Origin of the sequence: Actinoallomurus sp. NPDC052308, from assembly GCF_040679195.1 — a bacterium.
Taxonomy (GTDB): Bacteria; Actinomycetota; Actinomycetes; order Streptosporangiales; family Streptosporangiaceae; genus Actinoallomurus; species Actinoallomurus liliacearum.
In genome coordinates this window covers 114,044-229,386 of record NZ_JBFAUM010000007.1, presented here as the reverse complement: position 1 = coordinate 229,386, position 115,343 = coordinate 114,044, and the positions used below count along the sequence as shown (strand labels likewise).

The following is a 115,343-nucleotide window of genomic DNA, read 5'->3' as shown; positions in this document are numbered from 1 at the left end:
AGCCCTCGTCGAGGGTGCGGTGGGCGCGGTCGAGGAGGATCGGCACGGACTCGCCGATCCGGTCGAAGCCCTCGCCCACCGTCGCCTTCTGCAGGTACCTGACGTGGATGCCCTCCAGCACCACGGCGAGCTTGAAGCAGCCGAAGGCCACGTAGAAGTCCAGGTCGGCCAGGTCGTATCCGGTGGCCGAGGCGTAGCGGTCGGCGAACTCCCGGCTCGACAGGAAACCGGGCGCGGTCGTGACCGTCGAGCCGACCGGGATCGCCTCGCGCTCGTCGTCGCCGGGATCGGTCCAGTACACCAGCGTCAGCCCGAGGTCGGACAGCGGGTCGCCGAGCGTGGACATCTCCCAGTCGACGACCGCGGCGATCTCGGGCTCGGGCGCCAGCCGTACGAGCGCGTTGTCGAGACGGAAGTCGCCGTGGACGAGGCCGGTGATCCCGTCGCCCGGCAGGCGCGCGGCGAGCCGCTCGACGAGCCGTTCGTACGACGCGCGGACGTCGTCCCCGGCGGTGGGGTCCGCGGAGAAGGAGGCGTCCCACTGCTTGCGCCAGCGGGCGAGCTGACGGGTCATGTAGCCCTGGGGACGGCCGAACCCGGCGAGCCCGGCCTTGTCGACGTCGAGCAGGTGGATGGCGGCGAACGCGTCCGCCAGGCGCTCGCTCAGGGCGCGGGCCTGCTCGGGCGTGACGTCCACGGCGTCCTCGACGGTGCGCAGCACCCTGCCCTCGACATGCTCCATCACGTAGAAGGGCGCGCCGATGACGTCCTCGTCCAGGCACAACGCCAGCGGGGTGGGCACCGGGACGTCGCTGCCGGCCAGCGCGGACAGCACGGTGTGCTCCCGGCGCATGTCGTGGGCGGTGGGCAGCACGTGGCCGAGAGGCGGGCGGCGCAGCACGACGCGCCGGTCGCCGAGCCGCAGGAGGTAGGTCAGGTTGGACCGGCCGCCGGCGAGCATGTCGATGCCCGTGATCGGGACGTCGCCGCCGGTCAGGTTGTCCGTCAGCCACGACGACAGCCGGGGGACGTCGATCCCGGGAACACCGGCCACCTCGGTCATGAAGCCTCCTTCGTCGGAGAAGTGACCGGAGGGACTGCGTTGCCGATTCCCTCGCTTCGCTCGGTCATGGGCCCCTCCACTTCGGTCCATGGCGCTCGTCCCGGCCGGTCGCGCGCCACACAGCGCCTATTAGAACGCGACTCGGTAGATGGACGCCAATCGCCCCCGCCCCGGCCGGATCCGGTCGGGGCGAGTAGCGAAGAGTCACCAGGGGTAGGCAATCGACCCGTTGGGGTATCAGGAACTAGAAAGGTGACCGTTCCCCCGAAACGCCCCCTGAATGGGACGAAGCTCCCCAGCCCACTGAAAACCATCCGGGCACCAATCCGACCCGATGGAAGGAACAGACCGTGGCCGACGCATGGCTGCCTGGCGCCGGACGCCTGCATACCGCGCATGACGGTGGATCGCCCAAGGGCGGCGCGCCTCGTGCGGTCTGGCACACCAGCGAAACCGACCCACGCCGAATCTCCGCACGCTCGGTCGCCCAGCGTCTGGAGCAGGAAGGACGCAGCGCCCACCTCGTTTGGAATCCCTGGACCGGCGAGATCGTGCAGATGGTGCCCGCCACGCGGGCCGCGAAACTCCTTCCCGACGAGGTGGGCCGCGAAGGCCGGGCCTGCTTCCAGATCGTCGTCGTCGGGTTCGCCCGCGAGCCGTTCACGACCGGTCCCCTGACGGGCCTGGAGCGGATCGTCGGCTGGCTCGACGGCTGGCACGTGCCCCGCCGGTGGCCCGCCGGCCCGCCGCTGCCCCGGCCGGAGGCGTACGACGCCGTCCGCAGGCGCCGGCCCTGGGCGCGTGGCGGGTACTACGGCGCGTCCCAGGTACCCGGGTCGATCTCCTCGGATCCCGGCCGGATCGACACCCAGAAGATCACCGGCCCGGACGCGCCCGTGGGAATTCCCCGGCCCCGGGTGGCACCCGGTGAGGAGACCGCCCCGGCGGACCCCGACGCGCTGCTCAGCCGGCGGCTGCACGCGCCGGACCGGATAGAGCCTCCCGGACCAGCGCACGCACCAGCGAACAGCCGCTCTTGACCTGGGCCTCCGTGGCGGAGCCGTAACCGATCTCGAGGCCGTGCACGGACGGCGGTCCGCCGAACCGCCGGTCCAGCGTGGCGAGCAGGACGCCGTGCTCCGCCGCGCGCTCGACGACACATGCCGCCGCGTCCGGCGGCAACTCGACGACGATGTGCAGCCCGGCGGTGTCCCCCAGCAGCGGGAACTCGCCGAGCGCCGCCACGACGGCGGCCCGCCGCCGCGCGTACTCCGTCCGCATCCGCCGTACGTGCCGGTCGAGGTCGCCGCGCTCGAGGAGGATGCGCACGGCCTCCTGGGGGACCACCGCCGTCCGGTCGTTGACGCGCTCCCGTAGGTCCGTGATGGCCGCGACGAGGTCCGGGCGCGCCACCAGCCAGCCGACGCCGACGTCGGGCGCCAGTGTCTTCGAGGTGGTGCCGAGGTAGACCGTCACCTCCGGGTCCAGCCCGTACAGCGCGGGCAACGGCGCCACGTCGTACCGGAACTCGCTGTCGTAGTCGTCCTCGGCGATCAGCGTGCCGTTGCGCCGCGCCCACGCCAGCAGCGCCTGACGGCGCGGCACCGGCAGTCGGCCGCCGAGCGGGTACTGGTGCGAGGGGGTCGTGTACACGATGCGGAGCCCGTCGGGCAGCGCGTCGACGATCAGCCCCGACGCGTCCACCGGGCACGGCACCACCTCCGCCCCGCGCGTCGCCAGTGTCGCGCGGGCCTTGGTGTAGCCCGGCTCCTCGACGCCGACCCGGTCGCCGGGCCGCAGGACCACCGCGCCGAGCAGGTCCAGGCCATGCGTCGCGCCCCTCGTGACCAGGACCCGGTCCACCGGGCACGTGACGCCGCGGCTGCGCCGCAGGTAGTCGACGAGCGCGACGCGCAGTCCGGGCAGGCCGCGCGGGTCGGGCCGGCCCGCCGGGGTCACGGTCGCCGCGAGCCGCCAGGCGCGCCGCCACGCGGGCGTGTCCAGTCCGTGCACCCAGGGAACGCCCGGCCGCAGGTCGATCGCGGCCTCGCCGGCCGGCGCCGGGTCGGCCGGCACCGGCCGGGCCGCGCGCAGGAGCCCGCCGCTCGGCGGGGCGATGTCGGCGACGTACGTCCCCGATCCGTGCCGGCCCTCGATCCAGCCCTCGGCGTACAGTTGCTCGAACGCCTCGCTCACGACGGTACGGCTGACGCCGAGCGCGGACGCCAGCGCCCGGCTCGAGGGAAGGCGTTCGCCGGCCTTCAGCCGTCCCTCGCTCAGCGCCGCGCGCAACTGCCCGCCGAGCTGGACGCTGAGGGGCGTCCCGGCGTCGCGATCGACGACGAGGGGCAGGTCGAAGTGGTCCCGCGACAAAGTGGTTCCCGTTTCCCGCTGAGAAGTGGCCATACCCGTCAGGCCACTTCGACCCTACCGTCGTGGCCATGACGACTCCGCCGCCGCTCGAGGCATCTCCCCGCGTACCGGCGCTCTCCGCCACCGAGCGCACGCGCGTCCGCCGCCACTCCGACCGCGCCGCCACCGACCGGCAGGCGCTGTACGACGTCCTGGACGCCGGCCGCATCTGCCATCTCGGCGTGATCATCGACGGATCCCCCCGGGTCCTGCCGACCGGGTACGGCCGCGACGGGGACACCCTCTACCTCCACGGCTCGACGGGCGCCGTCAGCCTCCGCGCGGACGATGAGATCTGCGTCACGGTCACCCACATGGACGGCCTCGTCCTGGCCCGCTCGCTGTTCAACCACTCCATCAACTACCGCAGCGCCGTGGTCTACGGCCGCCCCCGGCACGTCACCGACCCGGAGGAGAAGCTCACCGGGCTGCGGGCCGTGGTCGAGAACATGACGCCCGGCCGCTGGGACGTCGCCCGGCATCCCACGCGCAAGGAACTCGCCGCCACCGCGGTCCTCGCCCTGCCGCTCGACGAGGCGTCGGTGAAGATCCGCCAGGCGCCGCCCATCGACGACGAGGAGGACTACGCGCTGGACGTCTGGGCGGGCGTGCTCCCGGTCCAGGAGACCCTCGGCGAACCGGTCCCCGACCCTCGGCTACGGCCGGGAATCAGGTATTCCGAATAGTGACATGAGCCACATACCCTGACCGCATGACTCCTGCGGGCTGGTACCGCGATCCGTTCGGCGATCCGGGACTTCTGCGCTGGTGGGACGGCTACCAGTGGACCCAGAACACCCATCCTCTCGGCGGCGACCCCCAGGCGCCCTGGGACGGCGCGTCGCCGGCCGGGCCCCCGCCCGGTACGGGCGAACCCGCTCCGCAGGAGGGCGCCGAACCCGGCGCCGGCGGACCGGCGACGCGGGCGTGGGGTGATCCCGGCGCCGGCGGACCGGCGACGCAGGCGTGGGGCGACACGGCCCCGCCCTGGGGAGAGACGGGCCCGGGAGCCCCGGGGGCATGGCCGGAGGCGGGCCCGGGAGCGGCTCCGGCGTGGTCGGAGACCGGCCCGGGAGCCGCTCCGGCATGGCCGGGAACGGGCCCCGGGCAGGCGGTCCCCTCGGCGTGGCCCCCGCCCGGCCCACCGGCCCCGGAGAGCCGCAACCGGCTCCCCCTCCTGATCGGCGGCGGTGCCGCCGTTGTGATCATCATCACGGTCGTGGCGGTCCTCTTCGCCACGAACGTCTTCGGCGGCGGGAACGACAAGGGCGGCCGTTCCCCGGTCGTCGCGACCATCACCGATTCCCAAGCCGGGATCTCCTACCCCCGGCTCGGCGGGGGATGGCGCGCCGACACCGTCACCGCGACCGGCGGCCTCGGCAGACTCGGCTTCGACCAGGGCGAGACGGCCACCGTCATGAAGAACTTCCAGAACGGCCAGCCGTACGTCGCCAGCGCCTACAGCGGCGTGAGCACCGACACCACCTCCCCCTCGATGGAGGTGAAGGCCAAGGCCCTGTTCGTGGCGCTGGAGCCGTCGGCCTACCCCGCGCACACCCACCAGATCCTGTCCTCCGCGGCCCAGTCCGTCGGCGGGCACCAAGGCTGGCTCCTGAAGCTGCGGCTCACCTTCCCCCAGGCCAAGTCGCAAGGCTGGAACTTCCGCGCGGAGACGGCCGCGATCATGATGGTCGACCGCGGGAACGGCCAGGCGCCGGCGGAGTTCTACGTCTCGATTCCCGACAGCCACAAGCACCAGGGAGACCTGGATCTGCTGCTGACCTCACTCAAAGTATCCTGACAGGACTTATGGTGAAGGTCATGAACGACCGGCTGGTCTGGATCGACTGTGAAATGACCGGGCTCGACCTGCGGCGCGATGCGCTGATCGAGATCGCCGCCCTGGTGACCGACAGTGAGCTCAACATCCTCGACGCGGGCATCGACCTGGTGATCAAACCGCCCCAGGAGGCCGTCGCGCAGATGTCGAAGGTCGTGCGCGACATGCACACGACCTCCGGACTGCTCGACGTGCTGCCCGGTGGGATCACCCTGGCCGAGGCGGAGAACCGCGTCCTCGAGTACGTCCGCACCCACGTTCCCGGGGTGAAGAAGGCCCCCTTGTGCGGCAACTCGATCGCGACCGACCGGTCCTTCCTCGCCCGCGACATGCCCGCCCTGGACGCCCACCTGCACTACCGCATGATCGACGTGTCGTCGATCAAGGAGCTGGCCCGCCGCTGGTACCCCCGGGCGTACTTCGCCAGCCCCGAGAAGAAGGGCGGTCACCGCGCCCTCGCCGACATCACCGAGAGCATCACCGAACTCCGCTACTACCGCGAGGCGGTCTTCGTCCCCCAACCGGGACCCGACTCGGAGACGGCCCGCGCCATCGCGACGAATATCGGTGACCGATGAGGTCCCGAGAACCGCTACACTTCATCAAGCCGCCTCGTGCGGACATGGTGGGTGTAGCTCAGTTGGCAGAGCACCAGGTTGTGGTCCTGGGTGTCGGGGGTTCAAGTCCCCTCACTCACCCCATGATGACGGCCCCGGCGCGCACGCGCCGGGGCCGTCGCCCTTTTCCGGTGCCCCACGGCCTTCGTCTCCCTTCCGACACCGCCCGGCTCACGCCCCCGCGTGACCGCGTCCCCCGGAGGCAGGATGAGTTCCGACGGTCCGCTGCCGCTACGTGTCCTGGTCGTCGACGGCGACCCCGCCCTGATCTCGCTGCTGCAGGACAGCGACGAGCTCGATGTGGTGAACGAGCCGGGTGAGTCCACCGCGCCAGGAGAGGCCCTGGAGGCCGCCGAGCGCCTCAGACCCGACCTGGTGATCCTCGGCCCGGAGTTCGCGGCCCACGCGGCCCCTCTGAGCCGCAGAGCGCGCGTCTTCGTCGTCTGCAACGAGCCCACGGCCGCGTCGGCGGCCCTCCGCGAGGGCGCCACCGGCCACCTCACCCCCGACCGGTTCACCGCCCGCGAACTCCTCCAGGTCTTCCGCGACGCCGGCCGCGCCGACCTCGACCTGTCCGCCCGCGAGGCCGAGGTCATGGACCTGATCGCCGGCGGCCGTTCCAACGGCGAGATCGCCCGGGAGCTGTTCCTCAGCGAGAAGACGGTGAAGAACCACGTGAACCGCATCTACGCCAAGCTGAAGGTCGGCTCGCGCGCGGCCGCGATCACCCTCTGGCAGGCCGGCCGCCGACCTCGCTGACCTGGCCTTACGGGCGGCGGATCAATCGATTCGCAACTAGGGCAAGGGGGCTGCTAGAGTTACGGACGTCGCAAGCGCCGCTAGCTCAATTGGCAGAGCAGCGGACTCTTAATCCGCGGGTTCGGGGTTCAAGTCCCTGGCGGCGCACCGGCAGTGAGCTGGGCGTTCTCGGTCCCACCGAGAGCGCCCAGTTTCCGTTTCGGGGCCGTTTCGCGACGGCGGTCACTCCGCGGCTGCTCCCGCACCGGATTTCGGTCAGTCCCTACCGGACCGACGCGCGCCACCACCCGCAGCGCGCACCGACAGGGGATCACGGACACACCCATCCGACGTCGGCAGGCGGCCGACCGACGCGTCGCCGCCGCCCCAGGCGACGCGCACATCCTCTTACCGCCAAGCCGCTCCCCGGCGCGACCTTCCAGGACCCGACCGGTTGATCTTGTGATGCTCCATGACAGCACGGAGACCAGGCCGGCCATTGCCCGATAGGAGCGGGTTGGTCATACCGATCAGCCGAGGCGGCAACCGGAACGGCTTTCGGTCACCGGCCCAAGGAATACCGGATGCTCGGCGATCGCGGGCCAGGAAGAGGGCGAAGCCCGCATATCAGCGCGACCGCGCGGCCTTTCCCGAGCATTCGGTACGCCCACCCCCGAGAGGCGACGCACCGCCTCCCCTCAGCGCGCAGCACCGACGATGCGGTCGGTGCTGCGGGCATGGAGGCCGCTGATCACAGGCTGCGCGCGGTGATGTCGCCGTTGGAGGTGGTCGCGGTGATGGTCAGGTCGGCGGTGCCGTCGTTCTCGAGGGCGTTGGTGATCCGGCCGGGGGAGGTGCCGGCGTCCAGGACGGCGGCGCCGACCGAGCTCTCGTAGGTGATGTCGCCGAGCGGTCCGGTGGTCGAGAATTCGGCGCTGGCGGCCTTGGCCTCAATGCCGGAACCCGCGGGCAGCTGGACCGTCACCTCGATGGACCCGGACGGGCCGAAGTACTGGTTCTTCACCGCGGTCTCGATCCGCAGGACGCCGTCGGCGTAGTCGACCGTGGTCTGCTCGGCGGCCTTCACATCGCGGCCCTTGGAGGCGTCGGCGGGCAGGATCTCGACCGTGGTGTCGGTCCGGTCGGCGGCGATGTGGACGACCTGCGGGTATTCGTCGTGCAGGGTGCGCACCCAGCGGCACGATCCGACAGCCGGAGCGGTGGGGTCTCGGGCTACTCCGGCCGGGGGTCCCAGCGGAACCGGCGGATGGCCACCACCGCGCCGACCGCGCCCCACGCGAGCAGAGTGCCGTGGTCATGCCACTGGAAGCCGGAGCCGCCGCCGGTGAAGGCGGTCAGCAGCGCGTCGTTCAACGGCTTCACCGGCAGCGCGCCGGCGATGGTGCCGATGGCACCGTGGATCGGCACCATGGTGCCGGAGATGATCATCAGCGGGAACATGACGAACTGCACGACCGCCGGCGCGGCGTCCGCGTTCCTGATCATCGAGGCCAACGCGGTGCCCAGCGCGCAGTAGGCCGTCGCGCCGAGCACCAGGGAGACGACGATCGAGAGCCATTGCGCGGACGCGGGCAGCGAGAGCCCGTAGCACCGGCCGACCACGATGATGAGCAGGACGTCGACGAAGCTCACCAGGACGCAGTGCGCCAGCAGGCCCACGAAGTACACGGAGGCGGGCAGCGGTGTCGCCCGGACCCGCTTCAGGATGCCGGTCTGGCGCCGGGTCGCGAGCACGACGGCCAACTGGCTGTAGCAGGAGCCCAGCACGGACATCGCGATGATCGTGGACACGTAGTACTGGAGCGCGTCCCCGCCGTAGTAGAACGAGGTGTCCTTGGCGTGCCCGAACAACCCGCCGAAGATCGAGATGATCAGGACCGGGAACACGAAGGTGAAGAACGCGCTCTGCGGGTTGCGCCAGAAGGTCAGCTGCTCGTAGCGGATCTGGTGCCACAACAGGCCGGCGCCGCGGCGAGGTGCGACCTGCCGATGCGCCGTTTCCGGGACTGCGACACTCACGGCGCGCTCCTCTCCAGCGTGCGTTCCGGCGCCCGCTGGTCGCTCGTCAGATGCAGGTAGACGTCCTCCAGGCTGGGCCGGTCGACGGTCAGCCGGGCGAGCGCCACCCCGCGGCTCAGCGCCCATTCGGTCAGCCGGTGCAGCATCCCGGTCGGGTCCGCGGACTCCACGGTGACCAGGCCGTCATCGCCCGGCACGGCGGCCACCGGCAGATCGGTGACCGCGCATTCCGGCGGCAGTTCGAAACGGATGCGGGTCCGCGCGATGTCGCGTCCGCCGAGGGTGTCCGGCGTTCCCTCGGCCACGATCCGCCCGGCGGCGATCACGGCCACCCGGTCGGCCAACGCCTGCGCCTCTTCCATGTAGTGCGTGGTGAGCAGGATGGTCATCCCCGCGTCACGCAGATTCCGCACCAGTTTCCAGGCACCTCGACGGGCGTTCGGATCGAACCCGGTCGTCGGCTCGTCGAGGAAGAGCAGGTCCGGGTCGCCGATGATCCCCAGGGCGAGGTCCAGGCGGCGCTTCTGGCCGCCGGAGAGCACGCGGACCTTCTTCTTCTCATGTCCGACGAGGTCGACCAGGCCGATCACCTCGTCCATGTCGCGCGGCGCCGCGTAGTAGCCGGCGTTGCGGGCGATCGTCTCGCGGACCGTCAGGTACGGCTCGACCGCGATGTCCTGCAGCACGAGACCGACGCGTTCGCTCAGCCGCCGCTTGGTGGCCGGGTCTCCCGGGTCCAGGCCGAGCACTTCGGCACGCCCGCCGTCCCTGGCGCGGAACCCCTCAAGGATCTCCATGGTGGTGGTCTTGCCTGCGCCGTTACGGCCGAGCAGCGCGAAGATCTCGCCGTGCTCGACCGTGAAGCTCACGCCGTCCACGGCCCGTACCGTGCCGTAGGACTTGTGCAGGCCTTCCACCACGACCGCGGTGGTCATGGTCCTTCTCCCCTGTGCTTCGGTGGTCGTCACGGTCAGCGATGCACGCAGGTGACGTCCAGCGTCAGGTCGACGTGCCGCCCGGCCATCAGGCGGGACGCCGTCACACCGAAGTCGTGACGGTCGACCCGCGTCGTGGCACGCACGGTGAAGGTCTCCGCGGCCACCTCGGAGCCTGCGATCGCCAGGCTCACGGGCCGCGAGACGTCGCACACGGTGAGCGTGCCGGAGACCGTGGTGGCGTCCACGCCGTCGGAGACGAACGTGATCAGAGGGTGGCGGCCGGTGTCGAGGAACGTCGCCGACCGTACATGCGCGTCCCGTTGGTCGTTGCCGGTGTGGAAGCTCGCCGCGTCGACCTCCACCCGAAGGTTCGACTCGGCGAGCGGCTCGGCCACGTCGATCGTTCCGCTGCGGATCGCGAAGGTGCCCGTCACCGGCAGCAGGCCGAAGAAGTGGCGGCTTCGGAACGTGATGGAGGAGCGGTTCGGGTCGATCGTGTAGCGACCCAGCCGGGGGGTCGTCGTGACGGCATCGTTCGTCGTGGCCATGCCCCTATTCCAGGGCGGCGGGCCCCCGGCGCGGCAGGGCCGGCCGTCGGTTCCGGGAGCGACGAAGGGGCCACGCGCAGGGGGTGGCATACGACTTTCGTAGGGTCCGCCCAGGACGGACGTTCTGCGTGATTCCCGCGCGGGTGAGACCGCGGCCCGCATTCCCTACGGTATGAGGCATGACAAAGGGGCCGTGGCGCCGAGAGCACCGGGTCGCCCTGGACGTGGCGATCGCCGTCGCGTTCGGACTGCTCGACACCGGACTGACGCTGGTCCACGCCACCTGGTGGCCGGAGCACCCTGGCCCCCTCGCCTGGGTCATGCTGGGCGTGCAGGCGCTCGCCTGCGGCTCGCTGGCCATCCGCCGCGTCGCCCCGCTCACCGTCATCGGCGTGCTCGGCGCGTTCACGCTGGCGGTGACGCTGCTGATCTCACCGGTGGGCGCGCTGACGCCGGCGCACGACGGGAACTCCTGGGCCCCCCTGTCCACCGTGCTGGCCGCGTACGGTCCGCTCTTCTACCAGCGCAACCGCAAGGCGGCGCTCGTCGCGCTCGCCGCCTTCACCGTCGTCATCATGCGGCCCTGGGAGCCGTCGGTGACGACCATGACGATCGGGCTGCTGCGCACCGCAGTCGGCCCGCTGCTGGCGCTGTACTTCGACGCCCGCCGCCGGATGGTCTGCGCGCTGGTGGAGCGGGCCGAGCGGGCCGAGCGGGAGCAACACCTGCTGGCCGAGCGGGCGCGCGCGGAGGAGCGCGCGCGGCTGGCCGGTGAAATGCACGACGTGGTCACCCACCGGGTGAGCCTGATGGTGCTGCAGGCCGGCGCGCTGCGCGTGACCGCCAAGGACGAGGCGACCCGGCAGGCCGCGGAGGACCTGCGGGCGACGGGCTGCCAGGCCCTGGAGGAGCTGCGCGACGTGGTCGGCATCCTGCGCGCCGCGTCCGACGGCGATCACACGCCCTCGGTGGGAGGCTTCGACGACCTGGTCGCCGAGTCGATCGCGGTGGGGATACCCACCGAACTGATCCAGGAGGGCGACCCGGCACTCGCCTCACCGGTGATGGGGCGCGTCGCCTACCGCGTGCTGCGCGAGGCCCTGACCAACGTGCGCAAGCACGCGCCCGGCGCGCGGGTGACCGTACGGGTCGAGTACGCGGAGACGCGGTTGCGGCTCACGGTGCACAACACGCCACCGACCGGCAGACCCAGCAGCGCACTCGCCGGCTCCGGTTCCGGTCTGGGCATCACCCACCTGCGGCAGCGCGTCGAGCTGGTGCAGGGCAGACTGCGTGCCGGGCCCAGTCCCGACGGCGGGTTCAGCGTGGAGGCCACGCTGCCCGCGTACGTACCTACTGCGGAATCGACGGTGTGAGCATGCCCCGAGTGCTGTTGGTCGACGACGAGCCCATGGTGCGGGCGTTCCTGCGCACCATCCTCGGCTCGGCCGAGGACATCGAGGTCGTCGCCGAGGCACACGACGGGGCGGCCGGCCTCGAAGCCGTCCGGCGGAACCGCCCGGACGTCGTCCTGATGGACCTGCGCATGCCGGGCATGGACGGCCTGACCGCGATCGAGCGCATCAACGAGCTGGCGGACCCGCCGAACGTCGTGGTGCTGACGACCTTCGACGCCGACCCGTATGTGCTGCGTGCCCTGCGGGCCGGGGCGACCGGCTTCCTGGTCAAGTCCACGCCGCCGGAGGAGCTGATCGGGCTGGTGCGCGCGGCGGCCCAGGGGCACACCGTCCTGTCGCCCGCCGCCGCCCGCCGGCTCATCGCGGTGTCGACGGACGGCCTGTCGGCCCGGGAACGCGCGCGCGACCTGGTCGGCACGCTGACCGAACGGGAGGCCCAGGTGCTGGCCGGCCTCGGCGAGGGCCTGTCGAACGCGCAGATCGCGGCGCGGCTGTTCCTCTCCGAGGCCACCGTCAAGGGCTATGTGTCACGCACCCTGGACAAACTGGGGTGCGTCAACCGCACGCAGGCGGGACTGCTCGCGCACGACGCGGGGCTCATCGACTCGTAGCCGCGACAACTCATTTCACCCCTTCTTGAGGTTTCTTTTGCATTGTCTTTACCGACATCGCCGGGAGAGGCCATCTCGCGACGGTGGAGTGCCCTCATCGATCAGCCAGTTCCTGTAGAGGAGAGCTTGATGGCCTCGTCTTTGAGGTTGTTCCGCCGGAGCATCGTCGCCGTCACCGCGGTCGGCGTCTGCGCGGCGGCCGCGGTACCCACCTTCGCGTCGAGCGGTGACCGGACCGACTCCGTACGCGCGGCGATCAAGAGCGGCCGGGCTCGCAACGTCATCCTCTTGATCGGCGATGGCATGGGCGACTCGGAGATCACGATCGCCCGCAACTACGCCAAGGGCGCCGCGGGTCGCCTGGCGATGGACACCTTGCCGCTGACCGGTGCGTACACCACGTACTCCGTGAACAAGGACGACCCGAGCAAGCCCGACTATGTCACCGACTCCGCCGCCAGCGGGACCGGCTGGGCCACCGGGCACAAGTCCTACAACGGCGCGATCTCGGTCACTCCGGACGGCAAGCCGCAGTCCACGGTGCTCGAACTGGCGAAGAAGGCCGGATTCCGCACCGGCGACGTCACCACCGCCGAGCTGGGCGACGCGACCCCGGCGGTGCTGGCCGCCCACGTCGCCGACCGCTCCTGTGAAGGGCCCGCCGACATGGCCAAGTGCCCGCAGCAGGACAAGGTGAACGGCGGTCCGGGCTCGATCTCCGAGCAGCAGGTGCAGACCGGCGCCGACATCTACCTCGGCGGCGGCAAGGCACGGTTCGCCCAGACGATCAAGGCTGGCGCGTTCAAGGGCAAGACCGTCCTCGACCAGGCCGCCGCCTCGGGCTACAACGTCGTCACGGACGCCTCCGGGCTGGCGGCGGCCAAGCCGGGCAAGAAGCTGCTCGGCGTGTTCGCGGACGGCAACCTGCCGCTGGAGTGGACCGGTCCGCTGGCGAAGGTCGGTGGGACGGATCCGGCCCGGTGCACGACGAACAGTCAGTTCAGCGGCCCGCACCTGCGCGACATGGCGAACAAGGCGATCAGCCTCCTCGACGCCCAGACCGAGCACAGCAAGAAGGGCTTCTTCCTGCAGATCGAGGGTGCGTCGATCGACAAGCAGGACCACGCCGCCAACCCCTGCGGGCAGATCGGCGAGCACGTCGAGTTCGACCGCGCGGTCCAGGCCTCGCTGGACTACGCCCGCCACCACCGTGACACCCTCGTCGTCGTCACGGCCGACCACGGGCACACCAGCCAGATCATCCCGGTGGAGACTCAGAGCCCTGGTCAGACCGCGACGCTGATCACCGCCGATGGCGCCAACATGAAGATCAACTACGCGACCAACACGCCGGGTCAGTCCCAGGAGCACACCGGCACCGAGGTCCGCATCGCCGCGCAGGGTCCGCAGGCCGCCAACGTGGTCGGGGTGACCGACCAGACCGACCTGTTCCACACCCTCGGCCGAGCGCTCGGCGTTCGAGGCTGAACCCACCCTTGACGCGCCGGCGGCCGTACGGCCGCCGGCGCGCGAAGCGAACAGACGAAGAGACGCGGACGCGGAGCCGGTTCACGGCGTCTGGGCCTTGTCTGCGCGTCCGCGCCGCCGGGGACCGCTGAAACAGTGATGAGATGCCGGCGGGCTCGTGACACCGGGCGGTCCGGCGGCATGAGAGCAGCGGCCCCTCAGCCCGCGGGTCCGGGGAAGGGGTCGGACGGTAGCCGGGCCCACCCGACCCGGCTACCGTCCGGCTGCCGATAGGTGCCGAATCGGCGCGCCAACGCGCCGACCCCGCGCAGACCGAACCCGCTCTCGGGCGGCGGCTCGCCCCGGGCGACGACCGTCTCGGCATCGGCCCGGGGAAGGACGGGTCCGCGGCCGTCTCCGGCATCGGTGACCTGGATCTGCGCGAACCGGCCCCAACGCATCACCTCTACGGTGAACGCCCCGTCCGCCGACCCCGACCGTGAGTGCCGGACCGCGTTGGTGGCCAGTTCTCCGACCACCCAGGCGGCGTCGAACGCCGCAGCCGAGTCGGCCAGCAGGAACCGGATGAACCCGCGAGCGTGGCTGATGTGCTCCGTGGTTCCGGGGAACCGGCGCCGCCAGTACAGCGTCCCGGGCCGTCTGACCCGAAACCGGCCGCTCCCCGCGAGCCACTTCGCGCGCGCGATCGCAGCGCTCGGCTGGAAACCGGTCGCGCCGACCTCACCATCTGGGCTGGAACCTCTCGTAGTGCTCACGGAAATCAGAGTGGACAGGCCCCGATGAGAGGACTGTGAGACCGGGATGGCCGGCGCGCGCGCCGCGCCACCGTGGACCGTCGTCCCTCAGACGGGCAGGTGAACGGCGATCACCGCGCCGCCGAGGGGCGGCCCGTTTCTCGCGTCCACGCTGCCGCCGTGGGCGGCGGCGATGCTGCGAACGATCGACAGCCCCAGACCGGCACCCGCCGAGCCTCGCGTACGGGCCGTGTCCGCCCGGGTGAAGCGTTCGAAGGCCGAGTCGACGAAGTCCGGCGGGAATCCAGGGCCATCGTCGGCGACCTCGATCGTCACCTGGTGCGGGTGACGACGAATCGTCAGCAGCACCGCTCGTGCCCCCGCGGCGGCGCTGTTGCCGGCGAGGTTCGCGATCAACCGGCGCAGCCGGTCCGCATCGGCGTCGACCACCGCCGGGTCTCCGGTGACGCCGATCCGCACGCCCAGGACCGGTTCCAGGCGGCGTGCCTCGGCGACCGCCAGATCGAGCAGGTCGAGGGGCTCCCGGCGCAGGAGCAGCGTTCCGGCGCGTTCCCGGGCCAGCAGCAGGAGATCATCGGTAAGCCGGGTCAGCCGGTCGGTCTCGATCAAAGCCGCCCCCAGCAGCCTATCGACCTGGCGATGCTCGCCGACGGTGGCACGGGCGAGTTCGAGCTGTCCCCGCAGGACGGCGATCGGGCCGCGAAGCTCATGACTGGCGTCGTCGACGAACGCGCGCTCTCGCTCGAACGCGACGCGCAACCGGGCCAGCAGCGCCTCCAGGGTACGAGCCAGCTCCGCGATCTCGTCGTGGCCCGGCACGGTCGGCAACCGCCATCCGGTATCCAGCGAGGAGATCGCAGCCGCCTCCCGCGTCAGCCGGCGGACCGGCCCCAGCGCGGCGCGGATCACTCCCCAGGCGGCCAGCGCCAGCACGCCCACCAGCGTGGGAGCGGCCAGGAACAGGACCCACCCGAGACGGCTCCGGGCGACATTGATCGGCCGGGTCGGTACCGCCACGGCGAGCACACGTCCTTCGCGGATCCGGCGCGTCAGCATCCGCACCGGTGTGCCCCGCGGCGGCAGCGACCGGTGGACCACCCGCCGGCCGGTCAAACCACGCACCTCCGAGACGCTCAGCAGCCGGACGCGAGCAAGCGCGGGCGAACCGATGATCAGCGTGCCGTCATCGGCGTACAGCTGCGCCAGCGGGTCACGACCGGCCGCGCCGATGTCCCCCCGCGTGGCCGCGGTCGCCACATCGTGACTCCGCTCGGCCAGGTCCTCGTCCAGGGCGGCGTTCAACTGCTCGACGAGCAGGACGTACAGCAGAATGAGGCAAAGGATCAGCGCCACCGACGTGCCCAGCGTGAAGGCCAGGAGCAGCCGGCCGCGCAGCGAGCCCGGCGCCATTCGCACGGCGGCTCACCTCCCCGATCTCATGGTCCTCTCATCCGGGCCGGCCCACTGTGGACCCATGAAAGCGACCACACCTTCCATCCACTCGATGGGACCCGAGGTCACTCACCACTGCTGCCACGGGCGCGACCGGACCCGGCGCGCTCGCCGGCTCGCCGGCGACCTGCTGGGGTCCTGGTCCTTCCTGGCCGGCGTCCTGGTCGTCATGGCGGTCGCTTTGGCGCTCATCGGCTCGTACGGCCGTGGCCTGAGCTCCGCCGCAGCCCTCGACGTCATCATGCCCGGTATCGCCCTGGTCTCCTTCTCCCTGGTCTTGATGGCGATTCACCGTGCCGACCGCACCACCGATCTGTTGGCCATGCGTCACCTCGCTGCGGCCAGGCGGATCGAGGCGGCCGGTAAGGAGATCTTCAGCGAGCTCAACCAGATCAACTCCGGGCTCGCCCGGCTGACCGCCCGGGTCGAGACGATCAGGTTCCAGTGCCGGGTCACGGCCGAGGCGGAGCAGGGCGAAGCCGAGCGAAGCAGCAGGTCATAGGCTGTGTGCATGCGGTTGCTCCTCGTCGAGGACGACCCCGCGATGGCCGCTATGCTCCAGCGTGCCCTGCGAGGAGAGGGATACGCCGTCGATGCCGTCGCCGGTGGCACGGACGCGTTGTGGAGCGTGTCGGAGATCGACTACGACGTGGTGGTCCTCGACGTCATGATCCCGGCCCCGGACGGGTTCGAGGTCTGCCGCCGCATGCGCGAGCAGGGCCGGTGGACGCCGGTGCTGATGCTCACCGCCCGCGACGCGGTTCCCGACCGAGTCCGCGGCCTGGACGCGGGCGCGGACGACTACCTGACCAAACCGTTCGCGCTCGAGGAACTGTCCGCGCGGCTGCGCGCGCTGATCCGCCGCGACCCGGCCGATCGCCCGGCCGTCCTCCGGGTGGCCGACCTCACCCTGGATCCGAGCACCCGCTCCGTACGGCGTGGCGACGTCGACATCCGGCTCTCGCCGAAGGAGTTCGAGCTGCTGCACGAGCTCATGCGCCGACCCGACCAGATCCTCAGCCGCACCCACCTGATCGACCACGTGTGGGACTTCGCCTACGAGGGCGGCTCCAACGTCGTCGACGTCTATATCCGGTACCTGCGCGACAAGGTCGACCGTCCCTTCGCACGCGACACCATCAAGACCAGCCGAGGCGTCGGCTACCGCATCGACTCCGACGCCTGATCATCGGCACGAACCGACGGAGGCGCTCAAGACTCCCGGCGACCCGCCGGCTCAGTGCCGGAGACGGACCGGGCCGATGAGACCGGAGACGCACTGGCCCGGGAAGACGAAGTGGGTGGGGCTCACCGCGTCGAGATAGGGCGCGAGCGTGCCGAACACCACGATCTCCAGCTCGTTCGGGCCGGGCCGGACCAGCTCCGTCAGATCGAAGCGGTACGGCGAGCACACCCTGACGCCCGCCGACCGGCCGTTCACGATCACCTCGGCGGTGCCGCGGACGCGTCCCAGGTCGAGCGTCGTGTTCGTCCCGTGGTCCAGCTCGATCCGGCGGCGGTACCGGACGCCTCCGCTGTGCTCCGCGAGTCCCACGGTCGCCCAGTCGCCGAGTTCGATCCGGCCGGGGCCGACCTCGAAACGGACGGGTTCGGCGAAAGCGGCACCTTCCTCGTACCCCGGCAGCGTCCGCACCCGCACGGCGGCGCACCGTGCGCCCGGCCCGCCGTCGAGGTCGACGCCGCGGACCGGCGGTTCGGCGGCCCCTTCCGGATCCGCCGTGGTCACGGGGTGCTCGGTGCCGTCGACGAAGACCCGCACGTCGCCGTGCGGCCGCAGCTCCATCCGGGTGGCGCCGGGCGGGACGGCGAAGCGGAACCACTCCACCCGCTCCGGCCCGGTACGCGGCACGGCGAACACCACCGGCAGCACACAGGTGTCGTCGCCCGCCTCGGGCGCCTCCAGCCAGGCGGTCCCGGGCAGCGGATGGGGCCGCCGCCACAGGTGCAGCGCGGCCGGATCGCCGTACTGCCGGCGGCGCGCGGCGACCTCGACCGCCACGCCGTCCCGCACCGCCCGCCAGGTCCCGTCCGGCGTGCCGCCGAAGTCCCGGTCGACGAGGATCGCGACGGGAACGTCCCGCTCGGTCAGTTCCACGGTCAGCTCGTTGGCCCCGGCGCGCAGCGCGCCCGCCACCTCGTAGCGTCGCACCCGCGGGGCGTCGTGCTCGGCGTAGGGGTCGAAGCCGCCCTGGCGACCGGCCTCGGTGCCGTTGACGAGCACCCGGCACGGCTCGGCCGCCGCGATCTGCAGCACGGCGCGGTCCGGCACGGCGTCCAGATGGATGCTCGTGCCGAGCGCGACGCGGGCGCCGGGCCGTGGGGGTCCCGCCGGCCCGATCCACTCCGGTCTCCGGTACCGACGCGGGTCCCGGACCAGCGCGATGTGCGCCCGCAGCCGTACGTCCTCCTCGGGGACGAGTCGCAGGTCGAGCACGTGTCTTCCCGCGCCGAGCCGCACCGGGGCGGTGGCGAGGTAACCGCCGTCGTCCATGGGCGGTTCCACGCCGTCCAGCCAGATGGTCTTGGCGGCCGGCGCGCCGACCGCGAGCGTCGCCTCGACGGCCTCCGGGACGATCAGCACGGTGCGCAGCCGCACCGTCTGCCCCGCGGCCACGTCGCCCAGGTCGAGGAACTCCTCCGGCACGTGCCCCTTGGGGCCCAGGGTCTCGCGGTGGATCGGGTCCTTGTGGATCCCGCGCGAGGTGGAGTAGCCGAGCGGCCGCCACCCCGCGCCCTCCTCGGGCCACGGTCCGGGCAGGTCGCCGGGGCGGGCGGGTCCGACGGCGAGCGCGTGCGGGCCGAACGTCGCGTGCGCGAGCGTCCAGGCCGCGTCGTCGCACCCGGCCTCCGCCCAGCCGTCCCGCAGGCCGTCGTCGCCCGCCGTCTCGACCCGATGCCGGAACGTCCACCGCGCCGGTCCGGGCGGTTCGCCGACCGGCCGGGCGAAGTCCCCCCAGGTGTTGTCCAGCGTGCCGATGAGCTCCATGTCCCAGGTGGCGCCCAGGTCGCGCCACCCGGCGGCCTCCTCGGACACGGCATCGTCCTCGCCCGGGAGGTCGCGCCGCCCTGCGACTCCCCCGGACGCGATATCGGCTCCGCCGGATGCGCGGCCGTCGCCGGAACCGGCGGTCTCCGGCGCGCCGTCGCGAGAGCCCGCTTCGGCCGTGGCCGTCGGGGCCACACCCGACGCTCCGAGCGCCGGACCGCTCGGAGCGCCGGGTGGTCCGGCCGTGGCCGGGTCCGGGAAGATGATGAGGGCGGCGGGACCGTCGTCGAACGGCACCACGACCTCGGTGACGTCGCCGTTCCGCTCGTACGCGAGCGGGCGTACCGTCCCGCCGAACGGGCGGGCGAGCAGCGGCTCGCCGCGTACGCCGCGCACCCGCACGCGTGTCTCGGTCGCGTACCGGCCGGGGTCGAAGTCGTACGTCGCGTCCAGCCAGCCGAGGTCGATCCCCCGCTCGTCGGGACGGCCGACCGACACGTCACTGGCGTGCGGGACGGCGGCGGTCACGAAGACCAGGGTCGCGCCGTCGACCGCGCGGACGAGGACGGGCACCGGAGCCTCGACCCGCGGCGGTCCGGGCACGGTCAGCTCGCCGGCGGAGCCGACGAAGGTCGCGCCGGGCACCGACGGGTCGGCGAAGCGTTCGCGCAGCCGCGTCAGGACGTCGCCGGTCCCCGGCTGCGATGTTGTGCCGACGGTGCGTTCGGGCAGCGCGCCGACGGCGATCACGTTGCCGCCCGCGGCGGCGAACTCGTCCAGGCGGCGGGCCGTCTCGGCGTCCAGCACGGTGCAGCCCGGCAGGATGATCGTCGCGTACGCCTCTCCGGCGACCCGGAGCCGCCCGTCCGACACGGTGGCCCGGTGCACGGAGTCGTCGTCGATCACGTCGGCGTCCAGCCGCAACCGGTCGAGGGTGCCGGGGACCGTGTGGAACCACGCCATGTCGCCGACGAGTTCGCGGTAGATGCTCTGGGCCCGCACGGCGTCGTCGTCGACCCCGTCGAGCCGGGCGCCGGCCTGCGCGGTCGTGGTCGGCAGCAGCACCGCCACGTCGCACACGTGGTCGCCGAGGGACAGCGCGGCGCACAGCCGGGTGACCGCGTCGGCGAAGACCTTGTGGTGCGCCCAGTACGGCTGACGCCAGTCGGTGGACGGCGGCGCCCACTCCCACCAGCCGCCCTTCGTCGTGTAGTAGACGGCGTGCGGGTTGTAGAGGTTCGCGCCGGTCCGCAGCCAGGGCAGCAGCCAGTCGAAGGTCTCCTCCAGCGTGCCGCCCCAGCCACTGGAGTGGAACGCCTCGATCCAGGTGCGCGGCCGCCCGTACAGGTGGGCCAGCGACGAGTGGATCCGCGCGTCGCCGTGGTGGTCCGAGCCGGGCGCGCCGAACCACCGGTGGGTGCGCGCGTAGTCGGCGTACAGCCGGACGCCGTCCACCGGGTCCCCGGCGCGGGCGGGGTCCTGCTGGTCGCATCCGTGTAGGAGGCCGTGCCGGTCGTGCCACTCGGCGAGCGGGCGGAAGAACGCCTCCTCGGCCAGCTCGGAGCGGGTGCGGTGGTAGTCGTGCCGGACGTCCGCGCCGCCCGGATCGCCGGTCCACAGGGCCGGCAGGTACGGGGTGAGGTCGTAGCCGCGCCGCCGCTCGAACTCCTCGGCGAAGTGCGGCGACCACGTCGGCAGGGCCGGCAGCTCGTCCTGGAACGACCCGACGATGACCGAGCCCAGCCGGTGCGGCAGGCGCCGTTCGAACTCCCCGTGCACGCGGTCGAGGAGGGTGGCGCAGGCGTCCGCCGAGAGGTAGTCGAAGCCGCGGCGGACCACGCCGGTGCGGTGCAGCCAGCGGCCGGCGTACTCCGGCGCCTCCTGGACCAGCCGGGCCTGCAGGTCGGCACCGGAGAACCCGAGCTGGTCGTAGAACCACAGGGAGGCGCCGAGTTCCGCGGCGTCGGCGCAGACACCGTCGAGCAGTTCCCACCACGGCTCGGTGAAGAACGCCGGGTCGTCGGCGTCGGAGCCGAACATCGGCCCCGACGGCGCGAGGTTGAGCACGACCAGGTTGTGCACGCCGCCCGCGACGAACCGCTCGAGCTGCCATCGCAGGCGGGTGCGGTCCAGGCGTTCCCCGCTCCACCACCAGATCGCGGCCGGGGAGAACTCCGGCGGCGGATCGCGCAGCACCGCCGCCAGCCGCGAGGGCAGGCCGGTCATCCCTTCAGCCCCCCGGCGAAGCCACGGATGACGTAGCGCTGCAGCACCAGGAAGACCACGATGATCGGTAGCGCCGCCAGCACGAGACCGGCGAAGACGAGACCGTAGTCGGAGACGTACTGCCCGACGAACGAGAACACCCGCACCGGAACCGTCTCCTTGGCGGAGCCGCCGAGGTAGAGCAGCGGCGTGAAGAAGTCGTTCCAGATGAACACGGCGTTGAGGATCAGCACCGTGCCGGTGATCGGCCGCAGCAGCGGGAACACCACGCGGGTGAACGCCTGCAGGTGCGACGCGCCGTCGATCAGCGCCGCGTTGGCGTAGTCGCGGGGCAGCGCCCGGATGAACCCGGTGTAGAGGAAGATCGTGAACGGCAGCTGGATGCCGGTGTAGAACACGATCATTCCTTGGTACGTGCCGAGCAGGCCGAGCTGGTCGACCAGCTTGAACAGCGGGATCATCCCGAGCTGGAACGGCAGCACGATGCCGAGCAGGAAGAGGACGTACAGCGCGTAGCCGAGCCGGGAGGCGCAGCGGGCCAGGAAGTACGCGGCGAAGGAGCCGAGCGCGATCAGGCAGACCAGGCTGGCCACGGTGATCATGGTGCTGTTGAGCAGCGCCGAGCCCAGCGACGCCTTCGACCACGCGTGGGAGTAGTTGGCCAGCGTCGGCGCGGTCGGCGGGGACAACGGCGTGCTCGCGATCTGCTTGGGATCCTTCAGCGAGAGCACGATCAGCGCGTACACCGGGAACAGGAACGCCAGCCCCACCGCGATCATGACGAGTTCGAGGGCGAACGTCCGCAGGCCGTACCGCAGGTGCGTCATGCCGTGACCTCCCTTCTCCGTAGGTAGGCGATCTGCACGAGCGACACCGCCGCGACGAACAGGGCGAGCACGAGCGCGATCGCGGTGCTGTACCCGTACTTGCCGTACACGAAGGCCTGCTTGTACAGCACCGTCGACAGGGTCTCGCTGGCGTAGCCGGGGCCGCCGCCGGTCGCGGCGTACACCTGGTCGAACAGCTTCAGCCCGCCGATGGTGGACAGCATCACGTTGATCGTGAGGGACGGCGCGAGCAGCGGCCAGGTGACGTAGCGGAACCGCTGCCAGCGGCCGGCGCCGTCGATCATCGCGGCCTCGTGCAGCTCCGGCGGTACCCCTTCCAGCCCGGCGAGGAAGATGACCATCGAGTAGCCGGCGTACTGCCACACGACCATCCCGGCCACCGACCACACCGTGAGCGAGGGGTCGCCGAGCCAGTCCTGCCGCAGCCCGCCCAGGCCGATCATGCCGAGGATGCCGTTCAGTCCGGCGTGCGGGTCGGGGTTGTAGACGTACTTCCACAGGAAGGCGATCATCACCGGGCTGACCACCGCGGGCGCGAAGAAGATCACCCGCAGTGCGGTCCGCGACTTGATCCGCGCGTGCACGCCGAGCGCGAGCAGCAGCCCGACGCCGTTCTGCACGATGACGATCGCGACGGTCAGCAACAGCGTGTTGCGCAGGGCGCCGACGGCCCGCTCATCGCCGAACAGCGTCCGGAAGTTCGCCAGGCCGTTGAACGACTTGTCGCCGATCCCGCTCCAGTCGGTGAAGGCGTACACGACGCCCGAGACGCTCGGGTAGAGGACGACGAGCGCGTACACCAGCAGCGCGGGAGCGACGAACCACCACGGCGGGATCAGCGCGCCCGTCCGGCGACCGCGCGCCGCCGGGCGCGTGGTCGCCGAGCGGGTGGCACGACGGGTGACGAGCGTCATGACTTCTTCCGGTAGATCTCGTCCATCTTCGCCAGCCCCTTGTCCACGGTGGTCTTGCCGGCCAGCAGGTCCTGGACGACGGCGAAGTGGGTCGGCTGGACCTCGGCGTTCGGCCACGCCTGGTCCATGAAGGGCACGGCCTTGTTGCCCTCGATGAACGGCAGGAACGGCTCCAGCACCGGGTCGATCTTGGAGTTCGCGTCCCGCTTGAGCGGGATGCAGGCGACCGCCTGCGCCCAGCGGTTCATGTTCTCCGGCTTGCCGAGGAACTCGATGAACGCCTTGGCCGCGTCGGCGTTCCGGCTGCGGGCGCTCACGCCCAGGCCGACGACGACGCCCGCGGGGATCCACACGCCCGCCTCGGTGTCCGCGCCAGGGAACGGGAACATCCCCAGGTCATCGGCGTTGGTGGCGGCCTTGCGGAAGTCGGGCAGCACCGCCGACACCTGGACGGCCATGGCGGCCTTGCCGGTGGCCACCATGGACGTCTGCTGCTCGTACGTCGTGCCGTTGGGGTTCGCGTTGAAGAATCCGCGTTTCTGCAGCTCCAGGTACATGTTCATCGCGTCCCGCCAGCCCGACTGCGCGAAGCTCGCCGAGCCCGCCTTCATCTGGGCGTCGAACTGCGGGTTCTTGGCGTACACGGTCGACGGCACGAGCGCGTACGTGATCAGCTGGGTGACCCAGGCCGTCTGCGCGCCGAGCGCGATCGGGATCTTGCCCGCCTTCTTGAGCTTGTCGCACACGTCGAGGAGCTCGGTCCAGGTCTTCGGCGGTTCGACCTTCGCCTGCTCGAAGACCTTCTTGTTGTAGATCGCGCCGATCACGCTGGACCCCGCGGAGTACATGAAGGTCTTGCCCTCGAGCTGGAACGCGGGCTTGAGGCCGGCCGGGATCGCCTGGGTCCACTGCTGCTTGCTGAGGTCGGCGAGCAGTCCGGCCTGCGCGATCTCCACCATCGACATCGCGCTGCCGCTGCCCGGGTAGACGACGTGCACGTCGGGCGCGTTGCCCGCGCCGAGCTGGGTGCGCAGCGAGGTCTGCACCTGGTCGGTCGGCGCGTACGACGTCGCGAACTTCGCCTGTGTGTACAGCTTGGTCAGCTCGTCGAGCGCCTTCTGCTGGTCGGCCACGCCGACGAGGCGCAGCGTCTTCCCGCCGCCGCCCGAGCTCGATGATCCGCCGCACGCGGTCAGCGCCGCCGGCATCGCCGCCACGGCGGCGAATCCTCCCGCCGCCCGCAGGAACTGCCTGCGGTTCGGCTCGAATCGCGATGTCATCGGGTCCTCCTTGTGGTTCGGTGAATCCCCCGAGACGTGATGTGTTCCTTCAGCGCCACGCACGGTGATCTCGCACCGGGGCCGTGCCCGCGGTCATACGGCGACCTCGTACGCGATCTTGTGCTCGTCGAATTCGCGGAGCGCCTCCGCGGACGCCCCGGCGTCGACGATCACTCGGTGGAACGCGCTCAGCGGGGCGACCCGGTGCAGCGCGGTCCGGCTCAGTTTGGTGTGGTCGAGCAGCAGCACGTTGCGCGCGGCGCGGGCGAGCATCGCGCGCTTGACCGAGACGATGTGCTGCTCCTGGTGGTACGCGAAGCCGCCGGAGACCGCCGAGGTGGACACGAAGCACAGGTCCACCTGGAGAGAGTCGATGGCCTCGATGCAGGACACGCCCAGGAAGGAGTTGTGCAGCGGGTCGTAGTCGCCGCCGAGGGCCATCAGCCGTACGTCGCGCACCTGGGACAGCAGGTTGAGCGACTCCATGAAGTTCGTGACGACGGTGAGCGGGGTGATGCCCGAAAGCCGCCGGGCGAGCGCCAGCGTGGTCGTTGAGTCGTCGAGCATCACGGCCATGCCCGGCTCGATCATCTCGGCGGCCTTCGCCGCGATCGCGTCCTTCTCGAACTGCATGGCCTTCATGCGGAAGGCGACGTTGCTCTCGAACACGCCGGAGGGTTGCGCGGTCACCCCGCCGTGGTACTTGCGGACGATGCCCTGGTGCTCCAGCTCGTCCAGATCCCGGTGGATCGTCATGAGGCTGACCTGGAACCGCTCGGCCAGCTCCGCGGCGGTGGCCGAGCCGTGCGTCAGCACGTGCTCGGCGATCTCCTCTTGCCGTCCGGCGGGTCCGCGCCTGCCGGCACGCGTTCCGGTACCGTCCATCCGCTCCTCCGTCAGATCAGCGACATAACACTCAATGCCGTGATCTTCACATCCACGTCGGGTGGTTTCCGGATCTTGTAGCACGCATGTAACCGACGTCAAGCCCCCGTTATCGATCGGACATAATCCCAGCCGAGAGCCGCCGTAACCCGGGCGGCGCGTACGCCGCGCCCGCCCGGCCCGGCTGGAGTTCACGTGTTGACGTGTGGTTTTAAAGCCGAGATAACGTGCGGATCAGGCGTCCGGGAGAACCGGCTCGCGCGGCACGAGCGGGAGCGGGGCCTGCTCGGCGAACCGCTGCCGGTAGGCGGTCGCGGTGAGGCCGAAGTGCGCCTTGAACCGGCGGGCGAAGTAGTTCTGGTCCGGCCAGCCCACCGACCGGCTGATCTGCGTGATCGGCTGCGCCGTGCGCAGCAGGAGCGAGGCCGCGATCTCGGCCCGCAGCCGGGACAGGTAGGCCATCGGCGGCAGGCCGGTGGCGGTCTTGAACACCCGTACGAGGTGGCTCGGTGTGATGTGCAGTTCGCCGGCGAGCTCGGCGAGCGTCCAGGCGTGCGCGGGACGCGACTCCAGCAGTCGCATCGCCCGCACGGCGGCCGGGTGGGTCGGGGGCCGCCCGGCGGGCACCCCCTCGGCGGCCGCGACGGCGCGGGCCAGCCGGGTCGTGAACAGCAGCAGCCGCCCGATCACGGCGCCGCGGTCCGGCGCGGGCCCGAGCCGGCTCAACTCGCGGAGCTGCGCCGTGCACTCCTTCAGCGCGGCCGGGTCGAGCGTCGTGCTCAGCGTGCCGCGCCGCTGCGCCGACATCGGCCCGGTCCACAGCAGATGCCCCAGGAGCGGGTCCTCGCGGGTCCAGGACAGCTCGTGCTGGAGCAGCCCGGTGCTGACGCAGCAGTTGTAGAGGGCGAGGTCGCGGCACCGTTCGTAGCCGTGCCACACGCCTGGGCGCAGCACCATGACGTCGCCGGACCGCAGGTCACGGCGGCCCGCCGGGGAGTGGTGCACGCCGACGCCGCCGACCACCACCGCGATCTCCAGGAAGCTGTGCGTGTGCACGACGTGGGACCGCGCGTGCACGTAACGGCCCGCGTACGCGGGCGCGCCGCCGGTGAGATACGTCAGGCCGGCCCGCGACAGCTCCACCGGCTCGGTCATGGGGCGAGATTAGCGCGATATCAATTTCGTGCTACTCGAAGCTCATCGCGGGCTATTCGGCCGGGTCGGCCACGCCGCATGATCCCAAATACCGACGACGCGAAGAGTCCGAGGCCGGAGCGGTGCCCTCGGCCCGACGGCGGACTCGAAACGGCACCGGGACCCGCCCGGCGCCGCAGCGGACGGATCAGAACGTCCAGCGAAGGATCCCCCCATGGCCGACGACCGACCGAACTTCCGCCACACGATGACCCGGTGGAGTGCCGCGTGAAGGTGACGGACGTCCGTTTCGAACACCACCGCGAGGCTCTCGGCATCGGCGTACACCGGCCGCGGGTGTCGTGGACGACGGTCACCGACGCGACGGGCTGGCGGCAGACCGTCCGGCAGATCCAGGTGCTCGACGAGGCCGGCACGGTGGTCTGGGACACCGGCCGGGAGAAGACCGGCGAGTCCGTGCTGGTGCCCTGGCCCGCGCCCCCGCTCGGCTCCCGGGACCGGCGCCGGGTACGCGTGCGGGTCTGGGGACCCGACGACGCCGGCCCGTCGCCGTGGAGCGAGGCGGTCCCGGTCGAGGCGGGCCTCCTGAGACCGGGCGACTGGACCGCCGCGTTCGTCACCGGCGGCGCGGACCGATTGCTGCGCCACGGCTTCGACCTGCGGGACGGATTCGTCTCCGCCCGGTTGTACGCCACCGCGCTCGGCGTCTACGAGATCGAGCTGAACGGCGCGCGGGTCGGCGACCACGTGCTGGCGCCCGGCTGGACCAGCTACCGGAACCGCCTGCGGTACCAGACGTACGACATCACGGACCTGCTGCGTCCCGGACCGAACGCGCTCGGCGCCCTCCTCGGCGACGGCTGGTACCACGGGCGGCTCGGCTGGGCCGACGGCTCGGCGTACTACGGCGACGAGGTCGCGCTGCTCGCCCAGCTGGAGGTCCGGTACGCCGACGGCACGATCGACCGCGTCGGCACCGGACCCGGCTGGACCTGCGCGCCCGGCCCGATCGTGACGTCCGACCTGTACGACGGCGAACGCCACGACGCCCGGGCCGAACCGCCCGGCTGGTCGATGCCCGGCTTCGACGACGAGGCGTGGCGGGCGGTGCGCGTCGTGGCCGCCGACCCGGCCCGGCTGGTCGGCCCCGACGGGCCGCCGGTGCGCCGCACCGAGGCCCTCGAACCCGTGGCGGTCACCGAGTCACCGGACGGCCACCCCATCCTCGACTTCGGGCAGAACATCGCCGGGCGGCTGCGCATCCGGGTCAGCGGCCCGGCCGGGCGCGTGGTGACCCTGCGCCACGCCGAGGTGCTCGACGAACGCGGCGGCCTGTGCGTCCGGCCACTGCGCACGGCCCGCGCCACCGACGAGTACGTGCTGCGCGGCACCGGGATCGAGGAATGGGAGCCGCGTTTCACCTACCACGGGTTCCGCTACGCCGAGGTGCGCGGCTGGCCGGGGACGCTCGACCCGGCCGACGTGCGCGCCGTCGTCTGCCACACCGACATGACCCGCACCGGCCGGTTCACCTGCTCCGACCCGATGCTGAACCGCCTGCACGAGAACGCGGTGTGGAGCATGCGCGGCAACTTCGTCGACCTGCCCACCGACTGCCCGCAACGCGACGAGCGGTTCGGCTGGACGGGCGACGCGCAGGTGTTCGCGCCGGCCGCGGCGTTCCTGTACGCGTGCGGCGGCCTGTTCGCCTCCTGGCTGACCGACCTGGCCGCCGAGCAGCACGACGACGGCCTCGTCCCGCCGTACGTTCCGTACGTGAAGGTCGAGGGCGACGGCGCGCAGCCGGCCGCCGCATGGGGCGACGCGGCGGTGATCGTGCCCTGGACGATGTACCGGCGGTTCGGCGACCGGGACGTGCTGCGCCGCCAGTACCCGTCGATGCGCGCGTGGGTGGACGGCATCGCCGCGCTGGCCGGTGACCGGTACGTGTGGGACACCGGCTTCCAGTTCGGCGACTGGCTCGACCCGGCCGCGCCGCCCGACCGGCCCGACGCGACCCGTACTCCGCACGGCCTGGTCGCCACGGCCTACCTCGCGTACTCCGCCGGCCTGGTCGCCCGTACGGCGGAGGTGCTCGGCGAGACCGCGGACCGGGAGCGGTACGACGACCTGGCCGGACGGGTCCGCGCGGCGTTCCGCGCCAAGTACCAGGGCCCGGACGGGCGGCTGACGGGCGACTCGCAGACCGGGTACGCGCTGGCGCTCGGCTTCGGGCTGCTGGAGGACGCGGCGAGCCGCCGGGCCGCGGGCCGGCGCCTCGCCGAGGTGGTCCGCCGCGATGGGCACCGCATCGGTACCGGGTTCGTCGGCACGCCGCTGGTCTGCGACGCGCTGTGCGACGCCGGCGAGCACGAGACCGCGTACCGCCTGGTGCTGCAACGCGCGTGCCCGTCGTGGCTGTACCAGGTGACGATGGGCGCCACGACGATCTGGGAGCGCTGGGACAGCCTGCTGCCCGACGGCACGGTCAACCCGGGCACGATGACGTCGTTCAACCACTACGCCTACGGCGCGGTGGCCGACTGGCTGCACCGCGTCGTCGCCGGTCTCGCCCCCGACGAGCCCGGCTACCGGCGCCTGCTCGTCCACCCCCGCCCGGGCGGCGGCCTGACCCACGCCTCCGCCACCCTCGACACCCCGTACGGCCGGGCCGAGGCCGGCTGGCGGCTGCTGCCGGCCACGCGGGAACTCCAGGTCGAGGTGCTGGTCCCGCCGAACGCGACCGCGCGGGTGATCCTGCCGGCCGGCGAGACGACGGACGTCACCGCCGGCCGCCACACCTTCCGCGCGCCGTTCGGCTGACCAGTGCCCCGTCGGGCTCGTCGACCAGACGTTTTGCCCGGCCATGGCGAGGGCGGGTGTGTCACCGGGGTGGGCGTGGTGGGCCTGCGGGAAGGCCGCTCGTGACGCGGCCGCATACCCCACCGAAAGGGAAACCATGACACTGCAGATGATCAACACCCTCATCGAGCCCGCCGCCAAGCATGGCGTCACGGCGATGTCCGGTGGCTGGGGCTACTTCACCGCGAACGGAGACGTGATCCTCGACGTCGGAGCGCCCTGGATCACGCCGACCACTCTGGTGTTCGCCTCGATCGTGGAGGTGGACGAGAACAACATGCCGATCATGGGAGACGCGCGCATGACCGTCCGCAACATCGAGCCCTACCAGGGAGGCATCCGGACCTGGGCCACCATCGATTGGGGCAGCCCCCTGCGAGTACGGGTCAGCTATTCCTGGTCGGAATGACCTGTCACCGCGCCGACGGGGAGACGCCCGCGGTTCGGTGACGAGTCCCACGCGCGGCCCCGCGGGACTGCGGGGCCGCCTCGCCTGGTCCCCGGCACCATGACGGACTGCGGGGCCGTCGCGATCAGTGATGGTGGTCGTCGTGGAGCGCGGGGTCGGGCTGGTCCTGGGTGGCGGCCCAGGTGGCGAGGAGCCGGAGGTTGTCGGCGCTGGGGGTGTCGGGGGTCGCGGTGTAGATGATCAGGGTGAGGCCCGGTTCGGAGGTCAGGGTCATGGCCTCGAAGTGGAGTTCGAGGTCGCCGACGGCCGGGTGGTGGATCCTCTTGACGCCGGTGCGGTGGTACCGGACGTTGTGGTCGGCCCAGCGTCGCCGGAAGACCTCGCTTCGGGTGGACAGTTCCCCGATGAGATCGGTGAGGGCCTTGTCGTAGGGGTTACGTCCGGCGTCGGCGCGGAGGATGGCCGCGATGTCGTCGGCGGCCTTGTCCCAGTCGGTGAAGAACTCGCGGGCGGCGGGGTCGAGGTAGATGAAGCGGGCGGTGTTGGCGGGGCGGCGGGGATCGGCCAGGATCGGCGCGTACAGGGCACGGGCCAGGCGGTTGGTGGCCAGCACGTCGTGGCGGTCGTTGCGGATCCAGGCGGGGGCGTCGCCGATGGCGTCCAGCATGTGCTGGAGCGCGGGCCGTAGCCGCCGGGCGGGGGCCTTGCGGCGGGTCGCGGCGGACGCGGGAGCGCGCCGAGCGAGATCGAAGAGGTGCTCGCGTTCGGCGTCGTCGAGTTGCAGGGCGCGGGCGACGCCGTCCAGGACGCCGTCGGAGGCGCCGGACAGGTTGCCGCGCTCGAGCCGCACGTAGTAGTCGACCGAGACGCCGGCCAGCATCGCGACCTCCTCCCGGCGCAGCCCCTTCACCCGGCGGTTGCCGCCGTAGGCGGGCAGGCCCGCCTGCTCGGGGGTGACACGGGCCCGGCGGGAGGCGAGGAACTCCTTGATCTCGGCGCGATCGTCCATGCCTCCACGGTATGCGCACGGCCGCTCGGCGAAGCAGGTACTGGCATTACCTGGAACGACAGACACTGCCGCCACCTGGCAAAAGGCCGTTTCCTGGAGATGGGCCGCGTCGGCGGCCCGGGCCGTCCCGACCGCCCTTGCGGCGGACGGGCGGCGCACGACGGCAGCGAGCAGACCGAGGAAGAGAACCATGAAGCACGTCACGCTGGACGACCTGACACCCGCCGCGGGCGACCACCACAACGAGGCCCAGATGCGCATGATCGACGGCTGACCCCGACCATCCGGCCTCGTACGATCTGTTCCCCCCGATTAGCCAGACAGGAGCTGCCCATGCTCGGCACGATCATTCACGGCCCCGGCGACGTCCGTTTCGAGGAGCGCCCCGACCCGACGATCATCGAGCCCACCGACGCGATCGTCCGCACGGTCGCGACCTGTGTGTGCGGCTCGGACCTGTGGCGGTACCGCGGCATCAACGAGGTGCCGCAGCCCACGCCCATCGGCCACGAGTACGTCGGCGTCGTCGAGGAGGTCGGCTCCGCGGTGACGTCGGTCCGGCCCGGCCAGTTCGTCGTCGGCGGCTTTCTCACCAGCGACAACACCTGCCCGCTCTGCCAGGCCGGCGCGCACGCCAACTGCCAGAACCGCACCGGTTACGACGGCTGCCAGGCCGAGCTCATCCGCGTCCAGAACGCCGACGGCACCCTGCTCGCCACCCCGGAGCCGCCGGCCGACGACCTGGTGCCCGGCATCCTGGCCCTCTCCGACGTGATGTGCACCGGCTGGCACGCCGCGGTCTGCGCGGACGTGCGGCCCGGCGGCACCGTCGTCGTGGTCGGCGACGGCGCGGTCGGCCTCTGCGGTGTGCTCGCGGCACGTGAGCTCGGCGCGGAACGGATCATCGCGATGAGCCGCCACGCGGACCGCCAGGCGGTCGCCCGCCGGTTCGGCGCCACGGACGTCGTCGCCGAGCGCGGTGACGCCGGTGTCGAGGCGGTCAAGGAGCTCACCGGCGGCATCGGCGCCGACTCCGTCCTCGAATGCGTCGGCACCGACGAGTCCGTGGCGCAGGCGCTCCGCTCCGCCCGCCCCGGCGGCATGGTCGGCTGGGTCGGCGTCCCCCACATCACCGACATCCCGCAAGAGCACATGTTCTGGAAGAACGTCGGCCTGCGCGGCGGCCCGGCCCCGGCGCGGGCCTACCTGCCCGACCTCCTCGAGCGGGTCTGGGAGCGCCGCATCGAGCCGGGCGAGGTCTTCGACCTGACCCTGCCGCTGGAGAAGGTGGCCGAGGCGTACGCCGCGATGGACGAGCGCCGAGCCATCAAGGCCCTGCTGCGGCCCTGAACCGGCGCCTTAAGCGATCTCAGAGAGATCTCAATCGCCTTTCACGTTCGTCTTGGCGGGCTTTCAGCCGGGCCTTCTAACGTCTTTCCTGTCAGCGCCGAACGGCGAGGATGACGAAGGAAGGATACGGCAATGAGCTTCCGTAAGATCGCCCCGATTCCCCCGAAGAAGAAGCCCGCTCCGAAGCCGCCGCGCAAGCACCACGGCAAGACCACCAAGCCGCTGCCCAAGCCGGCCGGCCAGCGCTGACCAGCCGAAGAGGGGAGCCGACGGGCCCATGCGGCCCGTCGGCTCCCCTCTTCATCGGCCCGAGGAATTGGTGGTCATGAATCGCTCGCCCGCTGAAGAGGGGCCTTCCGGCATTTCGCCGCGGGAGGCGTTTCGCCGTTTCTGGCCGTACACCCGCGGAATGCGCCGATGGCTCGTGGCCGGCGCGCTCCTGCTCATCCTCTCCGCAGCCTGTGAGGTCGTCGCGATCCGGCTGTTCGGTGACATCACCGACCGGGTCCTGGCCGCCAAGAACCTGCACGCCTTCTGGACGCCGGCCTTGATGTGGCTGGGGGTCACGGTCCTGTCGGGCGTCGCGACCTTCGGCGGGAGCTATCTCACCACCCTGGTCGGAGAGCGGTTCCTGCTCCGGCTGCGCGACGCGGTGTTCGCCCACGTCCAGCGACTGTCCCCCGACTTCCTCGACAACCGCGACCTCGGTGATCTCATGATCCGGCTCACCGGGGACATCGAGGCGATCGAGCAGTTCGCCGCCTCAGGCGTGATCGGTGCGGTCACGGCGGCGGTCAGTGCGGTCTTCTTCGCGGGCGCGGCGCTGTACGTGAGGTGGGACCTGGCGCTCGTCTCGTTCGCCGTCGCCCCGCTGTTCTGGCTCGCGATGCGGAACTTCACCGCGCGGTTCCGGGACGCCGCCGTCCAAGAGCGGGCGAGCGACGGCGCGCTGACGAGCGTGGTCGAGGAGAGCCTGTCGAATCAGGCCCTCGTCCAGGCGTACAACCGGCAGCGGGCCGAGCAGCGGCGGCTGCACCGGGAGGGCCTGTCGTGGCTGGAGGCCAGGATGGCCGAGACGCGCCTGGCCGCGCTGTACGAACCGCTCGTCCAGGTCATCGAGACGGTGTGCGTCCTCGTCGTGCTCGGCTTCGGCGCCTGGGAGCTCACGAACGACCGCGTCACCCTGGGCGGCCTGCTGTCCTTCGCCGCCTACCTCGGCTACCTGTACCCCCCGATCCAGAGCCTGGGGCAGGTCGGCCTGACGGCCTCGGAGGCGACGGCGAGCGCCGAGCGGATCGTCGAACTCATGGAGACCCCGCCCGCGGTGGCCAACCGTCCGGCGGCCCGTACGCGGACCGCGCGACGGGGCCGGGTGGCGTTCGACAACGTCACGTTCTCCTACCCGGGCAAGGACCGACCCGCGATCGAGAACCTGTCGTTCCGCGCCGGGCCCGAGGAGCTCGTGCTGTTGACGGGGCCGAGCGGTTCGGGCAAGTCGACCATCACCAAGCTGCTGCTGCGGTTCTACGACCCGCGGTTCGGGCGGATCCGCCTCGACGGCGTCGACATCCGCGAACTGTCGCTGGCGACCCTGCGGGACACGGTGACGCTGATGCAGCAGGAGACCATGCTGTTCCCCGGCACCGTACGCGACAACATCGCGTACGGCAGGCCGGACGCCACCGACGAGCAGATCGCCGCCGCGGCGCGGTCCGCCGAGGCGCACGACTTCATCGCGGCGCTGCCCCAGGGGTACGACACGCCCGTCGGGCAGCGGGGCCGTCTGCTGTCCGGCGGCCAGCGGCAGCGGATCGCCATCGCGCGGGCGATGCTCCGCGACAGTCCGGTGCTGATCCTCGACGAGCCGACCACCGGCCTGGACGCGCCGACGGCCCGCCGGGTGCTGGAGCCGCTACGGCGGCTGATGGCCGGCCGTACGACCATCCTCATCACCCACGACCTGTACCTGGCGCCGGAGGCCGACAAGGTCATCGTCATCGGCGGGACGCCCGAGAACACGGGAGGCCTTCAGCGAACGGCGGCCGTGCCGCACAGGTAGACCGCGTCGTCGAGCAGGGCCTCGGTCACGCGGACTCCGGTGAGCCGCTCGGCCAGCGCGAAGGCGGCCGTCGTGGTCGGGCCGATCTCCTCACGATCCTCCTCCAGGTCGAAACCGATCTGCCTCATGTCCTCGAGGAGGGCGTCCGGGGTGCCGCCCGCCCGGTTGCGGGCGAACAGCGGCTCGAACTCCAGCCGGACGTCGCCGTCCTCGATCCAGCAGAAGTCGCCGACGCCGTTGCCGCCGTTGTAGCGGTGCGAGACGAGCCGGGTCCCCGCCGAGACCGGGCCCATGGTCGAGGGGGTCACGCCCAGATGGCCGTTCACCTCCAGCGCCAGGGTCCAGTCGCCGCCGTCCCCGGCCACCGTCGTGGCGCCGATGAACTGAACGTCGCCGTAGTGCGGCTCGTCCCAGTACTGGAACGAGAGGTCGATGAACTCATCGGCGAGTTCCAGAGCCTCGAACATGATCCGCGCACCGAGCCGGTCCATGAACTCCTGTGGCGTGATGCCGCGTACGAGGGTCAGGCAGTACGCCGAGAACAGGCCGCCGTCCTCATCGGTTCCGATCCACGCGTAGTCGGCTGCGACGGCCTTCGGCCGCCCGAAGTTCGTTGCCATGAGATCCAGATCATAAGTGTGCGGCGGGGACCGGTCTCGCCTCCCACCTGCTCGGAGGCGAGACCGGCTACTCATCTGCGCCGAGGGCGCGGATCCGTCGACCTGGCCGACGTCGCGTTGAGGAGATCTCGCCGTACTACGTCGCGGACTTCTCCTTGTCGTGCGTCCGGTCGACCTCCCGCGCGGCCGCCTGCACGTCGGCCTTGGTGGCGGTACCGCGCTGGTGGTCATCGATCGTCCGGTCCAGCCGCTCCTGCGCCTTGTCCGCTGTGCTCATCTGTCTGCTCCCTGTCTGCGAGTGGCGCACGGCGTTCGCCGTGCTCTCTCAGGTCGTGGCTTCTCCACGGACCCGAGGAGAACCGTCCGTCCGACCGGCCGCGTGGCAACAGTCCCCACGGCCGACGGAACGACCACTACGCCTCAACTCCGGCCCTCGGCGAAGGACGGCCCTGCCCGGCCGCGGGACCGATGGCGCGGAGGAACGGCGGAACCGCCAGGAGGAATCGTACGGTTCACCGTTAATTCCGATTCCGGTTCGCCCAAACGGCATGAAACGGGCTCAAAAAGCGCCATAATCCGGTTGTCGGCCAGTCGACAATCCCGGTTTCGGACCTGCCGATCCCACCTCGGCACCGACCGCGATCGGGCGTTCCGCCGACCGCGCCCGCCACCCGCCGGCGCGCCGCATGACGCAAGGAGTCCCCCGCCAATGCCGCTCATGGAGCCCTACCGGATCAAGGTCGTCGAACCGATCCCGGTGACCACCCCCGCCCAACGCGCGCAGGCCCTGGCGCGCGCCGGGTACAACCTTTTCGGGCTGCGCGCCGACGAGGTCACCATCGACCTGCTGACCGATTCGGGCACCGGAGCGCTCTCCGCCGCCCAGCAGGCGGCCGCCGCGACCGGGGACGAGTCGTACGCCGGAGCGCGATCCTTCCATCGCTTTCGCGAGGTGGTCGAGGATCTGACCTCCTATGAGCACATCTACCCGGTGCATCAAGGACGCGCCGCCGAACGGATCCTGTTCGCCACGCTGCTCGAACCAGGCCAGATAACGCTTAGTAACATGCATTTTGACACGACGAGGGCGAACTCCGAACTCATCGGGTGCGAAGCCCGGGACCTGCCCTGCCCGGAGGCGGCGGATCTCGACAGCCACGAGCCGTTCAAGGGGAACATCGATCTGACGGCCCTGGAGGCCGCGCTGACCGGCCCGGACGCCGGCCGGGTCGGCCTGGTGATCATGACGATCACGAACAACGGAGGCGGCGGCCAGCCGGTCTCGATGGCCAACCTTGAAGCGGCGTCCGAGCTGTGCCGGCGGCACGGCGTACCGTTCTTCCTCGATGCCGCGCGCTTCGCCGAGAACGCCTGGCTCGTCACACAGCGTGAACCCGGGTACGAGAACACCGACCCCCGCGACGTGGCCAAGGCCGCGTTCCGCCTCGCCGACGGATGCCTGGCGAGCCTCAAGAAGGACGGGATCGCCCACATCGGCGGCCTGCTCGCGATGCGCGACGGCGACCTGGCACGGCGGTGCGAGGTGATGCTGACCGCGACCGAGGGCTTCCGCACGTACGGCGGCCTGGCGGGCCGGGACCTGGCGATGCTGGCCCAGGGGCTCGAGGAGGTGACGGACCCGCACTATCTCCGGTCGCGCGAGGCTGCGGCGGCCCACCTGGCCGAGCTCGTGAACGCGGCCGGCGTCGACACCGTGCAGCCGCCCGGCCTGCACGCCGTCTACCTCAACGCGGGACGCCTGCTGCCGCACGTCCCGCCGGAGCGCTTCCCCGGTCACGCGCTGGCCTGCGCGCTGTACCTGGAGGGCGGCATCCGGACCGTCGAGCTCGGCACGCTGATGCTCGGCAAGGAGGGCGCCGAGGGCGAGCCGGCGACCCTCGCCCCGTTCGAGCTGGTCCGGCTGGCGCTCCCCCGCCGGACGTACACCCAGAGTCACCTGGAGTACGTCGCGGAGGTCGTCGGCATGGTGGCCAAGCAGGCCCCGCTCGTACCGGGCTACCGCGTCGTCGAGTCGCCGCCCATCCTGCGGCACTTCAACGCGCGGCTGGAGCCGGTCGCCGAGTAGCGCGGAGTGGCCGCGACGCCGGCCCGGACCGGCGTCGCGGCCACTCGTCGAGGAACCGCGCGTCCACCTCCTGCGCGCGCGGACGGCCCGGTTCGGCGAAGGACGATTCGAGAGGTGCGGCCGTTTCATGACCTCTCACGTAATCGCCACGGTGCGGGCCCAGGCGGCAATCTCGATCTCGCAGCCGCCGATCAGAGCAGGAGACGACGACATGACCGCCATCAAGGCGCCCGCAGCGGCCCCCGTACGGGTGACGGCCGCCCCCGGCCGGGGGACCCTGCTGGTCCTCCTCACCGGGGTCTTCATCACCACTCTCGACTTCTTCATCGTCAACGTGGCGATCCCCGCCACCCAGCGGGACCTGAACGCGACCCCGTCGCAGGTCCAGTTCCTCGTCGCGGGCTTCGGGGTGGCGCTGGCGGCCGGGCTGATCACCGCCGGGCGGCTCGGCGACCTGTACGGACGGCGGCGGATGTTCGCGATCGGGCTCGCCGTGTTCACGCTGGCCTCGGCGGCCTGCGGGGAGGCCCCGACCGCCGGGTTCCTCATCGGCGCGCGAGTCGCGCAGGGGCTGGGCGCGGCACTGCTGATGCCCCAGGTCCTGGCGATCATCAACACCGTCTACACCGGCGAGCACCGGGCCAAGGCGTTCAACGCCTACGGCGTCGCGATGGGCTTCGGCGGCGTGTTCGGGCAGCTCATCGGCGGCATCCTGATCAAGACGGACATCGCCGGTCTCGGCTGGCGCACCATCTTCCTGATCAACGTGCCGGTGGGCATTGCCACGCTCGCGCTGGTCCCGCGCCTGGTGCCCGAGTCCCGCTCCGCCGCCGGCGCCCGGCTGGACCTGGCCGGCACCGTGCTCGTCTCGCTCGGCCTGGTCGCGATCGTCTTCCCCCTGGTGCAGGGCCGCGAGCAGGGCTGGCCGATGTGGACGTGGGAGTGCCTGGGAGCGGCGGCCGTCCTGCTGACGGCGTTCGCCCTGTACCAGCGGCGGGCCGCCGCGCCCCTGGTGGCCCCGGCGCTGTTCCGGAACCGCTCGTTCACCGTCGGCGCGACCGTCAGCCTGCTGCACGCGATGACGATGGGCTCGTTCTTCCTGGTCCTGGCCCTCTACCTGCAGCAGGGACGCGGACTGTCCGCCCTGGAGTCCGGGCTGATCTTCCTCCCGCTGGGCCTCGGCTACTTCCTGTCCTCCACGCGCGCCGCCGCGGTCGCCGCGAGGCTTGGACGTCAGGTCATCGCCGTCGGCGCGCTGGGCATGGCGCTCGGGTACGTGGTGCTCGCGCTGACCGCCTCGGAACTCGGCGAGCACGGCGCCGTCGGCTGGGTCATCCCCGGCCTGGTGATCGCGGGCGCCGGGATGGGCCTGGTCATGGCGCCGCTGCCCGCGCTGGTGCTGGGCGGGGTCGAGCCCGCGCACGCCGCCGCCGCGTCCGGCGTGCTGAGCACCGCCCAGCAGGCCGGCGGCGCGATCGGGGTGGCCCTGATCGGCGTGGTCTTCTACGGCGCGCTCGGCACCTTCCCGCACGCCTTCGCCGCCGGCCTGATCCTGCTGATCGTCCTGGACGCGCTGGTCGCCGCCCTGGTCCAGGCCCTCCCCCGCGCACGGTAAGAGCCGCGTCTCCCCTGCCGCGGCCCGGCCTCCGGAGGTTCCGCCGTCCGCCCCGCCTCGACGCGCCGCGTCGAGGCGGGGCGGGGCGGACATCTGCGCGACGCGATGCCCATCCTACTTTCGGTGACGCTTCGGTTACTGCTGCGACTACCGCTAGCGGGCCAGGGCGCGGAACCGGTCCCACTCCACCCGGGGCCGGGACAGTGAGCGCCGCTCCAGGTACCTCCGGGTCGCCCGGCGGACGTTGCGCAGGGTACGGACCGCCTCGCGCGGCTTCTCCACATTGCCGGGCTCGATGACCCGGTCCGGGACCAGCAGCCAGTCGTCGCCGTCCGCGCGCAGCTCGCCGCGTACGAGGACGTTCCGCACGCCGTTCAGATGGTCGTCGTGCCGGTGCACCAGCAGGCTCGCGGGGCCCGGCACGACCGCGCACTCCGGCGGCGGCTCGACCGCGAAGCCACCGGCCGTCGCCGTCACCCGGGTACGCGCGAGCCGCGGCGCCCCGGAAGCATCACAGGCACCTAGGACGGCGCTCGGGAAGCTCGCGAGCAGGTCGGCGCCGGGCAGCGCGACCGGCTCCGCCGGCCCCGCCGGCCCCGCCGGCGCCGGCGGCGCGAGTTCGGCCAGCGGCGGCCGGACGCTCACCTGGGTCGGCGTGACGGTGATGAGCAGCCGCAGGTAGTACCAGTCCATGAGCCAGCGGGCCGGTGGCCTGAGGTACCCGCGGCTGTGCGGCTGCCGTTCGAACAGCATCCGCCAGTAGTCCTCCGCGCCCTCCGGGCCGGTTCTGATGTCCTCCGGGCAGACGGCCGTGCCGGCGACGAAGATCTGCGGCGCGTCGGGACGCCCGCTGCCCGTCGGGTCGGAGAACAGCAGGGCCACGCGCCCGTCGCGGCGTACGTTGAGCGCCTTCTGCGCGAACGCCAGCGAGGTCGTGACCAAGAAGGTCCCGTCGTCAAAGAGCCAGGCGGCGGTCGGCCAGGTCAGCGGGGTGCCGTCCCGGCCCAGGGTGGTGAACTCGCAGGTCCGGTACGCGGCGATGGTCGCGGCGAGCTCCGCGTCGATGGTCGTCATCGCGATCAGTCTCGCGGAATCGCATCGGGTCACACGGCGAAACGCGGCAAACTCGGGCATACGGGCCGAGCGGCTCAGAATCGTCGGCGTTCAGAAGGAGGCGGCGTCGAACTGCTCGAGCAGGACGTCGGCCAGTGTTCCGCCCTCGGTGGTGGGCTCGCGGCCCTCGAGGGCCTGGTCGGCCCAGATGACCTTGCCGTTGGTCGTGTAGCGGGTTCCCCAGCGTTCGGCGAGCTGTGCCACGAGGAACAGGCCGCGGCCGCCTTCGTCGGTGGTGGCGGCGCGCCGAAGTCGTGGTGAGGTGCTGCTGCCGTCGGAGACCTCGCACGTCAGGGAGCGCCCGTGGAGCAGCCGCACCTTGATCGGCGGTGCTCCGTACCGGAGGGCGTTCGTGACCAGTTCGCTGAGGATGAGTTCGGTGGTGAAGGCGATCTCCTCCAGGCCCCACTCCCGTACCTTCGCCGCGCACGCGGCCCGTACCGCGGGGACCGCCGCCGCGTCGACCGGGACGTCCCACTCGGCCACGTGTGAGCGCGGGAGCAGCCGGGTCCGGGCGACCAGCAGGGCGATGTCGTCGGCGGGGTGGGCGGGCGCGATGTCGTCGATCACCGCCTGACAGATCTGTTCGGGGGTGCGTCCGTCGCTGTGCCGCAGCGCGCGGCGCAGTTGTTCCAGCCCGGTGTCGATGTCGCGGGTGCGGTCCTCGATGAGCCCGTCGGTGTACAGCACCAGTCGTGATCCCTCCGGCAGGTGCAGCTCGGTGGTCTCGAAGGGGTAGCCGCCGAGGCCGAGCGGGGGCGAGGCCGGTACGTCCGGATAGGTGACTGTCCCGTCCTGGTACACCACCGCCGGGCCGGGGTGTCCGGCGCGGGCGAGCGTGCAGGTGCCCGTCACCGGGTCATAGATCCCGTACAGGCAGGTGGCTCCGATCACCTCGTTCCCGCTGTGGCCTTCGGGGTCCGGGCCGGTGTGCTCCTCCCCGTCCATAGAGGCGACCAGTTCGTCCAGGTGCCACAGGACCTCCTCCACCGGCAGATCCAGGGTGGCGAAGTTGTGGGCGGCGGTACGCAGCCGGCCCATCGTCACCGCCGCGTGCATCCCATGGCCGATGACGTCGCCCATCACCAGGGCCACGCGCGCTCCCGGCAGCGGGATCAGGTCGAACCAGTCCCCGCCCACCCCCGCCTCGGCGGGCAGGTACCGCCAGGCCACCTCCAGCGCGTCCTGCTCCGGCTGCCGGCGCGGCAGCAGACTCCGCTGCAGCGTGACCGCCATCGCGTGCTCCCGGGTGAAGCGCCGCGCGTTGTCGATGGCCACCGCCGCCCGCGCGGCCAGTTCCTCCGCCAGCAGGAGGTCCTCGTTGTCGAAGGCCGGGCTCTCCCGGACCCGGTAGAAGCTGGCCACGCCCAGCGGGACACCCCGCGCCTGCAACGGCACGGCCACCAGCGAGCGCAGCCCCTGCTCCAGCGCGTCGCGGGCGCGCTCGGGAGCCTCTTCCTGCCATGCCCGGGCCTGCCGCAGGTCCGCCTGCAGCAGGCCGTAGCCCCGCTCCAGCGCCCGGTTCTGCGGCGCCGCCGGGGAGAACCACACGTGCTCGCGCACCTGCCACAGCGGCGTGATCCGCTGATCACCGCCGATCGCCACCCGCCGCAGTCGCCATCGCCCCGCCACCGGCTCCTCCCCGCGCAACACCGCGTCGATCAGATCCACCATGACCACGTCGGCGAACCCCGCCGCGGCCACTTCGGCCAGTTCCCGCGCCTCACGGACCACGTCCAGTGTCGTTCCGATCCGTACCCCCGCCTCATAGAGCAACTTCAACCGCTCCCGCGTCGCCTCGGCCCGCCCCGACACCGCCGCCAGTTCCGTGGTGTCCCGCAACGTCACCACGCTGCCCGTCTGCGCCCTGCCCGGGAACGTCGGCCGCTTGTTCACCGCCAGCAACCGGTCCTGCGCCAGATGCACCTCATCGGTCACCGCCTCGCCGGACATCAGCACCCGCGTCATGTGCTCCGGCAGCCCCAGCTCCCGTACATCCCGCCCCTGTGCGTCCGCCGGCAGGCCCAGCAACCGCTGTGCCTCGTCGTTGGCCAGCACCAACCGCCCACCCGCGCCGGTGATCAGCACTCCCTCCCGCACCGCGTGCAGGACCGCGTCGTGATGCTCGTACATCCGCGTCATCTCCGCCGGGCCCACACCGTGCGTCTGCCGCCGCAGCCGCCGGGACACCAGCGCCGTCCCGGCCGCGGCCAGCGCCAGCGCCGCCACACCGCTGCCCACGGTGATCGGCAGGTCCGAGACCCACTGGCTCGTCACGCCCTGGATCGTCTTCCCGGCGGACACCATCCCCACCACCGCACCGTGCTCGTCGAACACCGGCACCACGGCCTGGACGAACATTCCGCCACCCGCGGGGGTGGGCGGCCCGCCTGCCCGGTTCTCGACGGTGGGGTGGCCGTGCAACGCCGGTTCGATGGTGCCGACGAAGTGCTTCCCTATCTCGCTCGGATAGGGGTACGTGTAGCGGATGCCGTGGGTGTTCATCACGACGATGAAGTGGACGCCCGACCTCTTGCGGGCCGCTTCGGCGCGCGGCTGCAGCACAGCCGTCGGGTTCGGGCCGCGCAGCGCCTGCGCCACCCCGGGGGCGTTCGCGAACGCCTCGGCGGCGACGAGCGACTCCCGGCGCCCCTGCCGAAGAGCGTTATGCGCCGCCTGATACACCTCCATCGCCACCGCGGCCGCCACCAGCAGGACCACGATCACGACCTGCAGAAGGAACACCTGCCCTGCGACGCTGCGCAGGCTCAGCAGGGACACCCGGCGATCGCGCGGGTGTCCGGCGGACGACTGACGGGAAGGCCTCCGGAGATGCCGGAAAGATGCCTTCATGTCCCATTCATAACACCACAATGAGCGCCCAAACGCCCCGCCTGGCCATTGCCACAAGCCGCGGGCGCGGTCATCGCCTGATCGCGGGCGAATGATGTGTCTCCCGGCGGCCGTCGCCACTTGAACGGCACACTGTTCATGTGGCCGAGATGATCGGTTCACTCATCCATCACCGGCAACGGCGATCGTGCTCCCCGGTATCGATCGACAAGGAGTACCTGATGGCCGAGTCCCCGAACGAGTCACCCAACCGGGTCGCCAGGCGGCAGGTCCTGCGCGGACTGGGCGGGTTGGCCGTCGCCGGGCCTGTCCTGGGCCGGGCGGGCAGCGCCGCGGCCCTGGTGACCACCCCGGACCAGGCCGGAGCGCCCGCACCGGAACAATTGCACCTGCAGTTCGGCGCGGACGCCGCCCACGAGATGGCGGTGTCCTGGGCCGCGCCGCAGCGGGTCCGCCGTCCGGTCGTCCGGCTCGGCAGGCGGGGTCACGGCCTCGGTTCGGAGATCCCGGCCGAGGAGCGCGTGTACACCGAGGCCCTCACCGGGGAGACCGTCTTCACGTACCACGCCGTCCTGCCCCGGCTCGCCGCCGACACCCGCTACGAGTACCACGTGGCGCACCGCGGCGCGGAGCCGCTCAGCGGGTCGTTCCGCACGGCCCCGCACGGCCGCTCCAAGGGCTTCCGGTTCACCAGCTTCGGCGACCAGGCCGTCCCCGCCAAGGTCGGCAAGGGGCTCGGGCCCGCGACGCCGAACGCCGGCTACATCGTCGACGCCGTGGAGCGGCTCGACCCGCTGTTCCACCTGCTGAACGGCGACCTGTGCTACGCGAACGTCAGCGACGCGCCGGTACAGACGTGGCAGTCCTTCTTCAACAACAACCAGCGCTCGGCGCGCAACCGCCCCTGGATGCCCTGCGCGGGCAACCACGAGAACGAGGTCGGCAACGGCCCGGAGGGCTACCTGTCGTACCAGACCCGCTTCACGCTCCCGGGCAACGGATCGCGGGAGTTCGCCGGCAACTGGTACGCCTTCACGGTGGGCCCGATCCGGGTGATCTCCATCAACAACGACGACGTGTGCCTGCAGGACGGCGCGTTCAGCGCGTACCGGCGCGACAACGTCCCCGGCTACAAGGCGAAGGGGTACGACCCCTACATCCGCGGATACAGCCACGGCGCGCAGAAGGCCTGGCTGGAGCGGACGCTCCGCGCGGCGAGCAAGGACCCGGCCATCGACTGGATCATCGTCTGCATGCACCAGGTGGCGATGTCCTCCGCGCACTTCAACGGCGCCGACCTGGGGATCCGCCAGGAGTTCCTGCCGCTCTTCGACAAGTACGGCGTGGACCTCGTCGTCGCCGGGCACGAGCACCACTTCGAGCGGACGTTCCCGGTCAAGGGGGTGCTGCCGGGCAGCTCGCTGCTCACGCCGGCGCCGCAGGCCAGTGACGCCTCCGTCATCGACACCACCAAGGGCGCGGTGCACATGATCATCGGTGGGGGCGGACACTCGTCCGCGACGCCGTGGTCGGCGTTCGACTCCCCGCACGACGGCGTGGTGATCTACGACGTGGGCCCCGGCGACCCGACGACCCAGCGCGCGTCCAAGCTCACCACCGAGCCCGCCCCCTGGTCCGCGTACCGCGACCTGCAGCGGCCGTACGGCTTCGCCTCGTTCGACTTCGAGCCGCACGCCCCGGGCGGGAACACCCAGATCACCGTCACGCACTACGGCGCCGACCTGGGCTCCGCCGACTACCAGGAGCTGGACCGTTTCGTGCTCCGCAAGTCCCGCGGCGGGCACCGGGACTGACGGCCACGGGGCGGCGTCCCCGCTCGTCATGTCGCATTACGGCCGGGCCGGTCGGTGTCAGAGCACCGATCGGCCCGGCCGTAATTCGTCTGTCAGGTAATCGATGAAAGGTCGTTGACAGTCCGCAACAGGCGTCTTAACGTCCAGGCGACCACTTTCGAACATTGTTCGATATTCCGAACAATAGGACGAGAGGCCCGCCATGAATTTCCTGTCCCGGCTTCGCCGCGCGCGAAAAACACTGATGTCGGTGGGCGCGGCGAGCGCGCTCGCCACCGGCCTGCTGGCCGGCGTCTCCACTCCCTCGAACGCCGCGACCTCACTGCCGTGTGACATTTACGCGGCGGGCGGCACGCCGTGCGTGGCGGCGCACAGCACGACCCGCGCCCTGTACGCCTCTTACAACGGCCCGCTGTACCAGGTACGCCGTTCCTCGGACAACACCACCCGCGACATCGGCGTGCTCAGCGCCGGTGGATACGCGAACGCGGCGACCCAGGACTCCTTCTGCTCCGGCACCACCTGCCTGATCACCGTCATCTACGACCAGTCCGGCCGGGGCAACAACCTCACCCAGGCCCCCGGTGGCGGCGCCGCGGGCGGCCCCGACAACCTCGCGGTCGCGACCGCCGCACCCACCACGGTGGGCGGCCACAAGGCCTACGGCGTCTACGTCGCCCCCGGCACCGGATACCGCAACAACCACACCAGCGGGATCGCGACCGGAGACCAGCCGGAGGGGATGTACGCCATCTTCGACGGCACCCATTACAACGGCGGCTGCTGCTTCGACTACGGCAACGCCGAAACGAGCAGCAACGACACCGGAAACGGCCACATGGAGGCCATCTATTTCGGGAACATCAAGGTCTGGGGTTATGGCGCGGGCAACGGCCCGTGGGTCATGGCGGACCTGGAGAACGGCCTGTTCTCCGGCGTCAATCAGCACTACAACGCGAACGACCCGACCGTGAACTACCGGTACCTGACCGCCATCGTCAAGGGCGAGCCGAACCACTGGTCCATCCGCGGCGGCAACGCGCAGTCGGGCGGCCTGTCCACCTACTACAACGGGGTGCGGCCCAACGTCTCGGGCTACAACCCGATGCACAAGGAGGGGGCCATCATCCTCGGCATCGGCGGCGACAACAGTAAGGGCTCCGCCGGCACCTTCTACGAAGGCGTGATGACCTCCGGCTACCCCTCGGACGCCACCGAGAACTCCGTCCAGGCCAACATCACCTCCGCCGGATACTCGACGTCGACCGGCGGCGGCACCGGCGGAACGCTCATCCCCGGATCGTCGATCTCGCTGCGCGCGACGACCGCCTGCTGCACCGACCGCTACATCCGGCACCAGAACGACCAGGCCGTCACCTCGGTGATCAACTCCTCCAGTTCGTCGCTCGACAAGAACGACGCCACGTGGATCGTGCACAACGGTCTGGCCAACAGCTCCTGCGTGTCGTTCGAGTCGAAGAACTACCCCGGCGACTACCTGCGGCACCAGAACTTCCATCTGTACCGGCAGACCAATGACGGCAGCACGCTCTTCGCCGCGGACGCCACCTTCTGCCCGCAGACCGGCAAGAACGGCCAGGGCACCTCACTGGCCTCCTACAACTACCCGGACCGGTTCATCCGCCACTACGACAACACCGTCTACATCGCCAGTGACGGCGGCTCGAACTCCTTCGACAGCGCCACCTCGTGGGCCGACGACGTGAGCTGGATCGTCGACCAGCCCTGGGCATAGCCACCGGAGCGCCACCCGAGGCCCGGTGCGGAGAGGCGGCACCTCCGCACCGGGCACCGCCGGTTCCGGGAGCCGGCCGGCGGCCGGGGTAGGCGCTCACCGCCCGGCTGATCGAACAGTGGCAGGCGGCCCTGCGGGCCGGCATCGCGGGCATGCAGGCGACCGGCGAGGTCGACCGGCGGATCGACGCCGACCGTACGGCGGCCGCACTGCTCGCCGCGGTGCGGGGCGGGGTGACCATCCTGATGTCGACCGGATGGATCACCCACCTGGAGGCCGCCCTGGACACCTCCCTGGCCCTACTGCGCCAGAGTGCCGTCCGGGCGTGACGGCGGGAGGTGGTCCCGGCGTCCCGCCCGGCGGCTACGCCGTGAAGGTCACGGTGGCCTCGTCGGTGTAGACGAGGAACGTCAGGGTCTCCTGGAAGTAGAGCTGGACCGTGTCCGCGTCGTGGGACAGGTAGCCGATCGACAGGTCCTGGCCGATGCGGAGTTCGAAGTCGCCGCCGCGCGTCGACAGCAGGAACGCTCCATCGATGGCGGGCGCCCAGATGATCTCCCCGTCCAGGACCCGGGCGATGTGCTCGTGGATCGGGTAGCCGTGGTCGGAGGTCTCGTTCACGGCGGTGTAGGCGTCGGCGCTGAGCACCAGCGCGTACGGCCCTCCGACGCCCGCCAGCCGCAGGGCGCTCACCGCCCGGCTTACGGCGTTCGGATAGTCGCGCACGTCGGCGGGCAGGGACAGCGCCGGATTGGCGGAGCTCTCCCCGAGCCCGGCGATGCCCCCGGCGGCGTACCCCTGGAAGATCGCGCGGTCCTCGGCGAACGCGATCCGCCGCGCGGCGTCCTTCACCGGCTGCCAGTCGGCGTCCCGGGCGCCGCGCTCGACCGCGTCGACCTGCCGGCGGTCGACGGTGAACGGCACCCGCAGCTCGACGAGCGGCTGCGACCGTCGCGCGTACGCGGCGATCCCTTCGGCGGGCGCCGCGATCGGGTCGACATGCCCGGTGGAGACGGCAGAAAGTTCGATCCCGCCCGGCTCCGGGACGTCGACGACGCGACGGCCGGCGACGTGGCGCCGGAAGGTCCGCCGCGCCTCCTCCTCCAGGTCGGCCCACGCGGCGTCGGAGATGGGCGCGAGTTCGCGGTGCAGGTTGTTCAACGGATGCTGCTCCTCTTCAGTCCGCCGATTCCCAGGGAACCGTCGGGTGGGCTTGCCGGCCTGTCGGAGGCCGTCTCCGCCGTGGCCGCGTCGGTGTCCGTGCCGAGGACGTCGGTCACGGCGGCGCCTTCGGTGGCCTCCGGCGGAAGGTCGTCGAGGAAGTCGGCGGTCGGCGCGAAGAACAGCGTCCCGGTCACCGGGGTGGAGAAGTCGAGGATCCGGTCGTGGTTGCCCGGCGGATCGCCGATGAACATGTTCTCCAGCATCTTCTCGGTGACGGCCGGGGTGCGGGCGTAGCCGATGAAGTAGGTGCCGAACTCCCCGCGGCCGACGTTGCCGAACGGCATGTTGTCACGCAGGATCTGGCGCTCGGTGCCGTCGGGGTCGGTGATGGTGGTCAGGGCGACGTGGGAGTTGGACGGCTTGACGGCGTCGTCCAGCTCGACGTTCTCCAGCTTCGTACGGCCGATGACCCGCTCCTGCTCCTCCACCGGCAGGGCGTTCCACGCCTCCAGGTCGTGCAGGTACTTCTGCACGATCACGTAGCTGCCGCCCGCGAAGGCGGAATCCTCGTCGCCGATCAGGACGGCGGCCGCCGCGGCGGGGCCCACCGGGTTCTCGGTGCCGTCGACGAAGCCGAGCAGGTCGCGCACGTCGAAGTACATGAACCCCTGCGTCTCGTCCTCGACGGTGACCGATCCCCGCAGCCGGTTCATGATCTGGGAGGCCAGTTCGAAGCAGAGGTCGAGCTTCTCGGCGCGGATGTGGAAGAGCAGGTCGCCCGGGGTGGCGACCGCGCGGTGCACGGCTCCGGCCACCTCACGGAACGGGTGCAGCTCGGCGGGCCGAGGACCGTCGAACAGACGGTCCCAGACCTCCGATCCGATGCCGGCGACGCAGCTCAGCCTGCCGTCCGGCACCCGGAAACCGACCGACCTCGTCAGTCCCGCGAGGTCGGCCAGCAGGTCCCGTGCCGTGGACTCCCCGCCGGGATCGACCGTCAGCACGAGGAAGACGGCGGCGGTCGTCAGCGGACTCAGCACGGGCTGCGGTACGCCTGCCTGCTCAGCGTCCACCATCCAGGTCCCCCTTTTTTCGGCCGCTTCGGGAAAGCGTGCCATGAGGGGTTCCTTCCCCGCTTTCCGGGGTGGCGTTCGGTCAGGCGGGCACGTTCGCCCTGCTCCGGCGCGTCCGTCCACGATGCCGCCGCCAGGACGGCCCGGACTCGGCCGCCGAGACGTACATCGGGCAGGCCGTGACCGTACGGCGCAGCGGGCGGGACCCGGGGTCATTGGCCTGGATCGCGAGGCTCACCAGGGACTGCAGGAGGAACAGGTCGCCGTCGGTGTCCAGATGGACCTGCGCCCAGCCGGCGGCCGGAGAGAGGTCGACGCGGCCCGAGGCGGTGAGGGCGGTGCCGAGCCGGGAGATGACCTCTTGGGTCAGGAGGACCTCGGCCAGGTCCCCTCCGTGGAGATGAACGATCTGCAGGCCGTGCAGGGCCAGGGCACGGCCGGGTGGACAGTCGGCGCGGCATTCCGTCAGTGGCCACTTCTGGAATCGATCGATCACCAGGTCGGCGTACGAGATGGGGCGGTGTCCTGCGCTCATGGATGCCAGAGTGGCGGAATACCGGACCGTAGCGCCGATCGGCGGATGACCTGGTGCGATTCGCCGTTTCCAAGTGCTCTCCCGGAATTCCTGGTGCGTTCCTGGAACCTTCCCAGGCGGGGTCCCCGGCCGTACAAACGGGTACGAGAACGCGAACTTCTGGATAACTGGCAGGTTCGGCACCGGTTCCGGCGGCACTGTGGAAAACGCCACGCGACGGGCGCCCGCGCGGCGAAGAGCGCGAGACGGACGGAGCGGGTGTTGGACTCCCATGTCGACCGGAGGGCGGAGTTCACCCGCGGCCTGGCCGTCCGTCTGGCCGGGACCGAGCCGGCCGTACTGGCCCAGCGCACGGGGCTGCTGGAGGAGACGGTCAAGGCGGTGTCGTCCGGCGACGCCGAGCTGATGTCGTGGGAGGTCGTCAGCGCGTGCCTCGCGGCGGCGGGCGCCGACGGCGTCGAGGTGGGCGAGGTGCGCGGCCGGTGGAGTGCGGCCGAGCACGCCCTCTGGGACGAATGGGGCGAGGAGCTGCGCGCGGCGTTCGAACGGAACGGACACGGCAAGCCCACGAAGGCGGTCGAGGCGTACCGGGAGAAGGTCCCGTGGCGGCAGCTGACCGAGCGGTACCCGGTGACCTTCAAGCCCTGGACCGAGCCGACGTTCGCCGCCGAGCGGCGGCTGCCCGATCCGTCGGCGGCGGGCGACATCCGGGACTTCTACCTGCTCCTGGCGGAGCTGCGCGGCTGGGCGGGCTCGCCGCGGCAGACCGAGATCGAGAAACGCTCGTGGGGCACGCTCCCCGACGCCACGATCAGCGCGATGCTCCAGAAGGACCGCTGGCGCACCACCAGCGACCGGGAGCGCGTCAGGGTCGGCCATTTCGCACGGGCCTGCGGGCTGCCGGCCGCGGAGGTCGCGCGCTGGGTCGAGGCGTACGAGCGTCTCCGGCACGTCCCCCCGACGGACGACCTGGCCCGTGCCCGCGCCGAAGGAGCCGAACTGCGCCGGCGACTCGCGGCGGCCCAGGCCGAGGCGGAGACGCTTCGCGAACGCCTTGCCGAGGCGGAGACGCTCCGGGAACGCCCGGCGGAGGCGGAGGGACTCCGGAAGCGCCCGGCGGAGGCGGGTGAGATCCGCGAACGCGTGGCCGAGGCGGAGGGGTTCTCGGAACGCCCGGCCGCGGCCGGGAGCCGGCCGCGCACGGAACGGGAGGCCGCCCCGGCGAGGGGGACGTCCCCGCGGGAGCGGTGGTTCTCCCGCAGGCGGCGGTCACTGTCGGTCGCCGCCGCCGCCCTGGTGTTCGCCGCCGGCGCCGGGGCGGCCCGGCTGGCCGGCGTCGCCACGTCGCCGGCGGACCGTGCGCTGTGCTTCTCCGGAACGCTCCACCTGGTCGGCTCGACCGCGTTCGAGCGGACGGCCGGCATCATCCGGCGGGGCTACGAGGCCCGGTGCCGGGACGCCCGGATCGAGGTGAGCGCCATCGGGTCCAACGAGGGAGTACGCGCCCTCACCACGGGCAACGCCGCCTCGACCATCGCGATGCACGACGGCTATCTCGCGTCCGACTCCGACGAGGTGCGGCTCCGGGGTTTCCGGGGCTTCCCGGTCGCGCTGGTGGCGTTCGCCGTCATCGTCGACAAGGGCACGAACGTGACCGGTCTGTCCCTCCAGGACCTGCGCTCGATCTACGCGCCGGACGGCCCCACCGACTGGAAGTCGATCAAGGGCGGCAGGGACCTGCCGATCCGGCTGGTCAGCCGGACCGAGGGGTCGGGAACCCGGGGCATCTTCGAGGAGCACGTGCTGAGGGGGCCGGAACCGGACCTGTCGTCCAGCGACTGCCGGCGCAAGGACGATCTCCGCGCCGCGCTGCACGTCATCCGCTGCGAACGCAGCAGCCAGGCGCAGGTCCTCGACACGGTCGACACGGTCCCCGGCACGATCGGGTACGCCGAGGTGCACGTCGCCTCGGACCCCCGCCGCTATCCCAACGTGCGCATCATCGCCCTGGACGGCAGGATGCCGACGGCGTCGCCGACGATGGATCGCTACCCGTTCGTCGCCCCGGAGGTCTTCTACACCGACGGGCCGCCGCCGAACGGCAGCGCCGCCACGGCGTTCCTCACCTTCCTCGCCGGTGACCACGCCAGGAGGCTGCTCCGCCAGGCGGGCGCACCCGTCTGCGTCGGCCCGGATTCGCTGATCACGGCACCCTGCCAGCCGAATTGAGCTCCCGAGGCACCACCGGACGAGGCGCGCACGACAACGTTGTCACGGACGTCAGCCCGCACGGGGTTCGGGATCCGTCGGCCACGCGGGGCCACCGGGCAGATCGGCGGGATCGCACGGATGGCCGATCCACCGCTCGAGCTGATCGAGCTGCCGGCGAGCCGTGGCCGCCGCGTGCCGGGCCTCCGCCCGTACGCCGGGATCGTCCGCCAGCGCGGCGGCGTGGTCGAACCAGAGTGCCGCCTCGGCGTGCTGGTCGTCCTTGGCGCAGCGGTTGCCGGCCGCGAACGCCGCGTCGACCAGATCCTCACGGGCGATGAGCGGGCCGGCGGCCATGAGGTGGCGGGCGACGTGCACGGGATGGCGGTGCGGCAGCTCGGTCAGCGCGCGTGCCGCGGCCGCGTGCAGCAACTGCCGGCGGGCCGGGGTGAGGTCCTGCAGCACCAGCTCGCGTACGAGGTCGGGCATGAGATACCGCCCAGGGCGGCCGGGAGCGATGCCGTCCTCCCAGTTCAGCACCCGCGCGGTGACGGCCGCGTCGATGAGGGACAGCAGCTCCTCACGACTGATCGTCCGGATCCGGAGCAGGAGCTCGGGGTCGAGCTCTCCGCCCGTCACCGCGATGGCCTGCAACATCGTGAGCACGCGTTCGTCCAGCAGGTCCATGCGCGCGCGCAGCACCCTGCTGACGGACGCGGGAAGCCGCGCCCCCGGTCCCGTCCGTTCCTCACTGGGCAGCTCGAGGATCTCGGTGATGAGGAAGGGGTTCCCCTCGCCGCGCCGGTGCAGCTCGGCCGCCTCTCGCTGATGGAGCTCGCTGCCCGGGGCGCTCGGGTTGAACGGGGTGGCCCGGCGTTGCATCAGCTCGTGGACGTCCGCGACGGTGAGCGGGTCCAGCGGCATGAGGGTGGCGCGGGTCTGCCGGACGAGCAGCGCGAGGAGCTCGCGCAGCCCCGCGTCATCGGTGTCCTGCGTCGTGCAGACGACGATGAGCGGCACGTCGCGCAGCAGCGCGGCGTAGCTGGCGAGCAGGCGCCGGAAGCGCGGGCCGGCCCGGTGCAGATCCTCGATCAGGCAGATCGTCGGCTGCCGGGTCAGCCGTTCCGCGAGCTCGCCGACGACGGCCTCGGATCCACCGTCCAGGCGGATGTCCGGGTACGCCATCGAGATGAGCCGGCCCATGGGGTCCGCCCCGTCCGTCTCCGAACCGATGTCGATGCCGCACCGGACCCACACGGTCTTGAACCCGGCGTCCGCGGCCCGCGACGCGAACTCCTCCGCCAGCCGCGTCTTGCCGATGCCCCCTTCCCCGGACAGCACCACCCAGCGGGTACGGCCCTGGCCCGCGTCGCTCAGGATCTCCTCGAACCGGGCCAGTTCGCCGGTCCGGCCGACGATGGACGAGGTCATGCCCGCCGGGCGTCCCACGAGCGGGGCAGGTGCCGTATGCGAGCGGAACGGAGCGAGAGCCGCCACGTCCTGGCGGAGCACCGCCACGTGGACGTCGCTGAGCTCGGGTCCCGGCACGGCGCCCAGTTCCTCGGCGAGCAGCGTACGGATCGCCTCGAAACGCCGTAGCGCCTCCGCGGGCCGGCCCGCCAGGTACAGGGCGCGCAGCAGCAGCGCCCACGCGGCCTCGCGCAGCGGTGACCGCGTGGTGAGCTCCTCGGCGATGACGGCCGCCTCATCGGGACGGCCCTCGTGGAGGAGAACGGTGGCGTGCAGTTCACCCGCCGCCAGCCGGATCTCCTCCAGCCGGGCGATCTCCCTCTCGGCGAAGGCGTAGTTGGCCGCGTCGGCCAGCGCGGTGCCGCGCCACAGGGCCAGACCGCGCTGCACCTCCCGGCGGGCCTCGGCGAGCCGTCCGCGGGTCAGCAGCCCGCGCGCGTGGCTGACCGTCTCCTCGAACCGGGTGGAGTCCCGGGTCTGGGGCGGCGTGTTGAGCGTGTACCCCGCCGACCCGCTGAGCAGGACGGTGTGCCCTCCCCGCCGGGTGCGGTCCGGCTCCAGCACGGCGCGCAGCCGGCTGATGTGCGAGTGGATGGAGGACAGGGCGCCCGCGGGCGGGCTCCCCTCCCACAGGTCCTCGCCCAGACGGTCCGCCGACACCGGACGGCTGTCGGCGATCAGCAGCCGGGCGAGGAGGACACGCCGTTTGGGCGGGCCGAGGTCGAGCCGGGCGTCACCCGACCAGACCTCCAGCGGACCCAACAGCACGAACCTCAGGTGCTCGCTCAATCGTTCGCCTTCCACAACCGCGTTCGCCTGCTCCGCCGGCTCGGGGCATGGCTTGTCGGAGATCGGCAGGCCGGTGGTCGATCAGCCGAAGGACCAGATGTGGTCGTCCTTGGGGTCGCATGGGAAGAGGGTGAGCCGGGCGTCCTTCCCGCCGGATCCGTAGTAGCCCGACACGTCGAGGCACAGGCCGTGGCTGGCGTAGTTGCGGATCCAGAAGTGGCGGTTGTACCGCTTCTGGAGGTACCACATCTGGTTGTCGCCCTTCCCAGGCAGGCAGTCGTGCTCCGACACTGGGGTCCTGGGGCCGTCGGCGCCAGAACCGCCCACGTCGAAGCAGAGGTTGTCCTTGCTGTTGCGGATGGTGAACAGGTCGGCCCCGTGCGGTCCGGCACCCTTCATATTGACGACGAGATCCCAGAGTTGGTTGTCACCATTTGAGCGGGTGCAGGTGAACTGGTTGATCGGACCATTATTGGTGCCGTTGCCGTAGCCGGGGACGTCGGCGCACAGGCCCGTCATCGTGTTGTGCAGCAGGACGCGCGTGACCGTGGAGAACTTCGGTCCGGTCGGGCCGCGTCCGCCGGTGCTCGTCACGCCGACCTTGCCGTTGTCCGCCTTGGTCCCGTGTTTGCCGTCGGCTGCCGCGGCCTTGGAGGCGGCGGCCGCGGCCTTCGTGCCCTTCTTCGGGGTCGCGGACGCCGACGGCGACGGTGACGCGGTGGGGGTCGGCGAGGTGGAGACGTACGCGCCCGGCGCCGCCTGACCGTCGCCGGCCATCACCCTGTCCGCCGCCGCGATGGTGCGTTGTCTCTTATCGTCGTGGTGCCCCGTCCCGACCAGCAGGATCGGGATCGAGAGCAGGACGACCCCGCCGATCGCCACGGCGGCGAGCACGGGTTTGCGCGGCCGGTCCGGCGGCATCTCGTCGCCGGCCGCCGCGGTGCCGTCCGACGCCGCCGGCGAGACCGCGACGTTCCGCAGCCACGCGGTGCGCTTCTCCTTCTTGGCGGCCTTGTCGTCCTTCTTGGCGGCCTTGTCGTCGGCCGCCGGCTCCGTGGCCTCCGCCGGTGACGCCGCCGGCTTCGGAGCGCTCTCAGAGCCCTCGGAGCCCTTGGAGCCCGCCTCGGACGCGGCCGAATCGGCCGCACCGGCGTCGGCGCTCTCCCCTCCGGCGGGAGCGGACCGGTCGCCCTCCGGTTCGGACGCGGATCCGGTGGCCGGGGTCTGCTCCTCATCGGGCGTGGAAGCGGGGGCGGCAGCCGGCTCGTCCGCGGGGCTGAGGTCGGAGGCCGGCGCCAGGTCCGCCGCCCCCTCCATGTCCCCTTCGGGCAACTCGACCGGTCGGCGGATGCCGAGCGGCTTCGTGTGGTCACCGGATCCCGGATGGGAAGACACGATGTTTCTCCTTTGATGTTCGTATCAGTTCGCGGATGGGGCCGGTGGTCAGCCTGGTCTCGAGGCCTCCTGCCATCCCGTGACTCCATCCAGTGGCTCGGCGCAGCGGACGGGCCAGACGGCCGGAGACGTTCCTCCGGCCGAGGGCGCCTGCCGGCGCAGCGCTTCGTCGAGCCTTTCCAGAGCGGCCTGATCGGCGTCACCGAGCACGCCGGGCCGGTCGCCGGTCGCCGATCCCGTGCGGAGGATCTCGCTCAGCAGGACGATCGGAGCCTGACCGGCGGACCGTACGCCGAGCACGCGGAAGGCGGTGCCGGGAGGGAAGACGATCTCGTCCGACGCGGCACCGGATCCGAGCAGCGGGCGCACCCGCCGACCCGTCGAGGACCAGATGACGTATCCACCCGTCGCGGCGAACATCTCCACCGCACCCCCGATCGGCAGCGCGCTGACCGGTCCCGGCCCGTGCAGCACCGTTCCCGGCACGAACCGCTCCAGGTCGCCGTCGGCGGGCAGCCCGCCGCGCACGGCGGCCCCCCGGTACGACGGCAGGCGGCTCAGGCCGGAGGCGAGGCAGGCGAGGTACGAGTCGGGCAGCCCGGCACCGCCCGGTGATCCCGGCTCCTGTCCGTCCGGCTCGCCGAGCCCGCCCGACAGGTGGACGTGCACCGCGACGAGGTCGGTCCGTGCCGCGTCCACCTGCCCGCCGCGCAGTGCCGGCATCCGGGTCATCGCGCGATTCACCGCGGCGCCATGCCGCTCCCAGATCCGTTGCACGAGGGACCGGAACTCCGCTCGTTCCGCCTCCGTGCTGCGGCGGAGCGGTTTCACGGCTGATCCGGGTCGTACTCCACCGGTGGCGGGGGCCGGACCGGCCCGGTGCTCGGCGGGCGGGGACGGAGGAGACACCCGGGCCTCGGCGGCAGCCGGAGGCTGCGTGGCGGCCGGAGGCCCCGGAGCGACCAGGGAGCCGGGGGCCACCGGCGGCCCGGGAGCGGCCAGGGACTCCGGGACGGCCGGAGGTTCGGAAGGCTCCGGAAGGGCCGAGGTCGTTGCCGGGGGCTCCGGAGGGCCTGGGAGCTCCGAGGGTTCTGGAGGGGCCGCGGCCTCAGGCGCGGTCGGGGCCCCTGGAGTGGATGGCGGTTCCGTGGGCGCGCCGGGGGCTTCGGATGCCTCCGGTTCGCCGGACGCGACGGACATGGGCGGGGTCTTCGCCGGGTTCGGCGAGAGCGGTTCCGCGCCGCCTCCCTCCCCCGGTCCGGTCGACGGTGTCGCCCCGGTACGGTCCTCCGCCGCGGAGGCCGGTCGGGCCGGATGTTCCGGCGCGTGCGGCGGCTCCTCGACTCGGCGCGGAGCCGAGCCTTCCGTCATGTCTCCGGGAGGATTCGGGGCCGTTGGTGCTTCGCGCTCGGGCAGGGGCAGACTCGGCTGCGCGGCCACGAGATCGGGGAGGTCGATCCGGGCGGAATGGGCGAAAGCGTCGGCCGCCGGTCCGGCGGAGTTCGCTCGTGCGGGTTCCGAGTGAACGGTCGCGTCGCCGGAAGCGTCCGTTCTCGCCCTCGGTGGTGCGGCGGGCGGCTCGGCGGCCCGCTCCGCCTGAGACCAGGCGGAGCGCGGCGTCGCGACGGTCCGTACGGTGGGCTGTGCGGGAGCGGGCGCGGCCTCGACCGGTCGCGGCTCCACCAGCGACACGTTGTGCTCGATGGCCAGCCGGAGCAGCCGGAATCCCGCGTCGTCCGCCCCCTCCGGCGGTGCGGACCGGTGCAGGGCGACGAACTCGCGCACCCCGGTCCCCAGGTCGGACAACAAGCGGGACAGACCGGTGAAGAGCGCGTCGTCGGCCGGCGCGCCGCGAAGGTTCAGCTCGATCGCCAGTTGTTCCGGTGACACGGGCCGCCCGGCGACGGCGGACGGCTCGCCGTGGGGGCCCACCACCAGACCGGACCTCGTCACGGCGACCTGCCAGCGATCCGAGAGACGAATGACGCCGTCGTCCGTCCGGACGCCCTCGGACAGGGGCGACCGCCAGCGCAGCAGTCGGGGCGCGGCGGGAGCGTCCGCCCCGTCGGCGCCGTACGGGCGGCAGGCGACGGCCTCGACGAACGGCGCCCAGGTCGGCTCGGCGTCGGCGCCGATGAGGACCGGCCGGACGCCGGCCTCGGTGTCGGAGCCGACGACCAGCGGGAGGCCGGTCCACACCTCCACGTCGGCGCCCAGGATCTCGGCGGTGTCCTGAGCGACGGACAGCAGGTCCACGGGACCGCACGGCGCGAGCCGGACGGCCGAACGGGTCGAAACGGGCAGGGCCGTCAGCAGGGAGGCGAGCTCCTCCGCCGGGACCTCCGCGTCGCCGCTGAGCCGGGACGCGCCGACCAGGACGGTGAGGTGGTCACCGTCCACCGGAACCGAGTAGCAGAGCTCCGCCGCCCAGGCTCTCGGCTCCCGCGCGGACCGCACGAGGAGGCCGGCGGGAACCTGCTCCACGACGTACCCGCCCGCGGTACGGCCGGGCAGCCGGGCGAGCGCGGGCTGCCAGACCGGCGCCGGACTGCGCGGCCCGAGCGGCGACGGTTCCGTCCCGGACGTGAACGACCGCCAGCCGAGGCCGGGCCCGTCGGTGCCCTGGGCCAGCAGGGAGCCGCCGGGCAGGATGAGGACGCCCGCGTCCGGAGCGATCACCTCGATCCCCCAGGCGTCGGCGATCCGCTGCGCGAGGGCGGGGCGGTCGGCGCGTTCACCGCCCGCGCCCGACAGCACGAGCCGAACCGTGGTGACCCCCTTGGCGTGCAGGGAGTCGAGGACGGTGCCGAGCCGGGCCCAGAGTTCGCCGCCCGCGTCGTCCGCGCCGACGACGAGGGTGAAGTACTCGTCCACGCCGGCGACGGCGCGGGCGAGTTCGGCGACGTCCTCGGGGCGTGGCGCCGCGTCCGGAGAGGAGCGCAGCAAGATCAGACCGTCGTACTCGTCGACCACCACCGGTGCCCGGCTCTTCGCGCGGGCCGCGCCGCTGCTCTCCGGGCCGGTCGAGGCGGCGGCGCCCTGCCTGCCCTGCCCAGGACGGCGGATGGGCGTCCTTCTCCAGCGGGTCACGATTCACCTCCGGCGGCGGTGGCGGTGGCGGTGGCGGCGAAGGGCCTCCCGGTCACCGGATCCGTCACCGCACACCTCCTTCGCGTTACGCACAGCGAGCCGAGGCCACCCCTCGGTCCGTACGGAGGCGATTCGGCGAGAGGTTGCCTCGCATACGCATACGGACGCGATGGCGCTTTCGGTTCACCACAAGCGACCGTATTTTCACCGTCGCACCCGCCTCGACCGTTTTATACGGTCGAGCCGCCTCTGCAACGCCGATGGGCGAAATCGGATCAGGTCTCCTCACCTGCCGGGAACGGGATCAGGCCTCCTCGGCGGCCGGACCGCCGCCGACGGTGGCCGGACGCTCCGGCGGCCCGACGTCCGCATCCTGGTCATCGACCTCGCCGGCGTCCGCCGCCTGATCACCATCGGCGTCCGCACCGGCCTCTTCCAGCGCCTCCAGGAGCATGCCGGTCTCCACCGTCATGCTCACCGGGGCCGAGGGGTTGAGGTAGAGGACGTGCTCCTCGGGCAGCGAGTCGACCAGCTCCCACAGGTCCATCAGCTCGAACGCCAGCCGGCCGGCGGCGTGGAGGTAGACGGGCGAGGTGAACACGGGGATCACCGGCGTCTTTCCGTCCGGCGCCGTGGCGGCCAGCGGGTCGCCGTCGGGGGTGACGAGGACCGCCACCTCCTTCATGGTGGCCAGCGCCCGGGGCACCGCCTCGCCGGGTCCGTAGCCGGTCGCCGCGAGCTGCACCGCCGCGTCCACGTCATCGGCCGGCTCGGGCCAGCCGAGGGCGGTCGGCGACGGCCGGTAATCCGCGTTGTCCCGCCACTCGACGATCTCGCCCTCCGGGCTCGACCGCCATTGGCCGAGCATCGCCCACGAGGGTGGCTCCCCTTCACCGGTCCAGGCGGGATCGACCATCCCGAGCCAGTGGTCCGGGGCGAGCCGTGCGGCCTCCCGAATCGAATCCGGGATCGGGGGCATGTTGTCCGTCGTCATGATTCCAACCAGGTGATGTAGAACCCCGAGAAGGCGGACCTGAATCCCTGAGCCGTGAGCGGCGGAGGATGCAGTCGGTTCCACGGGTTGTACAGGTGGATGAAGCCCTCGTCGTCCACGAGGACGATGTCGTAGTAATGACCCTCGAGAAGGCCGGCGGCGAGGAGCTGATCGCCGCCTTCCTCCGGCGATTGTGTGCCCACCACGATCGGCTTGTTCGCGGCGAGCAGCGTACGGAAGCCGTCGAGGAGCCGCTGGTCCGCGTCGGGACCGGGCGGTTCGTAGAAGCCGGGGATCTCGAGGAACGACGAAGGCAGGCCGGTCAGCTGGGTGAGCATCTCGGCGCCCTCCTCCTGGAGGTTGCCCTGGTGGAGGCGGACGTACCCCTGCGGGACGGCTTCGTCGTCTCCCCCCATCGCCGTCCATCCGTCGATCCATCGCTGCCATCGTTCGGCGCTCCAGGTCTGGTCGATTCCGGCGAACGCCTTCTCCATGATCGGCGCCCATGCCGTTCCCCCTCCACGCGCGAAGGCGGGCGTCCCGGGGTCGTCGGCGAAGACGGGAAGGTCGGGCGTCACGGTGAGGGTGATGAGCCTTCCGGTCGGCCGGTACAGGTCGCCCTCCTCCACGTATTCCGCCTCGTTCAACGACACCTGGTAGTTGCCGTCCCCGGTCTCTCGTACGCGACCGGCGATGACCTGCGGGTATCGCGCCGCGACCGCGCCGATCAGGGTGATCAGCTGGCAGTCGTCGAGGCCGCCCTGATGGATCTGCAGGCGCGTCGGCACCCCGTCGAACAGCGGAGCGCGGGTGCCGTCCGCGTACTGCAGGGGCCAACCGTAGCCGTCGGGAACCGACTCCGGGTCTTCGTTCGCGTCCTGGAACTCGGGGCGCTCCACGTAGGCCGTCAGCCGACCCGCGTCCGTGCCCGTGGCGGTGGACGCGTTGTGGAAGGCGGGGTCCGGAAGGGCCGGTGCTTCGGGCGGCTGCGGGATCTCGCCGAGCACCAGCCGTACGCCCAGCGCCCGGGCCGCGGAGTCGACGGCCGCCAGCATCTCCGCCCGCGTCTCATGACCGGCGAGCGGATCCTCCACCGCCAGCCGGAACCGCTGGACACGGGTGAGGCTCGCGACGGGCAGGGCACCGCCCTGCAGGACCGCCTGGGTGTCCTGGACGGTCGTCAGCGGGATCCCGGCGTTCTTCAGGTCGTGGACCCGGACGGGTCCGTCCTCGCCGAAGAGCGGCGCGGACGCGGGCAGGCTCTCCTCGGTCAGACCCGCCATCAACCGGTCGAACGGGGAGCCCGTCGCCGTGGACGACTCACCCGCCGTAGGCGGTTCGTCCCCGATTCGCAGGAGGGACGCTCCACGGTCCAGCGCCCGTGCCAGCGCCCTGCCGAACGCCTCGCCCTCCTGCGGGACGACCGGCAGTTCGGCCAGGCCTCCACCGGACTCCTCCGGCACTTCGGAGCCGGGGGCGGTGACGGTCTCGCCTCCGGGTGACGTCTGCGGCAGCGGTTCCGCGATGCGCTCCGGAGCGGGACCGAAGTGGTGGTCTACGCCTCCGTCGGGCCGGTAGACGCGCACCGGCAGGGCCCGACCGGCGGCGTCCGGCAGAAGGTCGATCGCCCCCGGCGTCGGCGCGACCCGACCGGTCCCCTCGATGATCGTCAGACCATGGTCCCGGGCCACCCGCCCCAACTCGGGCGACGGCGCCACACCGGCATCCGAACACCGCAGAAGGAACAACGTGGTGAAACCACGACTCACGATCTCCCGCGCCGTCGTCGCGACGACGGCCGCCGCGTCCGGCGGCGGCTGCGAGCCATGCCACGCCAGAAGGTACACGCCGGCACGGTCACCGACCGGCACCTCCACCGGCACGCTCACCTCACGACCCGGCTCCCCCGACCACGACCGGAACTCCGCACCCTGCGACGCGCCATAGAACGGCAAGCGAAGGCGCCAATCCGCGTCGTTGAAGTACGCGCGTCCGACATCCCGCCCGTCCGAAGAACTGATGTCACGCCACTGCGGCCGGTCCGCAGGCACGACCGCTACGGCCGCCCCAGGGCCGACGAGACCACCGGCGCGAACAGGCACAAGGGCCCCGGCCATCTCCGCCGACAACGCCTCGGGAACGACGGGCTCGGTCTTCACCGCCGATACCTCGGGGGCGACAGGCTCGGTCTTCACCACCGATGCCTCGGGAACGACAGGCTCGGTCCGGGCCGCCAGTTGGGAACGCTGGTCGCGCGTGAGGTCCGCGCCGCGTAGGCCGCCGCTCAGGATGGCCTGGCTTCGTTGCGCGGTCGTCAGGTCGATCCCGGCGCGTTCGAGGTCGGCGAGGGGAACCTGCTGGTCTTCGTCGATGAGGGGCGCGGAGGTGGGCGGGTCCTCGTCCGTCAGACTCGTGAGCCGGCCGTCCGGCGACTTGAGGGCATCGCCCGGTTCGTCGGGGGACGTGGTCGTCGGCCGCAGGGCCTGACGCGCGTCCTGGGGGTACCGGCTGATCGTTCCGTCGGCGTCGCGGACGAGCAGTTCGACCGGTACGCCGGTCTGAGCGGTGATCCGGTCCGCCGCCACGGAGGCCGACGCCAGGTGGTCGGCGGAGGTCCACAGCCGCAGTATCCGGCCGCGGAGCGCCGCCATGCCTCCCGCCCGGTCGATGACCTCGGCGGTGGCCTCGGGTGGAAGAGTGCCGCCCTCGGCCCACTGGGCCGGTAGCTCGGCGTCGCCCAGTGGCGGTCGTTCCAGGTCCAGGCCGAGGTCGGTGATCAGTCGCCGGACCACCGCGGCCGGGAGCATGCCGATGAGACCGTCGGGAACGTCCAGGACGACGTAGTGCCCGTGCGGGCCGCTGACGTGGAACCGGGCGTCGAAGGTGTAGTAGTCGTAGTCGTCGTCGCGCTGCCGGTTGGACTCGACGTAGTCGCCGGCCGAGTTCTTGTGCGTACGAGCGGTCCGGTTGTCCTTGCCGGAGGACATCCCGGGGTCGAACAGAGGCTGGTCGGCGTGCTCCTCGACCGGCCGGGCGAACGTATGGCCGAGGTCGAACTCGCCGTCCACGCTCCACCCCCGTTCGACTTCGTGTTCCCGCGCGGGTTCCTGGGAGTGTTCGGGGAAGTTGAGTCCGGTGAAACCGCCCCGGGTCAGCCATCGTCCCCGGGTGGGCACCAACTGCACGGTGAGGTACTCGCCGCCGACCAGCGGGATGCGGTAGGTGCCGCGCAGCAGTTTGTCGATGTTGGCGGAGGCGTCGCGTTCGTCGAGTGCGATGTCGCCGGTCAGGCCGTCCTGGTGGGTCGGGTCGAACTCATCGACCGTCGGTGCGACACCGCGCGCCACCTCCGCGCCGTCGAGCCGGCGCCCGGGCGTCGCGGCGGCGGGCGCCCAGCGGGCCAGGTGCTCGATTCCGGGCATCGCCATGGCGTGCATGTGCTCGGCGAGCGAGCCGGCCAGTGCCGTGGGAGCCGGAGGCGGCGTGCGCGTGATCACCGGCCGTACCGTGACCGACGCCGATGCCGCGGCCGCAGCCGAGGCCTGACCGGCCGAGGCCGCGGACTCACCGGCCGCGGTCGAGGCCGTTCTCGGGCCGGCCGCGGTCAGATGGGTGGGCACGAGGACCGTGGCCCTGCCGCTCACCTCCTCGGTGGCGGCCGCCGGGACGGTGGCGGGGAACAGGCGCCGCCACATCCGCCGGCTCTCGCCCAGGGAGAGGATGTCCACGAGCGTGGGCACGGCCTTCGCCACCTGCGCGGCCCGCCGGGCGAACTCGCTCGGCGAGTACCGGTGGAACACCTCGACGCGGAACCGCGTGCCGTGCCGGAACTCTTGTGCGGTGTCCTTGGCCGTGGCGCGCCGGACGTCGCGCGCGGTGGACTCGACGCCGACCTTGAGCCCGTATCTGCGCTCGTACTTGACGCTCGCGCCGCCGGCCGGCCGCAGGCCCAGCGGCGCGGTCGCCCACCGGCCGTGGAAGTAGCCGCCGCCGCGCCAGGCGTGGCCGCGGCTCCGGTGCTCGCCGACCTGGACGAACGCCTGGCCGCCGGTCGTCACCTTCACGTCGGGCCTGGGCCGCCGGTAGGCGACCGAGTCCTCGATGGCGGTCACGCGGATACCGGTGTGCAGGGTGCCGCCCGTGCGGGCGGGCATCTTCAGGTAGTCCCAGACACGGCCCTCCCCCCACGTCTGGGCGGGGGTGGTGAGGACACGGTGGATCCCGCCTCGGCGCGCGATCTTGTACTGGCCGCGGATCGCCTCCTCGTCGAAGGCCGTCTCGATCGCGCCGAGCAGGTCCGGATCCAGGTCACCGCCGAGCAGGGCCTCGATCGTGTCGAGGACGTCGGCGGCGTCGACGTCCTCGACGTGCGCGGCGGCCAGGGCCAGGTCGTCGTTGAGGTAGTGACGCTCGCCCTTGGCGGACGGCAGGTCCTCCCGGGCCGGCACGGGCAGGCCGTGGTCGGCGGCGCGGACGTACGGGACGAGGAGCTCGGCCCCCCGGGTGATCTTCACGTGCCGTTCGACGCGGTAGGAGACCCGGGTCCCCCTGCCCCGGAGGAAGGCGCGGCGCAGCTTGCGCGACCCGCTCACGTGGCGCCAGCGCCGGTACTGGATGGTGTAGACGGGATCGGTGCCGAGCTGCTCGCTGTCGCCCGAGTAGGTGCCCAGGTTCAGATCCAGCGCACCGCCGCTGTCGGTCTTGCTGCGGCTCGGGAAGGACACGTCGCCGCCGCCCATGACGCCGCCCGAGATCTGGTTGCCCACCTTCTGGCTGGTCGTCTGGTGGCCTTCGCCCTCGTTGTGGCTCTCCGCGGACGGCAGGCCGAGCCGCACCACCCCGCCCGGGCCGGCGGAACCGTCGAGACCGTAACCGGCGGCCCTCTCCTCACCGAACCGGAGATCGGCCTCGGTGTACTGCTCCAAGGCGGCGTCCTTGACCGTCTGCTCGTGGCGCACGTTGAAGGTCCGCATCCGGATTCTGAGCTCCTGCCGCCATCCGCCGGCGGTCGAGGGCAGCGGAATCCGCAGGCCCCGGCGGCTCAGCAGGCGCCGGGCGTTGGACTCCAGGAACGTGTGCGTGCCGGTGCGCAGGATCCGCTCCGCCGCGCCGTACCGCCGGCCGGACGGCACGAGCGCGGCGAGCACCTGCTTGAACGCGTCGGCCTGGGGCCTGGACCCCGGTGTCCTGTTGTGCGCGGCCACCAGCTCGGCCATGTGCACCGAGATCTCACTGACGCCGGTCAGGTTGACCTGGATGCCGGTCAGGCCCTCCCTGGTGAGATCGAACTCCTCGCCCCTGTCCTTCCCGAGCGGGGCGGCCAGCCGCCGGAGACCCTCCTCGTCCATCGGTCCGGTCTTCACCGTGACCTCGCCGTACGCCAGGATCTCGTCGGCGGGGAGCGGCTTGGCGGGCAGGTGCGCGTCGGAGACGGTGACGGCGGTCCAGTACTCGTCGCCGGACTGCTCCCACACCCGGGCCGCGACCAGGTCTCCGGACTTACGGCTCGTCGTGACCGCCGTCGTGTACGCGGTCTCGTATTCGAAACGGGTGACGTTCCCGTTCGTCCGTTCCCGGCGGTACTCCTTCACCCCCGTGCTGTTACCGATCTTGTGGTGCCGGGCGCGCTCGGCCTTCAGTTCGAGCAGGTGCAGGTCCAGGCTGAACAGCCGGGCCAGTTTGACCCGGAAGCTGAGCTTGAACCCGCCGCCGATGGTGCGGCCCTTCTTGTCCTCGGTGTCCAGCCCCGCGACGTTCTTGCGCTGGGTGTCCAGGCTGACGTTCACCTCGGCCACCGGATCCCGGCGCAGCGCTCGCAGCTCGGTGTAGAGCACGGCGGTGAACACGTACCCGCCGATCGTCACCTCGTGGCTGATGTCGCCGTCGATGCCGTCCGCCACCGTGCCGCGGGCGCCGGGCACGCCGAACTTCATGGCCAGCGCCCGCGCCAGATGCTGACGCAGGGCGGCGGACATCTTGCCCACGACGCCGGCCGCACGCATCTGCCGCGCGAGCTCGTCCGCCAGTTCGCGGTAGACCTTCTCCCGGCCCGGCATCTCCCGCACGATGCCCCGGCCCAGGCCGGTACGGGTGGCCAGCGCGAGCGGCTCACGGGGATGCACCACATGACGCCAGGTCCGCAGCGGACCATGGACCTGACCGCGCTCATCGATGACGAACCGCTTCTCGCCGGCCTTCTCTCCGCCTGCCTGCTCCTGGACTCGCCTGCCGTCGGCGGCCACCACCTGGATCCGCGGCTCCGCCATCAGCGCGTCGACGGCGTCGTGCAGAGTCCGATCCTCGCCCGGCTCCTCCAGCCGGGTCCGCAGCGCCTCGGTCAGCTGGACCTGCGGTGTCCCCCCTGAGGCCAGGAAGTCGGTGACGGCCGTCAGCTCCGCCGCGCGCAGCGGCGCCAGCAGATCCTCGTACCACGGCGGCGGCGCCTCGGCCGTCATCGGCTCCCTGGCCGGATTGGGGACGTACCAGCGCGGCTCCCGCTCACCCTCGTGCTCGTCCATGAGGAGGGCGCCGACCACCCGTTCGTCCTCGTCCAGCACGTATCGCCACACCGGGCCGCCGGAGCCGCCGAGGTCCTCCCTGGAGACGAAAATCGCGTGCTCGTCCGCCGGCAGTACCCAGGTGATGTCAGAGTGCGCGTACAGGGCCCGCCAGCCGTCCTCCGCGACCAGCCAATGGGGGACGAGCGCGTCGTGCAGCGCGGGAGGAAGGACGATCTCGATCGGCCCTCGGGAGGCCAACGCGAGGAGGTCGCCGACGTCCCGCACCCCGCCGCCGGGGAAGGGCTCGGGCGGGCCTCCGTCCGTGAACCGCGACCGCAGCCACCGCGCGAAGTCGGCCCAGGACGGCACCGAGCGCCCTGCCGTGGGCTCCGGCGCGGCGGACGTCCCACCGGCGACCGTCTCCGCCTCCCGCACCTCCAGGCCGGCGGGTATCTCCGACCGGGCCGGCGCACCCTCGTCGAGCGCCTCCGTCTCCGCCGGCGGCTCCTCAGCGAGCGTGTGCGACCCGGCGGGCGCTTCGAGCCCCTCCGGCTCCTCCGCCTTCTTCGGTTCCTCCGCGGGGATGAGTCCGGAGCCGGTGGGCACTCCACCCAGAGCGCCGCGCTCGAACTCCTTGGCGTGCGCGAGACCGATGCCCAGCTCGCCGACGACCGGGAGGGTGAACGGGACGTCGCCGTGGTCGGACTTGACCGAGATCGTCACCAGGAACTCGGTCTGATAGCGGACCAGCCGGTCCTTGCGCATGGTGGCGTTCTTGACCTGGCCTCCAGAGGTCAGGGTGCGCCCGTACTCGCGCGAGGACCCCAGCTTCGGCAGATCGACACTGGGCGTGGCCAGATGGGAGCCGAGCTCGATGCCGAAGGCGACGCCCGGAGTGGCGCTCGCCCCGGAGCTGTGCTTCTCACCGTCGCCGATCCGCACCGTGTCCGCGATGTCGTTGCGGAGCAGGACCTCCTCGCTGGTGGTCGTCACGTAACGCACGGTGTGCGGCCGGCCGCTGACCTCCAGATGCCCCTGGAACGTGGACAGGGCGGACAGCCTCTTGGCGATCAGGCCCGTCACCCAGCTGCCGGTCAGCCACCACTGGCTGCGGTCCTTGAACGTCTTCTCGTTGACGTACTCCTCGGCGATGTCCTGCACGATCTCATCGACGTCCTTCGCCGGGAGCCCGAGACGGTCGAGGACGCTCCGCAGCCTCGTCAGCAGCGCCTCGGGAACGATCGCGGTGACCGCGTGATCGAGGCCGTCCAGCACGGCCGGGTCCACGACCCGCACGACCGGGTGCCCGCCGTCACCGGGCCGCATCGTGAGGGCCGCGGCCTCGACGGCGGACGAGTAGACCGTGGGGAACGCCAGTCGCGCCCTGCCCGGGAGCAGGAGATCCGGACGCTCGACCCGGTTGACGGTGGCCCGCACCCGGATCCGTGCCGCGTGACCGTGGGTCGCGTTGGCGATGACCCGGTTCCCCGACTGGACCTCCATCAGGATGGTGTGCCAGGAACCGCGGCCGCGCTCCGTCCCGGCCTTGAACACCGGTGAGACGTGCGACAGCCCTGCCTGCAGCCCCACCGAGAGGAACAGGATCGGCTCGACCTGCGCGCTCCTCCCGCTCAGGGCTTGGCGCGCGACCTCCTCGGCGTACGTCGTGTCGCCGTACTTGCTGAAGTACGTCTGGTGTCCCGGATCGGTACCCGCGTCCTCCGGCGGAGCGAACTCCGTCTGCTCCACCGAGAAGGACAGCCTGACCCGTGCGTCCTTCTCCCTGATCAACGTGCCGTGGAGCAGCAGCCGCTCCCACCGCACGGGGTCGTTGTCGGCCAGCAGCGCGAGGATCTTCTTGCGGACCGCACGCGCCACGGACGATGACAGGCCGGAGGTGACGCCGTCGATCCAGCGGGTGACCGACTCGTCTGGTCGGCCGCCCGGCAGCGACCTGTCCACCACCTCGGCGACCGACGACACGGAGCCGTCGCCGAGCCCGCCCTGCTCCACGTACCAGGGCACGAGCGGTATCGCGTCCGAGCCTCGCGCCTCCATATCGCCGGAACCTTCCAGCGCCTCCCAGAAGGTCCGGTAAGCGGCGTACAGCTCATCGTCCGCCGGCGGTCGGCCGGTGAGCGCGCCGGACCGCGCGTCCTCCGGGGACACCGGCTCCGGCCGCGGCTCGTCGTTCAGGTACTCGCGGAAGGCGTCCTCAACGGCTTCCGTGCGTTTCGCCGTGAGAGCTCTCCCGGGGGTGCCCGCTCCCAGGCGAATCCCGTGGTCGACGCCTCCGTCGGGACGGTAGACGCGCACCGGCAGGGCCCGACCCGCGGCGTCCGGCAGGAAGTGGATCACACCCGTCGTCGGCGCGACCCGACCCGTCCCCTCGATGATCGTCAAGCTGTGATCCCGGGCCACCCGCCCCAGCTCAGGCGACGCGGCCACGCCGGCGTCCGTGCACCGCAGAAGGAACAACGTGGTGAAACCACGACTCACGATCTCCCGCGCCGTCGTCACGACGACACCCACCGCATCCGACGGCGGCTGCGAGGCATGCCACGCCAAGATATACACACCGGCACGGTCACCGACCGAAACCTCCACCGGCGCACTCACCTCACGACCCGGCTCCCCCGACCAGGACCGCAACTCCGCACCCTGCAACCCGCCATAGAACGGCGAACGAAGCCGCCAATCCTCCTCAGCGAAATACGCACGCCCGACATCCCGCCCATCCGTCGAGCGAATCTCCCGCCACTGCGGCCGGCCCACGGGCCCGGCCGGCACGGCCGTCCCGAGGCCGGTGAGGCCATCGGCGTGGACGGGCTCGGTGACGGTGAGCGCCGCGTCGTTCACGTACTCCGAGCGCGGGACCCGGTGCCGGCGTTCGTACGCGCGCAGGTCGTCGATCACCTCGTCGACGCGCCGGCGCACATGTTCCAGGTCACGGCGGCCGGCGCGCACCGCGCCCGCGTTCCGCTCGTCGACGAGGGCGTTCCGGATCGCGGCGAGCGCGTGCCGTACGCCGCGGGCGGCCTCGGCGCCGGGATGGCGGATGAGGCCGCGCAGCGCCACGACCGCATCGGCCTGCAGGTTGCTGGTGGTGTTCCCGCGGAAGATCGGATCGATGACCACCTCGGGGGTCCTGCGCGCGATCGAGTCGAGGAGGTCACGAACGGTCGTCACCAGGTCCCCGCCGGAGGAGTTGTGAGCGCTGACCGCCCGCACCGCCGCGGCCAGGTCATCGTTGAAGGCGCGGCCCTCGGCGGTCCGGATGTTCTGGTCCACCCGCTCGGCCCACGCGTAGAACCGCCGTGCGATAGCGGCGAACGCCCGGGCGGTGCGCATCTCCACCCGGAGGCTCGGCCCGGGCGGACCGACCTCGCGCATCTCCAGCACGGCCAGGTCGACCGCGAGGGCGCCGCTGTTGTCATCCGTGCTGCGGAAGTCCGTCCGGACGTTCATCGCGTCGTACTGCTCGACGAGGACGCGAGTCCGGTTCTGCGGCAGCAGCATGTTGTCGACGTAGTCGCCGACGGTCATCGTCTTGTCGTTCAGCGTGTAGTCGAACAGATCGAGCGGCCGCTCGTTCGACGCGCGCCGGCGCCGCTCGTAGCGGCTGATGGCCGAGGCGAGCCGTTTCCTGAGGTCCTCCTTCAGCCGGTCACGAATCTGGTCACGGCCGCCCTCGAGGAACTCCTGGACCTCGTCCCAGAATGACTCGCGGATGCCGGCGAAGGACGTGCGCAGGACCCCGTACACGAGGTTCTTCGCCAGCTCCTCGTCGCGAAGGAACACGTGGGCCACGGCGTACGCGTGCGTGTTCAGCAGCATCGCCGCCGTCCGCACGTCCGCGACGCCCGGCACGTGTTCCATCGCCGGCACGGCGAACCGGCCCACGCGCTGCCCCAGATCTTCGGTCAGGTAGGCCCGCGTCACCTCCGCGGCGAACCGCAGGCCGGCCCGCAGCGCGCCGGTCATGTCCCTGTGGTTCGCGAACCTCTGGGCCTCGACCAGGAAGGCGGGGGTGAACGCGACCGGTACTCCCTCGGTGAGGTGCAGACCGGCCGTCGCGACGGATCCGGGTGGCCGGAGGATGGTCACGTCGTCCGCCCTGGGCCCGTACGCGTAGTCGGGGTCGTCGCCGAACAGCTCCCTCAGGGTGCTGCCGCGCGAACCGCGCCCGCCTTCGCCGTCCCGGAGGCGCACCGCGTTGTTCAGCCGCCGCTCCACGTCGTTGAGCCCGGCGTCCACGACCTCGGGGTCGTGGCGATTCTCCTCGCCCGGCAGCACCCGTTCGATCGCGGTGACCACTTCGGTGATCGTGACGTTCTGGTCCCTGACCCGTCCCCGTCCCGAGGCCCGCGCCGACTGTCGCGACTCGAAGTAACGACCGCCGGCCATGTAGATGCCGCCGGTGTCGGTCTCCACCTTGACGCCGGTCCTCCGGTTGTAGACGAGGACCTCTCTGCTGTCCCCGAACCGCCCGCCGTTGTGGACGTGGACGATGAAGGGCCGCTCATGCTCGGTGCCCTGTCCGCCCCCGAGCACCCGGGGTGCCTCATCGAGGGCGATCTGATGGGCGAGGTCGGTGGCCAGTCCTCGAGGGTCCGTGGGGCCGTGCCGCGGGACGTCGCGCAGCGCCTGTTCGACCTCCCCGCGGTCGACCCGGCCGCCGAGCCAGGCGCCGCCGAGGCGGGCCAGCTGGGAGTTGACCTCACTCACGAGGTGGTCCGACACGGGGGTGCCGGCCCGTACGCCCTGGTCCGACGGTTCCGGAGCCGGCGGGTCACCGAGCTGCCCGCGGAGATTCCGGATCAGGCCTTCGAGGTCGGCCGCCGCGCGCCGCATGCCGTCGAGCCGGTGCTGTGCGCGGCGGTGCGCCGGCACGTCGACGTGGCCGCCCGCCGCGTGGGCGGTCCAGAAGCGGTCGACCATCTCCCGTGCCTGCGCGTCGATCGCGGGCCTGACGTCCGGATCGATGCGCTCCCGCAGGCCCCGGTAGTCGGTGCCCGCACGCTCGACGCGTCGTTCCACGGACCCGCGGATGACCTCGAACTGGCGGGCGGACTGGTCGGCGGGCGTCGGCGGCGCCGGGCGGAGCCGGTCCCACGGGACCTCCGGCGCGTCCTCGTCCGTGCTCTCGGCACCCCTGAAGTGGCCCGGGGTACGGATGAAGTCGACCCGCGCGGCGCCGGCCGGCCCGAGCCTGGTGACGTACCGGTCCTGGATGACCGTGACGGGCAGGCCGAGTTCGTTCGCCGCCAGGTGCGCGACGAGGTCGCCCACCTCGTTGCGCCAGCTGTCCATCCGGCGGATCTGGTCCACCAGCGCACGGCCCCAGTCCGCGAAGGAGGTCCCGTCCCCTGCCTCGTGGAAGAAGCCGGCGTACCGGGAGAGGAGGCCCTCGCCCGCCACCGCGAGATCCGCCTCCAGCCGGTCCGCCAGCCAGTTCCGCACCACCTGCACGGCCTCGCGACTGCCGGGCCGGGTGCTCCTCAGGCCGGGGATCTCCCGGGCGAGGTACGGACCGGCCAGGGCGATGAGGCTGTGGTAGAAGCAGTTGTCATCCGCGGGCACCTCGACCGGCCGAAGGCTTCGGGCGCTGAGCTCCGCGTCCAGCCGCGCCTGGTCGAACGCCTCCGCCTCCGTCCTCAGTGCCCGCGCGGCCGCTCGCTCGATCTCCCGCCCGCCGGCGCTGCGCGTGTCCGACCGGCCGGCGACCGGAGCCGTCCGGCTCGTGCGCAGCAGCGGGTCGGCCGTGCGGAATTCAGGAGCCGGTTCGGTGCGGCCGATCCCGGCGCCCGTGCCCGTCCGGCCGATGCCAGCGTCCGTACCCGTCCGGCGGGTGCCGATGACCGTGCTCGTCCGGCCAGTGCCCGCGGACGGGTTCGTCGTGCCGGTTCCGGGGGCCGGTCTCCGCGTGTCCGCACCGGAGGTCGCGGCCTCCTGGGCTGCGGCCAGTGCGGCGAGCCGGTCGCCGAGCTCCGACACCTCCTCCGGCGTCCAGGCGTGGCCACCGTGCCCGCCGCGGGCCGCGGTCCGCAGCGACTCGACGATCCGGGCGGCGTCCTCGGTGTTCCACTCGGCCTCGTGCGCCTGCTCGGACAGCTCCAGGAGACCGCCGAGCGGGTCGTCCGCGTTCTGCCGTTGTCGGCGCGTCTCCGCCTCCTGCTGCCAGAACGCGTGGACGGCGGCCGCGTCGTGCAGCAGTCCCGGCAGCTCGGGGTCCAGGTCGGCGAGGCGCTCCCGGCGGGCGGTGATCTCGGCGTTGAACGCCTGCTCGAACGTCTGCTGGCGGACCGGGGCGGTCAGGTAGATCCGGCCCATCTCGCCGCGGTCCAGCCCGTACACGTCCGCCTCGGCCCGCTGTGTGGACGACAGCAGCCCGTGGGTCTCGGCGACGGCGGCGCTGAAGAAGTGGGTCCGCGAGGTGATCGGCGAGAAGACGCGCGTCGCGCGGGTCAGCCAGTCCGGTCGCGTGAGGACCGGGTCGAAGGCGTACATGCCGCCGTTCGGGTCGATCCAGGTCTGGTGCACCGAGCCGTCGCCCCGGGTGATGTCCACGCGTACGTGCGCGGCGAGGGCGTAGGCGGTGTCCCGTCCGACGAAGACGGGGTGCAGTCCCAGGTCCGCGACGGCCGGCGGGAGACCGGCGGGCCGCCCCTCGGGGTTGTCCGGCCGCTGGGCGTGCAGCGCGTTGACGGTCCTGATGACGTCGGTCGTGGCCTGCTGGATGGCGTCCACCGAGCCGGTGACCGGCCCGGCCCTGTCGACCTGCCGCTCGTAGCCGGCGAGGGCGGCGGGTTTCGCGACGGCCGGGTCGAGCTGCCGGATCGCGGCCAGGTCGGCGGTCATGGTCCGCACCGCCCAGCGCAGCACCGCGTCGTGGGTCTGCGCGGCCAGGGCCGGCGCGTCCGCGGTGAGGACGACCGGCCTGCCGCCGCCGACCTGCCGGCGGATGTGGCGGGCGACGGTCTGGTACGCCCGGACCGGGTCGGTGTGCCGGCTCGCCGCGTCGGTCAGGAGCGGGGCGAGGTCGAACCGCGGCGCCTGGTCCATCGAGGGCCAGTTCAGCGACTCCGGCCGGGCCTGGAGGCGGATCTTGGCCTCCTCGCGGTGGGCGAGCAGGTCCTCGATCTGCGCCTGGGAGATCTCCGCGTAGACGTCGCCGAAGAACGGGTCGCTGACGAACTCCCCCGTCGGCGTCGGCCTGCGGAACAGGTGGTGGTCCGCCCGGTCGGCGAACAGGCGCCCGCGGAAGCGCATCCGAACGAGGAAGAGCGGACTCCGTTCCTTGCCGTGCTGCTCGCGGCGGTAGTTCTCGGTGCCCGCCATCGTGTCGCTGAACGAGGTGACACGGTTGTTCGAGGTCCCCGTCTCCCAGGAGTGGGCTGGAGTGTGGTCCCCCATCGGGCCGTGCACGCTCAGCGAGGCGTCGCCGACGACGCGGGTGTGGTCGCTGCTCGCGCTGACGGTGGTGCCGCTCTGGTGCTTGTTGTAGCGGCCGGTGCCGGTCCCCTCCTTCATCCGCCCGATCACCTCGAGCCCGCTCAGGTCGCCGTGCAGCCACATCTCGGCCCGCTCCTCGGAATGGCCGGGAACGAACAGGTTCTCGGCCAGCTTCAGCGGTGCCGCACCGGACGCCTCGCGGACGTTGTTGACGATGTGCAGGCGGGACAGCAGCACGGGCAGGGACAGGCTCTTGCGGGTCCGGGGGTCGTCGGCGGTGGCGCCCAGGAGCACCTCCATCCGGCTCGGCTGGAACATCTCGTTCAGCAGCTTCAGGCCGATCGGCAGGGCGTCGTCGATCATCGCCTCGGTGACGTAGGCGTTGACCGGCAGTTCCGGGAGCCGCGTCAGGTCGGGCAGCGGATGCGGGCCCCGCAGGCGGCGGCCCTCGGCGAGGGAGCGCGGCATCTGGATCACCAGCGTGCCCGACTCGGTGACGGTGCCGGTCGCGCTGTGGTGGGTCCAGTGGTCGAACTCCGCGTTCAGCGTCTTGACCAGCGGACGGCCGGTCGGGTCCAGCCGCCGGACCGTCACGGTCAGCTCGTGTTCCATCCCGACCAGATAGTGCGCGCCACCGTAGACCGTCTGCTCGACGACTCCCTGGTCCGTCCGGGTCGTTCCGCGGTGATGGCCCTCGGAGGTCTTCGCGTCGACGGCGTCCCCACCGGTGGTCTGCTGCTGCCCGCCGGTGCCGAGCTTGGCGAAGGTGAAGGACTGCGATCCGTCCCGGGAGTGGGACTCGGCCGTGGTGCGGTACTGGTGCTCGTACACCTCGGTCGCGGTGTTCGGCACGAAGTCCCGCACCTTCGGCGACGCGATGCGAAGGTCGAGGTTGATCTCGACGATGTCCGACAGCAGCCAGCCGATCGGGTTCACCAGGTAGAAGGAGTACCCGTCCTCGGCCGGCGAGGGGCCCAGGAGGGCCTGGTCCCGACCCTTGGCGAGCAGGTTCGCCAGGAGCGCGAGGTCCCGGCCCTTGCCCAGCATCCCCTGCAGGGCGTCGACTCCGCCCTGCATCCGCCCGATGACCCGGTGCTTGGCGTCCCACAGCACGGCGCCGGCCGTCAGCAGGCCGGGGGCGACCTTGTCGACCTGTTCCCGGACGATCTGGTAGGTCGACTTGCCGTTCGCGAAGCGGAAGCTCTCGACGCCGTGGAAGCCGAGGCCGGGGTCCTCCCGCTCCAGGTACTCCGGCAGCTCGATCTCCTCGAACGGGATCGGCGGCTCCCCGAGCTCCTGCCCGAAGGTCTCCTTGAATCGTGTCCGCACGTCGCCGTCCCATACCGGCGCGGCCCCCTGGGTGTGCAGGAAGGCCACCGTCCGGACCAGTTCGCCACCGTCCACCCCCGGCAGCGTCTCCGGGGTGTACGACCCGTCGGTCGTCCAGCGATGCAGGATCCCCGCCGCCACGTCGCCGCTGAGCGCGAGGTCGCCGGCCTGCCAGGAGTTCAGCGCCTCGGCCAGGCGCTCCCCGGGCAGCGCCGGGCCGCCCTCCGCGTAGGCGACCAGGTCATCGGGCATCTCGATGTACGGGTCGGAGGCCCGGGGTTCGGCCAGCGGCAGGCCGAACGCGTCGGTGAAGGCGCGCCTGACGCCCGGGTCCGTCACCCGGACACCGCCGGAGTCGTGCACGTCGGCCAGCTCGGTGGCCCGCGCGGCGACGAAGGTCAGCAGGTCCTTCGGAGGGTTCGGCCGCTCGGCCAGGTCGTTCTTCCAGCGGGTCAGCACACCGGCGGCGACGTCGCCGGGCAGCCGCAGCTCACCCCTGCTCCACCGGGTGAGCGAGTCGGTGAGCTGGGCGTCGGACACGGGCAGGACCGTGTCGGCGTACTGCGCCAGCCCGTCCGGCTCGACCAGGATGTAGATGGCGTCACGGCCGTTCACCTGGCGCGGGGCCGGCCGGTGAAGGCTGGAGGGCAGGAGCTTGGCGTGCGCCTCCTGCCTCGCCCGCACCGTGAAGTTCGCGGGCGCCTGGTAGAGGAACGCGCGCCCGACCTTGATCTGGATGAGCTCCTTGGCGGCTCCGCGCCCGAACCCTCGCGAGGTGTTCCACTGCCAGCTCCGGCTGAAGTCCCACTCGCCGGTGAGGCTCGCCTCCCCCGCCACGTTGCCGAACGCCAGGTCGAGCTGTTCCCAGCCGAAACCGTGGGAGTCCTTGGTGCTGAGCCTGTTCTCCAGCAGGAACAGGTAGATGAGGCCGAGCACGAACGGATCGGAGGTGGCGCCCATGAACCGGGACGGGCCGAGGTCGCCGGACAGGTCCAGGGCGCCGAAGAGGTCGCGGAACCACCCCGGATCGAACGGCCCGTCGGTGGTGTACTCGCCGTTCAGGATCTCCTTGAGGTGCGCCTTGACCATGAACAGACCGGCGAACGCGCTCACCTCGCGGTCCGCGACTCCCGCCGGGCCGGTGAAGCCCTTCAGCATCGCGGCCGCCGCCGGCGTCAGGCCGGTCGCGTCCAGATGGAAGACCACGGCCTGCTCCAGGGCCTCGGCCGGCGTCCACTTCTCGCGGAGCATCACCTCGCGGGGCGACAGGTCGGTGGCCGAGGGCTGTTCGGCCTCCGTGAACGGCATCAGGTACGCCATGGCCTTCTGATCGCGCAGGGGCGGCAGGGTGACGTCGCGCCGCCCCTTGGCGATGTTCCCGATCCGGCCGGAGTGCTGGAACTCGATCTTCGCGTGGAGGTCGTAGGTCACCTCCCACACGTCCAGCAGCCCGGGGATCTCGAGGAGCTGGGGAACGTTGCTCAGGAAGCTCACGGCGTCGGTGGCCCCGACGGTGCGCTGGTACTCCACCCCCAGGAGGGCCGTCTTCAGGAACCGGAACAACGTCTTGAATTTGATGCCGATCGCGATCTTGCGCGTGTGGGTCGCCGACTGCCCGGCGCTGTCCATCGCCATCGGCAGGTTCGCCGTCGTGTAGGCGTCCGTGGACCGGAGGTACTTCGGCGGCGCCTCCACCCGCTCCGTGATTCCGATCGTCACCTTGGCCGAGTCGACGTCCAGGTCCATGCCCGCGCCGCCGCGGCGCAGGCGCAGGGTGAACGTGTACTTGTCCTGGTGCGCCACGTCCCAGTAGGAGCTCAGCCCCCAGAGCGAGATCCACTTGCGGAGCTGGTCCTGGCCGTCCAGGCGGCTGAGCACCTTGTTGCCGTGCGTGTAGAAGTACTCCCCGGCGAACGGGTCGTCGTCGTTCTCCGGCAGGAAGCCGTGGGCCTTGAGCCGCGTCGCGAGCGCGTCGTACAGCGCCTCGACGGTCGACTCTTCGGGCTGCGCCCAGCCGGTGCCGATGCCCGTGCGCTTCAGCAGGTACGCCGGTGGCCGCTTGGTCTCGGGGTCCTCCGTCCGCCGGCCGGTGTCGCGGAGCGCGTCGGCGTGGTAGGGCGCCGTCCTGCCCTCCGGCGCCGTCTTGAACGCCTCCTTGTCGACCGGCAGCCCGTGCTCGAACGCCTCCGTCTCGGTGGCCCGGACGAGCGCGCGGCTGCGGACCACCGGCGTCCTCGTCAGGCTCGAGGGCGACGTCTTGGCGCCGCGGACGTGGGCGACGCCGTAGAGACCGAGCTGCATGTCGTTTCCGGTGGTGTGCCCCGTGGCCCGCGGCACCACGACGTTCAGGCCCACGCGGCCGCCGGAGAGCGACTCGGAGTTCGCGTCGGTGTACGGCGCCGCCACGCTGATCCCCAGACCGAACTCGTCGGCCTGCAGCGGCAGCGGCGCCAGGTCGAACTCGACGCTCGGCACCGTCCACCTGGTCGAGTTGGAGAGGCTGTGGCCGCTGCTCACGCCGCGGATTCCGGTGCGGACGTTCTCGATGTGGACCTTGTCGCTCGTCGCGCCGACCCGGCGCGCCTGGGGCAGCCGGTCGCCGTGGAGCCGTACGACCGCGAGGACCGAGCCGCGCTTGTCGTGCAGCGTGAACGAGTAGCCCTGCTTGCGGTCGTTGATCGCCTTGTCGAGGTGGGTGTTCAGGTTCCACAGCTTCTGCAGCAGTTCCGCGCGGGGCACACTGCCGATCCTCAGCTGCAGCCCCTGCGACGCCAGGACGCCGATGACCTCGTCGAACAGCTTCGGCAGGTTCGTCAGGCCCGACGCGTAGAAGTGCGGCGGCAGCTTGGTCGACTTCACGCCCGCACCGGTCGCGGTCACCTGGTCGGCCGCCGGCGCCTTCAGGTACGGCTCGGGCATCCACAGCAGCAGCTTCTCGGTGCCCGGGTCCTGGATCCGGAACGGCCTGATGTGCTCCCAGTCCGGGGCCGGCCCCTTCTTCGGGTCGACCCGGATCTTGAGCGCGATGTTCGGCGTGTAGGCCACCAGGCTCGAATCGATCCGGGCGTCCTCCACGTGGCCGCCCTCGGCGTCGGCGATGTGGCTCGTGCTGCGGTTCGACTGGTTCGCGACGCCCGACACCCCGACGCCGACCTTGACGACCTGCAGCACGAGGTACGGCGCCGCGCCGATCCCGAACGTCAGCGACAGCGCGCCTCGCGTCGCCCCCGTCTGGCCGGCGTGGGTCTCGACGTGCGCGCCGGTCGTGTACGCGGCGTTGATCGTCTCGTAGCCGACGTTCTCGCCCTCCGGCGCGGGCAGGGTGGCCGGCCGGGTCGTGGAGCCCGCCATGTTGTCGACGGTGTACGGATCCGTGGGGTCGAACGTCACCAGCAGCTCGACGTCCCCGAACGGCACCATCAGGCCGCTGGTGTTGGCGTCGTCGCCGCTGTCGCCCAGCGTGTACGTGAAGTTGCTCACCAGCCGCTGCACCAGGCCGGTCATGTCCTTCTCGGACGGGGGGAACCCGTACGCGGTGAGCGCGCGCCGGACCGCCGTGAGCACCTGCGCCATGTACGGCAGGCCCACCCGCGGCACCCCGATGGACCGGGCCGCCGGATCCACCATCACCGGCCGCATCACCGCCCGCTCCGGTGAGGCCGGCGGCGTACCGTGCTCCCCGACTGCCGTGCCGGTCAGCTCCGAGTGGATCGGCGTGCTCGCGGACTCGCCCGGCAGGTACATCCGGAACCGCCCGACGTAGGCCCCGTCAGGCGAGGAGGGCGTGGGCTCCAACCCCCGCATCGCCTCCTTGCCGCTGCCGACGGCCGTCAGCGTGCCCCTGGCCGGGTCGAAGCGCACGCCGCGCGGCGCGGCCAGCACCGGCCCGCCGCTCAGGTCCGCCAGCGACGTGGCGACCTCGCCGGATCCGGGCATCAGCAGGAACGGCTGATGCCCGGAGGCGCGGGCGGCCAGCAGCCCCATCAGCGTCGTCGGCTCGATCGGCCGATCCCCGGCCATCAGCGCGCCGTTCTCCACCCGGCCCAGGACGAACACCGTCTGCGGCGGCACCAGGTCACCCAGCAGCGCGACCGTCGCCTCGTCGAAGGCCACGTCCCTGGGCGCCCCGGGCAGCCAGAGGGCCACCGGGCGGTCGTTCACCACGCCCACGCGCGCCTGTCCGAGCAGCTCGTCCAGGGACAGCGGCTCCGGTTCGTCGCCCTCGGACTCCTCCGATTCGAGCTCCGAGCCGCTCTCCTCCGAGGCGGTGGTGTCGCCCTGCTGGTCGGCCCACCGAACATGCCGGACAGGGGCGGGCGGCGCGACCTGGCGATGGTCGCCGGTCACGCTCTCGACCTCGTCCTCGGAGGACACGGAGGAGAGGTCCTCCGCCGGCTCCTCCTCGGAGATCTCCTCGACCGGCCCCCGCACCACCGTCACCGGCATGGGGTTGCCGCTCGACGACGACCCCGAGATCCCGGCCAGGCCCGGGATGCCTCCCGCGGCGTCCGAGCCGCCCCGCAGCCTGGGCATCTTCGCCAGCTCCCCATCGAAGGCGATCCAGTGGGCGAGGTCGTTCGCCAGGCCCCTGGGGTCCGTGGGGCCGGGCGGCAGCTCGGGGTCGCGCAGCGCCTGCTCGACCCGGGCGCGATCCACCGGGCCGCCGGTGTGCCCGAGGATGCGGAGGATGGCGTTGACCTCGAGGACGTGGAAGTCCGAAACCTCGGTCCGCTGCCGCAGGCTCCGGTACGGCGAAGGCGGCCGAGCGTCGTCGGCGGCGCGGGGCCGGGAGACGACGAGCGTGTGCCGGCCGTTGTCGAGCGGCGCCAGTCCCACCCGGGAACGCGTCTCGCGCGGGGCGGCCGAGCCGGCCAGGAGGACGCGGTACCTGGTCGCGCCCGCCGGGTCCGCGACCACCGCCACGGCCCCCATGCGGGACGGGCCGACGAACCAGGCCCACGTCCCGGGCGGCAGGTCGTCGGGGATCCGGTCGACCTCCTCGGCCAGCCGGTCGGGGCGTTCCTCGATCGCCCGTACGACGTCTTCCTCCCACGTCCGGTCGCCGGCCTCCGCCAGGAACCGGACCGCCGCGCCCAGCCCGGTGCGGGCGACGTCCTGAACGGTCACGGACCGGGCCGGCGCGCCGTGGGTGAGCCAGAAGACCGGGATGAAGTCCGCCAGCGGGCCCAGCGGCGTCCAGCCCTCCACCTCCGCGTCGGACGATCCGATCCCGTGGTGGCCCTGCTCGTTCCGGTAGAGGTACGCGTCGTCCGGCACGTCCCCGCGCCGCGCGGTGTCCAGACTGACGATGGACGGCCGGGGAGTGTCCGTCAGCGCGGCGATGCTCGCGCTCCGGTCGACGAGCCGGTTCTCGAACGCGAGCAGGGCCTGGTCGAGCGTGGGCCGTGAATGAGCCTCCGTCCGCCGCGCGACCTGCCCGGCCAGGCCGGAGCTCAGGTGATCCGTGACGGAGGCGAGCGCGAGGTCGCGCACCGAGGTGAACGACCTGACCTGTGACCGTGGCCCGTCCAGCCCGGCGGGCGGGCCGAGCAGCAGGCCGTTCCGGTCGAGGTCGAGGGAGTACAGCCGCCCGGCGTTCTCCGGGGGCCGCACCGGGAGTCCGGACACGGCCTCGAACCACCGGATCTCGCCCTGGTCGGCGACCACGGTGAACCGCCCGGCGGTGCCGTCCGCGTGGGTGGTGACGGCCAGGGAGACCGCGCCGTCCCCGGCCGCCGACAGCGTGTCGTGCAGCCCCTGGATCGCCTGCTCGATCGACGGCGCCTGCCACCGCCGGTACGCCAGGTTCACCCGTCGCCCGTCCAGAGCGGACTCCGACGCGGTGATGCGGTCCATGGCCTCCTGTACGGCGTCCGCCGTCCAGCGCGCCGCGTCGCCGGCCCCGGCGTCCCGCCCGGCGACGCGCGGGCCGGCGAGGACCTCCTCCGTCTCCTGGAGCCCGTGACGCGCGGCCTCCAGGAGCGGCGTCAGGTAGGCCGTCGACTCCTCGTGCCGCTCCAGCAGCTCCCGCTGCTCGGCCTGCCGTGCCTCCAGATCCGAGATCCGGGTCCGCAGCCCGTCCAGCGCGGCCTGGTCCGGGGACAGATCCAGGATCAGCCGCGTCTGCTGCGTGTAGAGGTCGTCCAGGGCACGCTGGAGGTCGTCGAGCACCCGCTGGGCCCGGGTCGTCTCCCCGGCCGCCGCGGCGTGCTCCGCCTCGACCCGGGCGACGATCCCCCGCCACGCGGCGGCGGCCTGCACGGCCCGGCCGAACAGGCCGGGCAGCTCCGGGTGGGCCGCGCCCATTCGATCGAGGCGCTCGGCGATCTCGGCCAGCACCGCCTGCTCGAAGGTCCGCTGGTGCGCCCAGGAGGTGCGGTACAGCCGGGCGAGGTCGATCGGGTCGAGCCCGTGGTCGGCGGCGGCCTGACGGGTCTCGTCGGTCCAGAGCCCGGCGTTCGACGCGTCGTCGGCGGTCAGTCTGAGGTCGTCGAACGTGGTGGGGTCGAAGGCGTGGATCCGGCCGCTCGGGTCGGCCCAGTGGCTGCGCACCGTGCCGTCGGGCCGGGTGACGTCCAGCCGGACGTGCGTGGCCAGCTCCCGCGCGACGTCGCGGGCCAGGTGGACCGGGTCGAGCGAGAGCAGCGCGGCCTCCGGCGGCAGCGCGGCGGGCGCGCCGAAGGGGTTGTCCGGGCGGAGGGCGTGGACCCGGTTGACCTCGTTGATGATCGCGGTGATCTCGTCGTCGAGGGAGCCGGTCAGGCCGTCGAACAGGCGGGCGTCCGTCCTGGCGCTCCGCTGCTCGTAGACCTCGGGGACGGCCGGCGCCGGCGTGTACGGGTCCGCCGCGCGCGCGGCGGTCAGGTCGTCGCGGATCGTCCGCGCGGCCCAGTCGAGGATCGCCCGGTAGTGCAGGACCCGCGTGTTCGCGCCGTGGGTCAGTACGAGCGGGCCGCGGGCGCCGCCCTGCTCCCGGAGGTGACTCACCAGGGCCTGGTGGGCCTGGGAGGCGGTGTACTTCGGCCGCGGCCCGGGCTGCGGGTGGGTCGGGTCCGGGCGGTGCACGGCCGCGTCGGCGAGCAGCGGGGCCAGGTCGAAGCGGGGCGCGGTGTCCAGGCGGGCCCAGGCGTTCGGGTCGACCCGGTCGCGCAGCGCCTGCCGGGCCTGCCGCTCGTTGGCCGCCAGTTCCGCGCGCAGCTCCTCGTACTGCGCCTCGAACATCTCCACGTACACGTCGCCGGTGACCGGGTCGCTGCGGACCGGCGCGCCGACCGGCTTGGGCTTGTTCGGCGTGAGGAGGTGGTGGCGCATCTTCTGCGCCTCCAGCCAGAACTGGCCGCGCAGGCGCACCAGCAGCTTGGAGCCGTACTCCTTGGCGTCCTGCTCGCGCCGGTAGTTCTCGGTGCCGGCGCTGTTCTGGTTGGCGGACGTGACGCGGCTGCCCCCGTGGTTCAGCGCCCACGAGTCGTCCGGACGGTGCGGCGGCGCCTCGGTGCCGGGCGGCGGAGCGGGCTGCGGGTTGATCGTGTCGGTGCCGCCGAGGCCGTAGTCGCCGGTGCCGCGCGTCAGGTCGCTGCTGTTGTTCGCGGTGGTCCCGCTCTGGTGCTTGATGTAGCGGCCGACGCCGCTGCCGTCGACCATCCGCATGACGACCTGCGCGTCGAACAGCTCCCCCTGCAGCGACATCGCCGCGCGCAGGTCGGAGTCGCCCGCCCGGAACAGGTCGGGCGGCAGCCGGTACTTGCCGCCACCGGTGGCCTCGAGCACGTGGTTGACCAGGTGCGACCGCGACAGCAGGAACGGCAGCGACTGGAAGGACCGTACGCCGGGATCGCCGGCCTCGGCGCCGAGCGCCTTCTCGTACCAGCGCGGCCCCAGCAGGCCGTCCAGCAGCTTCCGGGCGGCGGGCAGCAGGCCGTCCGCCGTCATGCCGACGACGGCCAGGTTGCGGTTCAGCTTCGGCAGCGGGAGGAGGTTGCGCACCTGCTCCGGTCCGTGCAGCGTGCCCGCCTCGGCGAGGGCGTGCGGCAGCTGGAAGTCCAGCGTGCCGTCCACGGTGGTCCGGGCGGTCGCGCTGTGGTGCGTCCAGCGGTCCAGTCCGCCGAGGAGAAGGTTGTCCAGGGGACGGCCGGCCATGTCGAGCCGGTCGACCTCCACGATCAGGCGCTGACGGACCCGTACCCCGTAGTGGTTCGCCCAGTCGTAGTCGGTCATCTCGCTGACCGCGTTCTCCGCGCGGGTCGTGCCGCGGTGGTGCCCTTCGGCCATCTTGATGTCGGCCGAGCCGCTGGCGTTGGTGCCGCCGGCGCTGAACTTGGGCAGGACGAGGGCCTGCGACCCGTCCCTGGACCTGGACTGGGCGGTGCCGACGTAGCCGTGCGAGTAGACCGCGAGGCCGGTGTTCCACCGGTAGTCATGCACCTCCGGCTCGGAGATGCGCTCGGCCCTCAGCCGGACCCTGACGACGTCGGTCAGCACCGGGCCGACGGGGTTGACCAGGTAGAAGGTGAAGCCGTTCTGGGAGGGCAGTTCCTCCCAGAGCATCTGGTCGCGTCCCTCCGCCAGGATCGCCTGCATCAGGTCCACGCCGCCCTGCATGCGGCCGATCCGGCGGCCCTTCCCGTCCCAGAGGAGCGGGTCGGCGCCCAGCAGGCCCGGGGCCGCCCGGTCGATCTGCTGCCGGACGATCTGCTCCGTCGTCCGTCCGTCGTCGTGGGTCCAGCGGTGGACGCCGTGGTGACCGAGGAAGAAGCCGCCCGGGTCCGTCCTGGTGAGGTACTCCGGCAGCGTCATCCGGTCGAAGGGAAGGCGCGGGTTCCCCAGCTTCTGGCGGAACGTCGCGTTGAACCGGTCGCGGATCTCCAGAGAGGTGATCGGCACCGCGCCGACCGTGTGCAGGCCGGCCAGGATGCCCACGAGCGGCGCGCGGTTCACCGGCAGCCCGGCGGGCGGCTCGGGGACCTCGGCCTGCCAGCGCATCAGGAGGCGCGCCACCACGTCGCCGCTGAGCCGCAGGTCGCCGTCGAGCCAGCTTCTCAGCACTTCACCGAGCCGCTGGTCGGTGAGCGGCGCCCGGTCCTCGGCGTACGCGACGACGTCGTCGGGCATCTCGGGCGTCGTGAACGGGTCGTGCGGGGCGCCGAGCGACCGGCCGAAGGCGGTGTTGAACCGGTCCCGGACCTTCTCGTCCAGGATCGGGGCCGCGCCGGTCTCGTGCAGGCGGACCAGCGTGCGGGCCAGCTTGTCGCGGCTGACCCGCACATCCTTCGGGAGGGTGGGAACCTCGCTCTGCCAGCGCATCAGGATCTTCGCCGCGAGGTCCCCGCTGAGCTTCAGCCTGCCGATGTGCCAGCGGAGCATGGCGTCCCTGAGCTGGCGGTCGGAGATCGGCAGGTGACCGTCGGCGTACTGCGTCAGGGCCTCCGGCTCGGGCAGCGCGAACTCCACCAGGCGGGGCCCCACGGTCTCGCTGTGGTGCTTGCTGCCGCTGGGCAGCAGTTTGGAGTGCTTCTCCAGGCGGCTCCGCACGTCGTAGTCCACCGTGCTCCGGAAGAAGTACACCCGGTTGAAATCGAGCTGCAGGAGCTCCTTGCCGCCCGTGCGGCCGCTGGCGCGCGAGCGGTTGAACTGCCAGTGCCGGTTGAGGTCCGTCTCCCCGGTCAGGTGGGCGGGCCCCGCGTCCCCGCCGGCCGCGAGGTCGAGTTGCTCCCACGTCCAGCCGTGGGAGCTCGTGCCGGTGGCCTTGCCCTCCATCAGCTGCAGCTTGATGATGCCGGTGACCGCCTTGTGCGCGCTGGCGCCCGCGAAGCTGGCGGGTCCCAGCTTGCCGCGGATGTCGATCGCGCCGAGCCGGTCGCGGGTCAGGCGGGACTCGAAGGCGTTCTCGGTGGTGTACTGACCGCCCAGGATCTCCTTGAAGTACGACCGCATGGAGTCCGTGCCGGCGAAGGTGTCCCGCAGCGAGGACGCCGTTCCCGCCGGGTCGGTCAGGTGGCCGAGCCCCTGGACCGCGTCGCGGACGCCGGTGGTGTCGAGGAAGGTCACGACGCCCTGCTCCAGCACCCGCGCCGGCGTCGGACCGCTCGACGTGGGGCCGCCCTCCTCGGTCACCGGCAGCGTGAACACCCGGGCGGTCTCCCCCGGAAGCGTGATCGGCGGCGGGTTGCGCCGGCCCGCGAGGACCCGGCCCTGCTTTCCGGAGTGCTGGAGCTCGAAGCCGAGCTCCAGGTCCCGCGTCACCTCGAACTCGTGGGTGGGCCCGTCGAACTCCATGAGCTGAGGAAGGTTGGTGAGGACGCTCATCGCGTCGCTCGCGCCGGCGCTCCGCTGGTACTCCAGGCCCATGACGGCGCCCTTGAGCACCTGGTAAAGGCCCCGCACTCTGAAACCCAGCGCGATCCTGCGCGAGTGGGAGACGGACATGCCGGCGCTGCTCATGCCCATCACCAGGTTGACGATGCGGTAGTCCTCCGCGGTGCCGAGGTACCGCGGCGCCGAGCCGGTCCCCCGCGCCCTGATGGTGATCTTCATGGAGTCGACGTCCCAGTCGACTCCCATGCCGCCACGCCGCTTCTTCAGCGTGAAGGTCATGCCGTCCTGGTGGAGCTGGTCGAAGTGGGTGCTCAGGCCGCGGTCGGAGGCGAACTTCTCGATCTGCCGACGGATGTCGGCCAGGCTGTCGAGCTTGTTGCCGTGGCCGAACAGGGAGTAGTCCGCGAACGGGTGGTCGTCCCGGGCGGGCAGGAACCCGTGCGCGCGGGCCACCGTCTTGATCGCGTTCCGCACCCGCTGGACGGTGCCCTCGGACCAGAACGGCAGGCCCGTCCCGATGCCCTTGGCCTGCGCGAGCCACGGCGGCGGCGCCGGGTGATCGGCGGGGTCCGCCGGCATCTCACGCTTGCCGCGACGGCGGATGTCGTCCTCGGCGTACGGCCGGGTGCCGCCCGTCTGCGCGCCCTTCAGCGCCTCCGCGTCCACCGGCAGACCGTGCTCGTACGCCATCGGCTCCGGCACCCGGACCAGCGCGTTCCCGTCGATCGGGCGGGTCGTCCCCGGCTGTGCGCTGCCGCGGACGCTGACGGTGACCCGGTGCCGGAACGACATCCGGTACGCGCCGGTGTGGCCGACGTAGCGCGGCACCACGACGTAGAGCCCGACCTTGCCCGCCGAGATCGAGTCCGTGTTCGACGACGTGTAGGACAGGTTGACGGACACGCCCATGCCGACGTCGGTGTTGTGGAACGGCTGCAGGCCGAAGTCGACGCTCGGAAGCGTCAGGGTGCTGCTGTTCGTCAGGCCGTGCCCGCCGCTGGAGCCGGAGATGAGCGTCCGCACGTTCTCGACGGCGGACTCTTTGCTGGTGGCGCCGACCCGGACCGCGCCGGCCAGCAGCTCGGAGCGGACCGACACCGTGGCCACCGGCCGCCCGTGCTCGTTGTGCAGGTCGAACTGGTATCCGCCGTCGGCGTTGTTGACGGCCGCGTCCAGATGCATGTTGAGGTTCCACAGCTTCTGGAGCAGTTCCTTGCGCAGTTGGCCGCCCACCGGCAGGTCCAGCCCGCGCTGCCGCAGCTCCGCCACCGTCGCGTCGAACACCTCGGGGAGGTGCGACACGCCGGAGGCGAAGAAGAAGGCCGGCAGCCTCCCGGTCTTCACCGCGGCGCCGGTCGCGGTGACCTGGGCCGGCGCGGTCGCGAGGTAGCTGTCGGGAACCCACACGAGCAGCTTCTCGTCGGTCGGGTCGTCGATCCGGTGCACCGGAACGGTGTCCCAGCCCCGGGCCTTCCCGACCCGGACCTGGAACGACCACTGCCCGGTGTAGGCGAGGAGCGTGTGGGCGCCGTCGGCGACCTCGACGTGACCGCCTTCGGCGTCGGCGATGTGGGTGGTCGACCGGTTGGACTGGTTGGCGGTGCCGGACAGCGAGACGCCGACCCTGACGACCTGGAGCGCGAAGGGCGTCGCGCCGATGCCGAAGGACAGCGAGATCGCCCCGCGGGTCGCGCCGGTCTGCCCGGACACGCTCTGGGTGTGCGCGCCGGTCGCGAAGACCGAGTTCACCGTGCCGCCGGCCGTGTGCTCGCCCTCGACCGGCGGCAGGTTCGACACCTTCCGCGTCGAGCCGGCCGGGTTCTCCACCTTCTGCGGGTCGGTCGCGTCGAGCCTGACCAGCACCTCGGCGTCGCCCATCGGCACCTGCAGGCCCCCGAGCAGGTGCGGGAAGTTGGCCAGCAGCCGCTGCGGGAGCAGGTCGACGTCCTCTTGCGTGTAATGCGCTCCGGCCCGGTCCAGCTCCCGCCGGATGCGGGCGACGACCTCCAGGATCTGCGGGAGGTCCTCGCGCGGAATACCGGCCCGGACGACCATCGGGTCCACGGTGACCGGGGTCATCGCCGCCGACTGCGCCGGTGCCGGCGGCTCCGGCGGCTCCGTCGACGCGGGCGGTCCCGGCGGGGCGGGCGGCGCCTCGCCCTCGGCGTCCGGGGGGAACGGCAGCGGATCCGGTTCGACGACGGGCTCCGTCTCGTGCCCGCTTTCGACCGAGGTGAGCGGCTCCGGGGTGATCTCATGCTCGCCCTCGACCGAGGTGAGCAGCCCCGGGGTGACCGGCAGGCCCTCCCGGTCGCCCGGGATGAACATCCGGAACCACGCCTCCTGGCGGGGTTCCTCCGTCCCGGTGTCTCCGGAGGGACGCGAGACCAGGTCGCCGGTCCGCCGGTCGAACACCGCCTCGTGCGGAGTGGCGACCACCGGCCCGTTCAGCGCCCGCGACACGGGCTCGGCGAGGCTCGCGCCGTTGTCCATGACCAGAAGCGGGTGCAGGCCGGGCGCCAGCCGCTCGACGGCCTTCGCCATCGCGTAGGCCTTGAGCTCCTGCTCGCGGGCCGTCGCCAGGCCGTCCGGCGCTTCGCCGACGACCAGCACCATCCCCTCGGGCACGACCTCGCTCAGCCGGGAGAGCGTCTCGACGTCCCGTGGCAGAGCGGACTTGCCCTGGCCGGGCAGCCACAGCGCCACCGTTCGGTCGCCGGCCCTGCCCCACTGGGTCTTCGCGACCGTCTCGGCCGCCGTCTCCTCGCGCAGCACGAGGTCGCGTGCGAGGTCCTCCGCCGCCGTGCGGCCGGACCGGGCGATCTCGGCGGCGATCAGTTCCCGCCAGTCCCGCGGCGCCCGTTCGAGGGCCGACCCGCTGAGCGCCGCCCGGACGATGGCGGCGGTCTCCCGCCGGAGCTGCGCGCGCCGGACGTCGGACAGCAGGCCGAGCGTCGCGCGGGCCTGGCCCAGGTCGAACCGGGCGGTACTGGTCAGCTCGTCCAGGACGCGGGTGTCCGGGAGGCGCGGCAGGCCGAGGATGTCGGCCGCCAGGTCGGCGGCGGCCCGGTGACCGGCCCAGGCGATCTCCGCCTCCGTCACCAGCAGGACCCGCTGAAGGCCCCGCGCCGCCGCGCTCTCGTCGTCCAGGGTGATGCCGGTGAGCTGCCGGATGATGAGCCGGGCCTCGTGGCGAATCCGCGGGTGGTCCGCCTCCTCATTGTCCCGCAGCAGGTCGATCGTGGTCCGGGCGACGTTCTCCCGTGCGCCGTCGATGAGGACCCGCGGCACGAGGGGCTCGTCGAGGTCGTGCATCAGGCTGCGCGCGAGGGCCTCACCGGCCGCCGCGCCGGACCGGGCGATCTCGGCCGCCACCAGCAGGCCCGCCTGGTCGACCCGCGAGGCCTCGCCGCCGGGGTCCCGCACCGAGGGGATCCGGCCGCTCAGGTCGCCCACGAACGTCGCGGCCTGCCCCATGACCTCGGCGCGGCGCCGCTCCGGCAGCCCGGCCAGGACCTGCCGCGCGCGGCCGAGCGGGGTCGAGGGCACGGTCTCCCCCGCGCTGACCGCCCTCCGGACGCGCTCGCGATGCGAGGCGGTCAGGTCGCGGGCGAGGCGTTCCCCGGCCTCCGGGCCCGAACGGGCGATCTCGGCCGCGACGCGCAGCCCGGCCCAGTCCTCCCACCGCACCCGGCCCCCGGGGTCCTGGAGCGAGGGGACCCGGCCGCTCAGGTCGCCCACGAGCATCGACGCCTGGCCCATGACCTCGGCACGCCGTTCCTCCGGCAGCCCGGCCAGCACCTCCCGCGCCCGGCCGAGCGCGGTGGTGGGCACGGGCGGGGTGACGGACTCGGGAGGCGCCGGGGTGGTCTCGGCCTCCCGGCCCGGGTCCGGGGTGGACGCGGGAGGGGCGACCGTCTCCTCGGGCGCGGGAGGGGTGAGCGTCCCCTCGGGCGCGGGAGCCGTGAGCGCCGCCTCGAGCTCGGTCCTCTCGGCCGGCGGGACGGTGGCCGGCGGTTCGACCTCGCGCCCGGTCTGCCCGGTCGCCGGAACGGTGACCGGGGATTCGGGCTCGTCGACGATCTCGTGAGGCGCGGGTGGGCGCTCGGCGGCGTCCGCCTCCGTGCTCGTCTCCGGCACGGACGTCGGCCGCGTCGGCTCTTCGAGCATCGTGACGGTGCCGTCGCCGGAGCGCGCCTCCAGCAGCCCGCCGATGCCGCCCGCCGACGGCGCGCGGCCGCCGCCCTCGGTCCGCGTGTCGGTGACCTGCCCGAGGGTGACGATTCTGGCCTTGGAGAACAGCGCGGAGGGCTGGACCTTCGCGGGCCCGCGTTCCGCCCGCAGCCGCTGGGACTCGGCGCGGATGTCGTTGTCCAGGCCCGGAATGCCCGCGCCCCTGCCGTCCCCCTCGCCGAGCTTCTGGCCAGGGCCCGCGAACGGATCCCTCGACGGCCGGGGCGGCTCGGCGATCACCGGGTCGGTGAAGGTCTTGGTCAGGCCCGCGAGGTGAGCGTCCGCGTCGTTCCCGCCGAGTCTCCGGCCGGGCAAGGAGAACGAGCCGGTCTCGGATGCCTGCTCGCGCGAGTACAGGTCGGCGAACGACATCGCGTTACCGGCCCCGTACCCCGTCCGGGTCGCGGACACCGGGCGCGCGGTCCTGCCGGACGACTCGCTCTCGTGGACCGACACGACCTCGCCGGACGGCTCTTCCTCGCGGGCCGGAACGCCGTCGCGGGGCGGCACGACCTGGCCGGTGCGCAACCGGTATCCCGAGGCCGCCAGCGGGTTGCTCGGTCTGGTCGACGGCGGGGCCTCGTGGGTCGGGACGCCGTCGCGGGCCGGCACGACCTCGCCGGTGCGCAACCGGTATCCCGGAGCCGCCAGCGGACTTCTCGGTCTGGCCGGCGGCGGGGCCTCGTGGGGGGCGGTGAGCGTGTCCCTGTGCGCGGCCGCCCACGCCGCACGGGCGCCCCGCTCGAACCCGCGAATCCCCATGCCGTCGCCGGTGCCCAGCTCGCCGCGGAAGAACTGGTACCGACCGGTCGGGTCGGTCCAGCTCAGCAGCGTCCCCCGGCCGGTCTCGGCCGGGATGGGGGGTGGTGTGAGACCACCGTCGACCGTCCCCTCGGAGCCCGAGGGAATCCCGGACGGCGGCCCGTACGTCCCCACGCCGCCGGGTGCGCCGCCGGCCGTGTTGAAGTAGGGCGCATCTGGATACTCCGACGCCGGCACGTCCCAGGTCAGCGTCTCCTGCGCGGGGAACTCCTCCGTGCGGCCGTCGGGATGGACGACCCGCCACGCGCTGGGCCGGCCGTCGGCCTGCGGCGCGAGGTGGAAGTGCCCCGACGCCGTCACCGCGACGCCGTGGGTCACCCGGTGCATGACCATGCCGGTCTCGTGGGCCGTCGAGTCGAGGTCGTCCTGGCCCGTCCGCACGGGAGTGCAGACCAGGACCACGTTGTCGGTGTGCCCCAGGCTCGCGAGCCGTCGCGCCGCCCCCTTGATGAGGTCCGCGCGCCACGCCAGGTCGACGCCGTGGCCCGCGGTGAACGCCGTCCGTGCCGGGTTCGTGAGCGGCGGGGTGAACCGCGCTCCCTGCAGCCGTCCCTCCGACCAGCGCCAGACGATGCCGGTCATCTCGCGCAGCCCGCCGTAGAACGACGCGCGGAGGGACCAGTCGAACGACGGGAAGAGGTGCAACCCGACGAGTTCCCCGTCGGAGTCCGTGATGCGCTGCCACGGTTCCTCGCCCGGTGCGGCGGTGAAGATCCGCCTGCGCGAGGTCGACGTCCAGGACGCCCGCGTCGCGAGGTCCCGCTCGTCGGCGCCTTCGGCCGGGGCGGGAGCCGGCGCGTCGTACGTCAGCAGGTGCGGCGGTGTCAGGTCGGCGAGCAGCTCACGGTCGTCGGTGCGCTCGCGCGGGCCGAACTCCTCGTCGGTCCAGGCGTACTGGTCCGCCGCCTCACCGGACAGCACCTTCCTGGGCACCGCGGAGCGGGGGTCACCGCCGAGGCCCGCCCAGCGCCAGGCCCGCAGCACGTCGAACAGCGGCTGCGACGTGGCCGTGCCCCAGGAGATCGCCGCCTGGAGGAACAACCGCTGGTGATCCGGCTCGAAGCCGAGCCGCCGGTACACGCGGAGCAGCCACTCGGTCTGGTCAGGCGGCAGGAGATGCACCTGGTAGCCGCGGACGTCGCGCATCTCGGTGCGCCACTCGTCGCCGCGCTGCTCCCGGGCGTGCGGGACGTCCTTCCACATTTCGGTCAGGGCCGCGTGGTGGTAGTGGACCGCCTCGTAGATCCCGGTCATGACGTCCTGGAGCGTCCACTCCGAGTCCTCGCCGAGCAGCCGTTCCAGCTCGGCCCCCGAGGCCACGCGGAAGCCGCCGGCGGCGGCGTCGGCTCCCATGCGGCGGGCGAGCGTGACGTACAGGCGGCGGGCGGCGTCGCGGGCGGCGTTGAGCACTTCCGGGTCCGCCCCCAGGACCCGCCCGAGGGCGCGCTCGTACACGGTGCGCGCCGAGGCCCAGGAGGGAGAGTCGTAGACATGCCCGAACCTGACCGGCGATTCGGGGACGTTGTCGGTGTCCTCCGGACGCGTCAGATCCGCCGGGATGTCCTCGGCGGTCGCGGGCCGGGCCTGCGGCGCGCTCGTCCACCGCGGCCAGTCCGGCGGCGGAGACGGCACCGGCGCGGGCTCTTCCACCGCCGTCTCGGACGGCACGGTCGGCTCGCCGGCGTTCGCGGACAGGGAGGTACGGGCCAGCGCGTCGGCGAGTTCGTCCACCGACGGCTCCCGGCCGTCCTCCTCCGGCGGGAAGAGCCTGTCGGTCAGGTCGTCGTACCGCTCGCCGAGCACGTCGCGGAGCGATCGGTCGAGGTCGGCGTAGCGCGCGAGCGTACCGCGACGCGGGCTGGCGCCCCCGAGCTCGGTCTCCAGCCGGAGTGCCGCCTCCTCGGCCGGTGTGCCCGCGCTCCGCAGCTCCTCCAGGACGCGTCCCGCGTGCCGGGCGTACCGGAGTTCCCGCATCGCCACGGCGTGCTGGACCAGAGTCCCGGTCTGCTCGCGCAGGCTCACGTCGGCGTGTGCCAGGTTCCCCCCGCCGGAGTACAGGGGATGCGCCTCGGCGTGCACCTCCGTGACCGTCGCGATGGCCCGGCCCGTCGGGTTCGGCACCCCGTCGGAGAACCACCAGGAGGCCGGGGCCTTGTCGAACTCCTCCCACAGCGCCGCCTGAACGTCGTCCAGATCGCCGGTCAGGAAGAGGTTGCGCGGGTTATCGGGATCGACGCCGATGGCGGTGAGCCACTCGCCGGCGGTCAGCGGCCCGCGATCGAGCGCCGTGTCGAGGACCATCCACTCCGGACGGCCCGCCACGTCGTGCGCCCACACCACCACGGCGATGTGATACGCCCAGGGGATCCGCACCGGGCCGAGGTGGCCCGGCAGGTCGCCGGAGCGCAGGCCCAGTGCCCCGTACCCGGCCTCCGCCTGGGTGACCATGATCTTGCCGACGGGCGCGCCCCACTGGAGGAGTCGCAGCGCGGCCAGATGAGCGCGCAGGTAGCAGCCGTCGGCGACGTGGTCGCTCGGCACTCGGACGGCGCCGAGCTCGGAGTGCTGGAAGGTCAGCTCGGTCAGCAGGTCGTACCATCGCGCGACCTGCTCGTACGCCACCGGCTCCGGCCGGGTCGCGCCGAACAGGTTGTGGGCGGCGGCCAGCGGCCAGACCTCGTTCCAGCGGTGCCCTGGGGCGTCGCCGTGCTCCCGTTCCCAAAGATCGTTCAGGTGCCGGTCGATGGACGCGCCGTAGCGGGCCTGGTAGGCGTCCTGCACCGCCCATGCCTGCGGCAGGTCCTCGCCGAGGAGGCGCAGCAGGGCGAACGCGCCCTCCGCGTCCTCATGGTCCACCAGCACCGTGTGCAGGTTCTCGGCGAAGGCCTGGACCTGCGGCAGCGAGGCCGGCGACGTCTTCGGAGCGACCGCGATCGGGCCGGGCGGCGGAGCCCCGAGAGTGAACTCCGAGACCAGGCCGAGCATCCGGAGGACGTCCTCGACGAGTTCCTCCGGCGCGCGTCCCTCCGCGACCGCGTCGTCCATCGCCTCGGCCAGTGAGGTTCCCCCGGTCCGCTCCTGGAACGCGGCGTCCAGCGACTCGGCCGTCCGGCCGTCCCCGAGCGAGCGGCGCAGGCGAAGTTGCTCCACGACCGCGGACTGGTCGACCGGGTCGCCGGCCAGCAGCGAGGCGAGGCGATCGGCGTAACCCTCCTCGGACGGGCCGGTCAGGACCACAGGATCGGCCGGGGAGGACGCGCTGACCGGCAGGGCGGAGAGCGGCGCTGTCTGGTCCGAGAGCGGGATGAGGACGGCCGGGCCGCCCTCGTCCCCCGCCGGCGTCAGGTGGAGGCTCGAGGGCCCGCCGACGAGCGTGTACGGCGTGACCTCGAACCCCGGCGTGCCGAGAATCTCACGCAACCGGTCCGCGTTGGCGACCTGACCGACCCAGCCACTGTCACCCCGCAGCAACGCCCCCGTCGGACCGTGGAAGAAGTCATCGCCGAACCGCAGCCAGCCGTCCGAAGACAGCGTCCGCCCATCCGGAAGCCGGATCCGCCCCGTGTCACTGACCTCATAACGGAGCGGCGCGGACCGGAACTCGAGCACACGCTCGTACGTGAACCACCGCTCCGCCGACTTGCCCGTCCCCGCCGGGACCGGAGCGGGCACCTCGGTGAGGCCGCCCTCACGTGGTCCCCCGACCGTGAACTCCCGGCCGATCGGCCAGCCGGCCCGCAGCGGATCGACCCCGGTGTCCCGCGACCCCCCGCGAAGACCGCCCCCCGACCCGCCGAACCGGCCATCGGGCGCGAACCCGGTCCTGGAGAGGAGGCGCGGGCTGCCCAACTTCTCGTGGAGGAGCAGGTGGGGCGCTCGCAACGCCATCTTCGCCCGCGCGTCCGTGATGCCGTTGAGGGGGGTGAACGCCGTCTGGACCCACTCGTAGAAGTCCGCCGCCTCGCTGTTCAGCGCCCACCGGGTCTTCACGGTGCCGAACCCGGCACGCTGCCAGGCGAGCACGATGCCGTGCAGCGGCTCCCCCAGCGGCACCCGCCAGGCGATCATCGCCGCGAGGATCCCCCGGCCCTGATCGGACTCCGGCAGCGGATTCGGATGGTTCGCCGTCAGATTCCGGTACGCGGAGAACAGCTTCTCAACGTGGTCGAGCGGCGCGTCGGCCAGGCGGTAGCCGCGCACCTGCCCCATGTCCGTGCGCCATGCCGCGGTACGGCCCACGGCCTCCTCGGCGGGGTTCGGCGGAGCCTGCCGTCGCACCGCGGCGGCGAAGGCGGCCATCGTCTCGGGCACCGCCCAGTCCGGGCGGGCCAGCAGGGCTTCGAGCTCCGCCCGCGAACCGACCGGTCGTTGTTCCGTCGCGAACCACGACGCGGCGCCCGCACCCCGCGTGGCCGACAGGTCCGCGCTCAGCGTCCGTACGGCGAACCGGGCGGCGGTGTGCGCGCCCTGGCTTCCGGCCAGGATCGAGGCCAGGGCCTTCTCGTGGCCCTCGCGCAGAACGGGCCAGGCCGCGTGGCGATAGACCATGTCGAAGAGGACGGGCGGTGGGGAGGTCAGCGGGTCCGCGGGCGGGCGCGGCTGCTGCGACGCCACCGGCCCGGCCGCCTCATGTCGAGGGCCGCCACCGGTCCGGGCGACCGTCCACGCCGGCAGCGCGGACGCGATGCGGAAGCCGAGCGGGGGAAAGACGCGGTTCAGCTCCTCCACCGTGGTCTTCTGCATGAATCCCGGGACGGTGCCCTGCCGGAGGTTCGGCCGCCCGGGCTCTCCTTCGGGGTGCACCCAGTGGCTCAGGATCTCCTGGCGGCCCTGGGCGTCACGGGTTCCGAGCGCCAGCGCGACATGGGCCAGGGCGCCGAACACCACGACATGCCCGGCGGGGATCTCCGGCGTGATCAGGCCGGTCCGGGGATCGATCTGATGAGACGTGAGATCGCCGGCGAGCATCGACCGCGCGAACGCCTCGGCGTACACGTAGTCCGCCTCCCACCTCGCGCGGGACGGCGACACCACGGCCAACCGCGTGCGGAAGGCCTCGGCCGTCACACGGGTGGCGTCCTGGTGGATCCCTTCCAGCCAGGCCTTGTCGACGGCCCCGGACCGGTGGGCCGTGAACAGCAACGCCTCCCAGCAGTTCATCGCGCTCCGCGCCGACGGCATGGGGCCCTGACCGCGGATCCATTTGGCGAAGTCGTTCGGGCCGCGCGGCGTCGTCGTGGCGAGCTGGAAGCCGTCCTTCGCGTCGAACGACGAGGGCACCCACTTGTAGAGGCCGACGGAGGCCAGTCCGGCCTGCAGGACGCGGTGCGTCCAGAACCGCACGATCGCCGGATCGAACGCGTAGGCGTTCGCCGCCGCACCACTCGATGCCCGGCCCCGCTCCTCCTCGGTCGCGGCGGCGGTGATCCGTCCGGTCCGGAGCGGCGCCGACCATCCCTCCCCTGGGGTCAGGCCCTGTCCGGTCCCCGGCGTGCGTTTGGCCGACGGCTCCGAGTCGGCCTCGTCATCGGCGGGCCGCTTCAGGCCCGAGCCGCCCGGGGCGGACGCGGCGGGGTGCGACGGACGGTCGTCCGGCCGGCCGACGACCTCGTAGATCGACGAGGCCGCGACGGTGTCCGCGGCGCCGCTCTGCTCGGTGGTCACCACCATGGCGAAGGCCGGCGCGCCGGACGACTCCAGCGGGTGGTCCCGCAGCACGCCGGTGGCGTCCACCACCGACTCGATCCTCTCCAGGTACCGCGCCGGCATCTCCTGGGCCGGGTCGAACGGCCCGCCCGCCATGAGCCCGTCGAAGCTGACCGCCGAACGCGGCTCCGTCCGCCGGACCCCGTCGCTTCCGACGACGGCGAACGTCGCCAGGCGCCGGAACAACGACTCCGAGTCCAGGTTCTCGTCCGGCAGCCCGCCGGCGTGCGACGACTCATGCGCGAGCACGACCAGGAAGTCGCGCAGACCCCAGTGCCGGGCGTCCGGGCGCGTCAGCTTCAGGTCCGGGGCATCCGCGGTACGGCCCGGGCGGATCTCGACGGCCTCCCCGTGCTCGGGGGCGACGACCAGCTTCACCGCCATGAACAGCTGGTCACCTGAGCGCGGGAGCTTGTATCCCCGGTTCACGTGCTTGTCGTAGATGCGGTTCAGCGACGACTGAAGGGCCCTGACATCGGCCTCGGTCACGCCGAACATGGGCTTGACCGGCAGCGTGACGACATGGACGCGGACCCAGGTCCCATTCTCCGCCTGAACGCGCTGCACGTTGACCCGGATCAGCGTCTCCCACGCGGAGTTCTTCCCCGACTCGCCCGCGAGGAAGTCCACCTTCGGGTCGTACCGCTCCGTCGCGACCTTGACCACCGGCGCGTCGAACCGCCGGTCCAGCCACTGATCGGGACTCGCCGGCCGCTCGACCTTCGCGCCCGGCTCCTCCACCGGAACCGGCATGCCGTTCCGGGGGTCGGCGCCGGTACGGGTCACCGGCCACGCCGGCGCCGCGGAGGTCACGGTCGTAGGGAGGTCGAGGAGGGCCAGCGCCTCCTGGATCTCCTCCACCGTGGTCCGCTGCAGGAACCCCGGACCGGACGGAAGGGTCGTCGGCCGCCCTGGCTCTCTCTCGGGGAAGTTCCAGTTGTTCAGGACCTCTTGGCGGCCCTGAGCGTCGCGGGTTCCCAGCGCCAGCGCGACGTGGTTCATGTCGCCGAACACCACGAGATGCCCGGGCGCGATGTCCCGCGTCGTCAGTCCCGTCCGGGGATCGACGGGATGACGAGTGAAGCCGCCGGCCGTCATGAGGTCTTTCAGCGTGCCGAAGTACGCGTCGTCCAGCGCGTCCGCCAACGCCTCGTCATCCGACTCCCCGGCCTGGCGCGCCCGGTAGACCACTCCGATCGCCGCCCGGGCGGCCTGCTGATGGATGCCCTCCACCCACGTCCGGTCGACCGCACCGGTCCAGGAGGCCGTGTAGAGGAGCGCCTCCCAGCAGTTCATCCTGCTCTGGGACGACAGCGCCGGTTCCTCGCCGCGAAGCCACCGGGCGAAGTCGTTGGTGAGGCCCGCCGGCTCCATCAGAAGCTTGAAGCCGTCCTCCGAATCGGGCCCCGACTGCGACCACTCGTAGAGACCGACCGATTGCCGCGTGGCCTCCAGGACCCGCCGCTTCCAGTCCAGGTCCGTGGCCGGAATGAGCGGAAGGACGTCCTCCGCCGCGACGCTCGCCGCGGGCCGCAGGTCCAGGGGCGCGGACGGACCAGCGTGGGTCGGCGGACCCGTACGGGTCAGGCCGAGCCCCTCTCCCGCGGCCCGGTTTCGCAGTTCCCGGGCGTGCTCGTCGGGGAACCTCCCCTCGTGGGCCACGGACGTGCGGAGTTCGTCCTCGCCGAAGGGGGCCAGGTGCTGGTACCGGTCCCAGCCGTCCACGTAGTCCAGCTTCGGGTCGTGGTCCCGCAGCTCGTTCAGGGCGAGCTGGAAGCCGCGCATCACCTCGTGGAAGCTGTGGTGCTTCTGCTGCAGCATCGCGCCGATCAGGGCCGCGCGCAGGAGGCCGAGGTCGATCGTCACGCCCCGCCAGCGGCGGGGCATCCGGAGGAGGTTGTGCGCGAACAGGTACGCGGAGCCCGACGTGCCGGTCATGACCAGCCCTCCGCCGGCCTCCGACCGCTGCTGGAAGCCGCTCTTCATCAGCAGCTCGTGGTTGCTCGAGGCGGGGATCCAGGGTAGGGACTCCCCGTCGCCGACGAACGACCGTTCGGCGTCGCTGAGCGGCGGCCGTACCTGCGACGCGGGCTGATCGGTGGCCAGGAGCTCTCTCATCGCCGCCGTGATGGCGGCCCCCTTGGCGTCGGGATCCAGGTCCGAGGCCCCGATCTCCGCGAGCCGTCTCTCGTACTCGATGCGGGCCGGGGTGTCCACCCGGTCGGCGCGCTCGGTCTCGATCTCCGGGTGCTGCAGGTTGTCGCCCTTCAGCAGCTGCGGGATCGTGCCCTTGCTCACCCCGTTGAACAGGAACGTCACCCGCTCACGCAGGTTGCCCGAGTCGACCACCTCCTGCAGCCGCTCGGCGGACATCCCCACGGCACCGGCCAGCCAGATGTCGTCGCTGCCGTACTGCGACCGGCGGCCTTCCGGCGTGCGGTCCCAGATGTCCTTGACGATCCTGCCGAGGTGCTCGTTGACCAGCGGATGCTCCGACAGGTGGACCGCCAGGCGCTCCTCGTACCGGAGCGCCTCCTGGAGGTACCGGATCCGGGCCAGGATCGGTCTCGGGGCGTCCTCGGGGACGAAGCGCTCCAGGCTCGACGACGGATAGACGTCCTCCTCCGAGACGCTCGCGGCCGGCCGCAGGTCGCCGGGCGCGGACGGTGGCGCGTGGACCGGTTCGTCACCCGGCCGCCGCACGGTCTCCAGGTCCGGCGGTGTCGTCTCGGCGGCCTCGGTGGGGATGGCCGTCCGCGCTTCGGCGATGGCCTCGGCGCGGCCGGCCTCGAACAGGTCGGCGGTGGTCTCGTCCTCCGAGGACGTCGTGGCGCGGTCCAGCGGCGCCCACCACCGGCGCCACTCGTCGAAGAACTCTTCGCGGAAGGACTCGGCGGTCTCGTTCACCCACTCGGCGTCGTCCAGGTCGTGGCCCTCGCCGACGGTCTGGAACGAGCGGCCCGCGGTCCTGAGCGCGGCCGGGACGGTGGCCTCGAAGGCGAAATGGGCCGGAAGCTCGGACGTGAGGCGCTCGACCCGCTGGTCCCAGAGCGCGGCCCGCTCGGCCAGGTCCTCCGGTTTGTCGACGGCTCCGCCGAAGATCTCGTCGTAGGCCGCCGTCATCCGCGCGGTCAGGCCGGTACGCGCGCGGGCGAGGTCGTCTCCGGACAGCACCGGCTCCGGGTGCTCCTGCCGCCACCGCTCGTACGCGGCCGCGAAGACCTCCCCGGACTTCGCGGCCACGCCCTGCCGGGCCGTCTCCCGCGCGAACAACGTGTGCAGCCGGGGCGTTCCGGTGGTCTCGCCGTACCAGGACCGCCACTGTTCGAGCCGCTCCGCCGGAGTCTCGGTCCGCTCGCCGGCGAACAGCTCACCGAACCGGTCGTTCACCGACCGGGCGATGGACTGCTCCAGCGACCGCCGCACGCCGCCGGGCAGCTCGCCGCCGAACTCGACGCCGAACCGCTGCCGGAACTCCTCAAGCGTCTCCGGCGGCGCGGTCCGCCAGGCCTTGATCGCGGTGTCCACGTCGGCGAGGGTGCGGGTCAGCGCGCCCTCACGGGCGGTCTGCCGGGCCAGCCGCGACGGCAGCGACGCGGCCACCGCGTCGAACCTCGCCTTCCAGCGCTGCCGCATCTCGGCGGTGGCCTCGGCGCCGGGCGGGAAGATCTCCTCGTACGCGGTGTCGAGCTCGCGCCACCCGTCGGACAGGACCTGTGCGCGCCCGGGCTCCGACGGCACGGCGTTGTCGGCGGCGAACGCGGCGAGCAGGTCGCGGTCGGGCTCGGGCAGGTTCCCCCGGAAGGACTCGGCGGTGGAGGAGACGAGCTCGGTGAAACGCTCCTGCTCCGAGGCGTGGCCGGCGTGCCGGTCGAAGGCCTGCCACAGGTCGTCGCCGGTCAGTTCCCCCAGGCGGCGGCCGGCCGCGCGCCGGATGTCCGGCAGGATCCGCGGGAGGGCGGCGCGGAGGTCGGAGACGCCGTCGAGGAACTCGTCGACGACGGTCTCCCACTCGCGCTCGAAGTTCGGGCGCTGTCCCGCGCGTACGGAGTCCGCCACGGTGTCGGTCAGCACGACGGGCAGGGCGTCGTCCGCGTCGCCCAGGCGCCGGCCCCGGTCCTGGTACCAGCTCTGGAAGGCGCGCTCGTACGCGTCCCGGCCGACCTGGAGGGCGACCTGCCGGGCGGCCTGCCGGTCCAGCTCATCCGGCAGGCCGTCCAGGATCTCCTGCCGCTCCTGGTCGCCAGTGAGGATCCGGCGGTCGAACTCCTTCCACGCCCGGTCGCGGACCGCGTCGAGGTACCCGCCGGCCGTCTCCCGGGCGCCCTGCGGGGCCCACGACTCGAAGACCTCGTCGAACGCCGCCCGGTCGGCGTCAGTGGCGGTCCGGACGGCGGCCTCGGCGTCGTGCCGGGCGAAAGTGGCCTCGAGGGTCTCGTACAGGCGCGCCTCCGCGGCGCGCCACGCGGGGGTGCGCCAGTCGTCCGGCTTCGCGTAGGACGGTTCGGCGACGGGCGTCCACGCGCGCTCCTCCGTCTCCTCCGCGACGGCGGCGGCCAGGTGCTCGTCGATGTAGGGGGTACGCAGATCGTCGACCTGGCGGCGCAGATCCTCGAGGTGGCTGCGGACCCAGCCCGCCGTGGTCCCGGACCGCAGCGTCACCTGGCCGTCGCTCTGCTCGGCCAGGAAACGGGTGAACTCCCGCTGCGCGACGTCGCGGCGCTCGGCGATCTCATGCAGCGCGTCGAGCTGCCGCGCGTGGTCGGACGCGAGCCGGGCCCGCGTCAACAGGTCGAGCGTCCGGCCGTCCACGAAGTCGGTGATCCGCTTGGCGAGCGCGGCCTGCTCCTGGCGATACCAGGACGCCGTCTCCGGCGTCCACTCCGGATCGGGCGAACGGTCGGTCGTCACCGTCCGGACCGGGGGCTCCGGTGCCGCGTCTCGCCGGCCCTCGGCGCCGTCCAGGTCCGCGGCGTGCTGCGGGTCCTGGGCCGGCGGCGCGGTCTCGGCCGCCCGGTCGGCGAGGAACTGCTCCCGCCGCCACGCTCGCGCCGCGCCGTCGTACCTCCCCCGGAGGTCCTCCACCAGCCGGGTCCGTACGTCCCCCGTCGGGGCGGGGCCGTCGGTCAGCGCCTGGACGAACTCGTCCCGCAGCGCGATGGCCTGAGGACTGTGGTGGAAGGCCGGGTCCACGTCGCGCATCACCGACCGCGCGTAGGCGACCTCCCGCGCGAACGCGTCGCGTGCGTCGGCGACCGCCCGCGCCTCGTCCAGCCGCTGGGTGAGCTCGGCCTCCAGCCCGCCGCGGCTCCCCTCCTCCATGGTGGCCCACTGCTGGACGAACCACTCGCGCGCGCTCCTGACCTGCTCGAGCACCCCGAAGACGAAGCCGCGGTCCGGCTGTTCGGCGAGCACCGCGTCGAACGCCAGGTTCGCCTCGTCGCGCTGCTCGAGTTCGGTGCGCAGGCGAGCCAGTCTCTCGGCGGCCCGGGCCTCGATCGCCGCGAGCGTCTCCGGGCGCAGCGCCGGCGGCGCCTCCCGGACCTCCGCCGGCGTCTCCCGAACCTCGGGCGGCGTCTCCTCGAGCAGGATCTGGGCCTGCTCGAGGTGCTCGACGGGCGCGTTCACCTCGTCCGGCACGTCCTCGACGTACGGCCGCCGGTTCGCCGGGGATTCCGAGACGGTGGGCACGGGCTCCGGTTCCGGCGCGAGCCCGGCGCGCCGTTCGTACTCAGCGAGCGGGGTACGGGTCAGCTCCAGCCGCCGCAGGTCCAGCGTCCACTCCGGGTTCTCGCTCCAGTCCCGGTAGGCCGCTTCCTTGGCCTGGACCTGCTCACGGAGGGCCGCGAGGCTTTCGCTCGCCTCGGTCAGCACCGTGGTGCGCTGCTCCTCGCTCGCGGCCGCGTCCATCTCGGTGCGGAGGCGGGTCCGGAGCGCCTCCTGGCCGGCCCGGTAGTCGGCGAGCGCGTTCGGAGACCGCAGGTCCGGGCGTCCCTCCTGGAAGACCCGCTCCAGGTTCTCCAGCGCGTCGGCCCGGCGGACCATGTCGGCGAAGATGGCCGCCAGCCGCTCCCGGGTCCGGGCGTTCTCCGCCGCGGCCTGCTCGCGCAGCCGGGCCAGCCGCGGCGCGTCGGCCTCGGCCTGGAACGCCTCCCAGCCCTCCCGGAGCGTGACGCCGAAGACGTCTCCTCGCGACCGTTCCAGCTCCAGCCAGTTCGCCAGGTTCCGGTCGCTCGGGCCGAAGTGCTCGTGGTAGACCCTCGCCCAGTCGGCCCGGAAGTCGGTCGCGAGCTCCTCGAACCGCTCCTCGCTCATCGCGAAGCGCCGCTGCGCCCGGCCGGTCAGCTCGTTCACCTCGGCGGTCAGCTCGTTGAACCGGCCGGCCCCCTCGCCGAGCACGTCCTCGAGACGCGCCTCGAACCGCAGGCGATCGTTGACCGAATGCAGGTAGGGCAGGAAGTGGTCGCGGTAGAAGGTCTGCTCTCGGCGGATCAGCTCGTCGTAGGACCAGACGCCCTCCCCGGGGCGGCCGACCACCGACTTGTACGCGTCGGTCATCGCCGCGCGGAAGTCCGCGCCGACCCGCTCGACGTGCTGATCGGGCCTGCCGGTGCCCTCCAGCGCCCGGTCCACCCGGCGCAGCATCGCCGCCCGGCCCGCGTGTTCGTCGAGCCGCCCGGGCAGCTCGGCGACCAGCCGCTCGTAGGCCGCCGTCAGATCACGGGTGTGCTCCTCCCAGTCGCGGGCGGTCAGCTCCGCGGGCGAACGGCCGCCGAGAAGCCGGGTGCTCTCGGCGCGCAGGTCGGTCCGGAACTCGGCCAGGACCGCGTCGTAGTCCACGGCCTCGCGCTCGGCGCGCGGCCGTTCCGACATCTCCATCCAGTGAAGGTCGTGGTCGCCGAGCGCGTCGTCGGCGCGGGTCAGCAGGGCGTCCTCGGCCATCTCGGCGCGGATCCGGGCGGTGAAGTGCTCGTCCAGTTGCCGCAGCGCCGGCCCGAGCTCCGTCGCGTGCCGTTCGAACTCCTCGACGGGCAGCGTGCGCGTCTCCCGGCCGTCGGGCAGGGTCCGCGTGTAGGCCTCGAAGTGCGCGCCGTAGTCCGCCCGCAGGCTCCGGCCGCGGTCGGAGGCGGGGTCCAGGCCGGCCGTCTCCGCCAGGCGCCGGAAGTGGAGGTCCGCCTCGTGTTCGAGCTCCAGCCGCGTCCGCAGGCCCCGCGTCAGCTCCGCGGTGCGGGCGCCGGCCGCGTCCGTGAAGTCGTACAGGGCGTTCTCGCGGTGTGCCCCGCCGCGCAGGCCGACCTTCTCGGCGATGCGGCGGACCTCGGCGTCGTTCGCCTCGAGGAACCGCGTCAGCGCGCGCGCCTCTTCGTCCGGCGAGAGCCGCTCCCGGTTCACGACCGCGTCGAAGTCGTCCTCGGCCTTCGCCCGCGCCGAGCGCGCCGCGGCCTCCAGCTCGAGCTCATCGTGCAGCCCGTCGGCCAGCTCCTGGAACGACCGTTCGAACTGCTGCCGCGTCAGCTCGCCGCGCAGGTAGCGGTCGAACTCCGGTTTCCACCGCGCGTCGAACCGGTCCCGTACGTCGAAGGTCCAGGGCCGCGTCCGGTCGGCGTCGAGCCGCGCCTGCTCGCGGATCATCCGGTCGGCCACCGCGGGGATGGACAGGTCGTGGTCCAGTCCGTACAGCCGTGACTCCAGCGCGTCGGTCAGGCGCTCCTCGAAGGGCCTCGCCTCGTCCGTCGGGGCCTGGTTGTGCTCGGCACGGGCCGTGCGGTACGCCTCGGCGACCGTGGAGACGAGATCGTCCGGCACGCCCGCCTTCCGCGCCCAGCCCTCCGGCTCGGACGCCGGATCCCGCCGGAGCAGCAGCTCGGCCACCTCGGACGGCGACGCGGAGTACTCGTTGTCCTCGAGCACCGTCTCCAGCTTGGTGGTGAGCCGCTGGTGCAGCGTCGGCGGCTTGTCGATGAGTTGCTGCTCTCCGCCGAGCATGATCTTTGGCGGCTTCGCCCGCGCCCTGTCGTCCTCGGCGAGAGCGGCCCGGTATGCCTCGGTGATCGGGCGGGTGAGACGGTCGGGCATGCCCGCCTCGCGGAGGCGGATCCTCGGGTCGGTGTTCGCCCCCCGGTCGGGCACGCCGAAGGTGTTCGGTCCTTCGTGGTACGCGGCGATCGCCGCGTCGACCCGCTGGTCGGCCTCCCGCTGCTGCCAGAACCGGCGGTCCTCGTCGCCGAGCAGCCCTTCGTGCCGCTCCGTCAGCCTCGCCTGGTCCAGATTCAGCCGGCCCTGCGCCACCGGGTCGGCGGCGTCGAACCGGAAGTTCGGCGTGACGTCCCCGTGGTCGAGGGCCATGGGGTCCACCAGGACGTCGTCCGTCCGGTGACCGCCGGGCGTGGCGTCGTCCGTCTGGAGCCCGTCATGCTCGTGCGGCGCGGGCGGGTCCTGCGGAGGCTCGTGATGACCCGCCGGCTCCGACGGGGTCGACTCGGTCCGTACAGGCGTCGCCGGCCGCTCGTCGGTGCGGGCGTCCGTCTCGCGGGACACCCCCGTCGTCTCGGTGACGGGGGTCCGCGACGCGGGCGTCGGGGTCTCCGGCGCGGGGCGCTCGCGGCCGGCCGCCGAGGGCGGGTTCTGCGGCCTGTCGTCGGGACGCACCGTCGTCGAGGCGGAGCCGGTCTCGGTCCGTACGGGCGTGGCGGGCGGCTCGGCGCGCGTCGAGGAGCCGCTCGTACGTGTCGTCGTCTCATTCGGCCGTACGGTCTCGGGCGCCGTGCGGGTGGTGCCGGGAGCCGTGTTCCGCGCCGCCGCGGGCGGCTCGGTGACCTCGGCGTTCGGTTCCGATCGCGATGACGTCGCGGGCGGGGTCGTCGACGTCGTCTGCGGCCGGGACGGCGGCGTCACGGCCTCCTCGGCGGGCGGCGCGTGCTGCGATCCGCGCGACGCCGCCTGGGGCGGCTGTACCGGGGTCTCGGTGTTCGTGGACCGGGACGGGACCGTACCGGCGGTGCCCGGTTCGACGCGTCCGCCCCCAAGGGCCGGGTCGGAGATCTCCTCGTGCGGGGCCGCCGGGACCTCGCCGTTCGGCGTCGTGAGGTTTCGCGAGGTGGGCGATTCGACGGACGACGTCAGGTTCGTCCGGGGCGCGAGGCTCTCCACGGGCGACGCGGGACCCGGTTCCGGCGCGAGGCTCTCGATCGGGGACGCGGGGTTTTGATGGGATCCGAGGTTCTCCGGCTGCGAGGTGAGCCGGGTGGAGCGCGCCGGGTTCGGCGCGGGGGCCGTCGGCCGTACCGGCTGGTTCGTGGAAATCGGCGAGTGCTCGGCCACCGGGGCGGGGACCTGCGACGGGAGCGGCGCGCCGTCCTCGCCGATCGGGTGGACGGTCTCGGTGAGGACCGGATCGACGGACGGCGGGAGGTTCCGGCTCGGCAGCGGTGACGGGACCTCGTTGAGGTTGTCCTGGCCGTGGGAACCGTTCACGGTCAGCGGGTCTTCCAGACCGGTCCGCAGGATCGGGGCGTTCTCCTCGACCGTCCCGATCCGCTCGGGAGACTCGACGGTCGTCGGACGCGACGGCGGCGAGAGACGCGTGTTCTGCGGCGCCGGCACCTCCAGGGAGGTCTCCGGCACAGGCATCGACCGTCCGCCGCCCGGACCGTCGGTGCCGGGTCCGCCGCCGGGTCTGGTGTCGGAAGGAGGCGTCTCGAGACGTTCATGTGCCAGCAGCTCGGAGACACCGCCGCCGATCTTCTGCGTGCGGTACCCGCCGGTGCCCAGATGGACGCCTCGGGTGATCGAGCCGAACAGGGCACCGCCGATGCCGCCGCCGACGATCATCATCGGATCGAACTGCCAGTAGCCCTCCACAAGGCCGGGCGCCATCGTCCCGGCGATCCCCGAACCCACCCCCATCTTGATGAAGTCGCCGCCGATGTTCTTCAGTTCGGTGACGATGTTGTTGTCCAGGAACTTCTTGAAATTGCCGGTGGCCAGCCCGTCGAACCACTTGCCCAGGCCGCCGAGCCCGGCGCCCATGCCGCGGATCCCCAGGTCGGCGAGGGCGCCGCCGACCGCGCCCTCGGCCACCCAGGTCCAGTTGATCGGCTTGTTCGGGTCGCCGTAGCCCAGCGCGGTGGAGATCAGGCTCGCCGCCATCATGATCAGCGCGCCGATCGCCGCCTGGATCGCGGTCGGCATGATGAACTCGATCAGCGACGCCAGCCGCTGCAGGATCATCGTCAGGGTCAGGCGCGCGGAGTTGTAGGCGATCGCCTCCTCCCCCAGGGAGGCCCCGCCGGTGAAGAACGCCATCGCCGCCATGATCGCGAGCTGGATCTGCATCGCGATGAGCGTCGAGATGATCTGGATCTGCGCCTGGCCCAGGCTTCGCGCCCAGTTGCCGAACTGCGTCGCCGCGGCGAGGGCGCCGTTCCGGATCTCGTCGATGTGGCTGCCGTAGCCGTTCGTGCCCGTGAGCTCCCGGAGCATCGCCTTGTACTGGGCGATGACCTCGTCCGGCAGCGCGCCGTCGACCTTGTCGAGGGTCTCCTCGATGAGCTGCGCCAGGGCGTCCAGCTCGGCCGCCAGGTCGTTCGGGCCCTGCGCGAGACCGAAGACCTGCCCGGGAACGGCCTCGGGCGGTTCCATCCCCATCAGGAACAGGAACAGCCGCCGTTCGTCCTCGTTGAAGACGAAACCGCCCCAGGGCTCATCGGACACGGGCGTCTGCTACTTCCTGCCGCCGGATCCCGGCGTCCGCCAGCCGCCCCGGGCCCCGGCGTCGTGGACGGCCGTGAGCACCCTCCGCTGCTGGTTCAGGACACTCGACTGGTTCGCCCGCAGCGCCATCGGGACGGCCAGCAGCAGCCGGCTCGCCGCCTCGACACCCGTGGCGAGCTCGTCGACCAGCTGGATCGCCGCCCGTTTCGCCGGGGCGCCGAAGGACTTGTCGTTGCCGAGGACCTCGAGGTTGGTGCCGTTGCGGAACCGCGTGGCCAGGTTGAAGACGTGGGTCCCGAGGTTCTCCATGGCCTCGACGGCCCTTTCGGCCTTCGCCGGGTCCGCCTCATACCTGCTCGTGTCACTCACCGTTGCCGTCCTCCACTATCTCGTCGTGCAGGTTCGCGGCCGGCCGGATGCCGCGCGAGGTGCGGCGGGGCGTGCCGGTTCCCCGTCCGCGCCGTCCGCCGGCCAGGGCCGACTTGAAGATCTCCTCAAAGTCGATCTTGAACCCGGGGAGGCCGTCGGCGTTCTCCTCGGGAGGGGTCAGCGCGGAGAAGGTGTCGATCACCCGCCGTGCCATGGTCGCCCGGCCCTTGTTCGCGGCCTCGACGATCGAGGCGGCCAGCTGTGACGCCTCCATCGTCCGGAACTGCTCGTCCAGGAACTTGACCCGCTGCAACTCGCCCTGCGGGCCGACGGTCACCTCCACCGAGCGGTCCTTGGACCGCGCGGTCGATGACGAGCTGCTGAGGTCGGCCCGGGCCCGGGCCACCGCCGCCCTGGTCGACTCGAGCCGCTCCCTCGCCTCCGCGAGGAGCTTCTCCATCGACTCTTCGGTCTCCATCGCCTGCTCTCCTCCCCTGTGCCGGGTCCCCATCGGGTACTGTCCGGCCGGCTCCGCTGTTCTCAGCCGATGACGGCCGGCGCGCCGCCTTCGTCGGTGCCCCAGACGTCCTCTTCCTCCGGCGCCCACGCATCGCGCTCGCGGTCGCCGCTCTCCGTCTGGCGGTGGTCCTCGCCCCCGGAGTACGGGTTGTACGCGGAACTCGTGGGTGTGCGGCCCGCCCCGGGCACCGCCTCCTCGTAGCCGCGGTTCCGGCGCGCGCGCCGGCCGAGGGACCCGCCGTCCGCGGGGAGGATGTCCTCGTCCTCGTAGACCTGGCGCACCCGTTCGCTGGTGCCGTTCTTGTCACCGCCGCCCATGCCGCCCATGCCACCCATGCCGCCCATCGGCGGCGGGTACCCGCCCGTCTGCCCGACGGGCGCACCGCCGGTGGTGGTCCCGTCGAGGCGCGTGGCGGGCGGCAGCACTCCGCCGGACTGGCCGACGGGGAACGTGGTGGGGGTCGCGGTCTGGCCGCCGAGCGACGCCGAGGGACCTCCCAGCGGATTCCCGGAACTCGGCAGGTCGTGCAGGGCCGACTCGTAGTAGCCCGCCGTCCCGTTGCCGAGGTTGCTCAGGTACGACGCGTCCGGGAGCGACACGCCGTCGCGGCCGAGCGGGGTCGTGATGGTCTGGCCGTTCGGCTCGTGGGTGACCGCGCTGCCCGCCTGCGGGTTGATCGTGGTGTAGCTGCCGTCCGGGTAGCGGGTCGTCACGGTCCCGTCGGGGTTGACCGTCGTCCGGCTGCCGTCCGGGTTGGTCAGCGTGTGGCCGTGGGTCAGGTGGTCGGTGGTGGTCGACCCGTCCGGGTGGATCGTCGTCTCCAGGCCCGTGTGCGGGTTGATGGTCGTCGAGCTGCCGTCGCTGTAGTCGGTGGTGATGCTGCCGTCGGGGTTCAGGGACGAGTGGCTCTGGACCTGGCCGGGCTGGAGATGCCCCGTCTGCGAGTTGTCGTAGACGGTGGTGAGGCTGCCGTCGGGGTTCTGAACGACGTGGTGGTTCAGTTGCGAGGGCTGCAGTGGGTACGTGTCCGGCTGCTGAACGACCTGATGAGACCCCGGCTGCAGGTACTGCTTCGCGATGTCCTTCTGCTGCTGCTGCTGGTCCTCGCGCTGCTGCTCGTACTGCTTCCTGGCCTCGTCCTGCTGCTCCTTCTGCAGCTGCTCCTGCTTCTTCTCCTGCTCCTGCTGATCCTTGCGCTGCTGCTCGTACTGCTTCCTGGCCTCGTCCTGCTGCTCCTTCTGTTGCTCCTCCTGTTTCCGCTCCTGCTCCTGCTGATCCTTGCGCTGCTGCTCGTACTGCTTCCTGGCCTCGTCCTGCTGCTCCTTCTGCAGCTGCTCCTGCTTCTTCTCCTGCTCCTGCTGATCCCTGCGCTGCTGCTCGACCTGCTTCTTCTGCTCCTCCTGCTGCTCCTTCTGTTGTTGCTGCTGCTCCTGGTACTGCTTCCTGGCCTCGTCCTGCTGCTGCTTCTGCAGCTCCTCCTGCTTCCGCTCCTGCTCCTCCTGCTTCTTCTGATCCTCCTTCCGCATCTGCATCTGCAGCGCCATCTGCTCCTGATTCTGCTTCTTGGCCTCGTCCTGCTGCTGCTTCTGCAGATCCTCCTGATGCTTCTCCTGCTCCTCCTGCTTCTTCTGCTGCTCCTCGTACTGCTTCCTCTGCTCCTCTTGCTGTTCCTTCTGCTGTTGCTGCTGCTCCTGGTACTGCTTCCTGGCCTCGTCCTGCTGCTGCTGGTACTGCAGGCGCTGTTCCTTCTCGATCTCCTCCTGGTGCTTCTTGTCCTCCTCACGTTCCTTGCGCTGCTCGTCCTCGAGCTCCTTCTGGTGCTTCAGATCCTCTTCGCGCTGCTTGCGCTGCTCGTCCTCGAGCTCCTTCTGGTGCTTCAGATCCTCATCGTGCTGCTTGCGCTGCTCGTCCTCGATCTGCTTCTGGTGATCCAGATCCTGCTTGCGCCAATCATCTTGTTTCTTCTCCAAGTCGTCCTGGTGCTTCTTGGCGTCCGCGGCGGCCTTGTCGGCCTTGTCCTGCGCGGCCTGCGCCTTGTCGGCCTGGAGGTCGGCGGCGAGGTTGATCTCGACGGTCGTGAGCTTGGGGATGCTGTCGGGCACGTCGACCCAGGAGTTATGGATGACGCGCAGCGCCTCTTGGGCGGCCTTGCCCAAGTAGTTGTCGACGGAGGTCTGCCACTGGCGGATCGCCTCCTCACCGATCGCCTTCCACGTGGTGAGAGAGTTCAGGGGGCCGTAATTCTTCTTGGCGTTGATGACCGTCGTCGCGTCGCCGCTCCACCCGTCCTCATCGACCTGGTTCCAACTGTCGTAGGAGTTGTAGCCGTAACTCTCGTGCCACCGGACCTTGGTGATGTTGTTCAGCCAGATCTGGTCGGTGATGTCGAACAGGATGTCGCACAGCCAGCGAAGTGGATTGCCCAACCGGAGCGCCCAGTCGCTCCAGACCCAATAGAGGTCATCGATCGCCTTCTGGAAACCCGACTTCGCGGTCAGCAGATTCTCGGCCACCTTGGAAATGCCCAGACCACCGACCGAGAGAGCATCCGTGTAGTTCTGATAGTTGATGCCGAGCTGGTGAATGATGTCCCAGAAGACGCCGGCCGCCTGTCCACGCCAGGCCGCGTCCTCCGATCCCAGCGCGTCCTCCCACTGCTGGATCGTGGCCCTGGAGGTGAAGAAGAAGAGCGCCGCCCGGTTGAAAGCCTGCGCGGCGCGGTCGAAGCTCTTGAGGTCGACGGCGTCGTCATCGAGAACCGACACGTCGTTGAAGGAGAATCCCTGCGTGGAGTACGGCGAGTACATCAGTTTCTCGAGCGCGAGGCCACCGCCGTAGCTGTACTGGGCGAGCGGCGCGGAATCCCACCCTTCGAAACCGTCCGGCATGAGATGCGATCCCTTGCCGAACTTCCCGCCGGGGGACACACCGCCGTGCGGCATGGTGTGTTGGGAATCGGTGCCGAGCAGCGTGATGCGCGCCCTGCGCATGTGCACCTCTGTACCCGTCGACAGGGTGCTGACCGACGAGTCGTCGGTCGGGCCGTAGAAGGGGACGACGAAGTCGGTGTCCTCGATACGCCAGCCGGAGTTCCGCGTGCGCCAGTTCATATTGTTGATGGCCTCGGCCTCCGCGTTCGTCGGCGTGGCGCCCGAGGTGTCGATCTCCACCTTCATCAGCGGGATGTCGTCGTTGCCGTAGAGGCTTTTGAAGATCTCGCCTCGCGCGAGGGACGGCTTGTAGCCGGTGAGCAGTTTTATGGCGTCGAACCAGTGGTCGTTCGCCGAAGAGGCTGGAGCCTTGTCTCCTGCGGGATCCGCCATGATCTGCTGCTCTCCATCGAAGGCTCGGCGTCGGAAGAAGGGAGGGAGGTCGGTGCGGTCAGGTGGTGGTGTCGCCGCCGGTGGTCTGGAAGTCGCTGGGCACCGTGCCCAGGGTGTCCAGGAAGATCTTGCCGTCGATCTTCGTCAGTGAGTCGTGCTGGCCGTCCATGAGCTTCGTGATCGTGGTGTTCAGGTACTTGTCCAGATCGGTGAAGAGCTTGAGCTGCTTCTTGTAGATGTCGGAGATGGACTGCGCCGACGTCGTGATCGCATCGACGATCGCCTTACCGCCTGTCCCCGAGTCCTTGCCCAGCGCGCCGATCGCGAGGGGCGCGTGGCTCTGGTAGAACTCCTCGCCCGGGGCCGTCTGGCCCTTGCCCAGGAGGACGTCGATCGGCGGCGTGTTGTTCGTGTCGGTCTTGTGCGCGACCTTGTCGATGGAGTCTTTGAAGTTTGCGATGTCGTGGTTGACGAAGTTCTGCAGCGAGGTCTTGTCCAGCGCCAGCTTTGTCTTGTCCGCCATGGCTCCGCTTCTCCGAGGTCTGTCAGTTCCAGGGCCGGCCGGTCCGGCCCGTCGCCGCCGGGTGTTCCGGCGTCCGTACGCCGTCCGCCTTCGGCCGCCCGCTCACGGGCGGCCGAAGGCGGGCGGTCAACCGCCGATCCGCACCTCGGACCACATCTGGCTGAGGCTGTTCTCGTTGTACTTGTAGCTGCCGGAGATCTCGTCGAGCAGCTGCGAGTGACTGGTGAGGATCTGCTCCATCGACTTGATCGCGTTGTCCCAGGCCTGCTGCTTCTGGTTGTAGGTCTGGGCGTCGTCACCGATCCACTGCTTCTTGAGCTCGGCGAGCTCCATTTCCATGTTGGAGATCGTCTGTGCGATGGCCTTGGTCTGGGAGACCAGGTCGTCGGCGGCGTTGCCCATGTGGTTGTAGTCGACGTAGATGAAACCGTCGGTGAAGTCCTCGCTCATCGATGTCCTCGTTTCTCGTCAGAAGGAAAGAGCCGGGGTCGTTCGGGGGTCAGCCGTGCAGGGCGTTGAAGACGGCCTGAGCCTGCTGGTAGCCCTGGTTGATCTGGTCGTTGCTGGAGCCCTGCTGCTGGTGCTGCGAAGTGAGGGTCTGGTTCAGCTTGTCGACCATGTCCTGCAGGTTCTTGAGGATGACGTCCGCCTGCTGCTCCCAGGAGTTGACGAGGTCCTGGAACGCCTGACCGTCCGAGCCCTTGTACCCCGTGGCCAGGTTGAAGCGGGTGGACTCGACGTCCTGCTTGATCTTGGTGATCCCGGTGTACGCCATCTCCAGGGCCTGGATACCGTTCTTGGTCGCCCTGACCTCTGACTGCTGCATGCCTGCCACGCTGCGCCTGCCTCTCTGGTTCGGTGCTCACGGGAAACCGAGAGCGAGATCGTGCGTCGAGGTTCGCCCGGCCGGCACCGCCATCGGCGCGCCGCCGTCGACCGGTTCGCGTCTCCTTCCGTACTCCGTGGTAATGACCCCGACTTGCCGTCAACTTGTCGTCGCCTTGCCCGGCCCCGGCGTCGTCGCCTTGCCCGGACCTGTTGTCGTCGCCTTGCCCGGCCCCTGCGTCGGGGCCGCGGCCGGAGCGGCGCACGGCGGCGCGGTGCTCGAGGAGATCCCCGCCTGCGCGGCCGCCGCGCTCAGGTCCGGCCCGGTCGGCAGCATGTTCAGCAGCGGCGACGGCAGGGCCACCACCTGGCCGGTCGAGTACCCGAGCGCCGCCAGGTCGGAGGCGGAGGCCACGCGGTACTTGGTGCCCGTGTCGGTCACCAGGTAGGTCGTGCCGCCGACCGTGCCGCCCGCCGCCGGCAGGACGCGCACCAGCGCGCCGCCGCCGGGCGGCACGGTGATCCGGTCGACGGGCACGCACGCGGACGTGGTCGCCGCCTGGGCGACGACGCCGAGCGAGGCCGGGTCCTGCAGCGCGACGCTGACCCGCGGCCCCACGGCGGTCGGCTGGATCCGGACGCAGGCGTGCTGGTCCGGCTGAGGGTCGACCAGGCGCGGCGGCGTCTCGGGCACCGCACCGGCGGAGGCCGGGTCCGGCGCCATCCGGCCGTTCAGGGCGTCGGGCGCCAGGGTGATCGCTTCGGGGGTCCGGCCGCCGTACGCCTTGGTGCGTACGGCGGGATCGGCCAGGATCAGGGCGGCGACGGTCGTGGTGACCTCCGCCAGGCCGTTCTGGCGCAGCTGGTAGTACCGCGGCTTAGAACCGAGCACCCCGATCCTGAAGACCTGCCCGATGCGGGTCGCGTGCCCGTCGAGCGACGGCCCGGCACCGCCCAGGCCGGATACGGCGGGGGCGGCCAGGTCCGGCCCGGCCGGCAGCGCGTCGACGAACGCCGCCGACACCGGGGTCGGTGTCCGGCCCCCGTAGCCGAGGGCCGCCGCTCCGCCCTTGGGGTCCAGCCGCAGCCGGCTGCCCTGCCACACCAGGTACACGTGCGCGTCGGGCGTGGTGACCAGCAGTCCCTGCCCGGCCGTCAGCGCGCCGTCGCCGCCGGCGTCGCCCACCCCGACGGCGAGGGTCGTGACCGGCGCCGCGGAGCCCCCCACCCCGGAGCCGGAGCAGACCGCCCACGCCCCGGAGGCCAGACCGCCGGCCGACGGCAGCGCGTCGGGCGCCCCGACGATGCCCACCGGCTGGCCGTGCGGCGTCCCGTCCAGCGACTTGGTCCGGACGTGGTGCGCGGTCAGCTTGGTGCCGCCGATCAGCCGCGCCGACGCGTAGTTCTGCACCGGGCGCAGCCGCCCGTCCACGTAGAGGTAGGACGCGCCGGTCTCCTGGTCGACGATCAGGCTGTCCGCGCTCTGCCAGGAGGCGGACCGGCCCGGGGAGATCAGGCCCCAGACGAACGCCCCGCCGCACAGCAGCACGGCGATGACGATGCCGATGATCACCCCCCGGTTCGTCCGGCCCTGGGGGCTCTCCGGGGCGTCCGGATCCGCCCGGAGCATTCCGGACGTGATGCGGCCCATGACGAACATGTGGGCGTGGACCTGGTCGCGGCGGGACTGCATCGGCGCCTCTTCCGTCGTGCTCTCGTGTCCTGGTCAGCCGATGGCGCGCAGTTCGCCGTACACGCCGAGGACCCACAGGGTCAGCGGCAGCATGCTGATCGCGACCAGGCTCTGCAGGAGTTCGGCGGCGCGGCCCCAGTACGGCACCATCCGGCGGCCGGGCACCGTCCAACCGGCGATCATGAGCGCCGCGGTCGCCCCCATCAGCGCCACGGCAATGATCACCCGGCCGGTCGACCCGGTCCTGGCGACCTCGACGGCGACGATCGTGGCCGCCCCCCACACTCCCGGCAGGGCCATGAACAGGCGCTGCCAGACGTTGCCCAGGCCGCGGCTGTGCAGCACGAGCAGCAGCGACAGCGCGGCCCCGAGCACGAGCTGCGCCAGATCCTCCTGGTGGGCCAGTGCCGCCAGGCAGGCGGTGCAGGCCAGCCCGACCGTGCCGTACAGCCCCGTCATCCAGCCGTCCGCCAGGACCGCGCGGGCGGCCACGGCCTTCGGCGAGCGCGGTTCGATGCCCTCCTGGAGCTGGTCCGGGTTGGTCGGCAGCGGCGGCATGCGCAACCCGGACAGCCGGAACGACAAGGCCGGCACGAACGCGCCGAACACGACCGCGAGCAGGGCGACCACCGCGGCCGCCTCCTCCGGCGGGAAGCCCGCCACCATCATGAGGGCCCCGGCGAGGGCTCCGGCGACCGCCAGCACCGTCGCGCCGACGAACAGCGCCGTGTACGCCGCCACCAGGGCCAGCGCGAGCACGGCCCCGCCCGCCTCGGCCGCGGACGCGGCGAGCAGCCGGGCCCCCGCCACCTCGAAGCCGTCCGGCCCGGACAGCCGGCCGCCGGGCAGCAGCCATCCGGCCAGGATCAGGAACGGACCGGCCATGACGCCCAGGAGCGCGGCCGACGCGGCGTCGCCCACCGCACGGCTCGCCGCCGCGGCCCCGGCGAGCAGCAGGAGCGCGGCGGCGCCCGCGGTCACGATCCGCTGCTCGGCCGGTCCGCTCGGCAGCGCGAGCACCGTCAGGACGGCCAGCATCACGAACACCGCCAGGCCGCGCAGCAGCCGCCGGCTCGCCTGCGGGCTCCACCCGTACGGGCTGTCCTTCATCGTGGTGGAGATGCCGTCCACCAGGTCGTCCAGCCGCACCTCGGGCAACGTCTCGGTGCGAGGCCGCAGGTAGAGCGTGTCGCCGTCGTGCAGGTCCAGCGACTCGAGGGTGGCGTCCTCGTCGAGCGGAGGTCCGCCCAGGCGCTGAAGCACCCAGCCCTCGTGCTCGATCCCGGTCTCGCCGAGGTCGTCCCCGCCGTAGCCGAGCACGGCGGGAAGCAGGTCCGCGACCGGGACGTCGGCCGGTACGGCCAGGTCGATGGTCTTGGCGGGGGCGCGTACCGTCAGCCGGCACAGGTCCGCCGCCGAGCTCTTGCTCATGGGGCTCACTCGTTCTTTCCACGAACACCCGCCGCCGTCGCCGAGCGGGGGCGCGTGAATGGGTCATTACTCCACGTCGGTCCGTCTGCGCAGTGCTCTCCACTTGGGCATACGCACGTGACGGCCGAGCGGTTCACCCCGATTCACGAATCACCGCGCGAAAGTTCCGCGCGCGCCGATCGGCGACGCCGGAGGCACGCCGCGCTGTACGATTCGCGGTGACGCAACCGGCCTGCTCCGCAGGTCCCCTCCGCGGCTCTCCACTCCGCCGAGCGCGCCCGGCGACCACCGTCCGCCGGCGCGGCGCTTCGTCGTACCACGCCAGGAGGCCGTCCGTTGAGTTTCGTGCTGTTCCGCAGGCCGATGCGCCGGCGTCCGCCCGAGATGCCCGAAGGGGAGCTCAGCCTTCAGGAGCCTCCCACGCTGCCCGAGACCGTGCCCGACAACTCCGCCGTCTGGACGTACCTGCCGATGGCGCTGATGTCGGTGGCCATGGTGATGATGTACATGACGCGCGGCAGCGGGGCCAAGAACAGCTTCCTGCCGCTCTCCCTCGGCCTGATGGTCCTCGCCGCCGGGGCCATGCTGGTCGGGCAGGGAATGCGCAAGAGCAGCGAGCGCAAGGAGAAGCTCAAGGGCGCCCGCCGGGACTACCTGCGCTACCTCTCCCAGACCCGGCGCAAGGTGCGCGCGGCCGTGCGGGAACAGCAGCGCGCCCTGGCCTGGCGGCATCCGGCGCCGCAGACGCTGTGGTCCATGGTCGGCACCACCCGGATGTGGGAGCGCCGCCCCTCGGACCCCGACTTCGCCGAGGCGCGGCTGGCGGTCGGCGACCAGAAGCTGGGCCTGCGGCTGGCGCCGACGACGACCAAACCGGTCCAGGACCTCGAGCCGCTCACCGCGCACGCGCTGCGCGGCTTCGTCCGGGCCTACTCCACCGTGCCCGACCAGCCCACCGCCGTCTACCTGCAGTCCTGGGCGCGCGTGCTCTTCCGGGGGGACGAGGCGCAGATCCGCGGCGCCGTCCGCGCCCTGGTCGCCCAGCTCGCCCTCTTCCACTCTCCGGACGACCTGTGGATCGCGCTGTGCGT

General features: G+C 72.0%; 56 protein-coding genes and 2 tRNA genes (2 of these 58 running past the window's edge). 23 read left to right on the top strand and 35 right to left on the bottom strand.

The window, feature by feature from the left end; all coding sequences use genetic code 11:
* Positions 1 to 1,063: the 5' portion of a phosphotransferase family protein gene (locus AB0L00_RS21250; protein WP_364436662.1), read on the bottom strand. 2 nt of this gene lie to the left of the window's left edge; the window shows 1,063 of its 1,065 coding nt (coding positions 1–1,063); its start codon is at positions 1,061 to 1,063; only part of the stop codon is in view: it crosses the left edge, with 1 base visible at position 1.
* A gap of 350 nt (positions 1,064 to 1,413) precedes the next feature.
* Between AB0L00_RS21250 and AB0L00_RS21245 the strand changes: the two genes are divergently transcribed.
* The gene (locus tag AB0L00_RS21245; protein ID WP_364436659.1) at positions 1,414 to 2,103 is read left to right on the top strand and encodes a hypothetical protein; all 690 of its coding nucleotides are present in this window, start codon (positions 1,414 to 1,416) and stop codon (positions 2,101 to 2,103) included.
* On the opposite strand, the gene AB0L00_RS21240 is transcribed toward AB0L00_RS21245, so the two are convergent.
* Entirely contained in the window at positions 2,027 to 3,436 is a 1,410-nt protein-coding gene (locus AB0L00_RS21240) for a PLP-dependent aminotransferase family protein (RefSeq protein WP_364436656.1), read from the bottom strand. The two genes, AB0L00_RS21245 and AB0L00_RS21240, sit on opposite strands and share 77 nt — an antisense overlap.
* A gap of 68 nt (positions 3,437 to 3,504) precedes the next feature.
* On the opposite strand from AB0L00_RS21240, the gene AB0L00_RS21235 reads away from it, so the two are divergent.
* The 6 genes from AB0L00_RS21235 to AB0L00_RS21210 all read left to right on the top strand — a co-directional run bounded on the left by AB0L00_RS21235 (position 3,505) and on the right by AB0L00_RS21210 (position 6,838).
* The gene (locus tag AB0L00_RS21235) at positions 3,505 to 4,161 is read left to right on the top strand and encodes a pyridoxamine 5'-phosphate oxidase family protein (RefSeq protein ID WP_364436653.1); all 657 of its coding nucleotides are present in this window, start codon (positions 3,505 to 3,507) and stop codon (positions 4,159 to 4,161) included.
* 26 nt (positions 4,162 to 4,187) lie between these two features.
* Positions 4,188 to 5,276 (top strand): DUF2510 domain-containing protein, encoded by a 1,089-nt coding sequence (locus tag AB0L00_RS21230; protein WP_364436651.1) that lies wholly within the window; start codon positions 4,188 to 4,190, stop codon positions 5,274 to 5,276.
* 20 nt (positions 5,277 to 5,296) lie between these two features.
* Positions 5,297 to 5,893, top strand: coding sequence for an oligoribonuclease (gene orn / locus AB0L00_RS21225; protein ID WP_364436649.1), 597 nt, complete (start codon positions 5,297 to 5,299; stop codon positions 5,891 to 5,893).
* Positions 5,894 to 5,940: 47 nt separating this feature from the next.
* A tRNA-His gene (locus tag AB0L00_RS21220) sits at positions 5,941 to 6,016 on the top strand.
* Positions 6,017 to 6,139: 123 nt separating this feature from the next.
* A complete protein-coding gene (locus AB0L00_RS21215) occupies positions 6,140 to 6,691 on the top strand; it encodes a response regulator transcription factor (RefSeq protein WP_364436646.1) in 552 nt (183 codons plus the stop codon).
* 74 nt (positions 6,692 to 6,765) lie between these two features.
* Positions 6,766 to 6,838, top strand: a tRNA-Lys gene (locus tag AB0L00_RS21210).
* A gap of 583 nt (positions 6,839 to 7,421) precedes the next feature.
* Here the strand turns inward: AB0L00_RS21210 and AB0L00_RS21205 are convergent.
* The 4 genes from AB0L00_RS21205 to AB0L00_RS21190 are packed head-to-tail and all read right to left on the bottom strand — an operon-like array spanning position 7,422 to position 10,196.
* The gene (locus AB0L00_RS21205) at positions 7,422 to 7,862 is read right to left on the bottom strand and encodes a hypothetical protein (RefSeq protein ID WP_364436643.1); all 441 of its coding nucleotides are present in this window, start codon (positions 7,860 to 7,862) and stop codon (positions 7,422 to 7,424) included.
* 41 nt (positions 7,863 to 7,903) lie between these two features.
* Positions 7,904 to 8,710 carry an ABC transporter permease gene (locus AB0L00_RS21200; protein WP_364436641.1) on the bottom strand — a complete coding sequence of 269 codons (807 nt, stop codon included), beginning with the start codon at positions 8,708 to 8,710 and terminating at the stop codon, positions 7,904 to 7,906.
* On the bottom strand, positions 8,707 to 9,645 hold the full coding sequence (locus tag AB0L00_RS21195) for an ABC transporter ATP-binding protein (protein ID WP_364436638.1): 939 nt from the start codon (positions 9,643 to 9,645) through the stop codon (positions 8,707 to 8,709). The genes AB0L00_RS21200 and AB0L00_RS21195 overlap by 4 nt, the downstream gene beginning before the upstream one ends.
* A gap of 35 nt (positions 9,646 to 9,680) precedes the next feature.
* Positions 9,681 to 10,196 (bottom strand): YceI family protein, encoded by a 516-nt coding sequence (locus tag AB0L00_RS21190; RefSeq protein WP_364436635.1) that lies wholly within the window; start codon positions 10,194 to 10,196, stop codon positions 9,681 to 9,683.
* 179 nt (positions 10,197 to 10,375) lie between these two features.
* Here AB0L00_RS21190 and AB0L00_RS21185 point away from each other — a divergent pair, with 179 nt between their 5' ends.
* The 3 genes from AB0L00_RS21185 to phoA all read left to right on the top strand — a co-directional run bounded on the left by AB0L00_RS21185 (position 10,376) and on the right by phoA (position 13,713).
* Positions 10,376 to 11,572: a histidine kinase gene (locus AB0L00_RS21185; RefSeq protein WP_364436632.1), complete on the top strand. Its 1,197-nt coding sequence runs from the start codon at positions 10,376 to 10,378 to the stop codon at positions 11,570 to 11,572.
* Positions 11,573 to 11,574: 2 nt separating this feature from the next.
* Complete coding sequence (locus AB0L00_RS21180) at positions 11,575 to 12,225, top strand: response regulator transcription factor (protein WP_364436629.1); 651 nt, start codon at positions 11,575 to 11,577, stop codon at positions 12,223 to 12,225.
* Between the two features lie 129 nt (positions 12,226 to 12,354).
* Complete coding sequence (gene phoA / locus AB0L00_RS21175) at positions 12,355 to 13,713, top strand: alkaline phosphatase (protein WP_364436626.1); 1,359 nt, start codon at positions 12,355 to 12,357, stop codon at positions 13,711 to 13,713.
* A 197-nt stretch (positions 13,714 to 13,910) separates the two neighbouring features.
* On the opposite strand, the gene AB0L00_RS21170 is transcribed toward phoA, so the two are convergent.
* On the bottom strand, positions 13,911 to 14,468 hold the full coding sequence (locus tag AB0L00_RS21170) for an ATP-binding protein (protein ID WP_364436623.1): 558 nt from the start codon (positions 14,466 to 14,468) through the stop codon (positions 13,911 to 13,913).
* Positions 14,469 to 14,555: 87 nt separating this feature from the next.
* The gene (locus AB0L00_RS21165; RefSeq protein ID WP_364436739.1) at positions 14,556 to 15,878 is read right to left on the bottom strand and encodes an ATP-binding protein; all 1,323 of its coding nucleotides are present in this window, start codon (positions 15,876 to 15,878) and stop codon (positions 14,556 to 14,558) included.
* A gap of 94 nt (positions 15,879 to 15,972) precedes the next feature.
* Here AB0L00_RS21165 and AB0L00_RS21160 point away from each other — a divergent pair, with 94 nt between their 5' ends.
* Both AB0L00_RS21160 and AB0L00_RS21155 read left to right on the top strand, forming a co-directional pair.
* A complete protein-coding gene (locus AB0L00_RS21160) occupies positions 15,973 to 16,422 on the top strand; it encodes a hypothetical protein (protein WP_364436620.1) in 450 nt (149 codons plus the stop codon).
* Between the two features lie 9 nt (positions 16,423 to 16,431).
* The gene (locus AB0L00_RS21155) at positions 16,432 to 17,106 is read left to right on the top strand and encodes a response regulator transcription factor (protein WP_364436618.1); all 675 of its coding nucleotides are present in this window, start codon (positions 16,432 to 16,434) and stop codon (positions 17,104 to 17,106) included.
* Between the two features lie 51 nt (positions 17,107 to 17,157).
* On the opposite strand, the gene AB0L00_RS21150 is transcribed toward AB0L00_RS21155, so the two are convergent.
* From AB0L00_RS21150 to AB0L00_RS21125, 6 genes are all read right to left on the bottom strand, one after another.
* Positions 17,158 to 21,153, bottom strand: a complete 3,996-nt coding sequence (locus AB0L00_RS21150) for a glycosyl hydrolase (RefSeq protein ID WP_364436615.1) — start codon at positions 21,151 to 21,153, stop codon at positions 17,158 to 17,160.
* Positions 21,150 to 21,980 carry a carbohydrate ABC transporter permease gene (locus tag AB0L00_RS21145; RefSeq protein WP_345365370.1) on the bottom strand — a complete coding sequence of 277 codons (831 nt, stop codon included), beginning with the start codon at positions 21,978 to 21,980 and terminating at the stop codon, positions 21,150 to 21,152. Before AB0L00_RS21145 ends, AB0L00_RS21150 begins: the two co-directional genes overlap by 4 nt.
* Positions 21,977 to 22,915, bottom strand: a complete 939-nt coding sequence (locus AB0L00_RS21140) for a sugar ABC transporter permease (protein WP_364436612.1) — start codon at positions 22,913 to 22,915, stop codon at positions 21,977 to 21,979. The genes AB0L00_RS21145 and AB0L00_RS21140 overlap by 4 nt, the downstream gene beginning before the upstream one ends.
* On the bottom strand, positions 22,912 to 24,195 hold the full coding sequence (locus AB0L00_RS21135) for an extracellular solute-binding protein (RefSeq protein WP_364436610.1): 1,284 nt from the start codon (positions 24,193 to 24,195) through the stop codon (positions 22,912 to 22,914). Before AB0L00_RS21135 ends, AB0L00_RS21140 begins: the two co-directional genes overlap by 4 nt.
* Before the next feature lie 93 nt (positions 24,196 to 24,288).
* On the bottom strand, positions 24,289 to 25,080 hold the full coding sequence (locus tag AB0L00_RS21130; protein WP_364436607.1) for a DeoR/GlpR family DNA-binding transcription regulator: 792 nt from the start codon (positions 25,078 to 25,080) through the stop codon (positions 24,289 to 24,291).
* Positions 25,081 to 25,314: 234 nt separating this feature from the next.
* A complete protein-coding gene (locus AB0L00_RS21125; protein ID WP_364436604.1) occupies positions 25,315 to 26,235 on the bottom strand; it encodes a helix-turn-helix transcriptional regulator in 921 nt (306 codons plus the stop codon).
* Between the two features lie 267 nt (positions 26,236 to 26,502).
* Between AB0L00_RS21125 and AB0L00_RS21120 the strand changes: the two genes are divergently transcribed.
* Complete coding sequence (locus AB0L00_RS21120; RefSeq protein ID WP_364436601.1) at positions 26,503 to 29,058, top strand: family 78 glycoside hydrolase catalytic domain; 2,556 nt, start codon at positions 26,503 to 26,505, stop codon at positions 29,056 to 29,058.
* Between the two features lie 136 nt (positions 29,059 to 29,194).
* Positions 29,195 to 29,506: a hypothetical protein gene (locus AB0L00_RS21115; RefSeq protein ID WP_364436598.1), complete on the top strand. Its 312-nt coding sequence runs from the start codon at positions 29,195 to 29,197 to the stop codon at positions 29,504 to 29,506.
* A gap of 124 nt (positions 29,507 to 29,630) precedes the next feature.
* Here the strand turns inward: AB0L00_RS21115 and AB0L00_RS21110 are convergent, their stop codons facing one another.
* Entirely contained in the window at positions 29,631 to 30,515 is an 885-nt protein-coding gene (locus AB0L00_RS21110; protein ID WP_364436595.1) for a helix-turn-helix transcriptional regulator, read from the bottom strand.
* 333 nt (positions 30,516 to 30,848) lie between these two features.
* Here AB0L00_RS21110 and AB0L00_RS21105 point away from each other — a divergent pair, with 333 nt between their 5' ends.
* Positions 30,849 to 31,865: a zinc-dependent alcohol dehydrogenase family protein gene (locus AB0L00_RS21105; protein WP_364436593.1), complete on the top strand. Its 1,017-nt coding sequence runs from the start codon at positions 30,849 to 30,851 to the stop codon at positions 31,863 to 31,865.
* A 409-nt stretch (positions 31,866 to 32,274) separates the two neighbouring features.
* Positions 32,275 to 33,924 carry an ABC transporter ATP-binding protein gene (locus AB0L00_RS21100; protein WP_364436590.1) on the top strand — a complete coding sequence of 550 codons (1,650 nt, stop codon included), beginning with the start codon at positions 32,275 to 32,277 and terminating at the stop codon, positions 33,922 to 33,924.
* Here AB0L00_RS21100 and AB0L00_RS21095 read toward each other — a convergent pair.
* Positions 33,894 to 34,544 carry a DUF6461 domain-containing protein gene (locus AB0L00_RS21095; protein WP_364436587.1) on the bottom strand — a complete coding sequence of 217 codons (651 nt, stop codon included), beginning with the start codon at positions 34,542 to 34,544 and terminating at the stop codon, positions 33,894 to 33,896. The genes AB0L00_RS21100 and AB0L00_RS21095 overlap by 31 nt on opposite strands.
* Before the next feature lie 136 nt (positions 34,545 to 34,680).
* Complete coding sequence (locus tag AB0L00_RS21090) at positions 34,681 to 34,821, bottom strand: hypothetical protein (protein WP_364436584.1); 141 nt, start codon at positions 34,819 to 34,821, stop codon at positions 34,681 to 34,683.
* 432 nt (positions 34,822 to 35,253) lie between these two features.
* Between AB0L00_RS21090 and AB0L00_RS21085 the strand changes: the two genes are divergently transcribed.
* Both AB0L00_RS21085 and AB0L00_RS21080 read left to right on the top strand, forming a co-directional pair.
* Entirely contained in the window at positions 35,254 to 36,630 is a 1,377-nt protein-coding gene (locus tag AB0L00_RS21085; protein WP_364436581.1) for a tryptophanase, read from the top strand.
* Between the two features lie 127 nt (positions 36,631 to 36,757).
* Positions 36,758 to 38,245 carry an MFS transporter gene (locus AB0L00_RS21080; protein WP_364436578.1) on the top strand — a complete coding sequence of 496 codons (1,488 nt, stop codon included), beginning with the start codon at positions 36,758 to 36,760 and terminating at the stop codon, positions 38,243 to 38,245.
* Positions 38,246 to 38,398: 153 nt separating this feature from the next.
* On the opposite strand, the gene AB0L00_RS21075 is transcribed toward AB0L00_RS21080, so the two are convergent.
* Both AB0L00_RS21075 and AB0L00_RS21070 read right to left on the bottom strand, forming a co-directional pair.
* Positions 38,399 to 39,319 carry a pyridoxamine 5'-phosphate oxidase family protein gene (locus AB0L00_RS21075; RefSeq protein WP_364436576.1) on the bottom strand — a complete coding sequence of 307 codons (921 nt, stop codon included), beginning with the start codon at positions 39,317 to 39,319 and terminating at the stop codon, positions 38,399 to 38,401.
* Between the two features lie 90 nt (positions 39,320 to 39,409).
* Entirely contained in the window at positions 39,410 to 42,139 is a 2,730-nt protein-coding gene (locus AB0L00_RS21070; protein ID WP_364436574.1) for a SpoIIE family protein phosphatase, read from the bottom strand.
* Positions 42,140 to 42,432: 293 nt separating this feature from the next.
* On the opposite strand from AB0L00_RS21070, the gene AB0L00_RS21065 reads away from it, so the two are divergent.
* From AB0L00_RS21065 to AB0L00_RS21055, 3 genes are all read left to right on the top strand, one after another.
* Positions 42,433 to 44,025, top strand: coding sequence for a metallophosphoesterase family protein (locus AB0L00_RS21065; protein ID WP_364436571.1), 1,593 nt, complete (start codon positions 42,433 to 42,435; stop codon positions 44,023 to 44,025).
* 250 nt (positions 44,026 to 44,275) lie between these two features.
* A complete protein-coding gene (locus tag AB0L00_RS21060; RefSeq protein ID WP_364436568.1) occupies positions 44,276 to 45,781 on the top strand; it encodes an alpha-L-arabinofuranosidase B in 1,506 nt (501 codons plus the stop codon).
* Between the two features lie 152 nt (positions 45,782 to 45,933).
* On the top strand, positions 45,934 to 46,110 hold the full coding sequence (locus AB0L00_RS21055) for a hypothetical protein (protein ID WP_364436566.1): 177 nt from the start codon (positions 45,934 to 45,936) through the stop codon (positions 46,108 to 46,110).
* A 34-nt stretch (positions 46,111 to 46,144) separates the two neighbouring features.
* Here the strand turns inward: AB0L00_RS21055 and AB0L00_RS21050 are convergent, their stop codons facing one another.
* The 3 genes from AB0L00_RS21050 to AB0L00_RS21040 all read right to left on the bottom strand — a co-directional run bounded on the left by AB0L00_RS21050 (position 46,145) and on the right by AB0L00_RS21040 (position 48,553).
* The gene (locus tag AB0L00_RS21050; protein ID WP_364436563.1) at positions 46,145 to 46,942 is read right to left on the bottom strand and encodes a family 1 encapsulin nanocompartment shell protein; all 798 of its coding nucleotides are present in this window, start codon (positions 46,940 to 46,942) and stop codon (positions 46,145 to 46,147) included.
* Complete coding sequence (locus tag AB0L00_RS21045) at positions 46,939 to 48,021, bottom strand: Dyp-type peroxidase (RefSeq protein WP_364436560.1); 1,083 nt, start codon at positions 48,019 to 48,021, stop codon at positions 46,939 to 46,941. Before AB0L00_RS21045 ends, AB0L00_RS21050 begins: the two co-directional genes overlap by 4 nt.
* A 79-nt stretch (positions 48,022 to 48,100) precedes the next feature.
* Positions 48,101 to 48,553, bottom strand: coding sequence for a luciferase family protein (locus AB0L00_RS21040; RefSeq protein ID WP_364436557.1), 453 nt, complete (start codon positions 48,551 to 48,553; stop codon positions 48,101 to 48,103).
* 261 nt (positions 48,554 to 48,814) lie between these two features.
* Between AB0L00_RS21040 and AB0L00_RS21035 the strand changes: the two genes are divergently transcribed.
* Positions 48,815 to 50,782, top strand: coding sequence for a substrate-binding domain-containing protein (locus AB0L00_RS21035; protein ID WP_364436554.1), 1,968 nt, complete (start codon positions 48,815 to 48,817; stop codon positions 50,780 to 50,782).
* A gap of 51 nt (positions 50,783 to 50,833) precedes the next feature.
* Here the strand turns inward: AB0L00_RS21035 and AB0L00_RS21030 are convergent, their stop codons facing one another.
* The 13 genes from AB0L00_RS21030 to eccD form a co-directional block, all read right to left on the bottom strand.
* Complete coding sequence (locus tag AB0L00_RS21030) at positions 50,834 to 53,020, bottom strand: BTAD domain-containing putative transcriptional regulator (protein ID WP_364436551.1); 2,187 nt, start codon at positions 53,018 to 53,020, stop codon at positions 50,834 to 50,836.
* 81 nt (positions 53,021 to 53,101) lie between these two features.
* Complete coding sequence (locus AB0L00_RS21025; RefSeq protein WP_364436549.1) at positions 53,102 to 54,415, bottom strand: RICIN domain-containing protein; 1,314 nt, start codon at positions 54,413 to 54,415, stop codon at positions 53,102 to 53,104.
* A 48-nt stretch (positions 54,416 to 54,463) separates the two neighbouring features.
* The gene (locus AB0L00_RS21020; protein WP_364436546.1) at positions 54,464 to 57,505 is read right to left on the bottom strand and encodes a hypothetical protein; all 3,042 of its coding nucleotides are present in this window, start codon (positions 57,503 to 57,505) and stop codon (positions 54,464 to 54,466) included.
* 304 nt (positions 57,506 to 57,809) lie between these two features.
* A complete protein-coding gene (locus tag AB0L00_RS21015) occupies positions 57,810 to 58,499 on the bottom strand; it encodes a type VII secretion system-associated protein (RefSeq protein ID WP_364436543.1) in 690 nt (229 codons plus the stop codon).
* On the bottom strand, positions 58,496 to 105,568 hold the full coding sequence (locus tag AB0L00_RS21010) for a protein-glutamine glutaminase family protein (RefSeq protein WP_364436541.1): 47,073 nt from the start codon (positions 105,566 to 105,568) through the stop codon (positions 58,496 to 58,498). The genes AB0L00_RS21015 and AB0L00_RS21010 overlap by 4 nt, the downstream gene beginning before the upstream one ends.
* A 9-nt stretch (positions 105,569 to 105,577) precedes the next feature.
* The gene (locus AB0L00_RS21005) at positions 105,578 to 105,937 is read right to left on the bottom strand and encodes a hypothetical protein (protein ID WP_364436539.1); all 360 of its coding nucleotides are present in this window, start codon (positions 105,935 to 105,937) and stop codon (positions 105,578 to 105,580) included.
* Complete coding sequence (locus AB0L00_RS21000) at positions 105,930 to 106,415, bottom strand: YbaB/EbfC family nucleoid-associated protein (RefSeq protein WP_364436536.1); 486 nt, start codon at positions 106,413 to 106,415, stop codon at positions 105,930 to 105,932. Before AB0L00_RS21000 ends, AB0L00_RS21005 begins: the two co-directional genes overlap by 8 nt.
* Before the next feature lie 62 nt (positions 106,416 to 106,477).
* Positions 106,478 to 109,780, bottom strand: a complete 3,303-nt coding sequence (locus AB0L00_RS20995) for an AAWKG family protein (protein ID WP_364436533.1) — start codon at positions 109,778 to 109,780, stop codon at positions 106,478 to 106,480.
* A gap of 58 nt (positions 109,781 to 109,838) precedes the next feature.
* On the bottom strand, positions 109,839 to 110,303 hold the full coding sequence (locus tag AB0L00_RS20990; protein WP_364436531.1) for a type VII secretion system-associated protein: 465 nt from the start codon (positions 110,301 to 110,303) through the stop codon (positions 109,839 to 109,841).
* Between the two features lie 126 nt (positions 110,304 to 110,429).
* Positions 110,430 to 110,753: a WXG100 family type VII secretion target gene (locus AB0L00_RS20985; RefSeq protein ID WP_345350326.1), complete on the bottom strand. Its 324-nt coding sequence runs from the start codon at positions 110,751 to 110,753 to the stop codon at positions 110,430 to 110,432.
* A 49-nt stretch (positions 110,754 to 110,802) separates the two neighbouring features.
* Entirely contained in the window at positions 110,803 to 111,129 is a 327-nt protein-coding gene (locus AB0L00_RS20980) for a WXG100 family type VII secretion target (protein ID WP_364436528.1), read from the bottom strand.
* Positions 111,130 to 111,288: 159 nt separating this feature from the next.
* Positions 111,289 to 112,821, bottom strand: a complete 1,533-nt coding sequence (gene eccB, locus AB0L00_RS20975; protein ID WP_364436525.1) for a type VII secretion protein EccB — start codon at positions 112,819 to 112,821, stop codon at positions 111,289 to 111,291.
* 33 nt (positions 112,822 to 112,854) lie between these two features.
* Entirely contained in the window at positions 112,855 to 114,252 is a 1,398-nt protein-coding gene (gene eccD / locus AB0L00_RS20970; RefSeq protein ID WP_364436522.1) for a type VII secretion integral membrane protein EccD, read from the bottom strand.
* A gap of 336 nt (positions 114,253 to 114,588) precedes the next feature.
* On the opposite strand from eccD, the gene eccCa reads away from it, so the two are divergent.
* Positions 114,589 to 115,343 carry the 5' portion of a type VII secretion protein EccCa gene (gene eccCa / locus AB0L00_RS20965; protein WP_364436519.1) on the top strand. The gene runs 3,193 nt beyond the window's last position, so 755 of the gene's 3,948 nt are visible here — the first part of the coding sequence; it begins with the start codon at positions 114,589 to 114,591; its stop codon lies off the right edge, out of view.

Coding starts and splice junctions, on each gene's coding strand:
- AB0L00_RS21135 (WP_364436610.1), bottom strand. CDS start 24,195: ATGACATCGCGATTCGAGCCGAACCGCAGGCAGTTCCTGCGGGCGGCG.
- AB0L00_RS21185 (WP_364436632.1), top strand. CDS start 10,376: ATGACAAAGGGGCCGTGGCGCCGAGAGCACCGGGTCGCCCTGGACGTG.
- AB0L00_RS21140 (WP_364436612.1), bottom strand. CDS start 22,915: ATGACGCTCGTCACCCGTCGTGCCACCCGCTCGGCGACCACGCGCCCG.
- AB0L00_RS20985 (WP_345350326.1), bottom strand. CDS start 110,753: ATGAGCGAGGACTTCACCGACGGTTTCATCTACGTCGACTACAACCAC.
- AB0L00_RS21165 (WP_364436739.1), bottom strand. CDS start 15,878: ATGGCGCCGGGCTCGCTGCGCGGCCGGCTGCTCCTGGCCTTCACGCTG.
- AB0L00_RS21090 (WP_364436584.1), bottom strand. CDS start 34,821: ATGAGCACAGCGGACAAGGCGCAGGAGCGGCTGGACCGGACGATCGAT.
- AB0L00_RS21130 (WP_364436607.1), bottom strand. CDS start 25,080: ATGGACGGTACCGGAACGCGTGCCGGCAGGCGCGGACCCGCCGGACGG.
- AB0L00_RS21095 (WP_364436587.1), bottom strand. CDS start 34,544: ATGGCAACGAACTTCGGGCGGCCGAAGGCCGTCGCAGCCGACTACGCG.
- AB0L00_RS20995 (WP_364436533.1), bottom strand. CDS start 109,780: ATGGCGGATCCCGCAGGAGACAAGGCTCCAGCCTCTTCGGCGAACGAC.
- AB0L00_RS21105 (WP_364436593.1), top strand. CDS start 30,849: ATGCTCGGCACGATCATTCACGGCCCCGGCGACGTCCGTTTCGAGGAG.
- AB0L00_RS21150 (WP_364436615.1), bottom strand. CDS start 21,153: ATGACCGGCCTGCCCTCGCGGCTGGCGGCGGTGCTGCGCGATCCGCCG.
- eccD (WP_364436522.1), bottom strand. CDS start 114,252: ATGAGCAAGAGCTCGGCGGCGGACCTGTGCCGGCTGACGGTACGCGCC.
- AB0L00_RS21110 (WP_364436595.1), bottom strand. CDS start 30,515: ATGGACGATCGCGCCGAGATCAAGGAGTTCCTCGCCTCCCGCCGGGCC.
- AB0L00_RS20990 (WP_364436531.1), bottom strand. CDS start 110,303: ATGGCGGACAAGACAAAGCTGGCGCTGGACAAGACCTCGCTGCAGAAC.
- AB0L00_RS21085 (WP_364436581.1), top strand. CDS start 35,254: ATGCCGCTCATGGAGCCCTACCGGATCAAGGTCGTCGAACCGATCCCG.
- AB0L00_RS21180 (WP_364436629.1), top strand. CDS start 11,575: ATGCCCCGAGTGCTGTTGGTCGACGACGAGCCCATGGTGCGGGCGTTC.
- AB0L00_RS21235 (WP_364436653.1), top strand. CDS start 3,505: ATGACGACTCCGCCGCCGCTCGAGGCATCTCCCCGCGTACCGGCGCTC.
- AB0L00_RS21040 (WP_364436557.1), bottom strand. CDS start 48,553: ATGAGCGCAGGACACCGCCCCATCTCGTACGCCGACCTGGTGATCGAT.
- AB0L00_RS21125 (WP_364436604.1), bottom strand. CDS start 26,235: ATGACCGAGCCGGTGGAGCTGTCGCGGGCCGGCCTGACGTATCTCACC.
- AB0L00_RS20980 (WP_364436528.1), bottom strand. CDS start 111,129: ATGCAGCAGTCAGAGGTCAGGGCGACCAAGAACGGTATCCAGGCCCTG.
- phoA (WP_364436626.1), top strand. CDS start 12,355: ATGGCCTCGTCTTTGAGGTTGTTCCGCCGGAGCATCGTCGCCGTCACC.
- AB0L00_RS21045 (WP_364436560.1), bottom strand. CDS start 48,021: ATGGTGGACGCTGAGCAGGCAGGCGTACCGCAGCCCGTGCTGAGTCCG.
- AB0L00_RS21075 (WP_364436576.1), bottom strand. CDS start 39,319: ATGACGACCATCGACGCGGAGCTCGCCGCGACCATCGCCGCGTACCGG.
- AB0L00_RS21055 (WP_364436566.1), top strand. CDS start 45,934: ATGCAGGCGACCGGCGAGGTCGACCGGCGGATCGACGCCGACCGTACG.
- eccB (WP_364436525.1), bottom strand. CDS start 112,821: ATGCAGTCCCGCCGCGACCAGGTCCACGCCCACATGTTCGTCATGGGC.
- AB0L00_RS21190 (WP_364436635.1), bottom strand. CDS start 10,196: ATGGCCACGACGAACGATGCCGTCACGACGACCCCCCGGCTGGGTCGC.
- AB0L00_RS21080 (WP_364436578.1), top strand. CDS start 36,758: ATGACCTCTCACGTAATCGCCACGGTGCGGGCCCAGGCGGCAATCTCG.
- AB0L00_RS21230 (WP_364436651.1), top strand. CDS start 4,188: ATGACTCCTGCGGGCTGGTACCGCGATCCGTTCGGCGATCCGGGACTT.
- AB0L00_RS21000 (WP_364436536.1), bottom strand. CDS start 106,415: ATGGAGACCGAAGAGTCGATGGAGAAGCTCCTCGCGGAGGCGAGGGAG.
- AB0L00_RS21115 (WP_364436598.1), top strand. CDS start 29,195: ATGACACTGCAGATGATCAACACCCTCATCGAGCCCGCCGCCAAGCAT.
- orn (WP_364436649.1), top strand. CDS start 5,297: ATGAACGACCGGCTGGTCTGGATCGACTGTGAAATGACCGGGCTCGAC.
- AB0L00_RS21155 (WP_364436618.1), top strand. CDS start 16,432: ATGCGGTTGCTCCTCGTCGAGGACGACCCCGCGATGGCCGCTATGCTC.
- AB0L00_RS21100 (WP_364436590.1), top strand. CDS start 32,275: ATGCGCCGATGGCTCGTGGCCGGCGCGCTCCTGCTCATCCTCTCCGCA.
- AB0L00_RS21215 (WP_364436646.1), top strand. CDS start 6,140: ATGAGTTCCGACGGTCCGCTGCCGCTACGTGTCCTGGTCGTCGACGGC.
- AB0L00_RS21160 (WP_364436620.1), top strand. CDS start 15,973: ATGGGACCCGAGGTCACTCACCACTGCTGCCACGGGCGCGACCGGACC.
- AB0L00_RS21195 (WP_364436638.1), bottom strand. CDS start 9,645: ATGACCACCGCGGTCGTGGTGGAAGGCCTGCACAAGTCCTACGGCACG.
- AB0L00_RS21145 (WP_345365370.1), bottom strand. CDS start 21,980: ATGACGCACCTGCGGTACGGCCTGCGGACGTTCGCCCTCGAACTCGTC.
- AB0L00_RS21015 (WP_364436543.1), bottom strand. CDS start 58,499: ATGACGACGGACAACATGCCCCCGATCCCGGATTCGATTCGGGAGGCC.
- AB0L00_RS21065 (WP_364436571.1), top strand. CDS start 42,433: ATGGCCGAGTCCCCGAACGAGTCACCCAACCGGGTCGCCAGGCGGCAG.